This is a genomic window from Aquirufa echingensis (assembly GCF_042714525.1).
Lineage (GTDB): Bacteria > Bacteroidota > Bacteroidia > Cytophagales > Spirosomataceae > Aquirufa > Aquirufa echingensis.
Genome location: NZ_JBBKYA010000003.1, coordinates 461,370 through 576,712, shown reverse-complemented (window position 1 = coordinate 576,712; position 115,343 = coordinate 461,370). Strand labels below are relative to the sequence as shown.

Annotated in this window: 108 protein-coding genes and 1 tRNA gene (2 of these 109 cut by a window edge); 48 read left to right on the top strand and 61 right to left on the bottom strand. The window is 42.3% G+C overall.

All coding sequences use genetic code 11. From position 1 onward, the window contains the following. The 4 genes from SKC38_RS07820 to SKC38_RS07805 all read right to left on the bottom strand — a co-directional run. Nucleotides 1-92, bottom strand: the start of a protein-coding gene (locus SKC38_RS07820) for a hypothetical protein (RefSeq protein ID WP_377976578.1). The gene continues 244 nt to the left of window position 1, outside the view; only the first 92 of its 336 coding nucleotides appear in the window; it begins with the start codon at nt 90-92; the stop codon falls past the left edge of the window. Between the two features lie 18 nt (nt 93-110). Further along, nucleotides 111-470 (bottom strand): ArsR/SmtB family transcription factor, encoded by a 360-nt coding sequence (locus tag SKC38_RS07815; protein WP_377976577.1) that lies wholly within the window; start codon nt 468-470, stop codon nt 111-113. A gap of 357 nt (nt 471-827) precedes the next feature. Beyond that, a complete protein-coding gene (locus SKC38_RS07810; protein ID WP_377976576.1) occupies nt 828-3,284 on the bottom strand; it encodes a bifunctional UDP-N-acetylmuramoyl-tripeptide:D-alanyl-D-alanine ligase/alanine racemase in 2,457 nt (818 codons plus the stop codon). Between the two features lie 81 nt (nt 3,285-3,365). Beyond that, the gene (locus tag SKC38_RS07805) at nt 3,366-4,556 is read right to left on the bottom strand and encodes a phosphoglycerate kinase (protein ID WP_377976575.1); all 1,191 of its coding nucleotides are present in this window, start codon (nt 4,554-4,556) and stop codon (nt 3,366-3,368) included. Between the two features lie 162 nt (nt 4,557-4,718). Between SKC38_RS07805 and SKC38_RS07800 the strand changes: the two genes are divergently transcribed. Then, on the top strand, nt 4,719-6,356 hold the full coding sequence (locus SKC38_RS07800) for a VRR-NUC domain-containing protein (RefSeq protein ID WP_377976574.1): 1,638 nt from the start codon (nt 4,719-4,721) through the stop codon (nt 6,354-6,356). A gap of 127 nt (nt 6,357-6,483) precedes the next feature. After that, entirely contained in the window at nt 6,484-6,816 is a 333-nt protein-coding gene (locus tag SKC38_RS07795; RefSeq protein ID WP_377976573.1) for an HPF/RaiA family ribosome-associated protein, read from the top strand. 35 nt (nt 6,817-6,851) lie between these two features. Here SKC38_RS07795 and SKC38_RS07790 read toward each other — a convergent pair whose 3' ends face one another. The 7 genes from SKC38_RS07790 to ytxJ all read right to left on the bottom strand — a co-directional run bounded on the left by SKC38_RS07790 (nt 6,852) and on the right by ytxJ (nt 14,047). Then, a complete protein-coding gene (locus tag SKC38_RS07790; protein WP_377976572.1) occupies nt 6,852-8,291 on the bottom strand; it encodes an AAA family ATPase in 1,440 nt (479 codons plus the stop codon). A 1-nt stretch (nt 8,292) separates the two neighbouring features. Next, nucleotides 8,293-9,411 carry a vWA domain-containing protein gene (locus SKC38_RS07785; protein ID WP_377976571.1) on the bottom strand — a complete coding sequence of 373 codons (1,119 nt, stop codon included), beginning with the start codon at nt 9,409-9,411 and terminating at the stop codon, nt 8,293-8,295. A gap of 106 nt (nt 9,412-9,517) precedes the next feature. After that, the gene (gene metK / locus SKC38_RS07780) at nt 9,518-10,774 is read right to left on the bottom strand and encodes a methionine adenosyltransferase (RefSeq protein WP_377976570.1); all 1,257 of its coding nucleotides are present in this window, start codon (nt 10,772-10,774) and stop codon (nt 9,518-9,520) included. 69 nt (nt 10,775-10,843) lie between these two features. Next, a complete protein-coding gene (locus SKC38_RS07775) occupies nt 10,844-12,028 on the bottom strand; it encodes a lycopene cyclase family protein (RefSeq protein ID WP_377976569.1) in 1,185 nt (394 codons plus the stop codon). Further along, complete coding sequence (gene lipA, locus SKC38_RS07770) at nt 12,028-12,897, bottom strand: lipoyl synthase (protein WP_377976568.1); 870 nt, start codon at nt 12,895-12,897, stop codon at nt 12,028-12,030. The genes SKC38_RS07775 and lipA overlap by 1 nt, the downstream gene beginning before the upstream one ends. A gap of 12 nt (nt 12,898-12,909) precedes the next feature. Beyond that, on the bottom strand, nt 12,910-13,713 hold the full coding sequence (locus SKC38_RS07765) for a hypothetical protein (protein WP_377976567.1): 804 nt from the start codon (nt 13,711-13,713) through the stop codon (nt 12,910-12,912). 7 nt (nt 13,714-13,720) lie between these two features. Next, on the bottom strand, nt 13,721-14,047 hold the full coding sequence (gene ytxJ / locus SKC38_RS07760) for a bacillithiol system redox-active protein YtxJ (protein WP_377976566.1): 327 nt from the start codon (nt 14,045-14,047) through the stop codon (nt 13,721-13,723). A 76-nt stretch (nt 14,048-14,123) separates the two neighbouring features. Between ytxJ and SKC38_RS07755 the strand changes: the two genes are divergently transcribed. Genes SKC38_RS07755 through SKC38_RS07745 form a run of 3 tightly spaced genes read left to right on the top strand, consistent with a single transcriptional unit; the run spans nt 14,124 to nt 17,180 of the window. Continuing rightward, nucleotides 14,124-15,353, top strand: coding sequence for a 3-deoxy-D-manno-octulosonic acid transferase (locus tag SKC38_RS07755; RefSeq protein WP_377976565.1), 1,230 nt, complete (start codon nt 14,124-14,126; stop codon nt 15,351-15,353). Next, on the top strand, nt 15,344-16,276 hold the full coding sequence (gene rsgA, locus SKC38_RS07750) for a ribosome small subunit-dependent GTPase A (RefSeq protein ID WP_377976564.1): 933 nt from the start codon (nt 15,344-15,346) through the stop codon (nt 16,274-16,276). The genes SKC38_RS07755 and rsgA overlap by 10 nt, the downstream gene beginning before the upstream one ends. Then, entirely contained in the window at nt 16,257-17,180 is a 924-nt protein-coding gene (locus SKC38_RS07745) for an ROK family protein (protein WP_377976563.1), read from the top strand. Before rsgA ends, SKC38_RS07745 begins: the two co-directional genes overlap by 20 nt. Here the strand turns inward: SKC38_RS07745 and SKC38_RS07740 are convergent. Then, a complete protein-coding gene (locus SKC38_RS07740) occupies nt 17,177-18,283 on the bottom strand; it encodes an acyltransferase family protein (RefSeq protein WP_377976562.1) in 1,107 nt (368 codons plus the stop codon). The genes SKC38_RS07745 and SKC38_RS07740 overlap by 4 nt on opposite strands. Nucleotides 18,284-18,285: 2 nt before the next feature. Next, nucleotides 18,286-19,734 carry a S8 family peptidase gene (locus SKC38_RS07735; RefSeq protein WP_377976561.1) on the bottom strand — a complete coding sequence of 483 codons (1,449 nt, stop codon included), beginning with the start codon at nt 19,732-19,734 and terminating at the stop codon, nt 18,286-18,288. Nucleotides 19,735-20,014: 280 nt separating this feature from the next. Between SKC38_RS07735 and SKC38_RS07730 the strand changes: the two genes are divergently transcribed. From SKC38_RS07730 to SKC38_RS07715, 4 genes are read left to right on the top strand one after another with little or no spacing between them, the layout of a single operon-like run. Beyond that, nucleotides 20,015-20,404, top strand: a complete 390-nt coding sequence (locus SKC38_RS07730; protein WP_377976560.1) for a hypothetical protein — start codon at nt 20,015-20,017, stop codon at nt 20,402-20,404. Between the two features lie 44 nt (nt 20,405-20,448). After that, nucleotides 20,449-22,656, top strand: a complete 2,208-nt coding sequence (locus SKC38_RS07725; protein ID WP_377976559.1) for a TonB-dependent receptor — start codon at nt 20,449-20,451, stop codon at nt 22,654-22,656. An 11-nt stretch (nt 22,657-22,667) separates the two neighbouring features. Next, a complete protein-coding gene (locus tag SKC38_RS07720; RefSeq protein WP_377976558.1) occupies nt 22,668-22,868 on the top strand; it encodes a heavy metal-binding domain-containing protein in 201 nt (66 codons plus the stop codon). A gap of 43 nt (nt 22,869-22,911) precedes the next feature. Continuing rightward, on the top strand, nt 22,912-23,226 hold the full coding sequence (locus tag SKC38_RS07715; RefSeq protein WP_377976557.1) for a heavy-metal-associated domain-containing protein: 315 nt from the start codon (nt 22,912-22,914) through the stop codon (nt 23,224-23,226). A 32-nt stretch (nt 23,227-23,258) separates the two neighbouring features. Here SKC38_RS07715 and SKC38_RS07710 read toward each other — a convergent pair whose 3' ends face one another. Next, entirely contained in the window at nt 23,259-25,355 is a 2,097-nt protein-coding gene (locus SKC38_RS07710; protein WP_377976556.1) for a Tex family protein, read from the bottom strand. Nucleotides 25,356-25,477: 122 nt separating this feature from the next. Next, a complete protein-coding gene (locus SKC38_RS07705) occupies nt 25,478-26,179 on the bottom strand; it encodes an XRE family transcriptional regulator (RefSeq protein ID WP_377976555.1) in 702 nt (233 codons plus the stop codon). Nucleotides 26,180-26,287: 108 nt separating this feature from the next. On the opposite strand from SKC38_RS07705, the gene dinB reads away from it, so the two are divergent. Both dinB and SKC38_RS07695 read left to right on the top strand, forming a co-directional pair. Then, a complete protein-coding gene (dinB, locus tag SKC38_RS07700; RefSeq protein ID WP_377976554.1) occupies nt 26,288-27,475 on the top strand; it encodes a DNA polymerase IV in 1,188 nt (395 codons plus the stop codon). A gap of 2 nt (nt 27,476-27,477) precedes the next feature. Continuing rightward, nucleotides 27,478-30,396, top strand: a complete 2,919-nt coding sequence (locus SKC38_RS07695; protein ID WP_377976553.1) for a DNA polymerase III subunit alpha — start codon at nt 27,478-27,480, stop codon at nt 30,394-30,396. A gap of 248 nt (nt 30,397-30,644) precedes the next feature. Here SKC38_RS07695 and SKC38_RS07690 read toward each other — a convergent pair whose 3' ends face one another. The 3 genes from SKC38_RS07690 to pdxH all read right to left on the bottom strand — a co-directional run bounded on the left by SKC38_RS07690 (nt 30,645) and on the right by pdxH (nt 32,046). Then, nucleotides 30,645-30,932, bottom strand: a complete 288-nt coding sequence (locus tag SKC38_RS07690) for a type II toxin-antitoxin system RelE/ParE family toxin (RefSeq protein WP_377976552.1) — start codon at nt 30,930-30,932, stop codon at nt 30,645-30,647. Further along, entirely contained in the window at nt 30,919-31,119 is a 201-nt protein-coding gene (locus tag SKC38_RS07685) for a hypothetical protein (RefSeq protein WP_377976551.1), read from the bottom strand. Before SKC38_RS07685 ends, SKC38_RS07690 begins: the two co-directional genes overlap by 14 nt. Nucleotides 31,120-31,413: 294 nt before the next feature. Further along, nucleotides 31,414-32,046, bottom strand: a complete 633-nt coding sequence (pdxH, locus tag SKC38_RS07680; protein ID WP_377976550.1) for a pyridoxamine 5'-phosphate oxidase — start codon at nt 32,044-32,046, stop codon at nt 31,414-31,416. A 65-nt stretch (nt 32,047-32,111) separates the two neighbouring features. Here pdxH and polA point away from each other — a divergent pair, with 65 nt between their 5' ends. Genes polA through SKC38_RS07655 form a run of 5 tightly spaced genes read left to right on the top strand, consistent with a single transcriptional unit; the run spans nt 32,112 to nt 38,358 of the window. Further along, nucleotides 32,112-34,937, top strand: a complete 2,826-nt coding sequence (polA, locus tag SKC38_RS07675) for a DNA polymerase I (RefSeq protein ID WP_377976549.1) — start codon at nt 32,112-32,114, stop codon at nt 34,935-34,937. Between the two features lie 10 nt (nt 34,938-34,947). Then, nucleotides 34,948-35,940 carry a glycosyltransferase family 2 protein gene (locus SKC38_RS07670; RefSeq protein ID WP_377976548.1) on the top strand — a complete coding sequence of 331 codons (993 nt, stop codon included), beginning with the start codon at nt 34,948-34,950 and terminating at the stop codon, nt 35,938-35,940. A gap of 42 nt (nt 35,941-35,982) precedes the next feature. Then, on the top strand, nt 35,983-36,465 hold the full coding sequence (gene msrB / locus SKC38_RS07665; RefSeq protein WP_377976547.1) for a peptide-methionine (R)-S-oxide reductase MsrB: 483 nt from the start codon (nt 35,983-35,985) through the stop codon (nt 36,463-36,465). A 42-nt stretch (nt 36,466-36,507) separates the two neighbouring features. Then, on the top strand, nt 36,508-37,077 hold the full coding sequence (locus tag SKC38_RS07660) for a Crp/Fnr family transcriptional regulator (RefSeq protein ID WP_377976546.1): 570 nt from the start codon (nt 36,508-36,510) through the stop codon (nt 37,075-37,077). A gap of 54 nt (nt 37,078-37,131) precedes the next feature. After that, nucleotides 37,132-38,358 carry an MFS transporter gene (locus SKC38_RS07655; protein WP_377976604.1) on the top strand — a complete coding sequence of 409 codons (1,227 nt, stop codon included), beginning with the start codon at nt 37,132-37,134 and terminating at the stop codon, nt 38,356-38,358. Between the two features lie 190 nt (nt 38,359-38,548). On the opposite strand, the gene SKC38_RS07650 is transcribed toward SKC38_RS07655, so the two are convergent. The 3 genes from SKC38_RS07650 to SKC38_RS07640 form a co-directional block, all read right to left on the bottom strand. Then, a complete protein-coding gene (locus SKC38_RS07650) occupies nt 38,549-39,265 on the bottom strand; it encodes a thioredoxin domain-containing protein (protein ID WP_377976545.1) in 717 nt (238 codons plus the stop codon). A 169-nt stretch (nt 39,266-39,434) separates the two neighbouring features. Beyond that, nucleotides 39,435-39,731: a thioredoxin gene (gene trxA, locus SKC38_RS07645; protein WP_377976544.1), complete on the bottom strand. Its 297-nt coding sequence runs from the start codon at nt 39,729-39,731 to the stop codon at nt 39,435-39,437. A 294-nt stretch (nt 39,732-40,025) separates the two neighbouring features. Next, nucleotides 40,026-40,331, bottom strand: a complete 306-nt coding sequence (locus SKC38_RS07640) for a rhodanese-like domain-containing protein (protein ID WP_377976543.1) — start codon at nt 40,329-40,331, stop codon at nt 40,026-40,028. A gap of 80 nt (nt 40,332-40,411) precedes the next feature. Between SKC38_RS07640 and SKC38_RS07635 the strand changes: the two genes are divergently transcribed. Beyond that, nucleotides 40,412-40,702, top strand: a complete 291-nt coding sequence (locus SKC38_RS07635; protein WP_377976542.1) for a DUF202 domain-containing protein — start codon at nt 40,412-40,414, stop codon at nt 40,700-40,702. Here the strand turns inward: SKC38_RS07635 and SKC38_RS07630 are convergent. Next, nucleotides 40,699-41,292, bottom strand: coding sequence for a class I SAM-dependent methyltransferase (locus tag SKC38_RS07630; RefSeq protein WP_377976541.1), 594 nt, complete (start codon nt 41,290-41,292; stop codon nt 40,699-40,701). The two genes, SKC38_RS07635 and SKC38_RS07630, sit on opposite strands and share 4 nt — an antisense overlap. A gap of 37 nt (nt 41,293-41,329) precedes the next feature. Here SKC38_RS07630 and SKC38_RS07625 point away from each other — a divergent pair, with 37 nt between their 5' ends. After that, nucleotides 41,330-41,740 (top strand): DsrE family protein, encoded by a 411-nt coding sequence (locus tag SKC38_RS07625; protein ID WP_377976540.1) that lies wholly within the window; start codon nt 41,330-41,332, stop codon nt 41,738-41,740. Between the two features lie 34 nt (nt 41,741-41,774). Here SKC38_RS07625 and SKC38_RS07620 read toward each other — a convergent pair whose 3' ends face one another. Beyond that, nucleotides 41,775-42,965 carry an NAD(P)/FAD-dependent oxidoreductase gene (locus SKC38_RS07620; protein ID WP_377976539.1) on the bottom strand — a complete coding sequence of 397 codons (1,191 nt, stop codon included), beginning with the start codon at nt 42,963-42,965 and terminating at the stop codon, nt 41,775-41,777. 145 nt (nt 42,966-43,110) lie between these two features. On the opposite strand from SKC38_RS07620, the gene SKC38_RS07615 reads away from it, so the two are divergent. From SKC38_RS07615 to SKC38_RS07605, 3 genes are all read left to right on the top strand, one after another. Beyond that, nucleotides 43,111-43,767 carry a DUF2202 domain-containing protein gene (locus SKC38_RS07615; RefSeq protein WP_377976538.1) on the top strand — a complete coding sequence of 219 codons (657 nt, stop codon included), beginning with the start codon at nt 43,111-43,113 and terminating at the stop codon, nt 43,765-43,767. Nucleotides 43,768-43,854: 87 nt separating this feature from the next. After that, entirely contained in the window at nt 43,855-44,892 is a 1,038-nt protein-coding gene (locus SKC38_RS07610) for a c-type cytochrome (protein WP_377976537.1), read from the top strand. Between the two features lie 5 nt (nt 44,893-44,897). Further along, entirely contained in the window at nt 44,898-46,571 is a 1,674-nt protein-coding gene (locus tag SKC38_RS07605) for a bifunctional metallophosphatase/5'-nucleotidase (protein WP_377976536.1), read from the top strand. Nucleotides 46,572-46,780: 209 nt separating this feature from the next. On the opposite strand, the gene SKC38_RS07600 is transcribed toward SKC38_RS07605, so the two are convergent. From SKC38_RS07600 to SKC38_RS07555, 10 genes are all read right to left on the bottom strand, one after another. Further along, nucleotides 46,781-47,227 carry a DUF6691 family protein gene (locus SKC38_RS07600; protein ID WP_377976603.1) on the bottom strand — a complete coding sequence of 149 codons (447 nt, stop codon included), beginning with the start codon at nt 47,225-47,227 and terminating at the stop codon, nt 46,781-46,783. A gap of 68 nt (nt 47,228-47,295) precedes the next feature. Then, nucleotides 47,296-47,856 carry a YeeE/YedE family protein gene (locus SKC38_RS07595; protein ID WP_377976535.1) on the bottom strand — a complete coding sequence of 187 codons (561 nt, stop codon included), beginning with the start codon at nt 47,854-47,856 and terminating at the stop codon, nt 47,296-47,298. Nucleotides 47,857-48,024: 168 nt separating this feature from the next. Continuing rightward, complete coding sequence (locus SKC38_RS07590; protein ID WP_377976534.1) at nt 48,025-48,234, bottom strand: hypothetical protein; 210 nt, start codon at nt 48,232-48,234, stop codon at nt 48,025-48,027. Then, nucleotides 48,212-48,454 carry a hypothetical protein gene (locus SKC38_RS07585; protein ID WP_377976533.1) on the bottom strand — a complete coding sequence of 81 codons (243 nt, stop codon included), beginning with the start codon at nt 48,452-48,454 and terminating at the stop codon, nt 48,212-48,214. Before SKC38_RS07585 ends, SKC38_RS07590 begins: the two co-directional genes overlap by 23 nt. Before the next feature lies 1 nt (nt 48,455). Further along, on the bottom strand, nt 48,456-48,728 hold the full coding sequence (locus tag SKC38_RS07580; RefSeq protein WP_377976532.1) for a rhodanese-like domain-containing protein: 273 nt from the start codon (nt 48,726-48,728) through the stop codon (nt 48,456-48,458). 2 nt (nt 48,729-48,730) lie between these two features. After that, nucleotides 48,731-50,149 carry an MBL fold metallo-hydrolase gene (locus tag SKC38_RS07575; RefSeq protein WP_377976531.1) on the bottom strand — a complete coding sequence of 473 codons (1,419 nt, stop codon included), beginning with the start codon at nt 50,147-50,149 and terminating at the stop codon, nt 48,731-48,733. A 33-nt stretch (nt 50,150-50,182) separates the two neighbouring features. Beyond that, a complete protein-coding gene (locus SKC38_RS07570; protein ID WP_377976530.1) occupies nt 50,183-51,004 on the bottom strand; it encodes a sulfite exporter TauE/SafE family protein in 822 nt (273 codons plus the stop codon). Nucleotides 51,005-51,094: 90 nt separating this feature from the next. Further along, on the bottom strand, nt 51,095-52,510 hold the full coding sequence (locus SKC38_RS07565; protein ID WP_377976529.1) for a hypothetical protein: 1,416 nt from the start codon (nt 52,508-52,510) through the stop codon (nt 51,095-51,097). A 59-nt stretch (nt 52,511-52,569) separates the two neighbouring features. Beyond that, nucleotides 52,570-53,199: a Crp/Fnr family transcriptional regulator gene (locus SKC38_RS07560; RefSeq protein ID WP_377976528.1), complete on the bottom strand. Its 630-nt coding sequence runs from the start codon at nt 53,197-53,199 to the stop codon at nt 52,570-52,572. Between the two features lie 81 nt (nt 53,200-53,280). Further along, the gene (locus SKC38_RS07555) at nt 53,281-54,315 is read right to left on the bottom strand and encodes a Gfo/Idh/MocA family oxidoreductase (RefSeq protein ID WP_377976527.1); all 1,035 of its coding nucleotides are present in this window, start codon (nt 54,313-54,315) and stop codon (nt 53,281-53,283) included. Between the two features lie 47 nt (nt 54,316-54,362). On the opposite strand from SKC38_RS07555, the gene SKC38_RS07550 reads away from it, so the two are divergent. Both SKC38_RS07550 and SKC38_RS07545 read left to right on the top strand, forming a co-directional pair. Next, nucleotides 54,363-55,367: a glycoside hydrolase family 43 protein gene (locus tag SKC38_RS07550; RefSeq protein WP_377976526.1), complete on the top strand. Its 1,005-nt coding sequence runs from the start codon at nt 54,363-54,365 to the stop codon at nt 55,365-55,367. A gap of 22 nt (nt 55,368-55,389) precedes the next feature. Then, entirely contained in the window at nt 55,390-56,214 is an 825-nt protein-coding gene (locus SKC38_RS07545) for an NAD(P)H-hydrate dehydratase (protein ID WP_377976525.1), read from the top strand. Here SKC38_RS07545 and SKC38_RS07540 read toward each other — a convergent pair. Continuing rightward, nucleotides 56,206-57,207, bottom strand: coding sequence for a sugar phosphate isomerase/epimerase family protein (locus SKC38_RS07540; RefSeq protein ID WP_377976524.1), 1,002 nt, complete (start codon nt 57,205-57,207; stop codon nt 56,206-56,208). The genes SKC38_RS07545 and SKC38_RS07540 overlap by 9 nt on opposite strands. A gap of 184 nt (nt 57,208-57,391) precedes the next feature. After that, nucleotides 57,392-58,903, bottom strand: a complete 1,512-nt coding sequence (locus SKC38_RS07535; RefSeq protein WP_377976523.1) for a serine hydrolase domain-containing protein — start codon at nt 58,901-58,903, stop codon at nt 57,392-57,394. Between the two features lie 68 nt (nt 58,904-58,971). Between SKC38_RS07535 and SKC38_RS07530 the strand changes: the two genes are divergently transcribed. Then, nucleotides 58,972-60,360, top strand: coding sequence for an ATP-binding cassette domain-containing protein (locus tag SKC38_RS07530; protein WP_377976522.1), 1,389 nt, complete (start codon nt 58,972-58,974; stop codon nt 60,358-60,360). 96 nt (nt 60,361-60,456) lie between these two features. On the opposite strand, the gene SKC38_RS07525 is transcribed toward SKC38_RS07530, so the two are convergent. The 5 genes from SKC38_RS07525 to SKC38_RS07505 all read right to left on the bottom strand — a co-directional run bounded on the left by SKC38_RS07525 (nt 60,457) and on the right by SKC38_RS07505 (nt 65,906). Next, nucleotides 60,457-60,909: a DinB family protein gene (locus tag SKC38_RS07525; protein ID WP_377976521.1), complete on the bottom strand. Its 453-nt coding sequence runs from the start codon at nt 60,907-60,909 to the stop codon at nt 60,457-60,459. Between the two features lie 129 nt (nt 60,910-61,038). Beyond that, complete coding sequence (locus tag SKC38_RS07520) at nt 61,039-62,259, bottom strand: M24 family metallopeptidase (RefSeq protein ID WP_377976520.1); 1,221 nt, start codon at nt 62,257-62,259, stop codon at nt 61,039-61,041. Nucleotides 62,260-62,392: 133 nt separating this feature from the next. Continuing rightward, nucleotides 62,393-62,465, bottom strand: a tRNA-Thr gene (locus SKC38_RS07515). 62 nt (nt 62,466-62,527) lie between these two features. Then, the gene (locus SKC38_RS07510) at nt 62,528-64,408 is read right to left on the bottom strand and encodes a DUF349 domain-containing protein (RefSeq protein WP_377976519.1); all 1,881 of its coding nucleotides are present in this window, start codon (nt 64,406-64,408) and stop codon (nt 62,528-62,530) included. Nucleotides 64,409-64,427: 19 nt separating this feature from the next. Further along, nucleotides 64,428-65,906, bottom strand: coding sequence for a glycine--tRNA ligase (locus SKC38_RS07505; protein WP_377976518.1), 1,479 nt, complete (start codon nt 65,904-65,906; stop codon nt 64,428-64,430). A gap of 84 nt (nt 65,907-65,990) precedes the next feature. On the opposite strand from SKC38_RS07505, the gene SKC38_RS07500 reads away from it, so the two are divergent. Continuing rightward, a complete protein-coding gene (locus tag SKC38_RS07500) occupies nt 65,991-66,947 on the top strand; it encodes a glycosyltransferase family 9 protein (RefSeq protein ID WP_377976517.1) in 957 nt (318 codons plus the stop codon). Further along, nucleotides 66,941-67,810 (top strand): carbon-nitrogen hydrolase, encoded by an 870-nt coding sequence (locus SKC38_RS07495; RefSeq protein WP_377976602.1) that lies wholly within the window; start codon nt 66,941-66,943, stop codon nt 67,808-67,810. The genes SKC38_RS07500 and SKC38_RS07495 overlap by 7 nt, the downstream gene beginning before the upstream one ends. A 511-nt stretch (nt 67,811-68,321) precedes the next feature. On the opposite strand, the gene bshB1 is transcribed toward SKC38_RS07495, so the two are convergent. From bshB1 to trxB, 3 genes are read right to left on the bottom strand one after another with little or no spacing between them, the layout of a single operon-like run. Then, on the bottom strand, nt 68,322-69,008 hold the full coding sequence (gene bshB1 / locus SKC38_RS07490; RefSeq protein ID WP_377976516.1) for a bacillithiol biosynthesis deacetylase BshB1: 687 nt from the start codon (nt 69,006-69,008) through the stop codon (nt 68,322-68,324). A gap of 4 nt (nt 69,009-69,012) precedes the next feature. Beyond that, nucleotides 69,013-70,125 (bottom strand): peptidoglycan DD-metalloendopeptidase family protein, encoded by a 1,113-nt coding sequence (locus tag SKC38_RS07485; RefSeq protein ID WP_377976515.1) that lies wholly within the window; start codon nt 70,123-70,125, stop codon nt 69,013-69,015. Nucleotides 70,126-70,134: 9 nt separating this feature from the next. Beyond that, on the bottom strand, nt 70,135-71,073 hold the full coding sequence (gene trxB / locus SKC38_RS07480) for a thioredoxin-disulfide reductase (RefSeq protein ID WP_377976514.1): 939 nt from the start codon (nt 71,071-71,073) through the stop codon (nt 70,135-70,137). A 115-nt stretch (nt 71,074-71,188) separates the two neighbouring features. Between trxB and SKC38_RS07475 the strand changes: the two genes are divergently transcribed. Then, a complete protein-coding gene (locus SKC38_RS07475) occupies nt 71,189-72,445 on the top strand; it encodes a cation:dicarboxylate symporter family transporter (protein WP_377976513.1) in 1,257 nt (418 codons plus the stop codon). Between the two features lie 13 nt (nt 72,446-72,458). Then, nucleotides 72,459-74,735 (top strand): NADP-dependent malic enzyme, encoded by a 2,277-nt coding sequence (locus tag SKC38_RS07470; protein ID WP_377976512.1) that lies wholly within the window; start codon nt 72,459-72,461, stop codon nt 74,733-74,735. 34 nt (nt 74,736-74,769) lie between these two features. On the opposite strand, the gene SKC38_RS07465 is transcribed toward SKC38_RS07470, so the two are convergent. Then, entirely contained in the window at nt 74,770-76,611 is a 1,842-nt protein-coding gene (locus tag SKC38_RS07465) for a M61 family metallopeptidase (protein ID WP_377976511.1), read from the bottom strand. Next, nucleotides 76,589-77,785, bottom strand: a complete 1,197-nt coding sequence (locus SKC38_RS07460; RefSeq protein ID WP_377976510.1) for an ABC transporter permease — start codon at nt 77,783-77,785, stop codon at nt 76,589-76,591. The genes SKC38_RS07465 and SKC38_RS07460 overlap by 23 nt, the downstream gene beginning before the upstream one ends. Before the next feature lie 61 nt (nt 77,786-77,846). On the opposite strand from SKC38_RS07460, the gene SKC38_RS07455 reads away from it, so the two are divergent. Then, nucleotides 77,847-79,013: an exo-beta-N-acetylmuramidase NamZ family protein gene (locus tag SKC38_RS07455; protein ID WP_377976509.1), complete on the top strand. Its 1,167-nt coding sequence runs from the start codon at nt 77,847-77,849 to the stop codon at nt 79,011-79,013. Between the two features lie 59 nt (nt 79,014-79,072). Beyond that, nucleotides 79,073-80,596 (top strand): glutamine-hydrolyzing GMP synthase, encoded by a 1,524-nt coding sequence (gene guaA / locus SKC38_RS07450; protein ID WP_377976508.1) that lies wholly within the window; start codon nt 79,073-79,075, stop codon nt 80,594-80,596. A gap of 187 nt (nt 80,597-80,783) precedes the next feature. On the opposite strand, the gene pepT is transcribed toward guaA, so the two are convergent. Next, nucleotides 80,784-82,046, bottom strand: a complete 1,263-nt coding sequence (gene pepT, locus SKC38_RS07445) for a peptidase T (RefSeq protein ID WP_377976507.1) — start codon at nt 82,044-82,046, stop codon at nt 80,784-80,786. Nucleotides 82,047-82,227: 181 nt separating this feature from the next. On the opposite strand from pepT, the gene SKC38_RS07440 reads away from it, so the two are divergent. After that, nucleotides 82,228-83,490: a citrate synthase gene (locus tag SKC38_RS07440; RefSeq protein ID WP_377976506.1), complete on the top strand. Its 1,263-nt coding sequence runs from the start codon at nt 82,228-82,230 to the stop codon at nt 83,488-83,490. A gap of 83 nt (nt 83,491-83,573) precedes the next feature. Then, on the top strand, nt 83,574-84,068 hold the full coding sequence (locus SKC38_RS07435; RefSeq protein WP_377976505.1) for a septal ring lytic transglycosylase RlpA family protein: 495 nt from the start codon (nt 83,574-83,576) through the stop codon (nt 84,066-84,068). On the opposite strand, the gene SKC38_RS07430 is transcribed toward SKC38_RS07435, so the two are convergent. Together SKC38_RS07430 and SKC38_RS07425 are read right to left on the bottom strand one after the other, a co-directional pair. Next, complete coding sequence (locus SKC38_RS07430) at nt 84,065-85,264, bottom strand: OmpA family protein (protein WP_377976504.1); 1,200 nt, start codon at nt 85,262-85,264, stop codon at nt 84,065-84,067. The two genes, SKC38_RS07435 and SKC38_RS07430, sit on opposite strands and share 4 nt — an antisense overlap. 3 nt (nt 85,265-85,267) lie before the next feature. Next, nucleotides 85,268-85,915 carry a 7-carboxy-7-deazaguanine synthase QueE gene (locus SKC38_RS07425; protein ID WP_377976503.1) on the bottom strand — a complete coding sequence of 216 codons (648 nt, stop codon included), beginning with the start codon at nt 85,913-85,915 and terminating at the stop codon, nt 85,268-85,270. Nucleotides 85,916-86,005: 90 nt separating this feature from the next. On the opposite strand from SKC38_RS07425, the gene SKC38_RS07420 reads away from it, so the two are divergent. The 7 genes from SKC38_RS07420 (at nt 86,006) to SKC38_RS07390 (ending at nt 94,433) form a co-directional block, all read left to right on the top strand. Continuing rightward, complete coding sequence (locus SKC38_RS07420) at nt 86,006-86,311, top strand: hypothetical protein (protein WP_377976502.1); 306 nt, start codon at nt 86,006-86,008, stop codon at nt 86,309-86,311. 1 nt (nt 86,312) lies between these two features. Continuing rightward, the gene (nadE, locus tag SKC38_RS07415) at nt 86,313-88,229 is read left to right on the top strand and encodes an NAD(+) synthase (protein ID WP_377976501.1); all 1,917 of its coding nucleotides are present in this window, start codon (nt 86,313-86,315) and stop codon (nt 88,227-88,229) included. 5 nt (nt 88,230-88,234) lie between these two features. Further along, nucleotides 88,235-88,993, top strand: coding sequence for a type III pantothenate kinase (locus SKC38_RS07410; protein ID WP_377976500.1), 759 nt, complete (start codon nt 88,235-88,237; stop codon nt 88,991-88,993). Nucleotide 88,994: 1 nt separating this feature from the next. Further along, nucleotides 88,995-90,044, top strand: a complete 1,050-nt coding sequence (locus SKC38_RS07405) for an agmatine deiminase family protein (protein ID WP_377976499.1) — start codon at nt 88,995-88,997, stop codon at nt 90,042-90,044. Then, nucleotides 90,037-90,732 (top strand): hypothetical protein, encoded by a 696-nt coding sequence (locus SKC38_RS07400; RefSeq protein WP_377976498.1) that lies wholly within the window; start codon nt 90,037-90,039, stop codon nt 90,730-90,732. The genes SKC38_RS07405 and SKC38_RS07400 overlap by 8 nt, the downstream gene beginning before the upstream one ends. Before the next feature lie 67 nt (nt 90,733-90,799). Then, the gene (locus SKC38_RS07395; RefSeq protein ID WP_377976497.1) at nt 90,800-93,061 is read left to right on the top strand and encodes a peptidylprolyl isomerase; all 2,262 of its coding nucleotides are present in this window, start codon (nt 90,800-90,802) and stop codon (nt 93,059-93,061) included. Nucleotides 93,062-93,074: 13 nt separating this feature from the next. Continuing rightward, the gene (locus SKC38_RS07390; protein ID WP_377976496.1) at nt 93,075-94,433 is read left to right on the top strand and encodes a peptidylprolyl isomerase; all 1,359 of its coding nucleotides are present in this window, start codon (nt 93,075-93,077) and stop codon (nt 94,431-94,433) included. Nucleotides 94,434-94,517: 84 nt separating this feature from the next. Here SKC38_RS07390 and SKC38_RS07385 read toward each other — a convergent pair whose 3' ends face one another. From SKC38_RS07385 to SKC38_RS07370, 4 genes are all read right to left on the bottom strand, one after another. Beyond that, nucleotides 94,518-94,877, bottom strand: coding sequence for a four helix bundle protein (locus SKC38_RS07385; RefSeq protein WP_377976494.1), 360 nt, complete (start codon nt 94,875-94,877; stop codon nt 94,518-94,520). A gap of 134 nt (nt 94,878-95,011) precedes the next feature. Beyond that, a complete protein-coding gene (locus tag SKC38_RS07380) occupies nt 95,012-95,806 on the bottom strand; it encodes a thymidylate synthase (RefSeq protein WP_377976492.1) in 795 nt (264 codons plus the stop codon). Between the two features lies 1 nt (nt 95,807). Further along, nucleotides 95,808-96,245, bottom strand: a complete 438-nt coding sequence (locus SKC38_RS07375; RefSeq protein WP_377976490.1) for an OsmC family protein — start codon at nt 96,243-96,245, stop codon at nt 95,808-95,810. A gap of 1 nt (nt 96,246) precedes the next feature. Continuing rightward, nucleotides 96,247-97,551 (bottom strand): alkaline phosphatase D family protein, encoded by a 1,305-nt coding sequence (locus tag SKC38_RS07370; protein ID WP_377976488.1) that lies wholly within the window; start codon nt 97,549-97,551, stop codon nt 96,247-96,249. A gap of 40 nt (nt 97,552-97,591) precedes the next feature. Here SKC38_RS07370 and lysA point away from each other — a divergent pair, with 40 nt between their 5' ends. Next, entirely contained in the window at nt 97,592-98,824 is a 1,233-nt protein-coding gene (lysA, locus tag SKC38_RS07365; RefSeq protein WP_377976486.1) for a diaminopimelate decarboxylase, read from the top strand. Nucleotides 98,825-99,005: 181 nt separating this feature from the next. On the opposite strand, the gene SKC38_RS07360 is transcribed toward lysA, so the two are convergent. Further along, the gene (locus SKC38_RS07360; RefSeq protein WP_377976485.1) at nt 99,006-100,196 is read right to left on the bottom strand and encodes a helix-turn-helix domain-containing protein; all 1,191 of its coding nucleotides are present in this window, start codon (nt 100,194-100,196) and stop codon (nt 99,006-99,008) included. Nucleotides 100,197-100,355: 159 nt separating this feature from the next. Between SKC38_RS07360 and SKC38_RS07355 the strand changes: the two genes are divergently transcribed. Continuing rightward, nucleotides 100,356-100,868: a hypothetical protein gene (locus SKC38_RS07355; RefSeq protein WP_377976483.1), complete on the top strand. Its 513-nt coding sequence runs from the start codon at nt 100,356-100,358 to the stop codon at nt 100,866-100,868. Between the two features lie 313 nt (nt 100,869-101,181). Here the strand turns inward: SKC38_RS07355 and SKC38_RS07350 are convergent, their stop codons facing one another. Continuing rightward, nucleotides 101,182-102,612 (bottom strand): circularly permuted type 2 ATP-grasp protein, encoded by a 1,431-nt coding sequence (locus tag SKC38_RS07350; protein ID WP_377976481.1) that lies wholly within the window; start codon nt 102,610-102,612, stop codon nt 101,182-101,184. Nucleotides 102,613-102,774: 162 nt separating this feature from the next. Here SKC38_RS07350 and SKC38_RS07345 point away from each other — a divergent pair, with 162 nt between their 5' ends. Together SKC38_RS07345 and SKC38_RS07340 are read left to right on the top strand one after the other, a co-directional pair. Further along, entirely contained in the window at nt 102,775-103,269 is a 495-nt protein-coding gene (locus tag SKC38_RS07345) for a methylated-DNA--[protein]-cysteine S-methyltransferase (protein WP_377976479.1), read from the top strand. 2 nt (nt 103,270-103,271) lie between these two features. Continuing rightward, a complete protein-coding gene (locus tag SKC38_RS07340; RefSeq protein WP_377976477.1) occupies nt 103,272-104,930 on the top strand; it encodes a helix-hairpin-helix domain-containing protein in 1,659 nt (552 codons plus the stop codon). Here the strand turns inward: SKC38_RS07340 and SKC38_RS07335 are convergent. After that, entirely contained in the window at nt 104,927-105,646 is a 720-nt protein-coding gene (locus SKC38_RS07335) for an LOG family protein (RefSeq protein WP_377976475.1), read from the bottom strand. The two genes, SKC38_RS07340 and SKC38_RS07335, sit on opposite strands and share 4 nt — an antisense overlap. A 74-nt stretch (nt 105,647-105,720) precedes the next feature. Between SKC38_RS07335 and rpiB the strand changes: the two genes are divergently transcribed. Next, the gene (gene rpiB, locus SKC38_RS07330) at nt 105,721-106,164 is read left to right on the top strand and encodes a ribose 5-phosphate isomerase B (RefSeq protein WP_377976473.1); all 444 of its coding nucleotides are present in this window, start codon (nt 105,721-105,723) and stop codon (nt 106,162-106,164) included. Here rpiB and SKC38_RS07325 read toward each other — a convergent pair. Then, entirely contained in the window at nt 106,161-107,531 is a 1,371-nt protein-coding gene (locus SKC38_RS07325) for a DUF6427 family protein (RefSeq protein WP_377976471.1), read from the bottom strand. The genes rpiB and SKC38_RS07325 overlap by 4 nt on opposite strands. Nucleotides 107,532-107,621: 90 nt before the next feature. Between SKC38_RS07325 and rbfA the strand changes: the two genes are divergently transcribed. Together rbfA and SKC38_RS07315 are read left to right on the top strand one after the other, a co-directional pair. After that, nucleotides 107,622-108,002, top strand: coding sequence for a 30S ribosome-binding factor RbfA (rbfA, locus tag SKC38_RS07320; RefSeq protein WP_377976469.1), 381 nt, complete (start codon nt 107,622-107,624; stop codon nt 108,000-108,002). An 11-nt stretch (nt 108,003-108,013) separates the two neighbouring features. Beyond that, the gene (locus SKC38_RS07315) at nt 108,014-109,237 is read left to right on the top strand and encodes an ABC transporter permease (protein ID WP_377976467.1); all 1,224 of its coding nucleotides are present in this window, start codon (nt 108,014-108,016) and stop codon (nt 109,235-109,237) included. Here the strand turns inward: SKC38_RS07315 and SKC38_RS07310 are convergent. Genes SKC38_RS07310 through SKC38_RS07290 form a run of 5 tightly spaced genes read right to left on the bottom strand, consistent with a single transcriptional unit; the run spans nt 109,230 to nt 113,069 of the window. Beyond that, entirely contained in the window at nt 109,230-110,462 is a 1,233-nt protein-coding gene (locus SKC38_RS07310; protein ID WP_377976466.1) for a dicarboxylate/amino acid:cation symporter, read from the bottom strand. The genes SKC38_RS07315 and SKC38_RS07310 overlap by 8 nt on opposite strands. 1 nt (nt 110,463) lies before the next feature. Next, complete coding sequence (locus SKC38_RS07305; RefSeq protein WP_377976464.1) at nt 110,464-110,913, bottom strand: SRPBCC family protein; 450 nt, start codon at nt 110,911-110,913, stop codon at nt 110,464-110,466. Then, nucleotides 110,913-111,194, bottom strand: a complete 282-nt coding sequence (locus SKC38_RS07300; RefSeq protein WP_377976462.1) for a hypothetical protein — start codon at nt 111,192-111,194, stop codon at nt 110,913-110,915. The genes SKC38_RS07305 and SKC38_RS07300 overlap by 1 nt, the downstream gene beginning before the upstream one ends. Before the next feature lie 3 nt (nt 111,195-111,197). Continuing rightward, a complete protein-coding gene (locus SKC38_RS07295) occupies nt 111,198-111,869 on the bottom strand; it encodes a hypothetical protein (protein ID WP_377976461.1) in 672 nt (223 codons plus the stop codon). A gap of 42 nt (nt 111,870-111,911) precedes the next feature. Beyond that, on the bottom strand, nt 111,912-113,069 hold the full coding sequence (locus tag SKC38_RS07290; protein WP_377976459.1) for a class I SAM-dependent methyltransferase: 1,158 nt from the start codon (nt 113,067-113,069) through the stop codon (nt 111,912-111,914). 51 nt (nt 113,070-113,120) lie between these two features. On the opposite strand from SKC38_RS07290, the gene SKC38_RS07285 reads away from it, so the two are divergent. Together SKC38_RS07285 and SKC38_RS07280 are read left to right on the top strand one after the other, a co-directional pair. Next, nucleotides 113,121-113,600 (top strand): (2Fe-2S)-binding protein, encoded by a 480-nt coding sequence (locus tag SKC38_RS07285; RefSeq protein WP_377976457.1) that lies wholly within the window; start codon nt 113,121-113,123, stop codon nt 113,598-113,600. Between the two features lie 2 nt (nt 113,601-113,602). Next, a protein-coding gene (locus SKC38_RS07280) for a xanthine dehydrogenase family protein molybdopterin-binding subunit (protein WP_377976455.1) crosses the window boundary here: on the top strand, nt 113,603-115,343 show its 5' portion. Its footprint extends 455 nt past the window's final position; 1,741 of the gene's 2,196 nt are visible here — the first part of the coding sequence; its start codon is at nt 113,603-113,605; its stop codon lies off the right edge, out of view.

Genomic DNA, 115,343 nt, shown 5'->3' with positions numbered 1-115,343 from the left:
CGAATTTGCTCCAATTCTTCGGTGGAAGCAAGACTGTTTGCTCCAGAAATTCCCTCAACTGGGCCACGAATAATGATCACAAATCGTTTCATAAAATTGTATTATTCTAATTAAAATTCACTTTGAAATTTATCAAATGGATTTTCTATTTTGACTTTTGGCGCCCTTACAACACGTTCCTTTGGTGCGGGTTTTGCTGCCGGATTGGTCGGTGGGAGCAAGGGGCTGAGCCAGGCGGCCAACTGGTTTAGTGCTTCTTTTTCGAGGGCATAGTAAATGAAAACACCGTTGCGACGGGTCGTCACAAGGCCAGCTTCTTTTAATACAGATAAGTGTCGGGATATGGTAGGTGCAGCATAGTCGAATTGATCAAAAATACTACTCGCGGGCATTTCACCATCCTTGAGCATCTCAATGATCTTACGTCGGGATTCATCACCTATCGCCTTACTAATCGCCTCGATTGTCATATAATGATTACTTATTTAGCTAAATTAATATATTCCATGAAGAATACAAAATCGAGTGCTGTCGTGCGCATGAATAGCTAATTAGCCGGCCAACTAATTGATTAGCATTTTAGCTAATAAAACTTAGTCTTTCAGCTAATCAATTAGACGATCGAACAAATATATTTAGCGTTAATGCTAAATGATATACCTAGTCTACTTTGGTCATATGCTGATGGTTGATTATAGCTGTTACACCTAGCTAAGCTATGTTGGTAAGAAATATATACGTTGTAGTTTGTGTACGAGGCAAAAAAAATAGCCACTTGAATATGATCAGGTGGCTAGTGCTTTTGGGTTTGATTATTGTTACGATTATTACTCGCGTATGTAAATCCGTTTAACTCGTGAGGAGATGCCAGTCATCATTTCGTAAGGGATAGTTTGGGCTGATTTGGCTAATTGTCCCAATTGGATTTTTCTACCAAATACGATGGCTTCATCGCCTTCCTTGATACCGTTGATTTTACTGACATCAACCATGCACATGTCCATGCAAATGCTACCAATAGTTGGACATAATTGACCATTGATTTCAAAAGATCCTTGGCCATTTCCTAATGCCCGACTGTAGCCATCTGCATAACCAATGGCTAAGGTTGCTATCTTGCCATTTTCTTCGAATTGTCCTATTCTTCCATAGCCAACAGTTTCACCTTTTGTGACATTTTTTACCTGTGAAACGTATGTTTTGAGTGATAATACATTTTCTAATGCATTTTTTTCGACCGAATTGCCTGAAATTCCATACATACTGATGCCCAATCTGACCATATCGAGGTGTGCTTCAGGGTAATTTTGGATCGCGGCGGAGTTAGCAATATGCCATAGTGGTCTATATCCTAAGCGATCACTAATCGCTTGAGCGGCTTCTTTGAATTGATTGATTTGGTAAAGGGTAAATTCCCTATGTTTCGGGTTTTCTGAGGCCGCTAAATGGCTTAAAATACTCACAACCCAGAGTTGGGGCATTTGATTTAGTTCATCCATGAGTTGAGGAATATCACTCATTTCAAAACCTAGTCTTTTCATGCCTGTATCCAATTTGATATGGATCTTGATATTCTTATTTTGATTCGTACTATATTCATCAATGGCGGCCAATAAACTGAAATTATATATTTCGGGTTCTAGCGCATAGGATACCATCTTATCGAATTCTTCCACTTGTGGGTTCATCACCATGATGGGTGTATAAATTCCATTATTTCGTAAATGGACACCCTCGTCGGTATACGCTACAGTTAAGTATTCGATCCCCTGTGTTTGGAGAATTTTGGCAATTTCTACGGCACCTGCACCATAGGCCTGTGCTTTAACCATACCCATGATTTTGGTATTGTTGCCGATAACTCCTCGGTAATAGCTTAAGTTGTGTTGTAAGGCGTCTAAATTGATTTCTAATTGCGTGCAATGGGTTTTTGTTTCCAATGCATTGACAATCTTCTCAAAGGCAAATTTTCTGGCACCTTTCAATAAGATTATAGAATCGTGTAAACTTGTTAAGTCCCCTGATTCAACTAATGATTCCGCTGTTGAATAGGTATTAATTTGTTTGAAATGGTGCTTGTTTCGTTCTATTTGAATGCCTATTCCAATGATTTTTTCAATCTTTTGGTTTTCTACCAATTGGGCTATTTGTTTGTATAATGCTTCTTCAGCAATACCCGTTTCGATAAAGTCACTAATGATTAATACCTTCTTTTTTTCTTCATAGCGTTTGAAGAGTGGGAGGGCTAATTTTAGGCCATCTAGATCATTATTATAGGAATCATCAATCAGTTGGTTATTCCGTACACCCTCTTTGATTTCTAAGCGCATGGAGATGGGTTTAATTCCCATAGCCGCCACGGTTAGTTCTTCATTGCTCATGCCCAACATGTGGGCCTGAATGAGACAATGGCTCAGGTTTTCCAGCGAAGCTTCATCATGTAAATAGCTCTGTATGCTTAGGAAAGGTTCGGATTGGTTTCGTTTTTGGAATTTTAATTGGCTGATTTTACCTGTAATTTTCCAATATACGTAGATGGATTGATTGGGGTCAGTGGTACTCCAACTAATCAGCTCGCATGTCGGATTATTTTTCTGCATAGTCGCTATCACGATAGCGGAAGTAGCAGGAGTAGCCCGGTAAATAAGCTTTTTGGAATGGCGGAAAAGCTTTAGTTTTTCTTCTAATTTCTCAGCTTCATTGGCAAAGTTCTTTCCATGCGCTTCTCCAATATGGGTTAAGATTCCGAATTCAGGCCGAATGATGGATTCTAAGCGATCCATTTCTTGCTTCTGCGAAATACCTGCTTCGAAAATCCCGAGTTCATGTTGGGCTTTTATGCCCCATACAGAAAGTGGGACTCCAATTTGTGAATTGAAGCTCTTTGGACTTCTTACAACTTGGAATTTATGCTTCGTTAATGTATATAACCATTCCTTGCAGGTGGTTTTGCCATTTGATCCTGTAATGCCCACGATAGGAAGTCCAAACGACATCCGGTGTACATGCGCAATATGTTGTAAGGTTTCAATGCAATTTGCGACAACCCAGATGGATGTGTTGGTCCAACTTTTAGCTTTTTCTGCCAAAGGGCCATTCCAAGCCGATTTTTCTACGATAAATTCTCGGACACCTTTGTGGTACAATGATTCAACGTATTGATGCCCATCGTGATGCAAACCCCTGACAGCGAAAAAAGCCGTGTCTTGGGGTTCATAGATTTGCCGACTGTCTAAACTGATGTAAGTCGATTTTAACTGAACGGGTTCGTTGGGGTAAATCATAGTTGCGCATTGACCAAAATACTAAAATACAAAAAGGCGAGGAAAAACTCCTCGCCTTTTAAAATTTATAAGTACTAGCAATTATGCTTCTAGCGCTGCTACTCCTGGTAATACTTTACCTTCCATGTATTCTAATAATGCCCCACCACCAGTAGATACATAGGATACGCGATCTCCGTAACCTGCGTTATTTACCGCTGATGCTGAATCTCCACCACCAATTAACGAGAATGCACCGTTTTCTTCGGTTGCTTTTACGACCGCATCAGCAATGGCATTCGTACCAATCGCAAAGTTCGGGAATTCAAAAACACCCATCGGGCCATTCCAAAGGATAGTCTTCGATTTTGCAATCACCTCTTGGAATAATTTTACTGATTCAGGACCGATATCTAAACCTTCCCAACCATCAGGAATCTCACCACGACTAACTGTTTGACGGTTAGCATTGTTATTGAAATCATCTGCACAAACATTGTCAACTGGCATGATTAAGTTAACTCCTTTGGCTTTTGCCTTTTCGATTAATTCTTTCGCTAATTCAACTTTATCTGGCTCTGAGATTGATTTACCAATTTTACCACCTTCTGCTAACGAGAATGTGTATGTCATTCCACCACCGATGATCAAGTTATCAACCTTGTCCAATAAACGTTCGATGATTAAGATTTTATCTGAGATTTTTGAACCTCCCATGATTGCCGTGAATGGACGCTCTGAATATTCAAGAATCTTCTGTGCGTTTTCAAGTTCAGCTTGCATGACATATCCTGCAACTTTCTCTGTAAAGAACTTACCCATAACGGCTGTTGAAGCATGTGCACGGTGTGCTGTACCAAATGCATCATTCACCCAAACATTTCCTAAACGAGCTAATTTTTGCGCAAAACCTTCGTCACCTTTTTCTTCTTCTTTGTAGAAACGTAAGTTTTCCAACAATAAGATTTCTCCTGGTTGAAGTGATGCTGCTAATTCAACGGCATCGTCTCCAATGCAATCGGTTGCAAATTTTACTTTTACTCCGAATACCAAAGATAGGGGAGTAACTAAGTGTTTCAATGAGTATTTCTCTGTTGGACCATCTTTCGGTCTTCCCAAATGTGACATCAAAATTGCCGAACCACCATCAGAAAGTATCTTCTGAATCGTAGGAATGGTTGCTTTGATACGCGTATCATCTGTAATTTCAAATCGCTCATTAAGAGGTACGTTGAAGTCAACACGAACTAATGCTTTTTTGCCAGCAAAGTTGAAATTTGAAACCGTTTGCATAAATTTTGTTTCGTTAGAGTGGTGTGATATGCCCAACAAATATTAGGCCTACAAATATAACATCATTTCTGAAATTGTTGAAAAAATCTAATTTTCTGTTGAAAATTTTGAAATTTATACTCAAATAGTCCTATTTTAGAGTAAAATTTATCCGCAAAATTCATGGAGAGCGCTGAACCTTCCAATTTTTCTCCAACTTATTATTGGGATTACTTTCAATATGTTTTGCGATATGTGGATAAGCATTATAAAAATTTGCTAAATCCTTCGGAATCCGAATTTATCTCATCCTTTCAATCACTCTCGTTTAGTGGACAATGCCTCTACCTCCGTTTATCAGGCAGGAGTGTCACTTGGTTTAATCGATCGCAATTAAAATATGCGGAAATCGATTCCTTGGATTTGGTTATTGAAGAATTGATTTCCAAAGGCTTTGTCGGGGAATACGACGCAACCGTTTTTACCCCCGCAGTTTTGCAGGTATTGACCAAGCATGCCTGTGTTAATCTCATTAAAGATATTTCAACAAGTAAAGAATCGTTCAAAGCTTTATCCAAGCAGGCTTTGGTGGATTTGTTAGTCGGCCAACCACTGAGCCAATCCTTTCAAACAAGTGATTGGATAAAACCCTTGCAATTGGAAATGTATCATTTCTGTTCATTTCTATTTTTTGGTAGTAAGAATCGGGATTTGAAGGAATTTGTGGTCAGGGATTTAGGGCACCGACAATACGTTGAGGTCGCTGAAGATGATTTTCAACCCTATTTTACCACTCGGAAAGAAATTGATGACAAGTGGCAGTTGAGTCTTTGGCGCGAATGGTTTTATGAGCAACAGGATCAATTGGATCCGGGCCATTTGAAAGCGTCGTTATTCGAGTCCATTATTCCGATGGCCCATGATTTGTCGGAATTAGCGATTCCTGCCTATGAGCGCTTATTGTTTCAAGTGGGTCGTTTTCTAGAAAGGCAAAACTATTTGCCGGATGCCTTAGAAGTTTTTGAGTTGGCAGGTTCCGCCCAAGCATTGGAGCGGCGGGTGCGTATTTTGGCCAAATTAAAACGCATAGATGAAGCGATACAATGGGCTGAATTTGGTCAATTGCATGTGGAGAACCCGACTGAATTACACTTTTTTCAAGATTTTTTAGCTCGGCAGGCATCGAAAAAACAAGTCAAACAGGTGACAGGCCGATTGAAAAAGGCGGCGAAAATTGAAATTGATGGTTCCTATCAGGGTAGCGTGGAACAGGGGCTCATTGATTATTATGCAGAGCAGGGCTATTATTCTGTATTTTCCGAAAATGGAGTTTGGAAGAATATTTTAGGTTTGCTCACTTGGGAATTAATTTTCACAGATCGCAGCGTAGGTTTTCATCATCCCTTTCAATATGCCCCTACCATTGATTTTACGCAAGTAAATCCGGAAAGGTTCTCGGAATTAATGGATTTACTCCATGATCGTTCGCAGGTTTTAGCGCACATGCGTAGTGTCGCCGAGCAGCATCAGGGTGTTATTAATCCTTTGGTGGATTGGGTGTATTTCAATTGGGAGTTAATAGAACGTGTATTGGAATGTGTGGAGGTCAATGCGCTCCAACAAGTCCTAACACTCATGTGGTCACGTTTATCTACGCATGCGAAAGGTTTTCCTGATTTATTTATCAAACGTGGCGACGAATACGCTTTTGTTGAAGTGAAGTCTCCCAACGATCATTTATCGGCTATACAGCATTTTTGGCATGATTCTTTTGCTGAATTGGGTATTCCAGTTTCATTGATTCGCGTTGTTTGGAAATAAATTTTTGTTAATTGCTTGACAAGCTTTCGAAAAAAATATACCTTTTCAATGAATCTAAAACGTTCTGTTTTTCGTTGGCTTTGCTAAGATTCCCAAAGCAACTATTCACCCTTTAAATTTAATGATTATGAAAGTGCAAGTACACGCCATTCACTTCAGTGCTGATCGTAAATTGTTGGATAGCATTCAAGCTAAGTTGAATAAATTAGAAACTTTTTATGATCGAATAACCGGAGGCGAAGTATTTTTAAAATTAGCCAAAGGCGAAGGTAAAATGCGCGAAAAAATGTTGGAAATTAAGATTGCTGTGCCGGGTGCTATTTTGTTTGTTAAAGAAACCGCACGCTCGTTTGAAGAAGCCTTGGATTTAGCATTGAATGCTCTAGCTGAACAAATCAAACGGTTCAAATCAAAAATCAATCAAGTCAAAACGGATAAGCTCAGTCTTTCCATCGAATAAATGAAAAAGCGCCCCAATTAGGGCGCTTTTTTTTGTTATAGTATTCCTAGTAAATCTTTAAACTGAAATCCATCTTGTAAACGTTCTTTGCCCAATTTGTGATGTTCCGCTAGGGCCCACAGAACAAACTCTCCAACAAAATATCGATCCTTGGCAGCGGTCTCAGGTTGGTATTTCGAAACTAATGCATTCAGCGGTTTTAATTCGTCTAAAGTTGACTGGTAATCTTTGTCCGTTGATTCATCATATAACACAATGCCTCCATCGGAAAATACTGCCTCTAGCAAGTTACTGTAAGGACTATCTTCGATTTTCTTGCTTAGCTTTTCGATTTTAGGAAATAAGCCTGGAAGGAATGTTTTGATGGCTTGCCCAATCAGTTGTTCGGCAACAAATGCTGCACCTTCTTGTTCGCCTTCATAAACTAATTCCACCTTTCCTGTGATAGCTGGGATAATACCCATAAAATCGGCTAAACGAACTGTGGTATGTTTTTCCTTATTGAGCAATGCGCGTCGTTCGGCGGTGCTGACTAAGCTCTCCAACATAGAAATGCTCATACGAGCACTCACTCCACTTTTATGGTCAATGTACTCGCTTTGTCGGGCTTCAAAGATGATTTGCTCCAACAAATCATATGCTAAATTTGGGATATATACACGATCGCTTTGTGCAACATTGATGCGTGCCTCTTGGCTTGAAATCTTCCGAGCAATTGCGATGCTCTCTGGATAATGAGTTAAAATTTGAGATCCAATCCGGTCTTTCAAGGGTGTCACAATGCTTCCTCTGTTTGTATAATCTTCGGGATTCGCCGTAAAGATGAATTGTACATCAAGTGGTAAACGCAATTTGAATCCACGAATTTGAATATCACCTTCTTGCAAAATATTGAATAAGGCAACTTGGATACGAGCTTGTAAATCGGGAATTTCATTAATGACGAAAATACAACGATTCGCTCGTGGAATCATACCGAAATGAATGACCCTGTCATCCGCATAGGAAAGTTTTAAATTGGCCGCCTTGATCGGATCCACATCGCCAATTAAATCAGCAACGGTTACATCAGGTGTTGCTAATTTCTCCGCAAAACGATCATTTCGATGTAGCCAAGCGATGGGTGTTTGGTCGCCATGTTCTTCAATCAAATTGATGGCAAAGCGGGAGATGGGATTTAAGGGGTCATCATTGATTTCAGAACCTGCTACATAGGGAATATATTCATCTAACAGATTCATCATTAAACGAGCCAAACGTGTTTTTGCTTGACCACGTAATCCCAACAAGTTAATGTTATGACGCGATAAGATCGCGCGTTCTAACTCAGGAATGACCGAATTTTCAAATCCATGTACACCCTCAAATACCGTCGTTCCGGCCTCCATGTGCTTGATGAGATTATCGCGTAATTCATCTTTGATGGATTTACTTTGGTAGCCTGAAGCCTTTAATTCTCCTAAATTCTTAATCATCTTATTTGAGTCTTTTCTTTCTATTCGTTTCGTAATCTTGAAATATCATTTCCCCTAAGCCACGAAGGCCCGTGTAAAACGCTTTTCCTTGGTTGGCTTCCGTGAATTTATCCACAAATTGTTGGAGATACGGATCCCTTGCAATCATAAATGTCGTAATGGGAATATGTAATTTTCTAGCCTGCGCCGCCTGGGTGTAACATTTCTCCGTCACGTAGGGATCAAGGCCGTTGCTATTCATGTAATAGGTGCCATCCTTTTCACGCACGCAGCTCGGTTTCCCGTCGGTAATCATAAATATCTGTTTATTGGTATTTCGCTTGCGTCGTAAAATATCCATGGCCAACTGCAATCCTGCGACGGTATTAGTGTGGTAAGGTCCTACTTTTAGGTAGGGGATATCTTTGATGGAAATGCTCCACGCATCGTTGCCGAATACGAGTATATCAATGGTGTCTTTCGGATAGCGGGTAGTGATTAATTCAGCCAAAGCCATCGCCACTTTTTTTGCGGGAGTAATCCGATCTTCACCATATAAAATCATCGAGTGGCTGATATCAATCATCAAAACCGTACTCATTTGAGATTTATATTGCGTGTCTTCAACGACTAAATCATCTTCCGTTAATTCAAATTCTCCAATTCCGTGGTTGATTTGCGCGTTTTTAAGGCTTTCAGTCAGGGATATTTTTTCTAAGCTGTCTCCAAAGTGATAGGACCGGAATTCGCCAGTCAACTCATCGCCTTGGCCTGATGCTTTGGTTTTGTGATTTCCTGCGCCACTTTTATTAAGGTTGCCGAAGATATTTTCTAGGGCCGTTTGTCGGATCGCTCGTTCGGTTTTAGCCGTAATGCCTATTCCAGAACCCCCATTTTCGTCGATTTCTTCGCGGATATAGCCTTTGGCTTTTAAGTCTTCGATGAAATCTTCAATTGTGTAATTTTCATCCGTTAATTCATACTCTTTATCCAATTCACGCAGCCATTCGATGGCTTCATCAAAATCGCCGGAAGTATGGGTGATGAGTTCTTTGAAAATTCCGAAGAGCTTATCAAAAGGCGAAACGCTTTTTTCTTCGAATTCTTTGAAATAAAAACCTTTTTTGCCCGTTGTGCTCATGTTCTTCTTAACTCAATAACGCCTAAATTTGTTCAAATAAAGCCAAATTTATGTCATAAAAAAAGGTGCTCTTTGGGGGAGCACCTTTTCCTTATCGATTTGGAGATTAAATTCCGAATGCCGATTTAACTGCATCTACGTAATCTAATTTTTCCCATGTAAACAATTCCACTTCTTTCGTAACTTTTTGTCCAGCTGGTCCGTTGAATGTTTTCGTTACGACTTCGTTCTTACGTCCCATGTGGCCATAAGCAGCGGTCTCAGAATAGATCGGGTTACGTAATTTCAAGCGTTGCTCGATGAAGTATGGACGCATATCGAAAATAGCTTCCACTTTACGAGCGATTTCACCGTCTGTTAAGTCAATTTTTGCAGTACCATACGTATCGATGAACAAGCCACATGGTTTTGCAACGCCAATTGCATAAGAAACTTGAACTAATACTTGGTCACATAATCCTGCAGCTACCAAGTTTTTGGCAATGTGACGCGTTGCATAAGCCGCTGAACGGTCAACTTTTGAAGGATCTTTTCCAGAGAATGCACCACCACCGTGCGCACCTTTTCCACCATAAGTATCTACGATGATTTTACGGCCTGTTAAACCTGTATCTCCGTGCGGTCCTCCGATTACAAATTTGCCCGTTGGGTTAATGTGATAAGTAATCGCATCATTGAACAAAGCTTGCAATTCAGGCTTTAATTTTGCCATCACGCGAGGAATAACAATTTCAACGATATCCTTTTTGATTTTGGCTAACATCTCTGCTTCCGTAGCAAAATCATCATGTTGCGTTGAAACTACAATGGTGTCAATACGTTGTGGTGTATGATCGTCACTGTATTCGATCGTTACCTGCGATTTCGCATCCGGACGTAAGTAGCCAATTAAATTAGGCTCATTATTACGAATATATGATAGTTCTTGTAAGATTTTGTGTGCCAAATCCAATGCCAAAGGCATGTAGTTTTCTGTTTCTTTTGTCGCGAAACCAAACATCATTCCTTGGTCACCTGCACCTTGCTCTTCCGGTTTTGCCCGGTCAACACCTTGGTTGATGTCGGCAGATTGCTCATGAATAGCAGATAAAATACCGCAAGAATTAGCTTCAAACATGTATTCAGCTTTGGTATATCCGATTTTACGAATCACTTCACGTGTAATCGCTTGAACATCTAAATAGGTTGTCGTATTTACTTCACCCGCTAAAACCACCTGACCAGTTGTTACTAAGGTTTCACAAGCAACTTTAGATGTAGGGTCAAAGGCCATGAAATGGTCGATTAACGCATCTGAAATTTGGTCAGCTACTTTATCGGGATGTCCCTCGGATACTGATTCTGAAGTAAATAGATAAGCCATTGATTGTTTCTTTAAATGTTAAAAAATCGTGCAAATTTAAGATTAATATCTCGGGTCGGCAACCATTTATTAGTAAAAGGTTGGCCGTTTGAATACAATTTTGAAGAAGGCTTTCATGAAGGGCCAAGTAGGCACGCTGGTCATTAAGCGCAAATCTTCCCAAATGTTTGTTTGTTCATCCAGGAAGCGAAGCATCGTCTGAGCCGAATTCTTTTGAAACAATTTCTCAAACACCGTGCTACCTTTCACTTGTTGGTCTACCAAGACCTGAATGAAAATGCGGTCAAGTAATATTTTAAATCGTTTTTGATGAATAGCATGTGCGTTCTTGTTGTCCGATTCCAATTGGCCCACCAACTTTTTCAATAGCACTTGAGTCCGTTTAAATGAATATCCTGTACTCGCTTTGACGAAACCACCTGATGTGCCGATTTTAATGATTTTTTGATGCAAGTTTTGCGGGATCGCTACATAATTCATCGGAATAATGCCTTTTTCGCTTCCCTTTATTTCATAGTCATCGTCACTCAAGCCATAATAGGCGAGTAGGTAAGCTTTGATTTGTGCCAAATAGGCCTTCTCATCCAATAATTCACCTGAAAAAAAAGTATGTTCAAACAAGGCATTTCTCGTGCTGGTAGGCAATACATACATGAACTCACAGGCATTCGTAAAGGCAATTCGGAAATCGAATAAGGTTGCTTTGTTAGGATCAAAGAGTGGAAAATTCGTCTCGATGCTAAGTCCTACAAAATGTTGTTTTAGTTCTTTGGGATTTGTTAAATCACAAGGGTAGGGGCTAACGCTGTCAAAAATCTTTTCAGTCGCTTCGAAACGCCCTTTATCCGTAAGCACTTGAGCGAATTTTCCTTGGAAGTTAAAACCTTCAATTCTCGCCTGAATGAATTCGAATTTAGGGTTCTGATGAAGCTTTTCCTGAATTGCTTTTGTCCAAGTTCCACTTTCAATTTTCCGATAAACAAAGGGGGCAATCGTTAAATTGAGATTTTTGTTGGCAAAGGAATTAACTTCTAATTGTCCCCAACTATGTTCCGCAAAAACATCAAAAGGATGTGCTTCATCGCTCCAATAACTCCATGTTTTGGTTGCTTCATTACCCTGATCCAAGATTAAAATGCGCTCATATGTGAGCGAACTTTCGGATAAGTAATAAGCGAGTGAAAGTCCCGCCATACCCCCACCAGCGATGATGTAGGTATATTGTTTGGGATTTTCAATCGCTTCGTTAATCATTAGATATGTCTTTCAGCATGGTAGCTAGAGCGTACCAATGCCCCAGATTCTACATAAGCTAAGCCACGCTTTAGGCCCTCTTCTTTGTACATGGCAAATTTGTCGGGGTGTATCCATTCGATCACCTCATGGTGCATTTTCGTAGGCTGTAAATATTGCCCTAAGGTTAATACATCCAATCCATTCGCTACTAAATCATCCATTGCTTGGAATACCTCCTCTTGGGTTTCACCTAAACCTAGCATGATGCCTGATTTATTCCGTTTTCCAAATTCTTTCGTGCGTTTGATTTGTTCTAAACTACGTTCGTATTTTGCTTGTGGACGAACATAACGGTATAATCGTGCAACAGTTTCCATGTTGTGAGAAACCACTTCTTGTCCCCCTTCAATCATACGAATTAATGCATCCCAATTTGCCTTAACATCCGGAATTAAAGTCTCAATCGTCGTTGCAGGTGTTGTTTCCTTCACGGCTCGAACGGTTTGGTACCAAATTTCAGCACCTTTATCTTTTAGTTCATCGCGGTTAACCGATGTGATTACCGCATGTTTTACTTGCATCAAACGGATGGCCTCTGCTACTCGACGAGGTTCGTCTTCGTCATATTCTTGCGGTCTGCCAGTAGCCACCGCGCAAAACGTACATGATCGCGTACAAACATTCCCTAAAATCATGAAGGTAGCAGTGCCTTCGCCCCAGCATTCGCCCATGTTTGGGCAATTTCCAGATTGGCAAATGGTATGCAATTTATATTCATCCACGAGTTTACGCACCTTGGTATAACTTTCACCAATAGGTAATTTGACACGAAGCCAATCAGGTTTACGATTTGCAGGTACGGGATTTACTTGAGGTAATTCAATCATTTGATAGGCGTTTTAATGACTCTTTCCAAAGAAAAATGTCAGGTATCCGGTCGTATAAACACCGCGACCCTCGGTTTGGTTTAACATTTCGATTGGTTTTGTAAAATAATCCAAACAAAATCCGAGCTCCAAGCTCATGTGATTTTGCTTAAAGGATTCCAATTCAAGGTTTAAAGCGGATTTTACGTGCCATCCGGGTACAGGCTTGACTTCTGAAAATCCATTTAAAAAACTCGCATCGCCGATGATAAATGCCTTAGGATAGGAATTGTCTAAGGTTTTAGCATAAGGTACAGCTAAGGTTGTCGTTTGTGTGGTGGCAGTATTTGTGTAAGAAATATCAACGTAATAAGGCTTCTGCAATCCAATACTAGGACCTGTAGTGAAAATTCCTTTTAACGCGGGCCCTCCCTCTGCAGATTTCTGTAGTAAAGTCCATCTTCGTCCGTATTCCGGGCGGATAACAATTAATTGATTGAGTTTTCCTTCGATATAGGACCGACCATTGTATGAATATGGGGAGGTGAATTCCCGATAATCCTTGATGATGTCTGCATCGATTTGGGCAAATGATTGGCTTTTACCTTCATTTAACCAATATCTTCGGAAACTAAATCCGCCAATAATTCCTGAATTTGTTGTCGTACTAATTCCGATTGCCCAGGTACTCGTTAGTTTCTCTGAGGGCAGTTTCGTTTGCTTACTAGGCGTTTGTTTGCTCGGTATTTGCAGGGTACTTTCTGCCGACGTCGATTTCCTTTGGGCCCATGAGCTCAAGGAAATAAATAGGCAAGAAAGAAAGAAGCAGTACCGCATATTTTTTTTACAAAAAAGGTTTGATTTCATCCATAGCAATGTCCCAATGGGTTGCGGAATAGCTGCATTTTCCATGGTTAATCACCAAGACTTGTGGCGATTGATGTTCCACACCAAATTTTTCAGCAATAGCCCCAGAAATAGGACGATATGCAATTAAATCAAGGTAATAAGCTGGGCTTTCTTCTGCATCCCAAGCACGTTCTAAACGACTTAAAGCCGTAGAAGAAATGGAGCAACGGGTGCTATGTTTGAAGATCAAGGTAGGCTTCGTTTCCGAAAGGTGAACAATTTCTTCGAGTTGGGCTTCAGTAGTTAGGGGAATCCATTGCATTTGTTGAGGCAGATTGCTGCTTATTTAGTAATTTTATTGATTCAACTTCAAATTTAGTAAAAACTTGATAGTTTGCTTGTATTCTTTTGCCTTGTTTTTATACCGACAATTAGTCAGGCTTGTTTCCTATGTGAAGCCTAAAGCTCAATTGTGGAATGAAGGGCAAAATTCGGTTTGGGAAGGCTTGGAAAAAGCTTTGTCCCACAATACTCGGCCGGTAGTTTGGTTTCATACCGCCTCTTTAGGTGAATATGAACAGGGGAAACCTGTCATGGAGGCTTATCGAGCTCAATATCCCGACCATTTTATCTTAGTAACTTTTTTTTCACCCTCCGGATATGAGGTACGGAAAAATGCTAAAGACATTGATTTTGTCAGTTATTTGCCTTTAGATGGGGCTCAGACCAGCGAACGTTTCCTTCATCTCGTGAAACCGAAGGTGGCGATATTTGTCAAATATGAATTATGGTATTTTTATTTGCGTGGACTTCGGAAGCGAAGCATTCCCACGATTTTGATCTCAGCCATATTTCGACCTAATCAAGTGTTTTTTGCTTGGTATGGAAGGTTTTTCCGTTCGCTATTAACGTGCTTTACTCAGATTTTTGTGCAAGATGCTTCCTCGAAGGCTTTATTGGATGGAATAGGTTTGGAGCAAGTGCAAGTAGGTGGAGATACCCGATTCGACCGTGTGGTGCAGCATTTGCGTCATCCCAAACCCTGGTCGGTGTTAGATCAATTTATTGACAATCGGGCATTTATGGTGCTCGGTTCTGTGTGGCAGGCCGATATGGATGTCTTGATTCCGTTAATTAATTCGAAAGAATTTCCGTTTCAATGGGTCATTGTTCCGCATGAAATTCATGCAGATGAAATGAAACGATGGGAATCTGCGATTCAATTGCCCGTTCAATATTCAAAAGATGCCGCCGTTTCTGGGGCACAAGTATTGATTGTCAATGAAGTGGGTTATTTAGCCCAGATTTACCGTGGAGCTTCTTTTGCTTATATCGGAGGAGCCTTTGGTGCTGGATTGCACAATACCTTGGAGGCGAGTGTGTATGGGCCAACGGTATTTTTTGGAAATAAAAATTACACTAAATTTAAAGAAGCGCGCGATTTGGTTGAATTTGGTTTGGCCTATCCCATTGAAGATACAGTAAGCCTGAAGAACAAAATGCATGAGATTTACGATGCCGAAGACGTGTTTGTGAATAAACAAGTTCAGGCGCGTACATTCGTAGCGCTTCAAGCTGGGGCAACACAAAAAATTATGAATTACCTGAATGAAAAGCCATGGAATTAAATAAAGGTCTCATCATGCGATCAACGGGTTCCTGGTATGAAATTCGTTCGGAATCGGGGAAGGTTTTTGCCGGCCGACTGAAAGGTAAGTTCAAATTAAAAGGTCCGAAAACATCGAATCCCATTGCGGTAGGGGATCATGTTTTGTATGCCGTGGAAGATGCAGCAAATGAGACGGTGGTGATTGAAGAGATTCTTCCTCGGACCAATTACATTATTCGGAAGTCGGTGCATAAGACCGCGCAAGGGCAGTTGATGGCGGCAAATGTTGACCAAGCGATTTTCGTGATGACCCTGAAATCTCCGAAAACATCCTTAGGCTTTTTGGATCGATTTTTGGTAACTGCGGAGGCTTTCCGCATTCCGGTTCAAATTGTATTCAATAAAATGGATTTACTCACTGAAGCTGAACAAGATCAGGTGTTTGAATATGCCGCATTATATCAAGAACTAGGTTATGGTATCTTGTTTACCTCCATTCCGGCGAATCAAGGCGTGGAGGAATTTAAAGCTATTTTTCAAAACAAGGTTTCCTTATTAGCGGGCCATTCCGGTGTAGGGAAATCCAGTTTAATGAATTTAGTCGCTCCGGGATTACAAATTAAGACCAAAGAGATTTCGGATTTTGCCCAAAAAGGTGTTCATACCACGACCTATGCAACGATGTGGGAAATGAACCCTGGGACCTATTTGATTGATAGTCCAGGGATCAATGAGATGGGCGTGTTTGAAATGGAAAAAACGGAATTAGCCCATTATTTCCCTGAAATGCGCGAGCTTTTGGGCGAATGTAAGTTTAATAATTGCTTGCATTTATCAGAACCCGCTTGTGCGGTTCGAAAGGCTGTGGATGATGGTGAAATCGCGGCGAGTCGTTATTTAAGTTATTTAAGTATTTTCGATAATGAAGACAACCGACGCTAATTTATGGGGGATTGATTTGGGCGGTACCAAGATCGAATGTGCAGTCTTGAATGCTTCGAATCCTGCTGAAGTTTTGATCCGTGAGCGTATCGATACTGAAGCGAGTGAGGGCTATGAGCATATCTTAAGTCAAGTCAAATTATTGGTAGATCGTGTTTCTTCCCATTTAGGGCATGGTCCCACGCAGATTGGTTTTGCTACGCCGGGTGTTCTGAATCCGCGTACGCAAACAATGAAAAACTGCAACACCGTATGCATGAATGGGAAACCCATGGCTGCGGATTTAGCTGAAATTTTGCAATGTGAGGTGAAACTTGCGAATGATGCGAATTGTTTTGCCCTTGCAGAAACCTTGCTTGGGGCAGTTCAGGACGTTAATCCGAATGCCGAAATGGTTTTTGGAATCATCATGGGTACGGGCGTTGGAGGTGGTTTGGTTGCCCATGGAAAAGTAGTCAATGGCCTACATGGCATCGGTGGCGAGTGGGGACATAATATTTTAGATGAAGAAGGCCCTGCCTGTTATTGTGGGAAGTCGGGCTGCGTGGAGCATGTCATCTCTGGCCCAGCGCTCGAAGCGTTTTATGCGCATCTAACGGGTTCTGCCAAACGTATGCCCGAGATTATGCGACTATATGAAGCCAAATCAGATTCGGCTGCAACAGCTACGGTCGAACGCATGTTGGAGAATTTCGGTCGGGCAGTTTCTACATTAATCAATGTCATTGACCCTGAGGTGATCGTTATCGGGGGAGGTTTAGGTAATATTGATTTGTTATATACAGAAGGTTACGATCGAATCCGAAAATACATTTTCAATTCAGGCGAGGTATTAACGCCAATTGTAAAGCCAAAATTGGGCGATAGCGCGGGTGTTTTTGGCGCCGCAATGCTATTTGCTTAGACCTTTAAGAACCACTTTTTGCGGTAAAAAACATAGCATATAACCCAGCAAACGAGAACAAAGCTGATGGCAAAGGCAAGTGATCCGTTGTATTTTCCCAATACCGGTTCGAAAATATGCCAATATAGCCACGATCCTAAGTCGGTAACACCATTCCCTTCCGGCATGTTAATTTTGCCCATTTGAATAGCTAAAACTTCCGAAATGGCATAGGCTAAAATCGAATTTGTCCCAAAAACCAAGAAGAATTTATTAGCAAAATGGCGTTCTTTTGTTTCGACCCACCAACTTAACAATCCAATTAAAATAAAGTCAATCCCTGCACAGAGCAATACAAACGAACTCGTCCAAAGTTTTTTGTTGATTGGGAATGCTTTATCCCAAATTAATGCGATGGCAATCAATGCGATTCCATAAACCAATAAATTCGCTAAGGGAGACTTATTAATCGCACGTTGTTTTTCAAGAAACACACTGGCTTGATAGCCCAAAAGACAGGTGGAAATAGCAGGTAAGGTGCTTAATAATCCTTCGGGATCAAAGGGAATACCATTGCCATGATATAAGTGGTTTGGCCCGAATAAAAATAAATCTAATTTCAATACCGCGTTCGTGCTTAATTCATAGGGGGCATTCGTGTCGCCAATAAATGCCATGATGCCCCAATAAGCTAGCAAAATCAAGACATTAATACGGGTTAACCAATTCGAAGGAACATTTAATGTAATAAATGAAACGGCGCAATAGGAGAGGGCGATGCGTGGTAATACATTCAGAAAACGCATTTTTTCAAATGAGAAATCCGTGAATGGGAAATAGAAAATCACGTAATTGATTAAAAAAAGCATCAAGGTACGTTTAATGATTTTCGATCGAACGCGAGGGGTAAGAGAATAGTTAAATGACTTGAATGAGAAGCGCATGGCAACCCCAACCATGAATAAGAAAGTAGGGAATACGAGATCTGTTGGCGTGAAACCATGCCATTTGGCATGCATTAATGGGCTGTATGTAAAGTTGCCGTTTCCTGAAGTATTAACGAGAATCATCCCCGCTAATGTGATACCGCGTAGGATGTCTAAAGACAAAAATCGTGTTTTCATTATTAAAGGTTTAGCAGAACAGGTATGGTTTGGCTACCTGAATCGGATGTAAATCTAAAATAATATTTTCCAGAAATGAAAGGAGGTAAAGAAATTTCTGAAATAGGCGTGATGTTTGTAAAGCTTTGTATTACAGCTCCTTGTGAAGAAATGATCTCTAGGCTAAGTGATTTCGATTGGTGTTCAATATGGATTGCCTGACCTGCGGCAACTGGGTTAGGGAAGATGCGTATCGATTGATTAATCACGGGTTCTACGCCTAAGATTGGGTTAATGATTTGACTTGCTCGGTCAAAATGTGGGGTTCCATAACCTAAAAAATTGTCCGGTTTTAGTGCCAAAGTGCCCGATTTTCGAAGCGCCTGCATGATTTCCCAAGCATTTATTGTTGGATGTGCTTGAACTAAACCAGCTGCTAAGCCTGCGACTAAGGGTGCCGAGAAAGAAGTTCCACTGAATGCATTGATGGTTCCATTGGGTAAGCTGCCAATCGTTGCAAGGCCCATCGCAGCAATGTCAGGCTTGATCCGATTGTCAAAGCTAGGGCCAATGGAACTAAAAGAAGCGCGAAGTCCCGTTCGGTCTACGGCCGCAACACTTAAAATAGAATCTGCATCAGCCGGAGATGAAATGTATTTCCAGTTTGAAGAACCCTCATTTCCTGCCGATATGGTACAAATGATTCCCCGTTGGCTTGCCCAAGTGGCCGCTTTGGAACTCAGCGCCGTTTTTCCATCCATATCCCGGTAGGTATGGTCGTATTTAGGGTTATCAAAAGTGGTATACCCTAAGGAGGAACTTAATACGTCTGTTCCTAAGCTATCAGCCCATTCGGCGCCTCGAAGCCAATTGGCCTCTTCAATTAATAATTCATGATCACTTTCTTCGGTTTGCGCCAAAGCAAAATTGGCCATATAGGCCGTACCATAAAGTTTTCCATTCGCTTGCCCGCCAATGGTACTTAAGACTTCTGTTCCATGTGAGCCCCCATTGTACACATTTTTTTCGGTTGGGTCAGTTGCCAGCGTAGCCAAAACTCTTTTTTCAATAAATAAGGGTGCTAAAACGGGCGATAAGTTGGCATCTAGGAAGCCATCGTCCAACAAGGTTATCAAGGTATTCTCACCATGGAAGCCCTTTTGGTGCATGATATCGACACCAATTTGTGTCAATTGGGCAAATGATACACCATAATCCGAAGGAGACTCATTAGCAAGTTTACGAAAAGCTGCATTGACTTGGATTCCCCCGACAGAGTCTAAAGCCATGTTTTTGTAACAGCCTTTAACAGATGGGATTTCTAGAATTTTTTTAAGTGTTGGTGGATCCGTTTTAATCACCGCACCATTGATCCATTTTAAGGGATAGAGAACTGTAGCACCTTGGGTGATTACCTGATTGATGTAATTGGTACTTACGGGTAAATCTTGTTCTGTGAGTTTAATTTGCATTTTAGCGCGTCTATTTAGCGCTCGGGTACTTAAAAAGGCTTGTGGTTGATTCAGCGTATAGCTGTTAGCTTGTTTGTCTTTGAATAAAATGAGGTACCTATATTTGGGGGTCGTTGTTCCTTGCGCTATTGCGCTCTGTATGAAAGCTAGTAAAACGACTAAATGTAAGAATTTGATAGGTAGAACACATTTTGATTCGGTGAATTTACTTATATTTAGATATATTTGGAACAAATTCACAGATTTATTCGTTCGAAATAATGTTTTAAGCTGAAATTGGATGCGCACATTTTTGAATCGTAGTTTCTTGCTTGTATTTGTGGCATGGTTTTTAGCGGCCAATGTGGGTTTTTCATGGACCCAATCCACTTGCTTGTTTACAGGAATTCAAAAGGCCACTTGGAGTATTCAAAAATCAACGGGCCATCCTAAAGAAACACAAATTAAGCGCTCGACTTGTTTTCATTTTAAGCATTTTCAGGTTAAGCAACATGCGGTCTTTATAGTCAAAAAACAAGCTTTATCTGTTGATTTAGCCTCTTTTGATAATTCTTTGCTTGCTCAATTCAAGCCTGTTTTTGGAGTGGTTCATGCCGTCCAAAGTTATACAGCTAACGTACCTAACGCACAATCGCTTCGGCGTGCCTTATTGCAAGTATATCTGATTTAGGAGAATTAAATGGTTTCATTTGTTTCACTAAAACAGCTTATCTCATGTATTCAAAATATGTATTGATTTTTTGCCTGCTTTGTTCGCAGGCGATGGCTCAGGAAATCACCGGTCGGGTGATGAGCCTTGATGATTCCGGAAAAATGGAGGATCTTCCTGGTGCTTCTGTCTATTACCAACCTGATAAAAAAGGCGGTATTGTAGGAGCCAATGGATTGTTTTCGCTTAAAGTTCAGACCTTTCCCGGTTGGTTGCTCATTCGTTCGGTTGGCTTTGCCCCCGATTCTGTATGGGTGACGAAACCCCAATTTGTCCATGTACATCTTCGCGCTAATGATGCTGAATTGTCGGAGGTTAAAGTCCTCGCAAGTCCAGGTGGACACGATGTACAATCCATTCAAAGTCGTGAAATTTTGACCATGAAAACCCTGGCGAAAGCGGCATGTTGCAATCTATCTGAGAGTTTTGAAACCAACGCAAGCGTATCTGTCAATTTCACGGATGCCGTCACGGGTGCGAAGCAAATCTCGCTTTTGGGACTCTCTGGTTCCTATGTTCAGACGCAGGTGGAAAATGTTCCTTCGATACGTGGTTTAAAATCAACTTATGGGTTGAATTACATTCCAGGTACTTGGATTCGTTCTATTGATTTAGCCAAAGGCCAGAGTTCCGTAGTGAATGGCTATGAGTCCATGACGGGGGCGATCAACATGGAATTAGCCAAACCGGATACCTCGGAGGTGTATTTTTTGAATGCCTATGGCAATTCGCAGGGGCGGTTTGAGGTCAATCAACAAGCTGCGCATAAATTCAATGGAAAGCTTTCAACGGCGCTGTTGACACATTATTCCCAACAAGCATCGCGCATCGATGGGAATGGAGATGGATTCATGGATTTACCTTTATTTAGCCTGATTAATGTGATGAATCGTTGGAAATATGCGACTGAACATTGGATGCTACAAGCTGGGGTGGGTTATTTGAAGGAATCCCGACTAGCCGGTCAAAATAGCTTCGATGAACAACAATCGAATCGTTATCAGGTCTATGGTTTTGGGAGTAATACGGGTCGTTTTGAAGCATTTGCCAAGATTGCTCGTTTGTTCCCAACGAAACCCTGGAAGGGCGTTGGTTTAATTTTGTCGACAAGCCAACATCAAAATGATGCCTATTTTGCATTCAAGCAATATGCGGGTCGGGAGCAGAGTATGTTTGGGAATTTGATTTATCAGTCGATGATTGACAATACAAATCATACGTGGAAAGCAGGGGCTAGTTTCTTGTATGATTCCTATCAGGAGCGTTATTTAGATTCGACTTATGCACGGACCGAATTGGTTCCGGGTTTCTTTGGTGAGTACACACTAACGGTTCCCAATAAGTTTACCTTGGTGCTGGGTAATCGCATCGACTTTCATAATCAATTAGGCACGAAATGGGTTCCTCGTTTGCATGCCAAATGGGATATCGCTTCGGATTGGTATGCGCGTGTCTCCGCGGGAAAAGGCTGGCGTCGTGTGAATCCTTTGGCAGAAAATATGGGCTTCTTGGCGAATAATCGCTATCTACAATTGTTGGGTAATCTAAATCCTTTGGAAGAAGCGTGGAATTATGGATTCAGTTTGACGCATGATTTTACGTTGGGCAGTCGGAAAGCGAATCTAGTTTTCGATTATTTCCAAACGGATTTTACACATCAATGGATCGTGGACATGGAGACGGCTCATTCGATTCGCATGTACTCAAGTCCGGGCGTGTCTTATGCCAAAAGTGCTCAAATCGAATTTAATTATAGTCCCATCCCTCGTTTGGAATGGAAGACAGCTTATCGATTTCAAGATGTGGCCTCGGATTATGTAGGCCAAAATGGAAGCTTAAGAAGATTGCTAAAACCCTTCTTAAATCGGGATCGAATTCTTGTGAATGTTGCCTATGCGACTAAATATGATATTTGGAAATTTGACTTGACTTGGCAATGGAGCGGGGAACGTCGAATTCCGAACGCTTATGTACATACGACAGATGCGCCTGAGGTGAATGCCCCAGCGTTTTCGATGGTTTATGGGCAAGTAACGCGCCAATTTAAAAAATGGGAAATGTACCTCGGCGTAGAAAATCTTTTTAATTTTACACAAAGCAACCCGATCATGGGTGCCTCTGATCCGTTTAAGACAGGTTTTGATGCAACGATGGTTTGGGGACCTGTCGCGGGTCGAATGGTTTACACAGGATTACGTTATAAAATCAACTAAATAATACAGCTATGAAAAAGTTCATCTTAGTATCTGGAATGGTATTTGCAATGTTTGGAACATTTGCACAAACGCAAGAGTCTAAAAAGACAAAAACGGAAGAGAAAAAAGAAGTATATCAATGTCCGATGAAATGTGAGGGAACAAAAACCTATGCGAAAAAGGGGAAATGTCCAGCATGTACGATGGATTTGAAAGTGGTTAAAAAATAGGTTATACTCCCCAGGCTGAAGCCTGGGGTTAAAAAACAATTGAATGAAACATTTATTATTTTTTCTACTCCTGCCTTTCGGATTATTGGCAGGACCTTCACAAAGCGTGAAGATCAAAACATCTGCGATTTGTGAGATGTGTAAGGAGCGTATCGAGAAGAATTTGGCATTAACGAAAGGAATCGAAAAGTCGGATTTGAATCTCGAAGATCAATCGAACATTACCGTGGTGTATAATCCGGATAAAATTGATGTCGCGAAGATTAAACTCGTGATTGCTGAAACGGGTTATGATGCCGATGAGGTCAAGGCCATCAAAAAGAGCTATGATAAGCTACCTAATTGCTGCAAAAAGTAACGAAAAAGCCCTCAATTTCCTGAGGGCTTTTTTTATTTCTTCATGCTCAAGGCGATGCGTTTTCGCGCCTCATCAACTTCGGTCACGGTAACCATAACCTTTTGGGCTACTTTGACAACTTCGTTGGGGTCTTTGACGAATTTGTCGGCCAACTGGCTCACATGCACTAATCCGTCTTGATGGACGCCGATGTCCACAAAGGCACCAAAGTTCGTAATGTTTGTGACGATTCCTGGCAATTTCATGCCAATGCGTAAATCCTTGATTTCATTTACTCCCTCGGTGAATTCGAATGCTTCGAATTGTTCCCGTGGATCGCGTCCGGGTTTGGCTAATTCTGCTAGAATGTCGGTTAGCGTAGGCATACCCACTTCAGCTGTTACGTATTTCTGTAATTGAATTTGCTTGCGAAGGGACTCGTTGGCCAATAAGTCACTCACCTTGCAATTCAAATCCTTCGCCATTTTCTCCACGATGTCATAGCGTTCTGGGTGAACGGCACTGGCATCTAAGGGGTTTTTCGCGTGACGAATGCGTAAGAAGGCCGCGGCTTGTTCGTACGCTTTTTCGCCTAATCGGGCCACTTTTTTCAAATCCGATCGCTTGATGAAGGGGCCGTTTTTGGTCCGGTAATCGATAATGTTTTGGGCCAATTGAGGGCCAAGTCCTGAAACATAGGATAGAATTTGCTTGGACGCGGTATTGAGTTCGACACCTACTGAGTTTACGCAAGAGATAACCGTATCGTCCAAAGAAGCTTGTAATTTCTTTTGATCCACGTCGTGTTGGTATTGTCCCACGCCGATCGACTTGGGGTCGATTTTGACCAATTCCGCGAGTGGGTCCATCAGTCTTCTGCCGATGGATACGGCACCACGAACCGTAATGTCTTTATCTGGGAATTCTTCCCGAGCTGCTTCTGAGGCTGAATAGATGGATGCACCACTTTCGTTCACCATGATGATGGTGATGCCTTCCAGTTTTAAGTTGCGGACAAAGGCTTCCGTTTCCCGACCAGCCGTCCCATTACCGATAGCGATCGCTTGAACCTTGTGTTTTTTCACCCAAGCGCTGATGGTATGTGCGGCCTCTTGTGCTTGCCCAGGGCCTGTGTGTGGATAAATGGCTGTATTATCGAGGAGCGTACCTTGCTCGTCGAGGCAGACCAATTTGCATCCCGTTCTAAAACCTGGGTCAAGTGCAAGTACGCGTTTTTGTCCAAGGGGCGCGGCTAATAATAATTGGCGAATGTTTTCCGCAAAGACGCGAATTGCTTCTTCGTCGGCACGTTTCTTCGCCTCTGCGCGCATTTCATTTTCCATCGCCGGCATGAGTAGGCGCTTGTAGCCATCTTGGATAGCAAGGGTTACTTGTCGGGCACAGGCATTATTTCCTTTGATGAATCGGCGGTCTAGTTTATCGAGGACCTCTTGGTCGGGGCCTGCGAGATTCAAGTTTAATATCCCTTCGTTTTCGCCTCTAAAAAGGGCGAGGATACGATGGGATGGGGCTTGGGCTAGGGATTCTGACCAGTCGAAGTAATCTTTGTATTTGATGCCGGCTTCTTGTTTTCCTTTGGCGACCGCGGATTTGACGGTCGTTTTGCGAGAAAACAAATGGCGTGCTTCTTCGCGCGCTTCGGCGGTTTCCATCATTTCTTCGGCCAAAATATCGCGTGCCCCTGCCAGCGCTTCTTCGGGATCATCTAAGAATTCTGCAGCTAGCACCTCTGGGTCAAGCATGCGTTGTTCGAATAATTTATCTGCCAAAGCTTGTAATCCCTTTTCCCTTGCGGCCATGGCGCGTGTTTTACGTTTAGGTTTGTAGGGGAGGTAGATGTCCTCGAGTTTGGCGAGGGTTTGCGCGCCGCGCACGGCTTTTTCAAGCTCTGGGCTTAGTTTATCTAATTCTTTAAGTGATTTTAGGATTGCTTCGCGGCGTTTTTCTAGTTCGACAAATTGGTCGCGTAAGTCACGGATTTGTGCAACTTGTACTTCATCGAGGCTACCCGTTGCTTCTTTCCGGTAGCGGGAAATGAAGGGAATGGTGGCGCCTTCATCGAGGAGTTCGACGGTTTTGCGGACTTGGTTTTCGTGGATGCCGAGGGTGGAGGCTATTTTTGCAATCATGATTATTAGACGTTGGAATCGTAGAGACGCGATACTTCGCGTCTATTTTCATAGCCCCAGACTTTAGTCTGGGGTTCCCTAGGCTAAAGCCTAGGGTTATAAGCCCTTCGGGCTATTCGGACCTACTCCGCATTCGGGAAATCACTGTGAAAATACCCCGCGAATTTCCAGATTTCTTGGATTTCAGAGCCGAGAATTGGGTAAGGGTCGTAGGTTTTATTGGTCGAATTTAGGATTAAGACTTTGCGTTCGGCCAAGTGATTAATGACTTGTTTTAAAACTACACCGTCTTCGCGCGTCACTACGATACAAATAGTGCCGTCTTTGATGGCGGTCCAATCTTCCACGTATTCGGCAAAGACCAAAGACCCGGGTTGCAGCGGCAGCATCGATTCGCCTTTGATGGGGAATACGCGGTATTTTTTGTCGCGTGGCAAGAAGGGTACTTGGAAGGTGGGAAGTTCTTGAATGAACTCGACATCGTCGTAAGAAGCGGTGTATCCGGCCAAAGCTTTGACAGGTACCATTTCAATATTTTCTTCATTGTTGGAATCCACCGTCGTAGCTAAAATACGTAGCTTCGGCTTGTTGGCCATTCCGGGAAGTCTTTTGGAAAGATCTTCTTTGAGTAATTCATCCACCTCTACTTTGAAAAATTCGGCTATTTCAATCAGATCGGCGTATTTAGGTTCCGCTCTACCGGATTCGTAGGAGCCCAAGGTGGGCTTTTTGATGTTGATTAATTCAGCCAGTTTTTCTTGTGATGTTTTCTCGGGCATTTTGCTGCGTAAAAAACGTAAATTCTGACTAAAAAAAGTGCTCATGCGATTTGCTTATTTAACTAAAATGAATAAAATTCGTATTCAATATTTTATCGTATACTCATCGAAGTTACAAAAGGTATTCGAAATACGCAAATAGCTACCAAATTTATGCAAGAGCGCGCCATTGTGCACATGGACTTAGATTCCTTCTTTGTCTCGGTCGAGCGACTTCGAGATCCACGTCTCGTGGGGAAACCCGTGATCGTTGGAGGCTTGTCGGATCGTGGTGTCGTAGCCGCATGTAGTTATGAGACGCGGGCTTTTGGGGTGCGCTCGGCGATGCCGATGCGGATGGCCTTGAAGTTGTGTCCGGATGCCTTGGTGTTACGCGGGGATTTCGAGGCTTATGCGCAGCATTCGGATTGGGTGACGCGGATGATTATGGACCGGGCGCCTGTCGTGGAGAAGGCATCGATCGATGAGTTTTATTTGGATATGACGGGCATGGAACGCTTTTTTGGTTCATATCAGTTTGCGACGGATTTGCGCCAAAAGATTCACAAGGAAACAGGTTTACAGATTTCCTTTGGCCTATCGGTGAATAAAACGGTTTCCAAAGTGGCTACGAATCATGTTAAACCGGCTGGTCAGTTTCAGGTCCTACCTGGCGAGGAAAAGGCTTTCTTAGCGCCCATGGTTGTCGGGAAGATTCCGATGATTGGGGCAGTGACGGCCCAAACGCTCCGGAACATGGGCATCGTACATGTGGGAACACTGAGTCAAATGCCGCTGAAGGTGCTGGAGCGAACTTTTGGTAAATCGGGTGTCATGCTGTGGGAGCGGGCGAATGGAATCGATTTACGCCCCGTAGTCCCTTATTCGGAACAAAAGTCACTCTCGAAGGAGATTACCTTTGAGCAGGACACGACGGATGTACATTTGTTGCATCGCATCTTGGGTTCGCTCACGGAGCAGTTGGCCTACGACCTCCGCAAACTCGGCCAATGTACCTCCTGCATCACGGTCAAATTACGTTATTCGAATTTTGATACGCATACCCGACAAATCAGTATTCCGGCTTCGGCGAGTGATCATCGTTTGATTCCGGCGGTGCATGAATTGTTTGAGAAATTGTATGATCGCCGACTGTTGATTCGCTTGATTGGGGTGCGATTTTCCAAATTATTACAGGGTCAGGAGCAATTGAGCTTGTTTGATGATGGGGCGCGGTTGGTGCCTTTGTATGGAGCGATGGATAATCTCCGAAATCGCTACGGGGAGTTTTCTGTTTTACGGGCGAGTGGTTTGATGGAGCGCGGGGAGCGTCGGAATGCTTTAGTACCTAAGTCGGAATAGCCATGTACCTGAATTGTCACTCGTATTATAGCCTGCGTTATGGAACGCTTTCGCCCGAGCAGCTGGTGGAGGCGGCGCTTGCGCGGGGTATTCAGGTCTTGGCTTTGACGGATATTCATCGGACTTCTGGGATTTTTGATTTTGTGCAGGCTTGTACGGAGGCGGGGATTAAGCCGGTGGTGGGGATGGAATTTGCCAAAGGCTATGTGTGTATGGCGCGGAATCCCGCGGGTTTGGCACAGATTAATGCTTTTGCCTCCCAGGTTTTATTGGCCGGTGGTGACTGGCCGGAGCGTCCCCCGGAATGGGAGGATGTGTGGACCATTTTTCCGTTTAGTCGGCGAAAGACTTTGCGTATCCTCGGTAAAAACGAGCGCTGGGGTGTTCGTGGAACCGATTTGAAGGCCTTGTGGAATGTGAAGGATTTGGATGGGATGGTGTGGTGCCAACCGGTTACTTTTTTGAACAAGCAGGGTTTTTCGATGCATCGTTTGTTGCGGGCGATTGACCAAAATGTCTTATTGAGTAAACTCTCTCCCAAAGCGCAGGCGCAGGAAGATGAGCGGATGTACACGCCGGAGGAGTTGCGGGAGATTTGTCGGGATTACCCTGGATTATTGGATGCTGCTGAGCAGTTACTGGCCGACTGCACCTTTCGTTTTGATTTTAAATTGCCAAAGACGCGGCGTTTGTATGGCTCAAGTCGGGAGGATGATTTGGCATTGTTGACCAAATTGGCCCATGAAGGTTTACGTTATCGGTATCCCCGTTCGGACCGGGAGGCGAAGGCGCGGGTGGAGAAGGAACTGAAGGTGATTCATGAATTGCATTTTGATGCCTATTTTCTGATTACGTGGGATATTATCCGTTATGCGCGTTCGCGCGGGTATTTTCATGTGGGGCGTGGATCGGGGGCGAATTCGATTGTGGCCTATTGTTTGGGAATTACGGATGTGGATCCGGTGGCCTTGGATTTGTATTTTGAGCGATTCATTAATCCGCATCGGACGAGTCCGCCGGATTTTGATATTGATTTTTCGTGGGATGAGCGTAATGACATCATCGATTATATATTTAAGCGCTATGGGGCGAAGCATGTGTGCTTGTTGGCGACCTATGTAACCTTTCGCGATAAATCCATTTACCGGGAATTGGCGAAGGTTTTTGGTTTACCCAAAGCCGAAATTGATGCGTGGTTGGACCCTGCTACCGCGATGCGGGAGGTGAGTTCGGAGATTCAAAGCTTGATTGTGAAGTATGGAAATTTATTGTTGGACTTCCCGAATTACCTGAGCATTCATGCCGGCGGCATTTTGATTTCGGAGGAGCCTTTGTTTGCGTATACGGCGTTGGAACCGATGCCCAAGGGCTTCCCGATTTGCCAGTTTGATATGTATGTGGCGGAGGAGATTGGTTTTGCGAAGTTTGATATTTTGTCGCAGCGAGGTTTGGGACATATTAAGGAGTCGGTGGATATCATTCGTGCGAATCGGGGGGTGGATGTGGATGTGCATCGGGTGCAGGATTTTATGCAGGATGAGGGGATTCGTAAGCAGTTGATGCGGCATGAGACGATGGGTTGTTTTTACATTGAGTCGCCGGCGATGCGTCAGTTGCTGAAGAAGTTGCGCTGCCAGGATTACTTGACTTTGGTGGCGGCTTCGTCGATTATCCGACCGGGTGTCGCGTCCTCGGGGATGATGAAGGCTTACATTGAGCGTTTTCATGCGCCGGATTCGTATGAGCCGGTACATCCTTTGATGGGGGAGTTGATGAAGGAGACGTATGGGGTGATGGTGTATCAGGAGGATGTGATTAAGGTGGCACATTATTTTGCGGGTTTGAGTTTAGCGGAGGCGGACGTATTGCGCCGGGGGATGTCGGGCAAATCGCGTTCGCGCGGGGAGTTTGAGCGGATTCGGGAGGCATTTTTTGTGAATTGTGCGGGGAAGGGTTATGCGGAGGCGGTGGCGCGGGAGGTGTGGCGTCAGATGGAGAGTTTTTCGGGCTATTCCTTTTCGAAGGCGCATTCGGCATCGTTTGCGGTGGAGAGTTACCAAAGTTTGTACTTGAAGACCTATTATCCGCTGGAGTTTATGGTGGCGGTGATTAATAATTTTGGGGGATTTTATCGGACGGAGTTTTATGTGCATGAGGCACGGCGATGTGGGGCACAGGTGGAGGCGCCGGAAATTAATGCGAGTGACTATTTGACTTCGATTCGGGGATCGGTGATTTGGTTGGGCTGGGTGCATGTGAAGGGATTGGAGAAGCGGGTGATTCATGATTTGTTGGAAGCACGGCGGCAGGGAGGTCCTTTTCGGTCTTGGGAGGATTTTGTGCGTCGGGTTTCGTTGGGATTGGAGCAGGCGATTTTGTTGATTCGGGTGGGGGCATTTCGGTATTTGGGGGTGGAGAAGAAGCCTTTGCTTTGGGAGGCCCATGCGCGTTTTCAGGGGAAGGTGGCGCCGGTGGTAGCGATGGAATTGTTTGGGGATGAGGTGTCGGATTTGGGAGTATTGCCGGAGTTGTTGCATGATCCTGCGGAGGATGCCTTTGATCAGTGGGAGATCTTGGGCTTTCCGTTGTGCTCGCCGTATGATTTGGTTTCCGACTTGCCAAAAACCTTGTTGAATGCTGATTTTGCGTATGATCGCGGGGATATCTTGGGTTATTTGGTGACCTTAAAGCCGACGCGAACGAAGTCGGGCGACCGCATGTATTTCGGTTATTTTGTGGATGTGCGTGGTGAGTTTTTTGATACGGTGCATTTTCCGGCGGATTTGAAGAAGTATTCGTTTCGGGGGAATGGGGTGTATTGGATGCAGGGGGTCGTGATGGAGGAATTTGGGCATCGCAGTTTGCGGGTGCAGCAATTAAGGAAGCTCGGGTGGCGGGTGGATCCGAGGAGGGAGGATTAGGGGGGAGGTAAGAGGTAAGAGGGGGGAAGTCACTAGTCACTAGTCGTCAGTCCGGAGGGAAATAGTCCGGAGTCCGAAGGGGGGGCAGTGGTCAGTGGTCAGTTGTTAGTCCGGAGGGAAATAGTCCGAAGTCCGAAGGAGGGGGGCAGTGGTCAGTTGTCAGTCCGAAGGGAAGGCTTAAAGAATTGCACCTCCGGACTTCTTACCTCTTCCCTCTTAAATCTTACCTCTTACCTCTTACCTCTACTCTAAGTTCTTCTGCGCATATGCAGAATGGCAATGATCAAAATAGCTTGTTTGGCTTTATCAACTTGATAATGAATCATGAAGGGGAATCGAGGGATGATACAACAACGGATACTGTGGGAATAGCGGACATAGGTCAAGTGAGGAAATTGACTTATGAGCTCCAATGATAGAGAGATCTGATTCAAAAAATAGGTACCTAAAAGTGATACTTGATTATTATACCAAGTTATGCTTTCACTCATTTCAACATAAACGTGTGAATTCGTGACGATTTTATAAATTGTCATGTTGGCTTTTGAGTTTTTGAATAACTTCTTCCCAAGGGATGTCAGGATTGTTGAATTCGTTGCGTACGCGGAGGCGTTCGGCGACAAGGGTTTTATGCCAGCGAGGAATAGGCGAAAGTTGTGGATCTTCTAAAATCGAGGCCTCAAAGTTTGGGTCGCTGATCGGGTAGTTTTGTGGCTTTTGCATGAGCTGTCTATTTGAAAACAAACTTAGGTGCAAAAACAAAGAAGTCTAATTCGGAAAAAGAATTAAAAACTGATAAAATAGTCAGGCGCTAGTTCGGAGGGAAAAAGTCCGGAGTCCGAATGGTGTTCAGTTGCATGTGGTCAGTGGTCAGTCCGGAGGGGATTAGTCCGGAGTCCGGAGGGAGTTATCAGTGGTCAGTTGTCAGTGGTTAGTCCGGAGGGAAAGAGTCCGTAGTCCGTAGGGGGATGTCACCTCAAACGTCTAAAGTCCAACGTCTAACGTCTAACGTCCAATCTATGGTGCTATCCGATACCGCTCCCAGCTCTGGCCCGTTTTTTCATACACAATCCGATCATGTAATCGCGACGGCCGCCCCTGCCAGAATTCGAAATAATCCGGAATTAATTCATATCCTCCCCAATGCGCAGGTTTTGGGATTTCTTTGCCCTCGTATTCTTTGGCTAATTCCGCATAGCGTTGCTCCAAATATTCACGTGATTCTACCCGGGAACTTTGGTCAGAAACCCATGCGCCTAACTGCGATTCGCGCGGACGTTGGTGGAAATATTCCGTGGAAAGGACTTCCGACATCTTATGTACACGGCCTTCGATGCGTACTTGACGCTCTAATTCGCCCCAAAAGAATGTAAGGGACGCCTGCGCATGATGCGCTAATTCTGCCCCTTTACGGGAATGGTAATTCGTGAAAAAGGAGAAAGCCTCATCGACATGTTTTAATAAGACGATACGCCCTGCCGGTTTATTATCGTGCCCAACGGTGCTCAAAAACATGGCATTCGGCTCAGGAACTTTGGCATTTGATGCTTCCTGAAACCAAATTTTAAATTGTTGGATTGGGTCCTTGTCAACCGTAGTTTCTAAAAGTTCACCTTTTTGATAATTCTCACGAAGGGCGGCTAAATTCATAATTCAGAATTTTTATTTCTTATCTTTGAGCGGGCTTTCTGCTCGTTCAAATTTAGTCAATTTCTATGAAAAAATTATTCCTTTTTGATGCCATGGCGCTGATTTATCGTGCCCATTTTGCGTTCGCTAAAACACCCCGGATTTCATCAAAAGGCTTAAATACAAGTGCCGTTTTTGGTTTCACAAACACCATTTTGGAAGTCATTCAAAAGGAAAAGCCTGATTACTTGGGGGTTGCCTTTGATACCTCGGCACCTACGTTCCGTCACGTCGAATATACGCCCTACAAGGCTCAGCGGCAGGAACAACCGGAAGATATCACCGTTGCCATTCCCTATGTGAAGAAATTGGTGGAGGCGATGGATATTCCTATTTTGATTTTGGATGGTTATGAAGCCGATGACATTATCGGGACAATTGCCAAAAAAGCCGTGCGTGCCAATCCGGATATAGAGGTGTATATGATGACGCCCGACAAGGATTATGGCCAATTAGTAGAGGAGCGAATCAAAATGTACAAGCCTGCTTTTATGGGCAAGGGGGTGGAGATTTTAGGTCCCAAAGAGGTCTGTGCCAAATGGAACATCCAAAACGTTGACCAAGTCATTGATATGTTGGGGCTTATGGGTGATGCTGTGGACAATATACCGGGCGTTCCGGGAGTTGGAGAAAAGACGGCTCAGAAGCTCATCGAGGAATATGGTTCCATGGAGAACTTGTTCCAAAATACGGATAAATTAAAAGGTAAGCTGCGTGAAAACTTGGAGAATTTCCAAGAGCAAGGCATGCTATCCCGTCATTTGGCAACCATCTTGTGTGAGGTGCCCATTGAATACGAAGAAGATAAATTAGTTATTACTGCACCCAAGAAGGATTTATTGGAACCTTTATTGGACGAATTAGAATTCAGAACTTTACGTCGGAGAATCTTGGGTGAAGACCCTGAACATGCTGCTCCGAAAGCCAAAGCAAGCCCCAAAGTGGCTGCTAATCAAATGGATATGTTTGGTTCGCCGGCAGCTGCTCCGGCTGATTTCATGATGGCCGAGGAGGAAGAAGAAAAGGTGTCGCATTTCAGTAATTTGGCAAATACAGCCCACCAATACCATTTGGTGCAAGGGGAAGCAGCGATCAAATCTTTGATTGGATTTTTAGGCCGACAAGATTCCTTCTGTTTTGATACGGAAACCACCAGTTTAACGGCGGTTGAGGCTGAACTCGTTGGGATGTCATTTGCCTACCGAAAAGGTGAAGCTTTTTATGTGCCATTCCCGGAAAATCAGGCGGAGGCGCAAACGCAAGTGGATTTATTCAAGGAATTGTTTGCGAACGAGGCTATTCAAAAAGTTGCGCAGAATATCAAATACGATATGAGTGTGTTGGCCAATTATGGTGTGGAAATCAAAGGTGCAACCTATGATACCATGCTGGCTCATTACCTTATCGAACCGGAAAAGCGCCACAACATGGACGCTTTGTCCATGGCCTATTTGAGCTATGAACCTTTGTCTATTGAGACCTTGATCGGCAAAAAAGGAGCCAAGCAAGGCAATATGCGCGATGTTGCTTTGGAGGATATCAAAGAATATGCAGCGGAAGATGCAGATATTACCTTGCAATTAAAACCTTTCTTGGATGAGCAATTAAGCAAGAATCCCAAAGCGATCGAATTATTGAACGAGGTCGAATTGCCTTTGGCACGCGTCTTATCGAAGATTGAATGTGAGGGGGTTAATTTAGATGTGGCATTTTTACAAGAGATGTCAAAGACCTTGGAAACGGATTCGCGCGAGGTCCAACAAAAAATCTTCGAAGTAGCGGGGCAGGAATTTAATGTCGCATCTCCCAAGCAATTGGGTGAGATTCTATTTGAGAAATTGAAACTAGATCCCAAAGCAAAGAAAACGAAAACAGGCCAATATCAGACAGGGGAGGAAATTTTGTCCAAATTGGAAGCAGAGCATGAAATTGCGCGTTTGATTTTGGACTTTAGAGAATTGCAGAAATTGAAGTCGACCTATGTCGATGCCTTACCTCAATTGATTTCGCCGAAAACAGGTCGTATACATACCTCCTTCATGCAGGCGGTAACGGCAACGGGACGTTTGTCTTCGAAGGATCCCAACTTGCAAAATATCCCAATTCGTACACCGCGTGGTCGGGAGATACGTAAGGCGTTCATTCCTCGCAATGCTGATTTTCAGATTTTATCGGCCGATTATTCGCAAATCGAGTTGCGGATTATGGCTGCATTTGCCCAAGATGAAGCGATGTTGAATGCCTTTAATCAGGGAATTGACGTACATAAAGCCACGGCAGCCAAGGTATTTAAAGTTAGCTTAGATGAAGTGACATCTGAATTACGTAGAAGAGCTAAAGCGGTCAATTTTGGAATTATTTATGGTCAATCAGCTTTTGGTTTGGCGGGATCTTTAGGGATTTCTCGGACCGAGGCGAAGGAAATCATTGACCAATATTTTGTGGAGTTTCCGGGTGTCAAAGCCTTTATGGACACGACAATTACACAAGCTCGCGAGTTGGGTTATGTGGAAACAGTCTTGGGGCGCCGTCGGTATTTGCGTGATATTTTGTCATCCAATATGAATGAGCGGAGTTTTGCAGAACGAAATGCGATCAATGCTCCGATTCAAGGTTCTGCAGCCGATATGATTAAAGTGGCTATGATACAGATTCAGGCGTTTATTGAACGGGAGAATCTGAAGTCACGCATGATATTGACGGTGCATGATGAATTGGTTTTTGATGCGCATGTTTCAGAAATTGATTACCTTCGTACGCACATTGATGAAATTATGTGTCAGGCCTTGGATTTAGGCGTGAAGATTGAGACGGGCATTGGAGTTGGTATGAACTGGTTGGAAGCCCATTAATGGATAAGTTTTGAAGATATCTGTTGCACTTTGTACCTTAAATGGAGAGAAATTTCTCCGGACACAGTTGAGTAGTTTGGTTGATCAGACCTTACCGCCCGACGAGGTGATTGTGTGTGATGAGGGTTCTTCAGACCGTACATTGTTGATTCTAGAGCAATTCAAGGATCGTTTGCCTTTGCAAATTCATCAAAATCCTACTCGTTTAGGTACCTATCAAAATTTCCAAAAAGCACTAACGCTTTGTACTGGTGATTATATTTTTCCAGCGGATCAAGATGATTTTTGGGATCCCCAAAAAATCGAACGTATCGCAACCTACTTTAATCATCATGAAAATGCCGAAGTTGTATTTACGGATGCGGTTCTTGTGGATGAGTTTGGTCAAATTTCTGGAAAGCGCTTATGGTCTACCTTCCGTTTTAGAGAGGAGCAGCAGCGGGATTGGAAATTGGGTAAATCAGTGGATATTTTGTTAGACGGAAACCGTGTAACGGGATGTACCATGGGAATTCGTAAACGATTTTTGGATCGCATTACGCCATTCCCTACAAATTTACCTAGCTATTTCTTACATGATGCATGGATGGGATTGGCAGCAGCATTGGAAAATAGGATTGATTTCATTCCGGCAACCTATGTACAATATCGTTTACATTCTGAGCAGCAGGTAGGGGTTAAGGGAAACCAAGGTACTCCTCCTTCTTTGTGGGAGCGTATACAACGTCCACATGAGGATAAAGTTGGGCCTTATCGTAAGAAACTCGAGTTTTTGATTGAGCTGCGTAAAGCAGTTGCTGAGAAATTTCCGAATCAACGTTTTGAGCCTTTAGATACACGAATTGATTATTGGGATCGTCGGGCGAATTTACCTGAGGCGCGTTGGAAGCGTTTGAAAAAAACTATTCAGAATTTGATTTTGGGGAATTATCACCGCTACAAGGATATCGATGCACCAGCGGAGACTCCTTATTTAATGTTTTTGGGTGATTTGATCGAGTAAAACATTTGCACTCATTTTTCGTTTAACCTGAAACGAAATGCTATGAAATCATTTTCTTATTTCTTGTTTGTTTGGGCATTTGCCTTCCAGGCATGTAGTCAAGCACCTAAATCAACGAAAGCAATGGATCAATTACCTACATCTGAAGCGGAATGGAAAGCTAAGTTAAGTGAAGAAGAGTTTTATATTTTGCGTCAAAAGGGAACGGAACGGCCATATACGGGTAAGTTTTTGATGCATGTAGATAAAGGTTATTACACTTGTAGAGGTTGTGGTACGCGTTTGTTTAAATCGGATTCCAAATTTGATTCACATTGCGGTTGGCCTTCATTCGACAAAGAAATCAAAGCGGGCGTTATCAAGGAAACTCCTGATTTAACGTTAGGTATGCGTCGGATAGAAATCACCTGTGCAAAATGTGGAGGTCATTTGGGACATGTATTTGATGATGGACCTACGGAAACAGGCTTACGCTATTGCGTGAATTCGGTTTCTTTAGGGTTTGAGAAGGATAATAATAAGTAGTAGACGCGAGGTATAACGTCTCAACAAATTGGGTAACAAACGATGTCTCACGCGCTGATTACGTATTTTAAGGAAATTTATCAATTATCAGAATCATCTGAAGAGGCTTTAAAGGCGCTCATTCACACACAATCCATTCCTAAAAATCAGGATTTACAGCATATAGCTCAAACCTGTAAAACACTTTATTTTTTGAAAACGGGTTTAGCTCGGATATATTATTTCCATGATGGGAATGATGTTACAGAAGGATTTTATGAGCCATTTTGCTTAATTGCTCGCGCTGAGAGCCTTTTTGCAGGGGCTCCAAGTAAAAAAGCAATTCAAGTTTTAGAGGATGCAGAAGTGTGGTCAATATCGACACAAGAACTTAGTGCGCTTTACGATGATCATCGAGATATAGAACGTTTGTTTACACGCTTATTTGAGCGTGCTTATGTTCAAACAATTCAGCGCATCGAAAATTTACAGTTTCATACAGCAGATGAGCGCTACCAACTTTTAGCCCAGGAGCAACCTGAGGTGTTGCGTCGCGTCCCTCTGAAATACATTGCCTCTTACTTGGGTATCACACAAGTTAGTTTAAGTAGAATTCGGGCGAAGAAAAGTTAATTTAACATTTGATAAGTGGATTTGCTTGGCATTTTGGCTCCTTTGTGGATGGAAATGTCAGGAATCTCTACACACTTAGGTTTACGAAACAATTGGAAACAATTTGGATTATTAGTACTAATCAATGCCTTTGTGGGCGGGATGGTTGGACTGGAAAGGTCTATTTTACCCAGTTTTGCTTCGCAATCCTTTGGCATGGATTCGCATGCGGTTTTATTTTCTTTTATTGTCGTTTTTGGAATCTCAAAAGCCATCGCGAATTATTATGCAGGGCATTTTGCTAATCAGATTGGTCGGCGGAATTTGTTGATTCTCGGTTGGTTTATCGCCGTCCCGATTCCTTTTATTTTTATGTGGGCACCTTCTTGGAATTGGATTGTAGGTGCGAACGTCCTCTTGGGCTTCAATCAGGGTTTGGCTTGGTCGAGCACAGTAACAATGAAAATTGATTTGGTGGGCGATCGAAATCGGGGTTTAGCCATGGGAATTAATGAATTTGCTGGCTATCTTTCCGTGGGTATGGTGGCTTTTTTAACTGCATGGATTGCTTCAACTTATGGGATTCAACCTTATCCCTTTTATCTGGGTTTAGGGTTTGTTGGCTTGGGCTTGCTGCTAAGTATTTTCTTCGTGCATGATACAAGGGGGCATGTTTCGGCGGCGTCCCAACAAAGTTTGATGCCTCGTTTGGCTTCAATTTTTCAGGATACGACATGGCGGAACCCCAATTTGGGAGCAATTACCCAGGCAGGATTAGTGAATAATTTGAATGATGGGATGATCTGGGGGGTGTTTCCTGTTTTGCTCATTGCCAAAGGATTTACGTTGGCCGAAATTGGTATCATTACCGCAATTTATCCCATGGTTTGGGGAATTTCGCAATTGGGGACCGGGAAATTGTCTGATATGTTCTGCCATAAGGATTTGTTGATTTATGGCATGTTGCTTCAAGCTCTGGCAATGTTTGGATTATTGTTCGCCCAAGTTTTTTGGCAGTTTATTGGATTGTCGGTGCTTTTAGGACTCGGAACAGCGCTGGTTTACCCGACATTCATGGTTGCAATCGCAGCAAATACTCATCCTTTGGATCGCGCGAAAAGCTTTGGGGTATTTCGTTTGTGGCGCGATTTAGGTTATGCGGTTGGAGCTTTGATAACAGGGTTCTTGATGGTTTACTTTCCTGTTTGGGTGAGTATCTTCTTTATCGCTTTGTTGACGATGTTCTCTGCGGGGATCGTGAAAATTCGTATGAGGGGCTGTGACTCAAGAGTTAATAGGTAAGAGTTAAGAGTGAAGAATTAAAAATTGTGATTCCTTTATTTGAATCCAATTTTTTATTCCTATTCGGTTTTTTACAAGAAATTGTCACGTAACTAGAGACTAAAGGTAAAAGTTAAAAAGACGCGATTAATTCTTCACTACAAACAAATCCAAATCTCTTAATTCTTCACTCTTACTTCTTAACTTTTCTCTATAACAGGATTTGATTCCATTTTTCTGTCATTGCTTTTGCCTCACCCATGCCGATTTGCTTGTCGGCCAATTTTCCATCTTTGTAGAATTCTAAATAGGGGATGGATTCAATTTGTTTGGCTTTAGCGAGTTCGGGGTTTTCGTCTACATCGATTTTGATTAATTCTACCTTGCCTTTTTGCTCTTTTACCCAGGCTTCTAATACAGGGCTTAATTGTTTGCATGGTCCGCACCAAGTTGCATTGTAGTCGACGATCACTAATTTCTTGCCTGCTATTTGTTTATCAAAATCGGCGAGGGACATACCAGTTGATGGGGCTGAAACACCCTCGTTCGTGCTTAATGGCAAATTGGCCGATTGCCAAGCCAATATCCCGCCTGAAAGATTCACGATAGATTTAAATCCCATGGCTTGTAATTGCGATGCTGCCTCACCCGAACGCCCGCCCGATAAGCAATAGACAAAGACTGTTTTATTTTTGTCTAGTTTGGCCGTTACCTCTTGGAATAAATTACTTGAAATATCCGCCAAAATCGCCCCTTCAATGTGCCCTTTACTATATTCATCGCTCGTACGGACATCAAGAATTTGACCCGTTTCGGCTGATTTTATTTCCGATTTAAATTCTGAAGGAGCGGCATTTTGAAGCCCTTCTTGCTTTGAGCAAGAAAATAGGGAAGCTGAGATGAGGAAGATGGAGAATATGTGTTTCATGTTACTTTTAGTTAAGAAGTAAGAGTTAAGAAGTAAGAGTTAAGAAGTAAGAGTTAAGAAGTAAGAGTTAAGAAGTAAGAGTTAAGGATTAATATTTAGTAAATTAAAGAGTTAAATTAAGTAATATCTCTAAGTTTTTAACTCTTCACTCTTCACTCTTCACTCTTCACTAGGCATGCTGTTTAATAATCCCTTCCAGCGTACTTGCCGGAATAACGCCAGATTGACGCCAAACGGATTTACCATCTTTGAATAATATCAAAGTTGGGACAGATCGAATTTGGAATTTTTCTGCCAAAGAACGGTTTTTGTCCACGTCGATTTTTATGATTTTGGCTGAAGTACCTACTTTCGATTTGACCTGTTCTAGGATAGGTTTTAGCTGTTTGCATGGTCCACACCACTCTGCGGAGAAGTCGACCAATACCGGTTCAGGTGATTTTAAAAGTTCTGCGAATTTGCTCATGAGTTAAAGTCGCTAGTCACTAGTCGCTAGTCACTGGCATTTAAATGTCTAAGTATTATTAAGTCCGTAGGGGGCTAGTCCGAAGTCCGGAGGGGTTTTTAGTGGTCAGTAGTCTGTTGTCTGTAGTCAGTATTCTCTTGTCTGTCTTTTTAAGTCCGGAGGGAAATAGTCCAGAAGATGCTAATCCGAAGCTAAGGCTTAAGCAATTACACCTCCGGACTCCGAACTATTTGACTTCGGACTTCATACCTCTTCACTCTTACTTCTTAACTCTTACCTCTTACCTCTTACCTCTTATCTCACTAAGCCGTTCCAAGGCCCACCATTATACACTTGCGTGAAACCTGCGGCAAGTAGTTGGCGGCGCGCCATGCCACTTCTACTCCCCGAACGACAACAGGTTATAATAACCTCATCTTTCTTCAATTTGTTCATTTGGCTGCCTAAAGTTTGTAATGGAAGATTAATGGATCCTTTGACATGCCCATCTTTGTATTCGGCAGGAGTGCGAACATCAACAATTTTTGCGCCATTCGCGATAAGTCCTTGAATATCAATAGCGGGCCCCAAGCCCAATAATTTTTTAAAGAATTGTATCATTTTTTCCTTTTATTTTTGACAAATATAGACGCTAACTAATACGTTTTTCGTGATATTTGTCTCTTATTGAACTTAGCAGTATGCCACAAAACGAATTAATCTTACGGGAAAAGTTGGCTATCCAACGAACAATCATGGCGAATCAAACGACATTTTTAGCCTTTGTACGTACGGGACTCTATTTTTTTGTAGCGGGGCTCAGTGTACATAATTTATTGGGTTTGCCTGAGCAATTTTGGGCTGCATGGATATTTTATATTGGGGCATGCATTTTACTTGTTTTCGGTACGGTCAATTTTTTCATACAGAAGAAAAAAATCCAAGAAAGTAAAAAGCATATTGGCAATGTTGTTTGGAAAAAAGAGAATTAATTAATCGCTGTAAATTGAATTACGGATGCTATTCCTTGATGCAAGAGGCCTTCATCCAACAGGCGGTCTTTCTCTTCATTTATTTGTACAGTTAATCCCTTAAAATCCTCGGCTAATTCTTGTGAGCTGAATAACCAATCAACTTGTTTAGGGCCGCCGGATGTTTTGCCCAACTGACTTTTGTTGAATCCTTCTAATATTATTCGACCTCCAGGTTTAAGCCAGGTCACACAACGCTGATGAAAAGCTTTTCTCAAGTCAGGGGGCAGATGGAAAAAACTTAATGCAATCACATCGAAAGATTCCAACGGGTAATTGATTTTGAAGGCGTCCATGCATTTGAAATGGATATTTACTTGTTGGTCTCGAGCTAATTTGATTGCTTTTGCTTCGCCTTGTTCACTTAGGTCAAAACCATGCGCCTCCCAACCCAATTTTGCGGCATACACCATATCGCGACCTTCGCCTGCGGCAGGAACAAGAATTCGTCCAGGTTGTAAGCCCTGTAATTGTTCGGATAGGAAATCATTTGGATTGATTCCATATTGGTACGTTGAATTTTGGTAACGTTCATTCCAAGTTGCTTTCATTCTGAAAATTAGGTAGTTTGGTGGAAAAATATTAGCTATGAAAAAATCTTTCTTTACTTTACTTGTAGGTATGTTGTTTGGCCTTGCGGCACATGCGCAAAATCCGGTTCATAAAGTTGTTGTTCAACTAAATACATCAGATACTTTGGTTTGGCATGGTGCGTTGAAAAACATCTCCAATCTACAGACAGCTTTAGGTGCGACAACGCAAATTGAATTGGTCGCACATGGCGCAGGAATATCCATTTTAATCGACAACAAAACGACTCAAAAAGCAAAAATTGCTGAATTAGCAGCTTCCGGAGTTCTCTTTAAAGCTTGTGAAAATACCATCCGCGAACGTAAAATCGATCGTACAACGATTCTTCCACAAGCAGGAACGGTTCCATCCGGCGTTGCCGAGGTTGTACTCAAACAAGAAGCCGGCTGGGCTTACTTAAAATATTAATCGAAGGCCGCGAAAATGAGCGGCCTTCTTTATTTTACATCTTCCCCGGTAATATCTGATTCCAATATAAATAGGGAAGGATATGTTTTTTCATTTGATACATCGACCATCTTTCTTTGGATTGATCGAAAGGAAATGTTTCCGTAGGCGTATTATTGTAATCAAATTCCGCTAAAACCAATTTGTTATAACCAGTAATAATTGGACATGACGAATAACCATTATAGAAGGCATTCATTTCTTCCCCTTTTATTAAAGCTAATAAATTATGAACCAAAACTGGCGCTTGCTTTCGTATGGCAGCACCTGTGCGGGAAACGGGTAGATTAGCCGCATCTCCACAAGCAAATATATTTTTGTATGTATTATGTTGCAGCGTATGTTTTTCTACATCGATCCAACCGGCAGCATTTGCGAGTGGACTTGATTTAATGAAATCAGGAGCGGATTGTGGTGGCGTCACATGAATCATATCAAATGCTACTTCGTAAACCTGATCTTTATTTGAATCACCTATTCCCACAAATTTGGCGATTTTAGCTGCTCCATCAATTTCAACTAATTTGACAAAAAACTGCGTGTTGATGCCATAGTGAGCAATTACCTTTTTCAGTGTATTTTCATATTTCTCTACCCCAAAAACCCTTGTTCCGCCGCTCCAAAATTCTACTTGTGAATTAACGCCATTTTTACGAAAATAATCGGCTGCCAAATACATGATTTTTTGTGGGGCCCCGCCACATTTAATTGGCGTATGTGGATTGGTGAAAATAGCTTTTCCTCCTTTTGTTTGTTGGATGCATTCCCATGTATAGGGCGCAGATTCAAAACTGTAGTTGGAACAAACCCCATTTTTACCCAGGTTTTCTTTTAATCCTTTGATTTCTCCCCAGTTCACTTGAATCCCCGGTACCGTAATCAAGTATTCATATTGAATTGCCGTTCCATCAGCCAAGTATACTTTATTTTCTTCAGGTTTAAATTCGCTCACCATTTGTTGGATCCAGGTCGTACCCGCAGGAATGACCGATGCTTCATCTCTTTCTGTATCTTGAATGTTGAATTCCCCTCCGCCTACTAATGTCCAGGCGGGTTGATAATAATGTTTTTTTGCCCCATCGATGATGGCAATGTCCAAAGTGGCATCTTTGCGTAACAATTGGGAAGCGATAGAGATACCTGCATTACCTCCGCCGACGATTACTATTTGGTAGTGATTTTTCATGGTTAACGTGTTTAATGACAATGCTAATATTCAGAAAAAAAATTGTTCTATTCGTGATAATAGTCACTTTGGGGCTTCGTGTTAAATATCACGCTCATTTGAAGCCATCGGCTTTACATTTGATAAATTTTAAAACAGAAATATTATGAAAAATGTAGTCTTTTTGCTTGCTGGGGTATTGTTGTTGAGTAGTTGTGAAAAAGGTGGCCCATTGGACACGGGTCAAGGGAATCTTACACAAAGTTTAGCGGCCGTTCAAAGTTCCGTAACGAATTTGCCACTTGAGTCCTTGGACCCTGCTGAGCGAGAGCGGATTTTGTTTATTCGCGAAGAAGAGAAATTAGCCTATGATGTATACCAAACGCTGTTTGATCGATACGGTGTTAAAATTTTTCAAAATATCCCGAATAGTGAAATGAGTCACATGGAGGCAATGCTGAGCATTATTAAAAAATATCAATTAATTGATCCGATGGATAAAAATCCGCGCGGCATTTTTACTGATCCCGCGCTTCAATCCTTGTATAATGCCTTGGTTAGTCAAGGGCAAGTAAGTCTTTTAGCGGCCTATCAAGTGGGTGCAAAAATTGAAGAATTAGATATTTATGATTTGAATAAATCAATTGCCGTGACGAATAATCAGGATGTGAAATTGGTGTATGATTTCTTGAATAAGGGTAGTAGGAACCACTTGAGGTCTTTTTACAAAAATTTAACTAATGCTGGAGGAATGTATTCGCCCGTATACATTTCGCTAGCGGAATTTACGGCGATTGTGACTACACCTACAGAAAAAATGTAATTAATTGTCCGAAAAGTGACAAAAGTCACATGTTTAACCCTATTTTATGTAGTCATTTGTTTCATTCAAAACGCTCTATATTTCCCAATGAATAATCAAACTGATCAACATAGTCTTTTGCAAATGTTCTTGTATACCTTACTAGTAGCTTTATTCGGGCTATTGGGGTATTTAAGTTTTTCGCACATTCGTTCAACTGATGGAATTGTTGATTCTACTCAAGCGTATGTAGAACCCGATTCTAATTTCACCCATCTTTGGACGGCTCCATCGGATTGGCGCTTAATGTACTTAAAGCCAGAGGAGAAAGCTTTGGTCGAATATGGTCGTGAGTTAATAGCCCATACCTCCGAATATTTAGGACCTAAAGGATCCGTGAAGGCTATTTCCAATGGTATGAATTGTCAAAACTGCCACTTAAATGCGGGGACTCAACCTTGGGGGAATAATTATTTCGCCGTGCAATCATCCTATCCTAAGTTCAGAGCTCGTTCAGGAGCAATTGAAGATCAGGTGAAGCGCGTGAATGATTGTTTTGAACGAAGCTTAAATGGACAGCCGCTTTCTCCTGAAAGTAAGGAAATGCATGCAATTTTGGCTTATATTAAATGGTTAGGAAAGGATGTAGCGAAAGGCGTAGCACCCAAAGGTTCGGGCATTTTCAAATTGAAAGGCTTAAAACGAGCCATTGATCCCGCTAAAGGCGCCGAAGTTTACGCATCAAAATGCCAGTCTTGTCATCAAGCAGATGGGGGTGGGGTATTGGCTGAAAATGGGAAGTCTTATACCTATCCTCCGCTTTGGGGTCCCCATAGCTACAATTATGGGGCAGGGCTGTACCGGATGTCTAATTTTGCGGGCTACGTCAAATACAATATGCCATTAGGGGCTAATTACGAGAAGCCACAATTGACTGATGAGGAAGCATGGGATTTGGCAGCTTATGTGAACTCCATGCCACGTCCTGCAAAAGATTTGAGCCGGGATTGGCCTGATATCGCGGCTAAGCCTTTTGATCATCCTTTTGGTCCTTACGCAGATTCATTTACGGAAAAACAACATAAATATGGGCCGTATAAGCCCATAAAAGAGTGGATTGCGAAACACAAGAAGTCTAAAAAATAACCCGAATGAACTCGAGAAGAAAATTTTTACAAGGAGGAATCCTAACGAGTGTAGCGGCTTTATCGCCAGTTGCCTTACAGGCAAAGACCTCCATACCGAATACTAAGTCAACGAAGTCAATCGCCGGATCTGGTCAAATTACGATTTTACAAACGACTGATGTGCATTGCCAATTGCATGCACACGATGAATTGTTTTGGGAAAATAATGAGTTAACTTTTCGTAAAGCAGGTGGTTATCCACACATGGCCACAGCTTTAAAGAAATTTAAAGAGAAGAATCCTGAAAACACGATTACTTTAGATACGGGTGACATGTTCCAAGGAAGTATGCTATCTGTGAAAACAACGGGTCAAGCGTTCGTTCCTTTGTTAAATGCGATGGATTACGATTTATATCTACCGGGGAACTGGGAGGTTGTCTATTACAAAAAGAATATGCAAAAATTAATGGGAGGTTTACTGGCTCCTAAAATTTGTGCGAATATGTACCATGATTTAGGGTATGGAAAGAAAGGTGAATTGATCTTTCAACCTTACCAAATCATGCACCGCATGGGGGTTAAAATTGGTTTTTTAGGTTATACTGACCCATTAGTTCCCTTGCGTCAATCACCTTTGTATTCAAAAGGAATTATTTACACAAAACCGGAAGATAATCTAAAGGAATACGTGTCCTTGTTGCGTGAACAAGAGCAATGTGACTTTGTAATCATCTTGTCTCACCTAGGTTTATCTCAGCAAATTGCCTTGGGGAATAATCCTGATTGTCAGGGAGTAGATTATATTTTTGGAGCAGATACACATGAGCGAGTTCGTAAACCGATTCAAGCAGAATACACAAAGATTGTGGAGCCTGGTGCCTTTGGTTCATTTATTGGTAAACTTGATATTCATGTGAAGGATGGGAAAGTAGTAGGGTCCACATATGAGTTAGTGGAAGTTGATCCTATCAAATATCCAGCTGATGCGGAGATTAAAACCTTAGTTCAGGATTTAGAAAAGCCTTATAAGGAGGAAATCAATAAAGTACTCGGTTATAGCACTGTTCCGCTTTACCGCAATTTTGTGGTAGAAAATACCATTGATACAATGATTGTAGATGCATTAAAATGGAAGGTGAACGCTGACGTGGTATTATCGAATGGATTCCGTTTTTGTCCTCCACGCGTAGCCGGAAAAGATGGCAAAGTAGCCATTACGGAGGGATATTTATACGATATGTTACCCGTAGATAGTACCATTCGTACGGCGAAAGCTTCAGGCCAACAAATTCTAGATTGGTTGGAAAAAGAGATGCAGAATGTGTTCGCGCAGGATGCCTCAAAGCGTTTTGGCGGTTGGTTAATTCGTTTCAAAGGAATGCAAGTAGAATTCAAAGCTTTTGAGCGAGTAGGTCATCGCGTCCAAAAGGTAACGATTGCAAGTGCTGAATTAGATAAAAATAGACTTTATACCTTGTGTGCATGTGAACGTGATGGGGATCCCGAGGATATGTTGTGCCGCATGAAAGGGGTAAAGGAGGCTACGAATACATCATATACCTTGCACTCGATGATGAAGGAGTATTTAGCAAAATTCTCCCCTGTGACACCTATTTTACGGCACGATGCAAAGATTTTGGATGGTCCTCAAGATTTGTTGAGTCAAGTGACTGGAGTGGATTATTCCTTTAGGTAGACTTTTTAAACGAAGAGTTAAGAGTTAAGATCTAAGAGTTTAGAACGAAAAGTTATTAGGTAAGGATTTTAATTTAGAAGCTAGTCACAGTATATCTGGGCTAGCTTTTATTTTGACTGCACGTAAAAAAACCAGCAGAATATTATTTCAGCTGGCTTTTAAAAACGTGTAACACTTAGTGCTTAACTCTTAACTCTTCGTTCTTAACTCTAATGTGGCAACTGGTCTCTAAACTTACCATATACCCACGTTCCTGCAGTAGCACTTAGAATAACTACTAAGATTACGACTGCGCCAGAACCTACTTGTGCGAAAAGAGGACCTGGACAAGCTCCTGTCATAGCCCAACCGAGGCCGAAAATCAAACCACCATAAATTTGGCCCTTATTGAATTTCTTGTCGGTGAACATAATTTCCTCCCCGTGAATCGTTTTAACCTTCAATTTCTTGATTAAAAATACGGAGATAGCACCTACGACAACTGCAGTACCGATTACTCCGTACATATGAAAGCTTTGTAAGCGAAACATTTCTTGAATTCGGAACCAGGAGATGATTTCAGCTTTAATAAATACAATGCCAAAAATCACGCCTACTAAACTATATTTTAAGTTATAGTACCACGGGTGATTTAATTCTGATTCATTTACACACATGGTGTCTAATGAACGCACTTCGAAATCAGCTGGATTTGCGTGTTGATTTGTCTTATTTTCCATGTGTATTATAAGTGTAAGATGAATGGTAAAATGAAATTAGCCATGATAAATCCACCTATCATGAAACAGATGGTAGCTACTAAGGATGGCCATTGTAAGTCGGAAAGTCCCATGATTGCATGTCCAGAGGTACATCCACCTGCATAACGTGCGCCAAATCCTACTAAAAATCCGCCTCCAATCATCATGACTAAGCCACGCGTTGTGAACAAGGTTTCAAATGAGAATAATTGCACGGGAACCATGCCTGAGAAATCTGTAATGCTATAACTTGCTAATTCTTTGGTTAAATCAGGATGCACGATAACAGCTTCCCCTGAACCTAAATAGATCGTAGAGATAATGCCACCCACCAGAATTCCGCCTACAAAAAAGAAATTCCAAGACTCTTTTTTCCAATCATATTTGAAGAAAGGAATATTGCTGGGTAGACAAGCTGCACACGCATGGCGTAAGTTAGCTGATATTCCAAAGTGTTTGTTCCCTAAAATTAATAGGGCAGGGACGATAAGTCCAATGATTATTCCTGCCGTATACCAAGGCCAGGGTTGGGTGATTGTTTCCATTGTATGTAAGTTAAATTTTAGTCTTTAAGTCGCTAGTCGCTAGTCGCTAGTCGCTAGTCGCTAGTCGCTAGTCGCTAGTCGCTAGTCGCTAGTCGCTAGTCGCTAGTCGCTAATTTAAATAATTCGGTAATTTAATTCATTTCTATCAAACTCTTCACTCTTAACTCTTCACTCTAACCTCTTTGTGCTCGCTTTGGCAATCGTTCCAATCATCAAGTAACCTAACACAGCAAAATATATAATGCTATTCAGGGGTTTGCTCGTGATCGGACAGGTACCTGTCGCACAACCAATATCACGCCAGTAGAAATATCCACCAATTCCGCCGAATATTCCACCTAAGATTTGCCAAACATTATTTTGAATGAATTTCTTCATAGGTTACTTCTTCATGTGAGGAATTTTTATTGCGAGGGATAGGTACGCCACATCCTTGTGCGCCACAGCCTACGTTGAATAAGGCCATGCCTAAAAGGACGGTGCCCATGATGCCAATCAGTACATCTGATGCACGAATGGCTTCAAAAAGCGCATATCCACCTATCACTAGACGGATGATGCGCATGAAACCCCAATGTTGTGTTAGGCTTGTGATCATATTAATTTTGGTAAACTAACATGTCATGTAATCCACCTCCATTATAAACGTCAGTAAGACCAGCTTGCTTTAACAAGTTCATCGCCATGCCAGAACGATTTCCACTTCTGCAGTAAACAACGATGGGTCCGTTCATTGCCTTGAATTCATCTAAGCGTAGGGGAATAATACCCAAGGGAATATTGATGGCACCTTCGTAATGGCCTCCTGCAAATTCACCTGTTTCTCTTACATCAACAACCGTAGTTGCTGGGTTAGCTAATAAATCTTCCATGATTATAAAAGGGTTGAAGGACATACATAATCAGATACATGAAACTTGCCAGATTCTTTGATTGCTTTGAATCCACCATTGATATCAATTAAGTTATCGTAGCCACGAGCTCTTAAGGTAGAGTTGAAGATCATCGAACGGTAACCACCTGCACAGTGTACGAAGTAGGTCTTGTTTTTATCGATTTTCAACATGCTATCATTGATGAAATCCAAAGGTGCATTTTCTACATCAATCACGTGTTCAGACAAGTATTCCGAATTTTTACGTACATCGATGATTTCACCTTCACCTGCTGCGACACGCTTAAATGCTTCTGCCGGTTCGATCGATTCGATTTGATCAAACTCCTTGCCTGATGCTTTCCAAGACGCAAATCCACCTTTTAAGTAGCCAATCGTAAAGTCATAACCTACACGTGCTAAACGAGTGATTACTTCTTCTTCTCGACCTTCGTCTGTCACCAATAAGATTTCTTGTTTGATGTCTGGAATCATTGCACCTACCCAAGGAGCGAACGATCCATCGATTCCGATGTTAATCGAATTGGGTACAAATCCTGCTGCAAATGTCTGTGGATCTCGAGTATCCAAGATTAACGCGCTCGTTTCGTTTGCTGCTGCTTCAAATCCTTCTGGACTTAAGGCGTGCTGTCCACGTTCCAATACCTTGTCGATTGAATCATAGCCCTGAATATTCATTAAAACGTTCAATGGGAAGTAAGCGGGAGGAGCAACCAAGCCTGTTAATACTTCTTTTTTGAATTCCTCTTTGGTTAATGCTGGATTCAACGCATAGTTGGTTTTCTTTTGGTTACCTAAGGTATCCGTTGTCTCTTTGCTCATATTTTTGCCGCAAGCAGAACCCGCACCGTGTGCAGGATATACAATGATATCATCTGCTAAAGGCATGATTTTGTTCCGTAATGAGTCAAATAGATGACCGGCTAAGATATCTTCTGTTAAATCAGCTTTTACTTTTTGGGCTAAATCTGGACGACCTACATCGCCAATGAACAACGTATCTCCAGAGAATAAACTAGTTTCTTTTCTGTTTTCATCGATCAAAAGGAAACATGTGGATTCCATCGTGTGACCTGGTGTGTGAATGACACGAATCGTCGCGTTTCCTAATGGGAATTCCTGGCCATCTGTTGCTGAGATGCAATCGAATGCACAAGCTGCATTGGGCCCGTAAACGATCGGAGCACCTGTTTTTGCAGATAAATCGATGTGTCCAGAAACGAAGTCGGCATGAAAGTGTGTTTCAAATACATACTTAATTTTCGCTCCGTTACGTTCTGCTTTTTCGATGTAAGGTTGTACCTCGCGAAGTGGATCGATAATCGCTGCTTCACCGTTGTTCTCGATGTAGTAAGCACCTTGTGCTAAACATCCCGTGTAAATTTGTTCTACTTTCATTTTGGTAATTATTATGCTGTGAATGTGATTATTTTATTTCATTGGGAAGGCTAATTGTTGGATTAGGATATACATCCCCATCACCAACACAAACCATCCAAAACCTACTTTTAATTTATTTCCGTCAACTTTTTTACTAATTATGTCACCTAGGAAAATACCTACAATGGCAAGGCCTGTTACGATTAATAATAAGTTCCAATCAATCACTTGATGTCCTAGGTCACCAGTAAATCCGATTAATGACTTCGCAGCGATGATTAACAAGGAAGTCCCTACAGCCTGCTTCATGGATAATTTTGAAAGCATTACTAAGGCTGGGATGATTAAGAATCCACCGCCGGCGCCAACCAAACCTGTTAAGGTACCTACTACTGCGCCTTCAATTAAGATCATCGGATAGTTAAAGACTTGTTCCTCCTCAACATAAGTACCTAATTTTTCCTTTTCGCATTGTTCACATTTTCCGCGAATCATCGAGATAGATGCAGCCACCATCAATACCGCGAATAAAACCATCATTAAGATGGATTTTGTAACAACAAATTCACCAACGGTGAAAACTTCTGCAGGAATTAAAGGAACGATAAATTTACGCGTTGCATAAACCGCTGCTATCGAAGGAATGCCGAAAATAACGGCTGTTTTTATGTTGATTAAGCCTTGTTTGTATTTAGGAAATGCCCCTACCAGGGAACTTGCTCCTACGACGAAAAGCGAATATGCCGTAGCTAAAATAGGATCTACACCAAATAAATATACTAAAACGGGTACTGTTAAAATGGATCCTCCGCCGCCGATTAAGCCCAACGAGATTCCAATAAGAAGAGAGGCGAAATAACCTATAATTTCCATGTGTGTTTTATTGTTTTTTGTTGATACAAATTTGGGGCCAATTTTATCCCTTTTTCGTGATTTTTATCACAAGACTAAAAAAAGTTATGATCAAAAGTGAAAGTTTAAAATCAGGTTATAATTGCTCATATTGACCTTATTTATGATGTATTTTTCATTTTGATAGGTTTCGCCTTGGTTGGCTTTGTGAACATACAAAGCTTGAATTTCTAAACCTTCTAAGAAATCAACGAACTCATAACTCAAATCGATATTTAATTGTGTGTAACTCGGGAGACCATACTTGTTTAATGCATAGTTCTTTACATCAGGCAATTGGAAATAACCATAACTTAATGAAGCCTTCAAGGGTACCTTGGAAAAGGAGTAATTTACTTTCCCTACATACGCATTTACATCGCCAAAACCTTCATTTCGCTCCCGCGGCATAAAAGTATAAAATGGATCACGCCCCCATTCGCGGGGCATTAAGTAACGACCCTCGCCGGTGATGCGGGTATAGTTCAGAGATGATTTCCATTTGCCCGACTCATATCCGACTTTCGTACTTATAACACGCGATTTTTGATTAGTTGAATAATAGGTTTTAGATGGATCTTCGTTTCCACCATCATTAACCGCTTGCTGTTGCGTATACTGAATTCCTGTCACCCATACTCCCCGTTTCATATCCCATTGCACCATACTCGTATTGAATACATTTTCCACAAATACATTCCAAAGTTTAAGTGAGTTTCCTTGCGGTAATTGGTGAGTATATCCTATCAGGTATACACCATTAGATTCTATGTTTCCCTTATAATTTCCTTTGGTTCCATTTACGTTCGTGCCATTTGGATAAATTCCGATTGACTCGCCTATTCCATACCAATCAACTGTACCGCGAGGGGAAATTTCATACAAGTATCCCCCTTCCAACTTATTCTTTTTGCCGGGAAATAATTCCCCATAAATCCCGCCCACCTCAGTAGGGCGCATTCTGCCATCCTGTAGATTGATGAAGGGAGTATTAATGAGCTGTTTGCCAACCGACATATGTGATGATTTCGTGAAGTTGTATTTTAAATAAAGTTCCTCCAGACGATCTAAATCATGTTTGTTGGCTAAATCCGCTAGATCAAATAAAGAGGTTTCATACCGACTGACCGTCTGGGTATATTTGTCGATATGTGTCATATCGGAGGACCCCATGTTATAGATAAAATAACCTCCTACACCCATTTGAAAGCCTTTGAATGCGGCTGTTTCGTAAAAAAGTCCTCCGCCCATCGCATTTGCGTGTGCAGCAGTTAGGTGGTCCTGGTTTTCAGTCGCCATGAAAAAGTAACGCAGGTTACCGTGTACTTTACCATGTTTAAAGGCAAAAAGGAGTGAGGTGGAATCTTCTGCGATACTTTTTTTTCCTTTCCAAAGATGAGGAGGTGAATGAATTTCTTGGTGTTGCCCCCAAAGCGATAGGCTTGTTCCTAGGCTAATGATTAATAGAAAAAGACGTTTGTTCTGCATACTGTAATAAATTTCAGCTGCAAGTTGGCTCCATTTCTATTTAACCTGCGTGATGAATATCACAGTGCTTTCAAATCAATTATCTCGATTTGATTTTTGTTGATTTTGATCTGGCCTTTCTCTGCCAATTTCTTCATGAGCCTTGAAATTACCTCGCGTGAAGAGTTTAATTCCGATGCAATATCTGTAAATGAAACCTTGATCGTATTACTTTTTAAACTCTTTTGATGCTGTTTTAAATACCACAAAAGGCGTTCATCCAAATTTCGGAAGGCGATGTGGTCAAGCGTATCCAATAATTCCTCAAAACGGGAACGGTACGTTTCTAATACGAATTGATACCATGATTTGTATTTAGACGCCCACTCATCCATTAATTCAACGGGTATGGTGAGTACCTCCGTGTCCACCAAAGCCTTTGCCATGATTTGGCTATTCAGATTGCGAGAAGCACAGGTCATGGAAATCGCACAAGCTTCACCTGGGTGGAGGTTGTACATGAATACTTCGTTTCCTTCGTCATCTTCTCGAAAAACTTTGATAATTCCTTTCTTTACCAATACCGCGGAGCGAATGCTTTGGCCTGTTTTCATGAGAAAATCATCGGCCTGAAACTTGCGAATCACGCCTACCTGTTGGATTTTCTTCTTTAATTCAGGCTCGAAGTGGGTTAATATATCTGATTCCATTTGTCTGTTTTCCAAATCCCCAGACTAAAGTCTGTGGTTATTATCTATGTTATTAACCCCAGACTTTAGTCTGGGGAATTCCTAATAAACGATTACTTTTTTCTCCCGACTACTCTCCATCGCCGCATCAATCACCCGCATGCTGTTAATTCCATCTTGTACGGAAACTGCAGGTTTGGCAGCACCGCGTAAAGTTTGGAAAACATTTTCATAAAAGGCCATGAAATTTCCCTTTTCGGAAGGAATGCGCTCAGGATTTCCTCCATCTACTTGCATGACGCCAAAATCCTGTGGGCTTTCTTGACCCCATGAATCACCTTGTGGTTTTCTTCCTGCATCTAAATCGGCCTCTTGGCGGTCGGAACGCGTTTTGATAAAACTACCCAATTTGCCATGCAATTGGAACGCAGGAACAGGTACCTTGAAATAATATCCTGCCTTCAAACGCACGCGCATGTCAGGGTAGTACAATAAAATTTCAAACAAATCCTCCACCTCAGTTCCCGGTCGCGTTTTACGCAAATCCGCAAATACATGTGTGGGATTTCCGAACAAGTGCAGGGCTTGATCGATGATGTGAGGTCCTAAATCGAAGATAATTCCCGCACCAGGTCCTGGAACTTCTTTATGCATTTTAGGAGATTTGGCTCCATTGTACCGATCAAAATGAAATTCAGCTTCTACGATTTCACCTAAATCACCCGATTCATAAACTTTTTTGACGGTTAGAAAATCGGAATCCCAACGGCGATTTTGGAAGACAAAAATATGTTTTCCCACCTCCGTAGCTATTTTTTGTAATGCTAACGCTTCCGCTGTTGAGTTTGTGAAAGCTTTTTCAACCACGACATGTTTGCCCGCTTTTAAAGCCCAGGAAGCATATTCAAAATGCGTGGGGATGGGAGTATTGACAATAATTAATTCGATATCAGCATCTTGTATCACTTCATCCAGAGAATCATACGAATGCGTTCCAGGATAAGCTTTTTGGATGTTTTTTTGACTCCGTTCATAGGAACCCACGAGTTCAAAACCGGGATGAATTTCGAGGAATGGGGCATGAAAAATGCGGCCAGACATTCCATAAGACAATAATGCAGATTGAATTGCTTTCATGGAGTAAAAATAGGAAATTTAGTGCTTTGATATACAAACCTATACCGATGAAAAAAATACTCGTTTTCGCCATATTAAGTTTTGGCGCTTTTGCACAGCAACCGCTCGTTTCACACATATACACTGCTGACCCTTCAGCGCACCTATTTCAAGGAAAAATCTTTATTTATCCATCGCATGACATCGATGCCGGCGTCAAAGAAGATGATATGGGAAGTCATTTTGCGATGAATGATTACCATGTTTTATCCCAAACCAATCCGGCAGGCCCCGTGACGGATCATGGAGTTGCTCTAAAATTAGCCGATGTTCCTTGGGCGGGTAAAATGCTTTGGGCACCTGATGCCGCAGAGGCGAATGGGCAATACTACTTATATTTTCCTGCCAAAGACAAGGATGGCATTTTTCGCATTGGCGTAGCGAGTTCGAACAAACCTGAGGGGTCTTTCAAAGCGGAGCCTAATTACATGCCAGGCACTTTTAGCATTGACCCATGTGTCTTTAAGGATTCGGATGGGTCACATTATCTCTATTTTGGTGGAATTTGGGGTGGCCAATTGCAACGTTGGAAAATGGGGCATTACATGGCAAATGATGATAGCCAACCAGCAAACGATCAACCAGCGTTGATGGCCAAAGTGGCCAAATTAGATCAAAACATGAAGGTCTTAGCTGAGAAACCGCGTGATGTACAGATTTTGGATGCGAATGGAAAAATTCTTCTTTCGTCCGATCATGACCGTCGGTTTTTCGAGGCTGCTTTCGTGCATCAATATAAGGGTAAATACTATTTCTCTTACTCAACAGGAGATACCCATAACATTGCTTATGCAACAGGTTCAAGCCCTTATGGACCTTTTACCTATCAAGGTGTCATCTTAAAACCGGTGAAAGGTTGGACAAACCATCATTCGATTGTAGAACATAATGGAAAATGGTATTTGTATTTCCACGATGTGCAATTGTCGGGTAGAACGCATTTGCGCAACATCAAAGTGACGGAATTAAAATATCGCGGCGATGGATCCATTGAAACGATCACGGCCTATTAATTAAATTCTTATATTTAGGTCTATGAATCGAATAGACCTTCCCTGGATCAATCAAATAAAACATAACAGACAGCCCGATGGACATAAAAAATCCTTCGGGCATGTTTTGATTATCGCTGGCAGTCCGGGAAAAGTAGGTGCTGCTTTATTGTGTGCACGCGCCGCATTACATGCAGGCTGTGGCATGGTGACGGCCATGATTCCAGAAGAAGGTGTGGGGCCGCTTTTATCAAACAGTCCCGAAATCATGTATCGTACGGAAGCCGATTTATCTACAATAAATTTGGAACCCTATGATGCCATTGCCTTTGGGCCAGGTTTAGGATTCTCCATCCAGGTTCGTCGAAATTTGGAGTTTTTATTGCAAAACTATGCGGGTCCTATTGTCTTTGATGCGGATGCATTGACTTTATTGGGTTCATATGAATCCTTAATTTCTCAAGTGAAACCCCATCATATTTTGACGCCGCATCCGGGGGAATTTGCTCGTTTAGGAAGTTTGGAATTTGATGCGTTGAATCGGGAAAAACAGGCATTAGAATTTGTTTCGACGTACTCTTGTCAGTTGTTGTTGAAAGGTGCACCAACTATCGTGGTGACTTCCTCGGGTGAATTATTCACGAATTCGACTGGCAACGATGGGATGGCTACGGCTGGTTCAGGGGATGTGTTGACAGGTATCATCGCCGCCCTATGTGCGCAGGAATATGCACCTGATGTGGCGGTTCGCCTAGGTGCTTACATTCATGGCTTTTCGGGCGATTTGGCGATACAAAAAAAATCGAAGGCCAGTTTGGTGGCCTCCGATTTGATTGATCATTTGAGTGAAATTAGGCTGTTAGACTAAGATTGCCTTCGCGAATTCCACGCATTTTTTAACTTCTGCTACAGCATCAGAACCTGCAGGGATATCGTATTCCAGTTCGATCGTAGCTGGGAATTTGTATTTATTTTTCTTCATAGCCGTTAAAATCTCTTTCAAAGGCGTATCACCTGTTCCCCAAACTAAGTTGCCTGCACCGTGTTCTTTCGACGTACGGTCTTTGATGTGCAAAGAGGTGATGCGATCTTTTTTCGCTTCTAATAAGGCTAATAAACTTGCTGTCGTATGTGGCGCTCCTACAGCGATGTAGTGACCCGCATCCAAGTTCATGGAGTTGTAAGGTGATTGTGCCAATGCTTCATCAAAAGCAGTATCTTTTACTTGTAAATGTGCGTGATATCCGAAATAGATACCGTGTTTTGCACCTAGATCTCCTAGACGTTGGGTTTGTTTCGGGTCTGTAGGTAATTCAACGGTCACCGACTTTGCTCCTAAAACTTTAGCGGATCGCAATGCGTATTCCACTTCAGCATCTGAATTGTTTGGGCCAAAAGCATTTGGTTTATAAGCATACACGCTGATACCAGCTTTGTCCAATTTGGCACGAACTTCCTTGAATTTGTCCATAGAAACCGATTCACGCCATGCTTTCACATCTTCTTGGTATTTTTTCATGGCTGCACGTTGCTCGTCGGTGAACGTAGGACGTGGCTGGCCTGGTACCCAACGAACTTGAACAGGATTTACTGGCTTGCCCGCATATTCTTCCACAGCATCACCCATTAATTCGGTAGCTGAAATGCCTGATTGTGTTAAATATCCAATGATTTCATCGATGGATCCGGGCATGCTTCTGTATGAATAAGTGATGCAGCCGATTTGAACGCCACCGAATTTTGAATCTGGTTTCGCTGATCCAAATGCAAATGTGGCTGGTTTGGCAAATAAAAGGCCTAATGAGGCAAGAGAACCAGCGGCTAAAAATTGCCGACGGGATTGATTGTAATTCTTTTTCATAGGTGTAAAGGTTTATAAATTCAAGTATAGGAATCCTTTTTGATAAATGTATCCTTTGGGGGGAATTTTGCGACGAAATCCCGGTGGATGTAGAGACGCGATACCTCGCGTCTATTCCCCAGGTTAAAACCTGGGGTTATTAAAAACCCTAGGCTTTAGCCTAGGGAATCCACCCGTAGCGTCTCTACATTTTTTTTATCGTGATTTTCGTACTCGGCTCAAACGAATTCACCACTTCGATCACATCCGGTTTCCAAGTAAATGTCCAGTGATGCGGGCTTTCGAAATAGCGCAGCGTGATTTCGATCGATTGGTCTTCCAAAATCCGGTAGCTACCTGCATAATCGAAGGGTGCCTTTTTACCTAAATCCACTCGGGCTGCGCGGAGCATGTATGGCCCCACTAAATTAGATTTCCCAATTCCCCAGGTTCTAAAGCCTAATTTGAAGGTATGTTGGGTAGAATCTTTGGTTTTAATGAGTAATTCAGCCGCATCTCCTTTTGTTTTGATTTGCATGCGCGCAAAATCAAACTGATTCTTTTCTAGGGTAATTGCTGCTTGTACGTTTATGAAAGGAAGTTCATTTGTAGGAGCTTCCAGCTTTCTCGAGGCATTAAATTGCTTTAATGCAGCCAATGCTTTCGGGTTTGGTGCTAAAGCTGTAGGTTGAAAAGCAGGTAATAGATTTTGCCAAACTTGGTTTAAGTCATCTGGTAAATCCTGGGATTCTGATGTAATGATCAACACCGCATCTTGTTCTGGCATCATCAAAATATACTGACCAAAAGCCCCATCTCCACGAAACGAATTATGTCGGCTCCGCCAAAATTGATAACCATATCCTTGAATCCAATCCGCATATTGTCCTGTGGCACGTTTTTCTGCTGTCGCGTCAGGTTCTTGGTCGATTTGCTTACTTGTCGCTTCTGCCACCCAGGAGGCAGGTAGAATTTGTTTGCCTTCAAATTTTCCTTTGTTGAGGTACAGCAAACCCAATTTCGCCATGTCTTCCGTTTTCACGCGAATGCCCCATCCGCCCACGTTGATACCTTTTTGGTCTGATTCCCAATCGATGCCCGTAATATGAAGCGGATCTAATAAACGCGGTTTCAAATAGGCCAAAGTCGTCTCGCCAGTCACTTTTTGTATGATGGCAGAAAGCATGTATGTCGCCAGGGTATTGTAGAGGAATTTGGTTCCTGGTTGGTTCACAATGGGATGATTCAAAAACCCACGAATCCAGTCGGGCTGCATGACAATGACACTGCGAAGGGGTTCCTTTTCGTGGCCCACCGACATGGTCAATAGGTCTTTTACGCGCAAATCCGACAGAAATGGTTTGTCTTTCAGGTCAGCATATTCGGGGAAAAATGAGATCACTTTGTCTTGAACGCTCAGTTTTTTCTCTGCTACCGCGAAACCAATAGCGGTGGAAGTCCAACTCTTGGAGACGCTATACATGGAATGCACTTTATCTCCCGCATAGGGTTTCCACCAGGCTTCTGAAACAACTTTCCCATGCCGAATGAGCATGTAAGAGTGCAATTCGTGGCGTTTGGGATCGATTTTCTCGATGTATTGTTGGATCGCTTCGGAGGAAATCCCTTCTGATTCTGGAGTACTTCGTGGTAAGGATTGCGTAAAGGCTGTAAAGGCCAACAAGCTGATTAGGCCTATTAGGAATAGTTTTTTCATGGTTAATCGGTTTATAGCAGGTTAAATGTATGAAAAATGCGGTAAATTGTTGGCTGTTTAATTCAGCTATGTCGAAAGAAATCGTTGCGCGTGTTAGTCATTTGTCGGCAGCTTATGGTGCCAGCGAAGTTTTAAAAGATATTTCCTTTGAGATTTCGGAGGATGATTGTTTGGCGATTGTGGGTCCCATGGGATCTGGAAAAACGACCTTAGCAAAGGCACTTTCAGGTCGATTATTTCGCAAAGGCGATGTTTGGTTTCAGGGATCTTTTGTTTTGTTTGTGGAACAGCAACACCATTTCAAGAATCGGAGTAATATCTCTGAGTTTTATATGCAGCAGCGGTTTAATTCCTCGGATTCAGAAGATTCCTATACCGTACGAGAAGAATTGGGCGAGTTGGATGTTGCTGAATGGGTGTCGGTATTTGGATTAGAACCCTTAATCGATAAACCCTTATTACAATTGTCGAATGGTGAAAATAAGCGTTTGCAGATTGTGAAGGCTTTGGGACAGCGCCCCGATTGGTTACTATTGGATAATCCTTATTTGGGCTTGGATGTGCAGGGGCGTGCGATTTTATCGGTAGGCTTAGCTCAATTGAAGGCCAAAGGCATTCGTTTTATTTTGTTTTTATCGGGTGGGGATGTGCCTGATTTTGTGACGAATGTATATCATTTGTCGGGTCAATATCCTATAATCCCCATGCTGAAGCATGGGGCTATAAAATATACGGATAACCCCATGCTTCAGCATGGGAAGGAAAAAAATAACCCTAGGCTTCAGCCTGGGGATGTAGGAGATTCCCCGATTGTTTCTCTACGAAACGTCACCATTCGTTATGGAACCAAAACCATTTTGGATCAATTTTCCTGGACGATCAACCGAGGCGAGCGTTGGGTGTTGAAAGGCGCCAATGGAGCAGGTAAGTCAACTTTATTGAGTTTAATTACTGCAGATAATCCTCAATCTTATTCGCAGGATATCAGTTTGTTTGGTCGGCAGCGGGGAAGCGGGGAGAGTATTTGGGACATCAAACGGAATATTGGTTATGTGAGTCCGGAAATGCATTTGTATTTCAAAGAAACAGGAACATGTTTTGCGGTGGTGGCGTCTGGATTATTCGATTTATTAGGTGTGACGCGGAAGGTGAATGCGGAGCAAACGGAGCGCGTCATGCATACTTTGAGCATGTTCGGTTTGGAACATTTAAGCGAACGATCCTTTCATACTTTATCGACAGGAGAGCAAAAGATGATTTTGATTGCTCGGGCCTTTGTGAAGAATCCGCCGCTATTGATTTTGGATGAACCTTGTCAAGGATTGGATCAGGAGCAGGTGAATTTGTTGAAAAGAGTGATTGATGAGTTTGCCGCTAGTACGGGAATGACCTTAATTTTCGTGTCTCATTATGCGGAGGATGTGCCTAATTGTGTTACGAAGGAAATGTGTTTGTAGAGACGCGATACCTCGCGTCTGATCCCCAGGTTAAAACCTGGGGATAAAATATATATGCCCAGACTTCTGGGGCTTAAGACGCGATGTATCGCGTCTCTACACTCCGTATTTCTGAATCATCGCTATCTGCCCCGCATGATAGGCCGTATGTGAAATGATTCTTCCAAAGGCTTCAGCTTTCGTCTTTGTGCCAAATTCTTTCGTGGTAATTTGCGTGGACCAATCTTCTTCAGCAACGGAAGCAATGATGCTTGCGATCGTTTGGCCTGACTCATTCAATAGGCTTTGAATCGCTGATAAATCTGTCCAAACGCCTGTGTCCTTTTGGTCAATGACCGTATGCGCGACAACCTTAACTTCAGAATGGCCAAAGACATTCTTGCAAAAAAGTAATTCCACTTCAGCAATATGCTGTAGGAGAAATCCAATGGAATTTGGTGCGCTATCTAATTTCTTGGATAAATCAGCTTCTGTAATCGTGTTGGTTACTTTACTGAGTCTAGTGCGCGCTTCGATGTAGGCGGCTTGGAGGTGGAGGGAGGTGTTCATGAGATTAGACGTTAGACTTTGGACGTTTGACTGTAGAGACGCGATACTTCGCGTCTACCCCTCAGACTAAAGTCTGAGGTTATGAAGTGAAATGATTTTGTAGAGATGCGAGGTATCTCGTCTCTACGATTAAAATGCTTGGATGATCGAAGGACTCGGTTGGCTAAACCATTTGGGCCCGTTTTCGGTCATGTACACACAATCTTCTAATCGTACGCCAAATTCCCCTGGAATCGCGATGGTGGGTTCAATGCTGAAACACATGCCGACTTGTAGGGGCAATTTGTTTCCTTTGACCATATTTCCCCATTCATGGCCATCCATCCCGATGCCGTGACCGGTTCGGTGGGGTAGACCTGGTAATTTGTATTCCGGGCCAAAGCCTGCTTTGACTAATACATTTCGTGCCGCTAAATCGACATTTTCACAAGGAGCGCCTAAAACCGCCGCCTCGAATCCCGCTTGTTGGGCTCTTTTCTCCAAATTCCAAATATCAATTTGTTTCTGTGAAGGTTCTCCAAAAATCACGGTTCGAGTGATGTCAGATTCGTATCCATCGACTTGGCAGCCGCAGTCCAACATGACCACATCGCCTTTTTGAAGGATTTGCTTGCGTGAACTTCCATGTGGGAAGGAGGTGGCTACTCCAAACGTAACCGATGCAAAACCATGTTGGGCCCCTAATTCTGTATGTTTTTGCGCAATTTTTTGACTGATTTGACGCGGGTTACAGCCTTCTGTTAAGGCAGCGATACCGGCTTGGATGGCAAGGGTCGTAATGTCATTGGCCTTTTGCATTAAGGCAATTTCTGCTGGTGATTTGATGAGTCGGCAAGTAACCGACACCGGGTCGCCACTCACTAGTTGAAATTGTTTTCCGGCCTTTTGGAGACCGTTCGAGATAAAGAAGCGCGTTTGTTCTTCGATGCCAATTTGGCCTGATTGAAAACCAAAATCTTGAATCGTTTTGATGCAGAGTTGAAATGGGTTTTCGTCTTCGTGCCAGGTGCGGACCTGCTTGCCCACTTTGATTAATTCGAGCAAGCGATCTTCCTCGAAATAAGGGCAGATGTAGGTTATTTCTCCTTTGGCGGGAATAATGACCAACATCGATCGTTCACTTGGATACCAGGCTAGCCCGGTGAAATATTGCATGGAAGTGCCCGCATCAAGAATTAATGCGACCATATTGTTTTTTTGAAGCAGCTCTTGCGCTTTACTAATGCGTTGCAAGCGTTCTTCTACGCTTATCGGTGAAGCTTCGAAAGGAGCTTTCGTATATAGGCTTGCGTTGCTCATTAGCGCAGAGATGCCAATGGAGCTTTTGATGAAGTCGCGACGTTGAATCATGGAATAGATTATTTCAGGCAATTTAATGAATTGCAAGAAAGCAAACCATAACTAGTGTCAAAATGCATTCGATTTATTTAAATTCTTGTTTTATGGCAACAAAAAAGCCCGACATTTCTGTCGAGCTTATCAGAGCCTCCTGTCGGGATCGAACCAACGACCTACTGATTACAAATCAGTTGCTCTACCAGCTGAGCTAAGGAGGCGCATTTCCGTTTACAAAAGTAGTATTATTCTCCTAAATCGCAAAACTGAATCTCAAAAAAAATTAACTTTTTTTCAATTTTTCTAATTCTTTTTCCGCCGCAGCAATTTTCTTTTCTACCTCCCCACGCAGTTTTTCGCTGTTTTTCGACTTCGCAAAGAACTCTAAGTTGTTGGTTAACACCGCAATATCATTTTCCAAAGCTTGGATTTTTTTGCGTGAATCAGCCGATGGTGCAGAAGATTCTGGACTTGCCGACTCCGTCTTCAAGGACTTCAATTCAAAGCCCCAAGCCGCTAATTGCTCCTTCGGTTGTGTTCTCGCCAAATCAATCAAGGCATTCCAAGTCTTGCGGAATGATTCTTGCATATCTTTCACGTTCTTCTTCGGTACGAATCCAATCGCATCCCAAGCTGCTTTCACCTCGCCTAAACGTGCTAATAAACTAGCATCCTTCAACATGCCTTCCATTTCTGCCAAAATAGCTTGCTTCGCCGTTAAATTTGCATCCATCTCCGCATCTTTCGCTCCTTTAGAAGCTGAACGCTTTAAGTTGAAATATGCATCGCATGCCGCTTTGAATTTGGCATAAATACTATCTTTTTGTTTCTCTGGTACATGACCGATTTCCTTCCACTTCTTCTGTAAGTCGATCACCGTTTGCGTAATCTCAGGTGTTTCGGTTCCTACCGCTACAATGCCCTCTACTTGTTCGATCAATTGCTGTTTCGCCGCTAAATTAGCCTTACGTTCCGCATCAATCTTACCGAAGAAATCACTTTTATGCTTAAAAAAGGTCTTTAAATCAGCCCAAAACTGATGGCTCACTTCTTTACCTCCCTCACGTGGTAAACCTCCTTTTAATTTGCCCCATTGCTCTTGCAAAGCCAAAACAGCTTTAGAAGCCTGGTTCCACTCCGATATCGATGTTGACTGAAAGCTTGCATATCCATGCATCAATCCTGCCAATTCCTTTTTAATCTTTAAATTTTCTTCAAATACGGCTTTATTCGCATCTTGAATTTGACGCTTCTGCTCAAACAAAACATCCAACGATTTCTTCACACGTTGCCACATGGCCTCATTTTCCTCACGGTGCGCTGGGCCTATGTGCTTGTATTCATTGAACAATTCCTCGGCTTCTTTCAATAAAACGGGCAAATTTGTCGCTTTAGCCACTGCCGCAGCTAATTTTTCTAATTTGGCTGCAATGATTTCTTTTGCCTGTAAATTCTTCTTACGATCTAGCTCGAGCAATTCAAAGAAGATAGAACGGTTCGAATAAAAACGATCTACCAAGGCATGATAAGACTGCCAAAGCGTTTGGTTCATCGGTCCTTGAACCGATCCCAATCCTTTCCATTCCTCCTGAATTTTCTTGAATGCTTTGAAACTCGCATTCACATGGGCAGGATCTCCATTATCATCTTTGTCAACTAAATCACGCAATTCATTAATTAAACGAGTCTTTCCTTCTAATGCTTTTTCTCTAGCCTTCTCCAAACCTTGAAAAAATGCTTGCTTTTCGGTCCGAATGTGGTTAATCAATTGATCTACCGCATGAACGGCCTCATCTTTAAAATCAAATCCCTCATCGGTTCCGTCATTAGCCGCTTTGAATGCTTCAATGGCCGCCTGCTTTTCCGCTTGTTTTAATTGGCTCCAAGCTTCTTTGACTTCTTTTGTGATTTCATCCACCTTTTTATAGGTTCCAGGATGGGCATGTTCCGACACGATGTCTTTGATTTTCCCAAAATACTTCAGGAAATTATCTTTCGAAGCGACCGCAAAGTCAAATAGGGGATAGCTTACTTCCTTTTCAGGTGCTGGTGCTTCCACTTCTTTGGCAAGCATTTCGCTTGTCTCCGCCGCTACGGGTGTTGTTTCCTCCACCTTGATTGGCTCGATGGCTTCGTTTTCTGCTGGATTTTGATCAGTTGTCATGTCGTCGTTGTTTGCGTTTTTAAACTAATTTTTCAAAAATACGCTCCATCGATACCGCATGGCCTAATTTTTCCTTTAGGTCTGCGATAGAAATGCGCTCTTGGCTCATCGTATTGCGATCACGAACCGTTACAGTCTGATCTTCCATGGTTTGGTAATCTACCACCACGCAATACGGCGTTCCAATTAAATCTTGACGAGTATAGCGCTTGCCTATCGCTCCTCCATCGTCGTAGGTTGTATTAAAGGCAAATTTCAGTTGATTCGTAATTTCTTGTGCTTTCTCCGCCAATCCATCTTTCTTCACCAATGGCAATACGGCCACCTTTGTAGGTGCCAATGCCGGATGAATATTCAAATAAACGCGTTGTTTTAAGCTTTCTCCTTCACCCGTCGTTTCCTCTGTATAAGCATTGCACAAAATGGCCAAGAACAAACGATCAGCTCCCACCGATGTCTCTACTACATAAGGGATGTAGTTTTGATTGATTTCTGGGTCAAAATACTGTTGCTTTTTCTTTGATAATTCTTGGTGCGCTTTTAAATCAAAGTCGGTCCGTGAATGAATTCCTTCCATTTCCTTAAAACCAAATGGAAACTTATATTCAATATCCACTGCCGCATTGGCATAGTGGGCTAATTTATCGTGATCATGGAATTTCAAGGAGTCAGCTGGTAAGCCTATTGCCTGATGAAACTTCATACGCGTTTCTTTCCATTTATTGTACCATTCCATTTCCGTGCCAGGGCGTACAAAGAATTGCATTTCCATTTGTTCAAACTCCCGCATGCGGAAGATGAAATTACGTGCAACAATCTCATTACGGAAGGCTTTACCAATTTGGGCGATACCAAAAGGTACCTTCATACGGCCCGTTTTTTGCACATTTAGGAAATTGACGAAAATCCCTTGTGCTGTCTCCGGACGTAAATAAATCAAGGACGCATCTTCCGAAACGGCACCTACTTGGGTTGAGAACATCAAGTTGAACTGACGAACTTCGGTCCAATTGGCCGTCCCTGAAACAGGACATTTAATGTTTTGATCAATGATTAATTGGCGAACCGCTTCTAAATCTCCCGCATCCAATCCTTTTGCCATCGCTTGCATTAACGCTTTCGCCTCATCTGCTTTGCCTTCATCTTCCAAAGCTGCTGCGCGCTCTTCTAACAACGTATCAGCCCGGTAACGCTTCTTGGAATCTTTGTTGTCAATCATTGGATCATTGAATGAATCCACGTGTCCTGATGCCTTCCAAGTTAAGGGATGCATGAAAATAGCTGCATCCAAGCCTACAACGTTGTCATTCAACATCGTCATGGCTTTATACCAAACGTTTTTTAAATTATTCTTTAGTTCTACGCCATTTTGACCATAATCATACACAGCTTGTAAACCATCGTAGATTTCAGATGATGGAAATACGAAGCCATATTCTTTGGCGTGTGAAATTATATCCTTAAGTGCTGAGGCGGTATCTTGTTTTTTCTGCTCCATGTAATCATTCAATTAAGCATGCAATTTACCGAAAAGAATGAAAGAGAATAGATTTTTCTTAATTTTGCGAGGTATTTTTTTTCCATGCAGAAAATCCTTTGTATTCGTTTTTCGTCCATCGGTGACATTCTTTTGACCACGCCAATTATCCGCGTGCTCAAAGCGCAATTCCCAAATGCCAAAATTCACATTGCCACGAAGGCATCCTTCGCTCATTTATGGGATGGAAATCCACATGTCGCACAAGTGCATGGTTACCAAGGTAATCTATGGGAATTTGCCGCTGAGCTTCGAAAAGAGGGTTTTGATAAGGTATATGACCTGCATAAAAACCTACGTTCGCACATGCTTTGTCTGCTGTTAGGAAAATTTCCCAAGCAGATCAATAAATATACGGCAGCGCGCAAAGCCTTTGTTCAAACGAAATTGAATACCTTGCCTGGACATCTGGTGGATCGCAATTTTGCTTCATTGGGATTGTCGCCTGATGTAAAAGGTCTTGATTATTTTATACCTGCCGCGGCGCAAGTCAAACTTGCCGATTACGGAATTAAATCGCCTTATGTGCTTTTTGCGATTGGTGCCGCGCATCAAACCAAAGTACTTTCTTATCCTAAAATGATTGAATTGATCGATTCGATAGATCATCAGGTTGTGCTGATTGGCGATGATTGGGATGAGAAAATCGGATATCGTTTAGCGACGCTTTTTCCGGAGAAGGTTTTAAATCTTTGTACGAGAACAAGTATAGCACAGAGTGCATCCTTGATCCAACAAGCCGCAATGGTCATTACGCATGACTCATCCATGATGCATGTGGCTGCGGCGCTCAAGCATCCTAATTTGTTTACGATTTGGGGAAGTACGCATCCGGGTTTAGGGTTTACACCCTACCAAACGGCGTTTACTGCGGTTGAAAATACGAATCTGGCTTGTCGGCCTTGCTCGACTCAGGGTTCAAATGTTTGTCCTTTGGGACATTTTTCTTGTCTGAATTCATTGGATTTAACGGTGCTGAAAGGTGCCGCCCAAGCATTATGAAAAACATCAAATTTGCCTTATTGCAATTGACTTGTTCGGAGGACGTGCAAGCGAACCAACAGAAAACGGAAGCTAAAATCCGAGAAGCAGCTGCACAAGGTGCTCAGGTGATTTGCTTGCAGGAATTATACCGTTCCGTGTATTTTTGTCATAAACAAGATGCCGCTTATTTCGATTTGGCAGAAGCGATTCCAGGGCCAGGAACGGATACTTTGCTAGCGCTTGCCCAAGAATTAAACATTGTCATTGTTGCATCTTTGTTTGAAAAACGCAGCAAAGGGGTTTATCACAATACCTGTGCGGTACTCGATTATGCCAAAGGCTACCTAGGTAAATACCGTAAAATGCACATTCCTCAAGATGCCGGGTATGAGGAGAAATATTATTTCACGCCTGGAGATTTAGGTTATCAGGTCTTCGATTCGAGCTATGGTAAATTAGGCATTTTAATTTGTTGGGACCAATGGTACCCTGAAGCTGCCCGTTTAACTGCCTTGAAAGGTGCGGAGGTATTAATTTACCCCACGGCTATCGGTTGGGATAATCAAGAACCAAGCAGTGAAATCAATCGCGAACAATACCAAGCATGGCAAACTGTTCAGCGCGGACATGCGGTGGCGAATGAAGTTCCTGTGATTGCGGTCAATCGGGTTGGCGAAGAAAATGGTCAAACTTTCTGGGGCGGTTCTTTTGTGAGCAATGCTTTCGGTCGGGTGATTTACCAAGCGCCTCACAATACGGAGGAAGTAGCTGTGGTTGAAATTGATTTAGATGCACAGGAACAATACCGACGTATTTGGCCGTTTATGCGGGATAGAAGGATTGATTCGTTTGGGGATATTACGAAGAGGGTGATTGATTAGTCGTCAGTCGCTAGTCACTAGTCGTCAGTCGCAAGTCACTAGTCGTTTGTGATTAGTCCGAAGTCCGGAGTCCGAAGGGAGTTGGGAACTCTTATTTCTTCACTCTAATTTCAGTGGGCAGTGATCAGTTGTCAGTGATTAGTCCGGAGTCCGAAGTCCGAAGGGAAACAATTAGTTCTTAACTCTTAACTCTTAGTTCTTAACTCTACGTTCTTCACTGTAACGTCTAACGTCTGCATTTAGTCGTCAGTCACTAGTCGCTAGTCGTCAGTGATTAGTCCGAAGTCCGTAGTCCGAAGGGAGTTGGGAACTCTTATTTCTTTACTCTAAAGTCAGTGACCAGTTGTCTGTTGTCAGAGATTAGACCAAAGTCCGGAGTCCGAATGATGGGGGAACTCTTATTTCTTCACTCTAATTTCAGTGGGCAGTGATCTGTTGTCAGTGATTAGTCCGGAGTCCGAAGGGAAACAATTAGTTCTTAACTCTTACCTCTTAATTCTTAACTCTTAACTTACAATTTCATAGAAATTGTCGCCTGCGTCTGAAATCCCTCCCCATATTTCACCCCAATCTTATGTCCCATTTCTTGAGCACGGGCTTCGATGAAAGCTAGGAAATCAGGGCTAGAAATGTAAGATGCTGGTTCGGAGGAATTAGGGTCAAAAAATTGACTCTTGAAGGCACGGATTGCGGCTTCTTTTGTTTCCCAATGTGCGGAAATATCCACAACAAAATCGGGTTTTAAATAGCGATCTTGGATGTAATGATAGACATGTTTCGGTCTCCAAGGGGCTAAACCCGTTTCGATTTTACGTAAGCCACTCAAAAAACAGGCATCAATGGCCAATTGCGCACCCTTGCCATGATCGGGATGTCGATCTTCCAATGCGTTTGCTAGCACGATGTCTGGTTGGTATTTTCGGATTGCTTGGATGAGTTTTAATTGACTTTCGCGATTGTTTTGGAAAAAACCATCCGCTAATTCTAAATTTTCACGTGCATGGATTCCTAAGATTTCGCTTGCCGCCGCTGATTCTGCTAAACGGATTTCAGGCGTGCCACGAGTACCTAATTCACCACGGGTAAAGTCGACAATCCCTACTTTTTTCCCTTGCGCAATTGCCGATACAATAGTTCCTGCCACGGCTAATTCCGCATCATCCGGGTGGGCTGCTAATACAAGTATGTCTAGTTTCATGGGCTTAGTGAATGCGTAGGCGCCTTCCTGCGCGGATGGTTGAGGTCATGCGCAAACCATTCAATTTGGCTAATTTACTCGCCGATACCCCAGCGCGTTGTGCGATGGAATATAAAGAATCTCCCGAACGGACTTTGGTCCATACTTTACGTCTGCTGCGAATTTTCTCCCCCGCACTACCATATTCGTTACGTAAGGATAAGGCACGGATGTTGAAGGTTTGGGCGGTGATTAATAAATGGTCCGACAAAGGTTCTCCGGTTCCAAAATTATATACTTGATTCGGGTTGAATGGATTTCCTTCGTAGCGTGTTTCAAAGTGCAGGTGGGATCCTGTACTCCGACCGGTATTGCCGCCTAATCCAATCTCATCGCCGGCTTTAACAAAGGTTCCTGGTTCTAAACCTTGTTTGGACATGTGACCAAATAAAGTCTCTAGTCCATTGTAATGGCGTAAAACCATGTATTTCCCATAGCCACCTCCGTCATAATTCACCACGCGAACGATGCCGTCAAAGGGTGCATAAATCGGGTAGCCTGTCTCTAAATCCAAGTCGACACCCGCATGCAAACGTCCCCAACGCGGTCCAAAAGGACTGGTTTGTTTTACTACTGCTAATGGTTGAGCCCAATTTCGACCCGCTGGTAAATTGTACAATTCCAAATCCACTGGCTCGTCGAATTCTTTGGCATTGATGTCGTATGGATCAATGCTCTTGGTATCCCAAATCGAATAATAAGAAGCAACAGAAACGAAATCTTCCGAACCCACAGGCGCATTTTCTTCCTCAATTTCCACCACCAAAGCTTCACCTTCATCAATCGATGTCGTATCGAAATTACTGATGCTAGGATTGATGATTTTCAAAGGTTCGTATTTGCGCTCCTGTAATTCAGATCCTTGAATTGCCGTCGCCGTACTTTCACTTTCTGTCCGAAAGGTCAAGGGTGGCAAATCATCCAAATCATCCTTTTTGGCCGATTTATCCTGGTATAAAGAGGAGCTAGGCTTGGATTCGATTTTGGTATTTTTCTTGAAAAGCTTTTTTTCTTGGGCATACGTGCTCAGGGTCACGAAGACCATGCACATGCCCAGAATGATTTTGCTAAAATTCATATAGGTATTTTAGTGTAAATTGTTGGCCGCCAACCATCTTTCGGCGTCCAAAGCGGCCATACAACCACTTCCTGCGGCTGTAACGGCTTGTCGGTAAGTCGTATCTTGCACATCTCCACAAGCAAAAACACCTGGAATATTTGTACGTGAACTTCCTTTTTCTGTGATTAGGTATTCTTGCGCATCCATGTCCAATTGGCCCTTGAAAATGCTTGTATTCGGTTGGTGACCAATCGCCACAAAGAAACCTGTCAAGGCAATTTCTTCGGTTGCTTGGGTGACGTTGTTTTTAATGCGAATTCCCGTTACGCCATTGGCATCACCTAAAATTTCTTCTGTTTCAGAATTCCAGTGAATGGTAATTTTTGGGTTATTTTTCACACGCTCTTGCATGATTAACGAAGCGCGCATTTGATCTCTACGTACGATTAAATGCACTTCTGTACATAAATTCGCCAAATAACTAGCTTCCTCAGCAGCGGTATCGCCGGCTCCTACGACAGCAACTGTTTGATTGCGATAGAAGAATCCGTCACACACCGCACACGCTGAAACGCCTAAGCCATTGAATGTTTTCTCGCCTTCGAGTCCCAACCATTTTGCGGATGCACCTGTGGCAATAATCACTGAATCAGCAAGGATTTCAGTTGTATCGTCAATCCACACTTTCTTCGGTTGGCTCGTAAAATCTACCTTTGTTGCCATACCATAACGCACATCGGTTCCGAAACGTTTGGCTTGGTTTTCTAAATCCACCATCATCGCGGGACCGTCTATTCCATTTGGATATCCTGGGAAATTATCCACTTCGGTTGTCGTGGTTAATTGGCCACCCGGTTGGCCTCCTTGATACATCACAGGCTGTAAACCTGCACGTGAAGCATAAATTGCGGCGGTATAACCCGCTGGACCCGACCCGATAATAAGGCACTTAATGGAATTCGACATAGGTAAAAATTGGAATAAAATGAGTCTGTAAATTTCGGTAAATAAGCTTACAATCGCAAACCTCGAATTTCTCCTTTTTGTTCCTTACATTTGTTAGATAACCTCACTTTAACGTATGATTCGTAAAAATATTACACATAATCTGACATTCTGGGTTCTGTTATCTATTCTGATTGGTGTATTAGTCGGTCATTTTTTTCCAGAAATAGCCTTACACACCGTCTTAACGGAGAAAGTCAGTTATACGTTCTTAGGTACCGAAATTTCCATCGGTAAGACCTTGAGCGAGGTGCTCTCGGGTGTTTTTATCAGTTTAGTCAAATTATTCATACATCCCATTATCTTCTTGACGATCAGTTTAGGGATTGTCAACATGGGGAATTTAAAAAAGGTGGGACGTGTAGGTGGCAAAGCTTTATTGTATTTTGAGGTCGTAACGACTTTGGCACTGATTATTGGTTTGGGCGTTTCGCATTTATTAACTCCGGGCGAGGGGGTTATTCGGTCGGAAATTGCCGGTGGTGATATTTCGAAATTTACCCAAAAAGCTGCTTCGTTTAGTTGGATGATCTTTTTGAAAGAGAATTTTACCATTCAGGTCTTAGGCTTCTCTTTGTTTTTTGGATCCTTTTTAAATTTCGTTCGCGGAAAAGTGCGTATGATTGCCGGCATGCACCAAGCGGAACATTGGGTTTTCTGGGGCTTGAAAAAGGTGATGTATTTAGCTCCTTTGGGTGCTTTGGGAGGTATGGCTTATACGATTGGTAAATTTGGAATTCATTCTTTATTACCGCTCGCCAAACTAATGGTTTCCGTTTATGCGACCATGGGAATCTTTATTTTCGTCGTTTTGGCTATCATCATGCGTAGTTGCGGAGAACGAATTACCGCATTCTTGAATTACATCAAAGAAGAATTATTGATCGTATTAGGAACCTCATCTTCTGAAGCGGCCTTACCATCCTTAATGAAAAAATTGGAACGAATGGGTTGCTCCAAATCGGTCGTGGGCCTTGTCGTTCCTGCCGGTTATTCGTTTAACCTCGATGGAACGAGTATTTATTTATCCATGGCCACCTTGTTTTTAGCACAGGTATACGGAATCCAATTAAGTTTTGAACAATTATTAACCATCATTGGCGTATTGATGGTTACGTCCAAAGGTGCTGCCGGGGTTACGGGTAGTGGTTTTGTGGTATTAGCCTCTACGCTAAGCGCCTTGCAGGTTATTCCATTGGAAGGTCTCGCATTATTACTAGGTGTGGACCGATTCATGTCGGAAGCCCGCGCCATCACCAATTTTATTGGAAACGGGGTAGCCACCATTTGGCTCGCCAAACACGAAGGAGAATTTCATCAACCAGAAGCCTAATATATAAACGTTTATGTCCACTTCATCCATTTTAAAAGAAGATGCCCTCGAATACCACGCAGGTGGGAAACCGGGGAAAATCGAAGTAAAACCAACAAAATCTACAGCAACCCAACGGGATTTATCACTTGCTTATTCCCCCGGAGTTGCCGAACCATGCTTGGAGATTGCGGCCAACATTGAAAAAGTATATGATTACACGGCCAAAGGTAATTTGGTAGGTGTTATCTCCAACGGTACGGCCGTTCTTGGTTTGGGAAACATCGGTCCCGAAGCCAGTAAACCGGTCATGGAAGGGAAGGGGGTACTTTTCAAAGTATTCTCAGATATCGATGTATTTGATTTAGAATTGGCTTGCACGGATCCCGATCAGTTCGTGGAGACGGTTGTCAACTTAGAACCTACTTTCGGAGGGATTAACTTAGAAGACATTAAGAGTCCCGAATGCTTTGAGATTGAAGATAAATTAAAGAAGCGCCTCAAGATTCCGATCATGCACGATGACCAGCACGGTACGGCCATTATTTCTTCGGCAGCCTTGATTAATGCCTTGGAGATTGTAGGGAAGAACATCGAAGATGCACGTTTTGTGATCTCAGGTGCAGGTGCAGCTGCTATTTCCTGTGTGAAACTCTACTTGAAATTGGGTGCCCGTATTGAGAATTTCTACATTTTTGATAAAGACGGATTGGTATCCAAAGATCGTACCGATTTAAATCCCTATGTCGCTCCGTTGGCGGGCCCTGCCGGTAAACTGGTGACATTAGCAGAAGCGATGCAAGGTGCGGATGTCTTTTTAGGCTTGTCGGTGGGCAATATTTTAAAGCCTGAAATGGTCGCGACGATGGCGGCCCAACCGATTGTCTTTGCGATGGCGAACCCTACGCCGGAAATCGGATATGAGGAAGCAAAAGCCGTTCGTGAGGATCTCATCATGGCCACAGGTCGTTCGGATTTTCCAAATCAAGTGAACAATGTCTTAGGATTTCCATTCATTTTCCGTGGGGCGCTCGATGTCCGCGCAACCGAGATTAACGATGAAATGAAATTGGCCGCAGCCAAAGCACTTGCTTGCTTGGCGAAAAAGCCAGTTCCTGATATCGTGAATTTGGCCTACAATGAAAAGAGCTTGTCTTTTGGCCCTGATTACATCATTCCAAAACCGGTTGATCCTCGTCTCATTACGACGGTGTCCATGGCCGTTGCGAAAGCAGCGATGGAGTCTGGCGTTGCGACAAAACCAATCACGAATTGGGAGGCCTATGAATTGCAATTAGCGAAACGCCTTGGCTTGGATAACCAAGTCATGAAGTTTATCCTGAAGCGGGCGAAGAGCAAACCGAAACGTATTCTATTCGCGGATGCGGAAAACTTGAAGGTTTTGAAAGCGGTTCGCGAGGTGCTCGACGAAGGGATTGCGAAACCCATTTTATTAGGCTCCCGCGAAAAGATTCAAGCGATTTGCGAAGAAAATCATTTGGACTTAGGGAATACCGAAATCATGGATTTCAAACATGCCGATAATGCGGACCTAATTGCGGAGTTTGCCGAACTGTTCTATGAGAAACGGAAACGGAGAGGGGTGACGCGCTGGGAGGCCAACAAACAAGTGCGGAAGAGTAATTATTTCGCCGCGATGATGCTGGAAACAAATCGCGCCGATGGCGTGATCTCAGGCTTAACGAAAAACTATCCGGAATCAATCCGACCAGCCTTGCAGATTATTGGTAAGCAAAAAGGAGTAAAGAAGGTGTCGGGTATGTATTTATTGCTTTCGAATAAGGGACCTTTGTTCTTTTCGGATACGACGGTCAACTTCGAACCGAGTGTTGAGGATATTGTCGAGATTACTGAATTGACTGCCAAAGCCGTGAAGCGATTTAATATCATTCCAAGGATTGCATTATTGAGTTACTCGAACTTCGGTTCGGCCGATGGAGCGGATGCCATTAAAATGCGTCAGGCGACTCAAATCTTGCAAGAGAAACATCCGGATTGGATTATCGAAGGGGAGATGCAAGCGCATTTAGCGTTTGATAAGGAATTACGCCAACAAAATTATCCTTTCGCTGCTTTGGGTAATGAAACGGCGAATACTTTAATCTTCCCGAATTTGTCGGCCGCTAATATTGCCTACAATTTATTGAAGGAAGCAGCTGATATCGAATATGTAGGTCCTATTTTATTGGGCTTAGGGAAACCAACGCATATACTCCAGTTAGGTGCGAGTGTCCGAGAAATCGTCAATATGGTCGCCATTGCTGTTGTCGAGGCACAATCACCTCAGTAAATTCAGAATCCTCGGCGAATTCGCCGGGGATTTTTTATTGCATCCAGTTAGCTCGTAAGTCTAATTGTTCTTTGCTTGGATTTTTAACAGATCGGATGGCTTGTCGGCTTGCTTGCTGAATCACAAAATAGGGTGCTTTCAAGTGCATCGTTTGGTAATTTCCATCAGCACCTTTACGCGCAATATCCCAAGCCAAGGTATCTCCTGGTTGAATGATTTGCAGGATTTTCTGCGTGTTCTTAACGAAGTTCTCGATGTCGGTAGGTAGGCCATTAATAGCGACCAACTCATCTTTAGCTTGCATGCCCATCAATTTTCCAAGCGAATTGATAGCTGAATTAGATTGAATGATAGCCCTTTTGGTTTCTGTGTTGATCGATAAGCCTTGCGGGTCGAAGCCCAAGGTTTTCGCATCTTCTTGTTGGTTCGCATCCCACGTATATCCCAATTGCTGTAACCAGGATTCGATGGGTAATGGCTGAGTTCCTGCTACGTAAGCTTTGAAAAAGTCTTTGAGCGCAGGGAGTTTCGTAATCTGAATGATTTTATCAAATAGCTGATCGTCCTGAAAGGATTTGGTAGGTCCAAATTCCTTGGATAAGGCTTGAAGCAACAATTGGTTATTCCATTTGCCATGGCTTAGTTGGCGTAATGTCAAATCCAACCCAAACCCGATCAAGGCCCCTTTTTGGTACACATTGGCATATTGATCCTTGTATTTCCCTAGGACCAGTTTACTCATGTTGGTAAAGGAAATATCTTGTTTGAATTGCATCTCCATCGTTTCTTTCTTTTCCTGAATGGTGCGGAAGAAAGCATCACTATCAATCAGTTTTCCTTGCAATTGCATGTGATGGGCGGCATATTCGGTCAGCCCTTCGTAGAGCCATAGGTGCTGAGACATCTTTGGATTCATGAAATCGAAATTACCAATTTCCTCCGAGTGGATGGACAGCGGCGTGATGATGTGAAAAAACTCATGCGCGCACACATCGCGAATCGTTTGGCCTAATTGGTCAATCGTCCCTTCCGGTAAATAATAGAAAGAGGAGTGGCTATGTTCCAAAGCGCCAAAACTTCCCCCTTTCAAATTATCCGAAAGTACAATGATGAAAGCATAGCGCTTCACAGGAAATTTACCTCCTAGATAATTGCGTTGCGCAATCAACATGGGGCGAATGTTTTCGGCAATTTGTTTCGCGCTAATCGTGTGGTTAGGGGAATAGACAGATACAAGGATTTGTGTGTCGCCAAATTGTAGATTGGTCGTATCCGCTTCCGAATACATAATGGGCGCGTCTACCAAACTTTGATAATTGAGACTCGTAAAAACATCCTTATTCCCTTTTCCTGTATTGACCAATGAGGTAGATCCAAATAATTGGCTTGGTTTATCAATGCTCACCTGTACCGGTAAGGTAGATAGACCTTCTACATAACCTAAAAATCCATGCACATTGAATGCGACCATCGTATCTGCTTGGATATTTGTCCCTGCGGGTTCAAAGATGTATTCGCCTTTGATTTCCGGGCTATCCCAGGTGTCATTCACCGAATAGCTGATGTGGTCGAGTAAATTGGCTTGTTCAATTAAATATTGATTGACGTTTTTTTGTTTGATTGGGAGACTTTTTCCATCCTTGGCAATGGCCTTGAAGTCTTGAATGTATCTGCCAAAATCATAATTCGAATAGGTTCCAGGAACTTGTTTAGGAAAGGAAAAAACGATGCTGTTGGACTGTTGCTTGGGTAGCGTTACTTGCACAGGAACACGGTCATGCTGAATGTGCTGTAAATCCACGTGGTAGCGAATTCCTTGACCCCAACTAGCCGTAAAGACTATACAAAACAGGCTAATTTTTATAATTAATCGCATCTTTTAATTCAATTTTTTTGATCAATTGGGTCGGAATGTAAATCATGACACTCACGAGCAACATGGTACCTAGGTTGACCAAGATCCAGGTGATGGCGTCCCATTCGATGGGAACGGCCGACATATAATAGTTCTCTGGATCCAAAGGTATCAGTTGGTAAGTCGCTTGTAAATAACAAAATCCCGCGGCCAATACATTGGCAAATCCTAAACCCCGTAGCAAGATGAAGAACCCATTCCACCAGAATATGTTTCTAATTTGTTTTTGGCTAGCGCCTAAAGCGCTTAATAAGCCAATCATGGGAACGCGTTCCATGATCAATACCCATAAGGTGGCGATTAGATTAAAGCAGGCAACGAGCATCAATAAACTGATGAAAATGATGATGTTGCGGTCGAGCATTTTCATCCAATCATAAAGTGCGGGATACAATTCTTCGCTCGTTTCTAATTTCCAATCGTGCGGTAAGGTGTTCAAGATACTTTGCGGCGAAATGGGTTTGGCCAAATGAATTTCATAGGTGCCAATGGAATCTGCCGTCCATTGATTCATTTTTTGAACCCAAGCGCGATCTGCTAATACCATGAGCTTATCCATTTCCTCGAGTCCTGTTTCATAAATCCCGCTTATATGTACTTTACGCGGCCTTTCCGGTTGGCTTAAAAAATATAGAATCAACGATTGATTGAGTTTCACCTTGAGTTGTTTCGCCAAACTCTTACTGAGGATAATATCTTGTGGGTTTTTAATCGTTGAACTGCCGACAAGCATGTTGGCTTGAATTTGCGTTTGGGGCATATCGGAGCCAATGCCTTTAATCACGACGCCTGACATATTTTCTTTGCCAACGATAATGCCCGGTTTTTGAACATGTGCTTGCAGGTGGTCGACGCCGTCAATCGATCTAATTTGCTTCTCCCATGCTAAATTTCGGGACATCGGAGATTCGGAAAGCGAGTGATTGGCAGAGATTTGTGAGACGCGCATATCGCCAGAAAAGCTGATCATCTTATTGAGAATCGCTTTTTTGAATCCGAAAAGAATCGAAAAGGCAATTAAAATGATTCCGGCTCCCAGGGCAATAGTTCCGATGCCCACATAGGTCACCGTCTTGGAAAAAGATGTGTCTTGGGTACTTCGAATTCGCCTGGCAATAAATAATGGGAAATTCACCGGTTTCTTATTTCTAAATTTTATCGGATATTTGGTCAATCTAAACCAACGCGCAAAGAAAATGGGATTGCTTCGAAACTACAAACTAATCTTCGTATTGTTTTTTGGCATTAGCCAAATCGCTTATAGTCAAGCTATTCCCGGAGCTTATCAGACGAAATCATATTTACCTATCTTACAAGGCAAACAGGTCGCACTGGTGGTGAATCATACGTCCATGATTGGGAATACGCATTTGGCCGACAGTCTTTTATCCTTGGGTATTCAAGTCAAACGAATTTTCGCGCCTGAACATGGTTTTCGTGGAACGGCGGATGCTGGCGCACACATTGATAATGAGGTTGATTCGAAAACGGGTTTAGCTTTGGTTTCCTTGTATGGAAAACATAAGAAACCTACACCGGAAGATTTGCAAGGCATCGATGTCGTGATTTTTGACATACAAGATGTAGGGACACGTTTTTATACCTATAGCTCGACGCTTTTATATGTTCAAGAAGCCTGTGCAGAAAACAAAGTCAAATTGCTCGTCTTAGATCGCCCAAATCCCAATGGACATTATGTGGATGGACCCGTTTTGGATCCCACTAAATTTGCCTCTTTTGTTGGTCTGACTGCAATTCCTATCGTACACGGATTGACGATGGGCGAGTATGCCAAAATGCTGAACGGTGAAGGTTGGCTAGCAAATAAAGTAACATGTGACCTACAAGTGATTCCTGTTGCAACATATACACATAAAAGTGTCGTGCATGTATCTATCGCACCTTCTCCTAATTTGCCCAATGATCAGTCGATCGGTTTATATCCTTCTTTGTGTTTGTTTGAACCCACCATCGTAAGTGTAGGTCGTGGGACAAATACGCAATTTCAGGTGATCGGTACACCAAACCCAGCGGCTGGGGAGTATCGTTTTACCCCAATACCTCTTCCAGGTGCGATGGATCCTCCTTTAAAAGGGCAATTATGTTATGGCAAAGATTTACGAACGGTATCTACCCGAAAACTAGGATTTAGTCTGAGCTATTTGATCGAGATGTTTGAGAAGACCGGTCGGAAGGAAAGCTTTTTTACTTCCCCTTCCTTTTTTGATAAATTGGCGGGGACCGATAGCCTCCGTTTAGCTTTGTTGGCCGGGAAATCTGAGCAAGAAATTCGTGCTGCTTGGAAGCCAGCTTTAGACGCATATAAAGAAATGCGGAAGCGTTACTTAATTTATCAAGATTAGTTTTCGGTTTTTGCCTAGAAATTGCGACCTTTGCCGTTTATTTTTAAGCAAAAGGCTTTATGGCGGAAAAAATTATTATCCTCGACTTTGGTTCTCAAGTGACGCAATTAATTGCGCGTCGTATTCGTGAGGCACAAGTATATTGTGAAATCCATCCTTTTAATCACATTCCTGAAATCGATGCTTCGGTGAAGGGGATTATTTTGTCGGGAAGTCCTTGTTCCGTACGTGAAGAAGATTCACCACGGGTTGATTTGAGCTTGTTTGGTAGCTTGCCTATTTTGGGTATTTGCTATGGAGCGCAATTATTGGCACATCAGGGCGGAGGCTCCGTGCAGAATTCAGGTCATCGTGAATACGGCCGCGCACACATGACGAGTGTCAAAGAGAGTCCTTTGTTGAAAGGCTTATCTGCCACGGGTCAGGTTTGGATGTCACACGGCGATACGATTATGGAATTGCCTGCTGAATATGAATTAATTGGTTCTACGGAGACGGTTCGCGTGGCAGCTTTTGCACATGTTTCGAAGCCAATCTACGGGATTCAATTTCATCCGGAGGTGACACACTCAACCGAAGGCAGCATTTTAATTCAAAACTTTGTATTAGGTATTTGCGGATGTGCACCTACGTGGACGTCAGATTCATTTGTGGATCGTACTGTGGCTGAATTGAAGGCCAAAATTGGTTCAGATAAAGTGGTATTAGGCTTGTCGGGAGGCGTGGATAGTTCCGTTGCGGCGGTTTTATTGCACCATGCGATTGGCAAGAACTTATATTGTATTTTCGTTGACAATGGTCTTTTGCGCAAAGATGAATTTGAGCAGGTATTGGAATCTTACCAAACCTTGGGCTTGAACGTGAAAGGTGTTAATTCCAAACAACGTTTTTATGATGCCTTGAAAGGTTTATCGGATCCTGAATTAAAGCGTAAGGCAATTGGTAAGACATTTATTGAGGTATTCGATGAGGAGGCGCATTTAATTGAGGGTGTTTCTTGGTTAGGTCAAGGAACGATTTATCCCGATAAAATTGAATCGGTTTCTTTGAAGGGGCCAAGTGCAACGATTAAGTCGCATCACAATGTGGGTGGTTTACCTGATTTTATGAAATTGAAGATCGTAGAACCCTTAGACGCCTTGTTTAAAGACGAAGTTCGTTTGGTGGGTAAAACCTTAGGGATTCCACAAGATATTTTGGGAAGACACCCATTCCCAGGTCCGGGATTAGGGATTCGTATTTTGGGCGATATTACCCCAGAGAAGGTGGATATTCTTCAAAAAGTAGATGCCATTTTCATCAATGGATTGAAGTCGGAAGGTTTATATGACCAAGTGTGGCAAGCCGGTGCTATTTTATTGCCGGTGCAATCTGTGGGTGTGATGGGCGACGAGCGTACGTATGAGCAAGTTGTTGCATTGCGTGCTGTGACGAGTGTGGATGGTATGACTGCCGACTGGTGTCATTTGCCCTATCCTTTCTTGGGTCGTATTTCGAATGAAATTATTAATCAGGTCAAAGGCGTTAATCGCGTGGTGTATGACATTTCGTCGAAACCACCTGCAACGATTGAGTGGGAATAGATTCTTTGGCAAAGCTTTAAGCTTTGCCAAAGTTTGAGGCGTTTTTCACGCCGATTCTTTTTTTTTGTATTCCTGAAGGCTTTGGCAAAGACTAAGTTCCAAGGTCTAATTGCCGCACTAAGTGCGTCTCAAACTTTGGCAATCCTTGAAGGTTTGCCAAAGAGACTAGACGCGAAGTATCGCGTCTCTACTTTTCAGCCACTAACCCCGCCAAATACACCACCGTCTCCGTCGCCTTGTTCATATCCTGCACGGAAACCCATTCTTGCCGACTGTGGAAAGCGTGTTCTCCCGCAAAGATATTCGGGCAGGGGAGACCCATAAATGTCAGACGTGAACCATCTGTACCCCCACGAATCGAACGTGTTTCTGGATTTAAGCCGGCTAAGCGCATCGCTTCCATCGCCAAATCCATGCAATGCGGATGATGCTGGAGAACCTCGTACATGTTTCGGTATTGTTCTTTTTGTTCGAAACGTACCGTTGATTTCGGATAGTTTTGCATGACCTGAGAAGCAATTTTCTGAAGTTCCTCGCCATAGGTTTTCAATCGACTAGCATCGAAATCTCGTAAAATAAAGTCTATCTGAGCTGTTTCGACATCCCCTTTAATATCGGTTGGGTGAATGAAACCTTCTTTTTCTTCTGTCGTCTCGGGGCTGCAGGTGTCTTTGGGAAGTTTGGCAACTATCTCAGCCGCAATTTTTAAGGCACTTTCCATTCGACCTTTGGCAAAACCGGGGTGTTGAGAAATCCCCTGAATGTAGATATGAAAGCTATCGGCTGAAAAGGTTTCATTTTCTAGGTGTCCACGTTTTTCCCCGTCTAAGGTATAGCCGAATTGGGCGTTGATTTTGGCAAGATTGATGTTGTCGGTCCCACGACCCACTTCCTCATCAGGCGTAAAGACAATCGTAATTGGACCATGCTGTACTTCAGAGTGTTTTACCCAGAATGCCACCGCATCCATAATTTCTGCGACTCCGGCTTTGTTGTCGGCGCCCAATAATGTCAATCCACTAGCTGTAATGATATCATTTCCAATTTGCTCCGCTAAATCAGGGTGATCATTCATTCGAATAACCACGCTTGGGTCATCCGGCAGAACAAGGTCTTGGCCCTGATAATTTCGATGAACGATGGGTTTTACATGTTCTCCGGAACAATCTGGCGAAGTGTCCATGTGCGAGCAGAAGAAAATGCCGGGAACCTCATGGCTAACATTGCTTGGAAGTGATGCATATACATATCCGAATTCATCTAATTCAGCGTTGTGAATACCCAAATCAATTAATTCCTGCACCAAAACCTTTCCTAGGTTTTTTTGTTTGAAAGTGGTGGGACTGCTAGACGAAGCAAGATCTGATTGAGTATCAATTTGTACGTATTGAAGAAACCGCTCTTGAGCGCTAAATGCGTAGCTTTTGAATAATTCAGAGATAAGAGCCATGAAATCAATATTTTTTTGAAATATGCGAAGAAAAAATTGTGATAATTAAATTTATTTTAATTGGATTAATAAAGGTAAGCAACCTTTCAAAATATCGTATTATCTTAGAGGCTTGAATTTGGTGAACAGTACTAAACTGTCTCTGAATTGCTAGACCTTATACATTATATTTATTAAGATTATGTCTCAAAATGCAGTGATCAATGTGGATGGTAAAAGTTTTGAATTACCAACTTTGGAAGGTACAGAACACGAAAAAGCCATCGATATCGCCAAATTACGTGATTTGACAGGTTATATTACCTACGATCCGGGTTATAAAAATACAGGCGCAACGAAAAGTGCTATTACATTTTTAGATGGCGAAGAAGGAATTTTAAGACACTGCGGGTATAGCATTGAAGAATTAGCTGACAAAGCTAGTTTCTTAGAAGTAGCCTATTTGTTGTTGCATGGTGAATTGCCTACTCAAGCGCAATTAGATGCGTTTGAGGCTGCTGTTCAAAAATATACCGTGGCTAATCAAGCTTTGTTGAACATTGCACAGGTTATCCCAACTTCCACACACCCAATGAGCGAATTATCTGCTTTGGTAGGTTTGATGGAAGGTCAATATTCAACGGACGAGAAAGAAGATAATATCTTACGTTTATTAGCTGCTTTGCCTATTTATGCAGCTTGGAATTACAAGAAAAGCATCGGCGAAGGTATCGTTGCTCCAGACCAATCATTGGATTATTGCTCAAACTTCTTGAAAATGATGTTTGCAAAACCAGGTGAGGCATATGAGGTAAATGCGATCGTTTCTAAAGCGATGAATAAATTATTGATCTTACATGCTGACCACGAGCAAAACTGCTCTACATCAACAGTTCGTTTGATTGGTTCATCTCATGCAAGTTTGTTCTCAAGCATTTCAGGTGGTATTATGGCCTTGTTTGGTCCATTACACGGAGGTGCAAATCAAGCCGTGATTGAGATGTTAGAAGAAATTAAAAATGCTGGCGGTGATACTGCAAAGTTTATCGCCATGGCGAAAGACAAGAATTCAGGTTTCCGTTTGATGGGCTTTGGTCACCGTGTTTACAAAAACTTTGATCCACGCGCTCGTATCATTAAAAAAGCGGCTGATGATGTGTTGACAGCTTTAGGCGTTCAAGATCCGATTTTGAAAATCGCACAAGAATTAGAGGCAGCTGCGTTAAGCGATGAGTATTTTGTTGCTCGTAAGTTGTATCCAAACGTCGATTTCTATTCAGGAATTATTTACCGTGCTTTAGGAATCCCAACGAACATGTTTACGATTCTTTTCGCTATCGGTCGTCTTCCAGGTTGGATTGCACAACACCAAGAAATGATGACGAATAAAGAGCCAATCGGCCGTCCTCGTCAAATTTATGTAGGTGCGACGCCACGTGCATTTGTCGATATCAACAAGCGTTAATCCGCTTTAAGATTTGTTAAAAAGGCCCTCCATCGTGAGGGCCTTTTTGTTTTATAGACTTTAAGGGACTAATTTTGCCAGCTATGAAGCAAATAAAACATGTCTTCCTGCTTAGCTTGTTGGCCTTCACCAGCCTTCACGCTCAAACGCAGCAAGGACTCGGAACGTTTTACCATATACGCCATTGGGGTAGTAAAACAACTTCCGGAGAACCTTATCATCCTTTTGTATTTTCAGCCGCGCATCGCTCTTTTCCTATGGGAACTTGGGTTGAGGTGGAATTCCCTAAAACAGGTAAAAAGACGATTGTTCGTGTCAATGACCGTGGACCATTTTTGCGAGGAGGGGTCATTGATGTTTCCAAAGTAGCCGCGCAAGAATTGGGTTTGGTATCTTATGGAATTTCGAAAGTGAAGGTTCGCGCACTGACAACGGAGGAATTAACGGATTCATTGAAGACCTTTTTATTAAAACGAGATTCGCTCGCGAAGGAAGAACATCCCACGCCGATTCGTAAAAAGTCTAGTAAAAAGAAAAAACATAAAAAGCGGAAAGCCAAGAAACGCAAGAAGCGTTAGTGTACGATAATCTCAATCCGACGGTTTTGTTTTCGATCTAAAGCTGTCGGATTTTTAATTTTAGGCTGGGTATTTCCAAATCCAATCGTTTTAATTCGTTCCGGATTAATCTTGTGTTGAATTAAAACCATTTTGATACTTAATGCTCTTTTCTCTGAGAGTAAAAGGTTTTTTTCAGCGCCGCCCACTTCATCGGTATGTCCTTGGATTTCGACCTGTTTGGTTGGATTTTGCGTGAGGTATATGATCAGTTGGCTTAAGCTAGGCGGTATCGAATCCAATTGCCATGCATTGGTTTCAAATTCAATGTCGTCGAATTTGATTTGCTCAAACACAATAACAGGACTTGAATCCTCAAAGGTCGAATCGGGGATGAAAATCCGCACAATGCCTAAATCTTGATTTGGTTTATTGAGTCTACGAGAAATGTAATAGAATTCTGCTTGCTCGCTTGGTGTAATTCCCGCATCATGGTAATCCGTGTTTATGCGTTGGATTGGCTTCGCTGGCTGATCGGAAATCGGGTAGGGGATTTGGTAGAAATCTAAACCGCCTAAACCTCCCTTTTTATTGCTGGAGAAGATGAAGCGGTTTTTCTTGGCTAATAGATAAGGCCCCTGTTCATCTTCCGCACTATTTATGCTCGTTCCTAAATTGACCGGAAATTGCCATTGCCCGACTTCGTCTTTGGTAGAAACCCATAAATCGCGTTTCCCAAATCCTCCCGGTCGGTCAGATGCAAAAAACAGTTTGCCGCCATCGTTACTTAGATGCGGTTGACCTTCCCAATCATGGCTATTCACTCGAAAACCTAGGTTTTTGGGCTTTGTCCACGATTCATCGATCCAGTGCGTTTCATATAAATCACAGCCTCCAAAGGAATTCGGATATTCGCAACCCGAGAAGATCATGTGTAAACCATCAGCCGAAAATGTAGGCGTTCCCTCGTTGTTCTCTTGATTTAATTCGCTGATGGGTAGTGCAGTGTCGAAATGCCCATCTTTCCAATTGGCATAATAGATTTCCTCGTCCGAATTCAATTCTTTTCGGACCGTGAAATACAGTTTTTGTTGGTTCGGTAAGAACTGAGGAAAATATTGCGTTCGATACGCGTTGATCACGGGATCCACGGATACCACTGCAAGTGAATCGGAAGGCTCAAATAAAGTCAAGAAAGGAATGAGCCAGGCCAACATACCTTAAGGGATTTGTAGGAACTTATGGGTTTGAACCGAAATTTGCCAAATTGGATTGGTTTTTACAAATTCTACGATGAGTGGATTCATGCTTGCTTGCTTAGACCATTCAGGTTGCATGTATAAATGCGCGTTCGAATTGATTTTGCTAGCCCAATCTTGCGCCCAAGCAACATCTGAGGGATGGAAAATAACCACCTTCAATTCATGTACAAACGGAAGTATGGCTGGATTCGGTTCTTTGAATTTCTTTGGGGAAAAACAAATCCAATCCCATGATCCCGTAAATGTCTCACAAACGCCAGATGTTTCAATGTGTGTGCGAAATCCGGCTGTTTGAAAAGCTTCTGTCAATGGACCTAAATCATGCATCAAAGGCTCTCCACCAGTAATCACAACTAAACGACCCGGAAAAGCGAGGGCTTCTGATAATAATGTGTCAACAGATTTAATTGGATGAGTATCTACCGGCCACGATTCTTTGACGTCGCACCAGTGGCAACCTACATCGCAACCACCCAAACGAATAAAATATGCGGCATGGCCTTGGTATTTTCCCTCGCCTTGAATCGTGTAAAAAGATTCCATGACGGGGTATTCAAAATCACCTCTTTTTAAAACCGATTTTATATCTTTGGTCTTTAATTCCATATTGGCCTAAATTGTATGTAAAAATACGGGTTGATTTGTAATTTAACTAATAAGGATTCGTTCTAATTGATGAATTCTTTTTGATGTTACATGGTATATAGATCTTTTTCCAGAACCTTTTTGTTGCTATGCCTGGGCTGTGTTTTTTGCCTTTGTTTAGCGGGATGCTGGTCGGCACGTTGCCCGCGTGCAACATGCCATGTGCGTGTGGAACATCGGCATGGGGAAAATTATTACCGACCACATGAGGCCTTGTCATGGATGTGGACTCCTCGATACAAACATGTTCGTTCCGTTTCTTATTCCGAATTAGCGACAAAATCTTCGAAACCAGCGCGTCTTTGGAATCGGATTTTTAAACCAAGTCCAAAAGTTTCAGCACAAAAGCCTAGATAATATGCCAAAAATTCATGTGGCCGCTGGGGTTTTAAACCAAACACCCCTGGATTGGGAAGGCAACTTCCAACGAATTATTGGAGCAATTCAAGTCGCGAAAGACGCCGGAGCAAATCTATTGTGCTTGCCGGAAATGTGTTTGACAGGTTATGGTTGTGAGGACCAATTCTTTTCTCCATTTACGCAGCAAAAAGCGCAGGAATCTGTACAGAAACTACTCGATTATTCCACGGATTTAGTTTTGTTGGTGGGTCTACCCATTACATACGAATCCCGATTATACAATGTCGTTGCTGTTCTCTATCAAGGCAAAATTCAGGCTTATATCCCCAAACAGCATTTAGCAAACGAAGGCATACATTATGAAGCACGCTGGTTTACGCCTTGGCCTGCGGGTGTAAGAACCAGGATTGATAACATTCCCTTCGGAGATTATCGCCTCGGTTTAGGAGAAATTACCTTCGGAATTGAGATTTGTCAAGATGCCTGGGAAGGTGAGAAGCGGCCTGCGCATGCTTTAGGGAAACGTGGGGTTTCATTTATTTGCAATCCGACTGCCTCGCATTTTTCGTTTGGGAAATCGAAGGTGCGCCAACAATTAGCTATTGAAGGTGCGGAAATTATTCAAGGGGGATATGTATTTGCCAATTTACTCGGCAATGAATCCGGTCGGACGATATTCGACGGAGATGCCTACATTGCTCAAAATGGACATATTTTAGCGCAAACGAAGCGTTTTTCGTTTCAAGATGCTCAGGTGATTGCCTGTAGTCTCGATGTACTAGGATATCCTACTGAGGCAGATGATCTAGTTTCAATAGGTGAATTGAAGAGCAAAAATGGCATAATTATTAATCCTGAAATAGACGCTTGGGAATCCTCAAGCCATATTAAAGAAGAAGAATTTTCGCGTTCCATTGCCTTAGGTTTATGGGATTATTTGCGAAAATCGTATTCGTATGGATATGTTATTTCCCTTTCGGGAGGAGCAGATTCCTCCGCGATTGCTTCTTTATGTGCTACCGCAGTTCATTTAGCCGTGGAAGAATTGGGTTGGGAAGCTGTTAAAAAGTGTTTGGCCTATATACCTTGGATTAATTCGTGTGCAAACGAGAAGGACTTGGTTGCTCAGTTGATGACGACCATCTACCAAGGAACGGTCAACTCGTCAGCAGATACCCGCGAATCTGCTGCTGCTTTGGCAGCCAGCATCGGAACGGAACATCATGAAATTGAAATTGATGGCTTGGTTCAAGGCTATCGGGGACTAATCGAACAAACAATTCAGCGTCCTTTAACTTGGGAACAAGACGATATTACGTTGCAAAATGTTCAGGCTCGTGTTCGTGCCCCAGGCGTATGGATGTTGGCCAATATCAAAAATGCCCTACTTTTAGCCACCTCGAATCGTTCAGAAGCCAGTGTGGGTTATGCCACCATGGATGGCGATACCTCGGGTTCTATTTCACCGATTGCCGGTATTGATAAAGCGTATTTGCGGACTTGGTTGCGATGGATGGAGAAAGAAGGATTGGGGGGTCAATGGCGAGTGGCTGGTTTGGCAAATGTGAACCAATTAGAGCCGAGTGCGGAATTACGGCCATTGGATAGCAAGCAAGTGGATGAGGAAGATTTGATGCCTTATCCGATATTAAATTCGCTTGAACGCTGGTCGTTTTATGAACACCAAAGCCCAGTAGCTTGTTTGGAGTCCTTGAAACAAGTTTATGGTGCACATTATAGCCGAGAACAATTGGATGGATTCATTCATCGGTTTTTCCGTTTATGGGCACGCAATCAGTGGAAACGGGAGCGTTATGCGCCAGGTTTCCATGTAGATGACTATAGCTTAGATCCCAAATCGTGGTTGCGATTTCCGATCTTGTCGGCTGGTTTAGAAAAAGATTTACCACAATAATATATATGCATTTAGTCGTTGACATTGGGAACACGGATATCGTCTGTGGGTTTTACACAGCGGAAGGCTGGCAAGTTCATTTGCGAACGCCCACGCATCAGCCTTGGACGGCTATTCGATTGGAGCATTGGATTCAAAAAGAATTGGCGGAAAAGGGATTTGAAGGGGTGAAAGTTGAATCTGTGTTGATTAGTTCCGTGGTTCCTCCTGTGTTGATTCAAATTCAAAAAGGTTTGGAACATTGGGTGGGATTTCCGGTGAAAATCATGGGCCCCGAATTGTATAAATCCTTGCCGATTGAGGTGGTGAGTCCGGATGAAATTGGTGCCGATTTGGTTGCTAACTCGGTTTATGCACATCATCATTATGACTCTGAGGTATTGATCGTGGATTTTGGGACTGCATTGACCTTTACTTTAGTTGACCAAAATGGTAAAATGCAGGGAGTTTCCATCGCTCCAGGTTTAAAAACGGCTGTGAAATCTTTGTTCTCACAAACTGCTCAATTGCCTGAAGTGCCTTTGGAGATGCCTGATTCAGCTTTAGGTTTTGATACGGTTTCTGCCATTCAATCGGGTATTTTGTGGGGATATGTGGGGATGGTGAAAGAAATGATTGCGCGGGTGAAGACAGAACGAAAAGTGGAAGTTAAAGTCATTGCTACAGGTGGGCTTTCGTCCATTTTGACTCCCTTAGAGCAATATTTTGATGAAGTTAACAAATTGATTACGCTAGAAGGATTGCGGATTATCGCACAATTATAAAATGAAAACACCAAAAGAATTAGGCTTTTATTTTCCTGCAGAATGGGAACAGCATTCATCCACTTGGATTACTTTTCCGCACAATGATCATTCGTGGCAAGGGGATAAATTAGCTGAAATGTATCCCGAGTATTTTGGATTGATCAAAGCTATTTCGCAAGGAGAAGTGGTTAATATTCAAGTTAATGATGCGGATTTAGCCCAATTTATCGAGTCTCAATATTTGGTTTATGGAATTGATGCGGCGCAAATTCGTTTGCATATTCAGCCTACGAATGATGCCTGGTGTCGCGATCATGGACCTGCGATTTTGCTTAATCAATCGAATAATGAGCGCTTAATCGTCGATTGGGGCTACAATGCTTGGGGTGGAAAGTATCCGCCCTTTGATTCGGATAATGAATCCCCAACTCGTGTAGCGGAAATTTTGGGACTTAAAAAAGTAAGTCCTGGTATAATCATGGAAGGTGGTTCGGTCGATTTCAATGGAGCAGGGACTGTTTTAACGAGTCGGTCTTGCTTATTGAATCCTAACCGGAATCCACATTTAAGTCAGACTCAAATCGAGCAATATTTATGTGATTATTACGGCGTCGAACAAGTTCTTTGGGTTTCCGATGGGATTGTGGGGGATGATACCGATGGACATATCGATGATACCGTTCGTTTTGTGAATGAGGACACGGTCATTGCGATGGTTGAGCCGAATGAGCAAGATGAAAATCATGCGGTATTGGATCAGAATTTAAAAGAATTGAAGGCGATGCGCTTACCGAATGGCAAGCCTTTGAATATCGTGGAGATTCCTATGCCAGCGGCAGTAGTGATTGATGAGTTTCGCGCGCCAGGTTCTTATGCGAATTTTTACATTTGCAATGCGGGTGTTTTGGTGCCAACTTTTGATTGTCCGCAGGATGCATTTGCTTTAGCGACTTTAGCACAATTTTTTCCAGATAGGCCCGTTATTGGACTTTCGGCGAAGAAAATCATTTGGGGGCAGGGGAGTTTTCACTGCTTGACCCAACAAGAGCCGGCTGCTAAACATGCGTAAATTCATTTATTTTCTTGCTTTGCTTTCGATGATGGCTTGTCGGCGAACGACTGTACCTTCTTCAGTTCAGGCAAATCCTGTTGTCATTACCCAAGAGAAACCACGCGAAATTAGTTTGCAACTAGCTTCCATCACGGCCTACGATATTCAAGAAAATGTGAATTTGAAGGATGAGCTTTGGGTAGAATATAACCTTGTGGCCATCAAGGAAGGTAAAATTCTGCGCATGGAAACGGCTTCACGGTTTCTGGGAGGTGTTCGACAAGGCGATAAAATCGCCTTGCATACGATTCCTGCCTTACGAATGCTATTGAATCCCGGTGACCAATTGGGTTTACAGGTTTCCCTTTGGGAGTTGGATGATTATACGAAGGATCAACATTTGTTGAACCAAGTCAATCAATGGGGAGGTATGTTGCAAGTTCCTTTAATGATGGTCGAGTGGAGTGCCGTTAGCAATCCCATTTCCTGGTTTTTATGGGGAGCGCGTTTGGGCAGTTTAGGTTTACATTATTGGTCGAAGCAAGATGGTCGGGATTTGTTGGGCGTATCGGAATTGCAATGGGATTGGTCAGCTTTGCCCAAAGGAAAGTCTACGCGATTTAAGCGCGGAAATTGGAATGGTGGGAAAGCGGGTTTGGATGCCTATCAGTATGGCTATGCTTATCGAATCCAGGTAAATGAATAAAGAATTAGGCCGGTAAATTGCAGGTTTTTGTGTAATTTTGTCGACTTGTGTGTAATTAGTTTAGAAAATGAATTTTAAGTTTCCCGTTAAATACTTACTTGGATTATGTTGTCTGTTGCCGCTTTCTTTGCGGGCTCAGCAGGATGCGCCTATTCAATTGGGAAGCAAAAAGATTTCAGCGGCCGTATTCGAGAAAGATTATCGTAGATTATTGGAAAGCGATAGCATCAAGGCGGATAATAAGCAGAAGTTTTTATCGGATTATATTGATTACCAATTGAAGATTTTAGCTGCGGAAGATGCTAAAATTCCTCAATCTGCCGCTTTTCAGGATGAATACCAAAGCTTTCGCAAGGAATTGGCGAGTCCATATCTCATCGATGGGGATAAGTCGGAGGCGCTGGTGAAGGAAGCATACCAACGATTAAAATTCGAAAAACACGTAGCTCATATTTTGGTCAAATTACCTGCTAATCCAACGACAGCAGATACTTTAATTGCCTATCAGAAAATTGATAATATCCGCAAACGCATATTGGCTGGCGAGGTATTTGAAGATTTAGCGAAGAAGTTTTCTGAAGATGATTTATCGGCAGCCAAAGGCGGAAACATTGGTTTTGTGACAAGTTTACAAACACAATATGCTTTTGAGAATGCTGTTTATGCGCTTGAAAAAGGTGGTGTTTCGGGTATTGTGCGTACAACAGCGGGTTATCATTTGATTAAGATTTTAGATGTCCGCCCGAATCAGGGAAAGATTCGTTTGGCACATATTTTGGTTTCTGTTCCCGTAAATGCTGCAACAAACTTGCAGGTAGATGCGAAGAATCGCATCGAACAAGTGCAAAAATACCTGGAGAAAGGCGATGAGTCTTTTGAGTTGATTTGTAAGAATTATTCCGAAGATCCTTATTCAAAAGGTAGAGGTGGGGAATTACGCCGCTGGTATTATTCGTCAGATTTGTCGGAAGAATTGCAAAGTAAATTATTCACAATCCAACGTTTAGGGGATTATACTGAGCCGATTCGGACGAATTTAGGTTGGCAGATATTCAAGTTATTAGACAAAAAACCTTTGTTGAGCTACGATGAAATGGCGGAGTATTTACGCCAAAAAGTAGTCACGGATCCCGAGCGAAGTGCTTTGATTCGTGCTTCCTTTATGAAGCGTGTCAAAGCAGAAAATAAGGTTGTTGTGTTGGAAGCCGCTGAAAAAATCGCAGTTGAGCGCTTTGCACAAGATCGTATTGGGGATGAATATTATTTGAAAATGCCCTTGTTGCAGGTTTCGGATAAGACCTGGACGATTCAGGATTTTTATCAGTTTATTGTGGCCCAACAAAAGAAGAAATTAAAAGCTTTGGGTTATTTACCTAGTATTTCAGAGCGGACGTGGCTAGAGGAATTTGTTGATATTCATACGCTGGAAGAGGAGGAGAAGAATTTAGAAACGAAGTATCCAGCTTTTAAAGAGCAGATGCAGGAGTTTTTTGAGGGTAATTTGTACAGTAAAATTATTGATCAGGAGATATTTGAGAAGTCATTGGATAGTTTGCGCCAACAAGCCTACTTCCAATCGCATGCGGCACAATTTACCATGCCAGCACGCGCGAAGGCTAAAATCATTGATGCGGATACGCCAAAGACATTAGCTGACGCATTGGAATTGGTTGTGAAGTCGCCATATCCGATGAATAAACGCTTACCGGATATTGGTTTTGCATTAGGGCATTCAGATATGCTAGAGAGTGCGACGAAAATTGCACAAGAATTATTCATTCTGATGGCTAAAAATCGGGATTATGTGATTGAATTAGCCGGTTATCATGATGCTTCGGAAGCGGATAGTTTGTCTGAGGCTCGCGTTAATTATTTGGTAAAATATTTAGTTAAAAAAGGAATTAGCCCAACGCGCATTATCGAGAAAGTGGAGGGAACCTTAAAACCCGTGTCTAAAACAGATAAGGCTAAAAACGCACGTGTTGCCATTAAGTTTTACTCGCAATCGATGGAAGATGTGGTAAAGCGATTTAATGCGATTAAACCGCAGAGTTTGGTGGCTGAGGAAGGTTTATTTATCAAAGGTCAAAATACGATTTTGGATGGGGTTTCTTGGGAAGTAGGGAAGCAGACGAAAGAATTGGATGGCCGACATATTTACATCGAAATTAGCGCATTGGAGCCTGAGCGTTTGAAGCGTTTTGATGAATCACGTAGTTCGATTATTCGCGAACTACAGGCGCAATTAGAGAAGGATTGGTTAACGAATTTGAAGCAACGTTTTCCCGTGGTATTACAAACGGAGGAGTTGAATCGCATTATGCAATAGAAACATGAAATATATGAAATTGAAAGGGTATTTGTTGGGATTTGTGATGCTTTGCGTTTCTGCAGGCGTACATGCGCAAGAGACAGACAAAGGTACATTGATTGATAAAATCATTGCCAAAGTGGACAATCATTTTATCCTGAAGTCGGAGGTAGAACAGCAATACAGCCAATATTTAACGAGTGGTCAGGCAAACACTCCGAATCGTTGCCAGATTTTAGAAGGCTTGGTGGTGAATAAATTGATGTTGGCCAAAGCGGAAATTGACTCTGTCATTGTCGATGAAAAACGTATTGATGGCGAATTGAATTCTCGTATGGATCAAATGGAAGCGCAATACGGTTCTGCTAAAAACATTGTAGAGGCTTATGGGAAATCGATTGTGAATCTGAAAGAAGATTTACGTTTGTCATTAAAAGAGCAGTTGACGGGCCGTAAAATGCAGGATAAAATCACGAGTGATGTGAAAATCACTCCGAAGGAAGTTGCGGCATTTTTTACTCGTATTCCAACAGATTCATTGCCTTATTTGCCTTCTGAAGTGGAAGTGGGGCATATTGTTCGTTTAGCGAAGCCAAACAAAACACAGAAGTCGGAGTTAGTTGCTCGTTTGATGGATTATCGTCGGCGGATTGAAAAAGGAGAATCCTTTGAGGAATTAGCCAAATTGTATTCGGAGGACTTAGGAAGTGGAAAGCGTGGTGGTGATTTAGGATTCTCAAAGCGTGGTCAAATGGTCGCTCCGTTTGAAGCCGCTGCTTTGAAATTAAAGCCGAACCAAATGTCGGATGTTGTGGAATCTGAATTTGGATATCACTTAATTCAACTATTGGCGGTTCGCGGACAAGAGTATCATGCGCGTCACATTTTGATTCGTCCGGATTACCAAAAATTGGATTTGACAGAGCCGACACATTTCTTGGATAGTTTGCGTATCGTTATTCAACGCGATTCGTTGACATTTGATAAGGCAGCACGTGAATATTCAGAAGATAAATTAACGCAAGACGCGGGTGGATTGATGTTGGATATGGCCTCACGTTCCACGCGTATGCCATTCGACGGCACGATGGAGCCGGGATTGTATTTCTCTTTGGATTCGATGAAAGTAGGAACCATTTCTACTCCGATTCCTTACCGTACGGATGATGGTCGGTCGGCAGTTCGTATTTTGTATTACAAAGCGAAATACCCGCCACATTACGCGAATTTAAAGGATGATTACCAAAAGATTGCGAACATTGCGTTAACGCGTAAGAAAAACGATGCAATCGAAGAGTGGTTTTTAAAGGCCAAAGAGGATGTGTTCATCTATATCGATGATGAGTACAAGGGTTGTAATGTGTTGAGTGGAGGGGTGATTGATAATTAGGTGTGAGGTAAGAGGTAAGAGGTAAGAGGTGAGAGGTGAGAGGTGAGAGGTGAGAGTGGTGAGAGTGGTGAGAGGTGAGAGGTTCTAGTGGGTATTTTTACGTAAGGTTATCAAAGCAGATCCTAGTAGCCGTTGCAGTTCTTCTACGTCTTCCATTAATTCAACTTTGACACATTCTTCCATAAGACCACTAGCAGCTAACAAATTGAGCCAATAGGCTGTTTCCTTTGCTTCTTTATAAGCTATGGACAATTTATACTCAAAATCTTTTTTAGAAAATGCACCTCTACTCTCGGAAACATTAGCTCCAATTGAGGTACCTGACCGAAGTATTTGTTTGCTTAACACATACTCTTTATGTGTACTTACTAAGGCTTGATAAATTCTAACAATTTTTAATGCGAATTTGAACGATTTGGGATATATAATGTTAGTCTGACCCATTATTTCTGATTTATCTAGTAATTATCGTTACATAAATCCGAAATATTATAAATCAAACTGATAAGTAAGGAAATATATCAGTTAATTGAATTCACCTCTTACCTCTAACTCTTACCTCTAACCTCTAACCTAGTTTAAACCGCCACCGGCGCCTTAATCCCCGGATATGGATCATATCCCTCTAGTGTAAAGTCTTCGTATTGGAAATCTAAAATGTCTTTCACATTTGGATTAATTTTCATGGTAGGAAGAGCACGCGGAGTGCGTGATAATTGCAATTCCACTTGTTCCATGTGATTGCTGTAAAGATGCGTGTCGCCACCTGTCCATACAAAATCACCCAAGCCTAAATCACATACTTGTGCGATCATCATCGTCAACAAGGCATAGGAAGCGATGTTGAAGGGAACCCCTAAGAATACATCCGCTGAGCGTTGATACAACTGACAAGATAATTTGCCATCTGCCACATAGAATTGAAAGAAGGCATGGCAAGGCATTAAAGCCATTTTAGGGAGGTCTGCCACGTTCCAAGCACTGACAATGATCCGACGGGAATCGGGATTGGTTTTCAGTGTGTGGATGGCTTCTTTGATTTGGTCAATGACAACGCCATTGGCACCTTCCCAACTTCTCCACTGCTTGCCGTATACAGGACCAAGGTCGCCGTTTTCATCAGCCCATTCGTTCCAAATACTTACATTGTTGTCTGTTAAATACTTGATATTCGTTTCACCCTTTAAGAACCATAATAGCTCATAAATGATGGATTTTAAGTGCGTTTTCTTGGTCGTAACTAATGGAAAGCCTTCTTCGAGGTTGAAGCGCATTTGGTAACCAAAAACACTTGTTGTCCCTGTACCTGTCCGGTCGGATTTGAAGGTTCCGTTTTTTTTAATGTGCGTTAATAAATCTAAATATGCTTGCATGTTAGGCTTCGAAGGTTTGTCCGTTTAATAGTAAACTATGAGTAATTGTTGCGCTGGGTTCTAATTGAGCCGTAGCGGAGCAGTATTTGTCCATCGACATTTGGATAGCTTTTAACGCTTTATTCCCATCGATTTGGCCCGTTAATTCAAATTGAATATTGATTTGTCTAAAAGGAGTCTTCTCGGTTCCTTCAATCTTCTCTCGGTCACCTTGTACTCGGATTTGGAAATCTTCCACTACTTGGCGTTGCTTTTTTAAGATCAAAATCACGTCAATGGCCGTGCAACCACCTAATCCCATCAATAATAATTCCATGGGACGTGCACCGGCATTATGTCCCCCGATGCCCTCAGAGGCATCGATATGAACCGAAATAGGCGAGGAACCTTTGGCCTCAAAATGAAAATCTTGATCTAATCGATTTAATACTACTTCCATGTTAATTTAATTCAGTGGATTTAATTGCTTTGGTCCATAAAACTTCGCCTTTCACATTGAACAAAGTGATGGTCATTGTGCGATCTTTCAAGGGACCTGAAACCTCAATTTTTGAAAAAGCACGCTCTTGTAAAAGTGTACCTGGAACCAAAGTTTCATTGTAATCAAGTTTGACCGCATCCGCTTTTCCAGCAGTCATGGGTGAAACTGTTAAATCGTATAGCGGATAAGTGCCTGGTCTTTCCAATTTATTCAAATCTGAAATATGTCGGTCGCCAGTTAAAAATAGCACCCCCGGTATATTACGATTTTTCAATTCTTTCAATAATTGATTCCGCTCTCCTTCGTAATTCGCCATGTTTTCGAATACCTTAGCCGGGCTAACAACTTGGCCTCCATTGACGATGACTTTAAAGCTTGCCTTGGAAGAAATAAGTGCATCTAATAACCAATTCATTTGTTTCTGCCCCCAATAGTCTTTGTTGGGGTCATTTAATTCGTTGGGGGCCTTATTCCAGCGGTCATCCATTAAAAAGAATTCCACGTCCGCCCATTGGAATTTGCCCGTGATTCCCTCATTTGGGAAGATGTAATTGGGATTTCCCCAATACATTTTGAACATCTCCAAAGAGGTTTGTTTTAATGGAAAAGAGCGATCAGAGTCATTTGGCCCGTAATCATGGTCATCCCAAATGGCATAATGGTGGACATTAGCTAATAAGGGTTGCATCGATTTCACAGCACGTGCATGGTCATTGCGATGAATCATTCCCGTTCTCGTGTAATCCGGTTCACGGTAGTAGAAATTATCGCCACCCCAAAGCATGAAATCAGGTTTCTTGTCATACATCGCCGCATAAACTTCGTCGGCTCCACCGTATGGTCGGCCCGGGCGGTCCGTTGCCTCTTCATTCACATAATTACAGGTCCCAAAGATGAATGAGAACGCTGGAGGATCTTTTCTCCACTGCCAAAGTTCTTGCGTTTGGAATTCCAAGGGATAATCAAAGCTTACTTTTTTCCGATTGACCCATACTTCATATTCGTATTTTTTGCCCATGCTAACTTCATCCGCAATGATGCGTGCAATGAAAGCCTGCGATTTCTCTGTTTTGACGGGATCTGTTTTGTGGATGTTTTTATCCCCTTTTTCCCAATAACGTAAGCTTACTTCCGCCGATTTTTCTGTTTGAATCCATACGAGGACTTCCTTCATTTCGGAGTAGCCCAACATAGGTCCGCTCTTAATTTGTGCAGAGACAAATAGGGGAGCCAGTAGGAATAAGGCAATGATTATGCTTTTCATGTTCGTTCAATTAGTATCTTTGTGGCTTATAAATTTCCCTATGGCATATTATTCAATTCAGAACATTCCGTTAACCGATTTAGCCAAAGATTTTGGTACACCACTTTATGTATACGATGCCGACAAAATTAGGGAAAAAATCTTGCTTCTTCAGCAATCATTTCTTGGTATAAATTTAACGATTAAGTTCGCAGCAAAATCGAACACAAACTTGTCTATTTTAAGATTAATGCGTGCGAATGGAGTCGAGATGGATGTCGTGTCTCCACAGGAATTGGAGATGGGGTTGATTGCCGGATATGAGGGCGGACAAATTACCTTTACGCCTTCTGGAGTGCATTTTTCGGAAATTGAATATGCTGTTTCTAAGGGGGCCATTGTCAACTTAGATAATTTATCGGTGTTGGAAAAGTTTGGTCAAACCTATGGTTCGTCGCAGCCATGTTTGATTCGCATTAAACCCCATGTTTTTGGAGGGGGAAATGAGAAAATTATGACTGCTCATCCGGAGTCTAAATTTGGGATTTCGATTCATCAAAAAGCGGAGATTTTAGCGCTTGTTGACAAATATAATATTAACGTAATTGGTTTACACCAACACACGGGTTCGGATATCAAGGATGGCAAAACCTTTGAGCAAGCGGCCTCAGCGCTATTTGATTTTGCCTATGATTTCAAGGATTTGCAAATCATCGACTTAGGTGGTGGCTTCAAAGTTCCTTATTCGCCAGAAGATCCAGGCGTGAATATGAAAGAAGTAGGCCAAATCATGAGTGATGCCTTTCGTGCATTCTGCCAAAAATACGGTCGGGAATTACGCCTTTGGGTTGAACCAGGCAAGTTTTTGGTGAGTGAATCAGGAACCTTTTTAGCCGAAACGAATGTGGTTAAACATGATCCCGTGAAAACATTTGTGGGTATCAATTCAGGATTGAATCATTTGATTCGTCCCATGATGTATGGCTCATACCACTATATTTTCAATGCATCCAATCAAGATAGCTCCAAGCAAGCGGAATATCGTGTGACGGGTTATATCTGCGAAACGGATACATTCTCGTTTGATTATGCCGGAAAGCAAAATGAACGCTTATTGAATGAGGTTAAAGAAGGAGACATCATTGCATTGGCGAATGCTGGTGCCTATGGGTTCACGATGGCTTCGCATTATAATTCCCGCTTTTTACCTGCCGAGGTATTAGTTGATGGGGGAGTCGCCCGCGTGATTCGCAAACGGGAAACCATGGAGGATTTGTTGAGGAATCAAGAGTAGTAAAATAGGAAAGACGCGATAATCGCGTCTTTTTTATTTGGATATGATGAAGCTTTTTTTCCAAGGCTGAAGCCTAGGGTTATAAATTAACCCCAGACTTCAGTCTGGGGACTAGACGCGAGGTATCGCGTCTCTACAATCAAACGTCCAATGTCCAATGTCCACCGACTAACGTCCAAATTTATATTTCAATCGACTTTATATACGCCGATGGCGTAATTCCCACTTGCTCCTTAAACGCATCGATGAATTTCGATCGAGAAGCAAAACCTGCTTTTGTAGAAATAGCTTCAATGGTTATTTTTTTAGATTCTCCAGCGTTCATGAGCTCTATGGCGTAATCGATACGGATTTTTTTACGCCATTGACTAAATGTTATTCCAATAACCGTGTTGAAATAGAGTGATAATGCTCTTTCGGAGATTTTCAAATCAAATGACATTTGAGCTAATGAGAAATCCTTTTTCGTAAAGGGGAGAGTAAGTAAATAGATTTGTAATTCTTCTTCAATCTCTACATCGATTTCAAGGTGCTTCCTTTTCTTGGGAATAGCCGATTTGAATTCATTGAAAATAGTTGAATTTCCATTTTGGGGATTGAAAGAAACATTTCCGTATAGGATTTTGGGAAACAAAAACAAGAAGAAATTTTGCAAGAAAAAGCCGCCACCTGCCACAGCAAAATAATGCTGTTTGGAAGTAAATATTTGAGTATATGCGTCACTCTGAAAGTCAAAATTGATCCCTACAACCGTCAGCATATGTAATAAACTATTGCTGGAAATGATGAATTGAATTCCACAAAGTAAATAGATCCATCTTTTCAGGATTTGATGGTTTGTTGCCAATTGCCCCAAAACGGCCTTCGTTTTTCGGGCATGCCTATTGAAATAGATGAGCGAAAATATGCAATATGCCACTAAGTGCAAGGTCCTAGAAACGAGTATGGATTCAAACGATACAAATTGGAAATCTAGACTATATTTCTCTGTTACATTGATTATTTCGTGAGCGATTTTGGCTTTTTGATCGAATGGTAGCGTGGTGAATGGTAGGCAATTAATCAGGATGAAAACAGCCGGTATAAGATGTAATAGGTCAAATTTTTCTAGTCTATGATTGTCTGTTACCATGGTTTTTACATAGTAAAACAACAAGGGGCCTAGTAAATACGATAGGGGTAGAAAATGGACAAAACAAATTCCTTCCCAAAACGGGTCTTGTGTGTAATGTAAGCCATAATAGATCAATACAACCACATTACAGCATAAGAAAAAGAGTGCTAAAAAGGCATTCGACCTATTTAATGAACTCAGATAATAGATAAGAATAAAGGAAGTGAATATTCCAAACAAAGGGAAAATAATGCCCATGGTGAATTAGGTTTTGTCTTCGTGGTTCAAGATAAAGAAAATTGATAAATCATTTTGTTCCAACCCCGCAATTTGGAACAAAATCGAGCCTCATTCATGCACGAATACCTTTTTAGGTACTCAAATTGCATCTTTATCTATCTTAAAATCAAAATTCTTATGAAAAAATTAGTACTCGCATTTTTGACAATTTCAGCGTTTGCATCCGCTCAATCTACTCAAATTTCTAAGGAAGGAAATGCTGACACCGGTTTCAACTCTGGTTATAGTTTGGAACAATCGCCTAATACGAAATGGGTCTTAAATTCCATCAAAGCGTTAGAATTCATGGACACAGTTAGTTACAAATCTTTTTACTCAGCAGATGTGAAATTTCATGATAATCTGGAGGAGAAGAATTTAAACCAAAATGTGGCATTTATTAAAGCCTTAAAAGCGAATGGTATTTCTGTGAAATTTGAGAAAGTAGCCCCTATTTGGGAATATGTTCACAAAAACAAAAATATGAAAGAAGCTAACAACTACGTGATTTCATATCAATATGCTGCTTTATCAAAAGCTGGTAAAACGATTAAAGTTGTCATTAGTGCTGTTGACCTAATTAAAGATGGTAAAATAGTACAAGAGTGGCTTGCTTACGATACTGCTGGCATTATGAGCTTGTTTAAATAAAAGATTAAACGGGGCGACAGCCCCGTTTGAATTTGAATAGACGCGATTATCGCGTCTATTTTGTTTGGATATGATGGAACTTTTTACTCCCTAGGCTGAAGCCTAGGGTTATAAATTAATCCCAGACTTCAGTCTGGGGCCTAGATGCGAGGTATCGATTCTAGGTCATCAGTCCAATCGGCGCATTTCATACGCCTCAAACTTTGGCAATCCTGAAAGGTTTGCCAAAGAGACAATAGTCCAATGTCTAAAAGTCGCGATTATCGCGTCTCTATAAAACCGACCTCTTACCTCTTACCTCTTACCTCTTAACTCAATAAAGCACCCACGTATCCTTCGAACCACCTCCCTGCGATGAGTTTACCACCAAGGAACCTTTTCGCAAGGCCACCCGCGTTAATCCTCCCGGCATTACTTTCACCCCATCACCATAGAGGATGTATGGCCGCAAATCGACATGCCGACCTTCTGCATGGTCATCGATTAAACAAGGTACACGTGATAATGAAATCGTAGGTTGGGCAATGTAGTTTCTTGGGTTCGCCAAAATCAATGCCTTGAATTTTTCCTGCTCTTCTTGGGTCGATTTGGGGCCGATCAACATGCCATAACCACCTGCCTCATTCGCCTCTTTAACCACTAATTTTTCAATATTGGCCAATACATAAGCGCGATCTTCTTCTTCCGAACAAATATAAGTTTTGACATTTTGAATGATTGGTTCCTCATTCAAGTAGTATTTGATGATGCGTGGAACATAGGCGTAAATTACCTTGTCGTCAGCCACACCTGTTCCAGGGGCATTCGCAATCGCGACTTTCCCATTTTTATAAACATCAAAAATGCCTGGGATCCCAATCATCGAATCGGGATTAAAGACGGTAGGGTCTAAAAAGGTATCATCGATCCGACGGTAAATCACGTCCACAATTTGGAAGCCTTTCGTAGTTCGCATTTTGACATAACCTTCATGAACCACCAAATCCCGGGCATCCACTAATTCAACACCCATTTGTTGGGCCAAATACGAATGCTCAAAATAAGCCGAATTATAGATTCCGGGCGTTAAAACCACCACTGTAGGTTCTGGTCGGTCGCTGATGAATCGCAACATTTCCAATAACTTATGTGGGTAATCTGAAATCGGCCGAATCTGCGTTTTTGCAACGACTTCTGGAAAGGTTTGCTTCAATAATTCCCGGTTTTCCATCATATACGAAACGCCCGACGGACAACGTAAATTATCTTCTAAGATCATGTATTCGCCATCTGCTCCCCGAATTAAATCCGTTCCCGTGATGTGGATGTAAATGTTTTTGGCAGGCTTAATCCCAATGCAAGGTCTTAAAAAGTCTTTTGACGACTCAATGACTTCCGCGGGAATAATTCCGTCTTTGATAATCTTTTGATCCGAATAAATATCGTTCAAGAAAAGATTTAATGCAGTAATGCGTTGAATTAGCCCTTTTTCGATCTTCTCCCATTCCTTGGCTTCCACAATGCGGGGAATAATATCCACAGGCATGATGCGCTCGGTTCCCTCGTTTTCCGCATAGACATTGAATGTAATACCCATGGCCATCAAAGCACGCTCTGCTGATTGCTGCCTACGGGTAAATTCTTCTTGTTTTAATTGCTCGACGCGTTCCTTGAAATGGGTGTAACCCGGCCGAACTTCGCCGTTCTCTTTGAACATTTCGTCGTAAAATCCCTCGGTATCGTATTGGTCAAAAGTGAAATTCATACGCTTGTTGTTTTGATTAAATGCTTGATATGCAAATAATTTAGAATTTTAAATTTACAATTGGTCCTCAGGCTTTACGTATTTTGAAAACTTAGTCGGAAATTTCAGTTAATTACCAAAATTTTACAATTTAAACCGCAATTTTGGGCGTAATTTTGCATCATGGTCTTACTGAACTTTCTTTTTTATGCGAGTCCCATCGGGGCAATTCGAGTGGAATATACCCAACAAGGTATTTCGAGCCTTCGATTTGTCGAACACATGGGAGAGAATCACACGGATAATCCCGAGCTTGAGCAACTGATTATCACCGATTTACAAGGCTATTTTACTCAAAAGAATTATGTGTGGAAATCTGCTGTTGCCCCACATTTGGGTACTGAATTTCAAGAAAAAGTTTGGAATGCATTACATGCGATTCCTGCAGGGGAGGCCTGGACTTACCGGGATATTGCCCTTAAAATCGGCCAAGCGAAAGCCGCGCAAGCGGTAGGAAATGCCAATGGTCAAAACCCAGTTTTATTGCGCATCCCCTGTCATAGGGTCATCGGTTCCAACGGGGCGATGGTCGGATATGCCGGTGAATTATGGCGCAAAGAATGGCTTTTGAATCATGAAGGCTATGCCGGATTAAACCAACAAATGTCTTTATTTTAAGCATGGAGAACGAACAAATTGTAGATGCCCTCGAGCTCTTAGTCAAATTGTGGGATGTGCATGGCATCAACGAGTTTAAAAGCAAAAACCTCAGCTTTGCGGCACGGGGTTTAGATAAATTTGCGGGGCGCATTGCGAATTGTGATCAAGATGCGCTGTATGCCATTCCTGGGGTAGGGAAGGTTGTTGTTCAAATCGTACAAGATATTGCCCAAACAGGAACTTGCGCCGACATGGATGCCATGATCGAGCAAACGCCTCCAGGGATTCTCGACATATTAAAAATTAAAGGTTTAGGTCCTAAAAAGGTCGGAGTAATCTGGCGTGAATTGGGGATTACAGAATTAGATGATTTGTTGGCGGCCTGTCATGCCAACCAGCTTGAACAACTCAAAGGATTTGGCAAAGCGATTCAAGAAAATGTCAAAACCTATATTTTATTTCTCAAAGAAAATAGCCGCAAATTACGTCTAGATAAGGCGGGTAAATTAAGCCAACACCTCTTAGGTTTGCTTGAGCCATTATTCCCTCAAATTTCAGTTTCAGGTGAATTGAGCCGAAATTGCGAAGTGATTTCGAGCCTTGTATTTATCGCGGAAACTGCCGACATGTTCGGTGCGCAGGGGGTGATCGAGGGGATCGAGGGAATGCAAACGGATTTCCAGCAATCCTCGCCGTTTACCTGGCGCGGACATTTGGATGGGCATTTGATTCCCATTGAGATTCATTTTGCGGATGCAGCCCAATTAAGTAGTTTACAATTTCAATTAGGTTCGAATCCGGAGCATTTGGCACAGGTAAATTTTTTCCAACAGAAAAATATTCAATCGGTCGAATCGATTTATGCATCTCAAAACCTTCCTTTTATCGTTCCAGAGATGCGCGAAGGATTCAAGGAATTCGAATGGGCAGCCAAACACCAAAATACAGATTTAGTTGAATTAGGTGATTTAACGGGTTGTTTGCACAATCACTCAACTTATTCTGATGGCAAGAATACGCTTTTGGAAATGGCAGAGGCTTGTCGGGCCCTAGGTCTGACCTATTTCGGTATTGCTGATCACTCGCAATATGCGGCCTATGCGGGGGGATTGAAGGAAGAAGATATCAACCGCCAACATGCCGAAATCGATGCCTTGAACCAACAATGGACTGATTTTCAGATTTTAAAGGGAATCGAAGCGGATATTTTGCCGGATGGAAGTTTGGATTATAATGTCCGAATTTTGGCATCCTTTGATTATGTTGTTGCTTCAGTACATGCCCAATTGGTGATTGATCAAGAACGTGCGATGGGCCGACTGATCAAAGCCATCGAGAACCCCTATACGAGTATTTTAGGTCATCCAACTGGTCGTTTGTTATTAACAAGAAACGGGTATCCGATCGATACAAGCAAGATTTTAGATGCCTGCAAAGCAAACGGAGTTAGTATTGAATTGAATGCAAGCCCTTATCGTTTGGATTTGGATTGGCGCCATATTTATGAGGCGATGGATAAAGGTGTATTTGTTTCCATTAATCCCGATGCACATAAAATCGAAGGACTAAAAGACATGGAATATGGTGTTCGGGTAGGGAGAAAGGGCGGCTTATTGAAAGCCTTAACCCTAAATGCCTTACCACTGAATGAACTGAAAGCCTTTTTTGCGAAGGCCTAAAAATTGGGTTTTAATAAGTATTTCGCGTAGAATTCATCGATGATTCGGACAGCATCCGTTGGCGTATCTACGATGGAGAAGTATTCTAAATCCTCTTCATGAATATTACCATGTTGGACCATCGTCGTTTTCATCCATTCAAATAAGCCTGTCCAATATTCCGTTCCTACAAGCACAACCGGGAATTGACCTATTTTGTGTGTTTGAATAAGTGTCAACGATTCGAACATTTCATCTAAGGTGCCAAAGCCCCCCGGCATGATGATGAATCCTTGTGAATACTTCACAAACATCACTTTTCGAACGAAAAAGAAATCAAAATTGATATTCTTGTCGTGGTCAATATAAGGGTTAGGCGTTTGCTCAAAAGGAAGTTCAATATTCAGTCCTACGGAACGTCCCCGTTCACTTTTTGCTCCTTTATTGCCTGCTTCCATGATTCCGGGGCCACCACCCGTGATGACACCATAGCCATGACGGACGAGTTTCGCGGCAATTTGTTCCGCTATTTGATAATATTTATCATCGGGCTTGGTTCGAGCTGAACCAAAAATACTTACGCAAGGGCCTATTTTAGACAATTTGTCGATTCCCTCGACGAATTCACTCATGATTTTAAAAATCCGCCAAGACTCTTCTGATTTTATTTGAGCCCAGGTTTTGTCACCGAAAACCTTCTTAATACGGTCTTCATCTTCTCTCCATTGATCGGTCATAATTTATCTGTTTGAACATTGGCAAATGTAAGTGATATCGGCTTACCTTTGTTAAAATATTTGACTCCTTTTTTATGACTTTAGCAAAATCATTCGCCGTAGGTGGCGATCACGCAGGATTTGATTACAAAGATCAGTTAATTGATTTTTTAAAAGCCCAAGGAATTTCGGTAAAGGACTGCGGTACCTATTCAGCTGATTCTGTGGATTATCCTGATTTTGCGCATCCAGTTGCGGAGTCGGTAGAAAGTGGGGAGTCGACTTTCGGTCTTTTGCTTTGTGGCAGTGCGAATGGAGTGGCGATAACGGCCAACAAACATCAAGGAATTCGTGCGGGTTTAGCATGGAATGTCGAAGTAGCCCAATTGGTTCGTCAGCATAATGATGCGAATGTCCTTTGTTTACCCGTTCGCTTTATTTCCTTGGAAGAAGCCAAAGCTTGTTTGCAAGCATTTATCGATACGGCTTTTGAAGGTGGTCGCCATGCAGGTCGCGTAGGTAAAATCGCCTGCTGCTAAATTACACGTTTGTATAAATGCTTGCTCGTCTCCTTATATCGCACACGCAGATAGGGGAGGTAGTTTTGCATGCGCTTAAATTTCCCCGTTGGATCATAGATATATGTGGGTGGATCCTGGGTCATGTATTGATCCAATAGAACGATTGTTTTGAATTGATCCAATTCGTTAAAAATGGATTTGGATAGTTCCCAATTAACAAAGGGGCCCGACATCTGATTATAGCGATATGCTTCAATTTGGGGGCCTAAGACCATCAACTTTTCATTGCGAAGTGAAATCTCAGAAGCTTTGATGCGCTTATTTTCTTGCAGCTTCCAATCCCATTGAAGTGAGAAATAAGTCATTGCCAACATCAGCCAAAGCATCATTTCGCGTATCCAATATTTCTTCAATAGGAAAAAGCTATTTAAACTGAAATAAGCCAATGCCGGTAGGAAGAACAACACATTGTTACTCGATGTGGCAGGCAATGTGAAAATGGCTATGATGCTCGTAAAGATCCAAATCAAATTGGTTTGCTGCGCTTTCTGCCCCGTCGATTTAATCTTGGGATTCTCAACCACTTTCCAAAAACCGTAAATGGCAAATCCGAAGGCCGGAATATAAGCCCAGGCAATCTCTTTTAATTGCTCCCAAGCTGGGGCATGAAATTGAATGGCTGAATTTTGGAATACCTGAATCAAATAAGGGAAATTTCCATGGTAGGTGTAAACTAGTCCCGTGATGATGTTGATGATGAGAAAGCCAACAAGCACAAGGAGCATTTGTCGGATATTGATACCTGAGTAAAATACCAAACTTAAAATCCCCCAAAAAATGAACAGAAAGTAACTCGGGTAACAAAGTCCCGCCGCGCCGATGAAAAGACCAATCAAGAAAACCCGGTCATCTACATTTAAGGTACTTTGTTGTTTGACGATTTCTTGCCAGGCCAATATCAAAAAAGTCAAACCTAGCAGAGCTGCCGAGGGAATGATGAATTCTAACGAGAAATGGAAAAATACCGCATAGATGAAAAATGGCAAATAGCCCATCGGAGGCATTAATTCATAACGTTGAATGGTTCGCTGAAAGATAAATGCCTGAAGTATAATTAACCCACTTGCCCAGTAGGCATTCATGGACATGGGAATCGACATAGCGTCTAATAATTGGAAGAATCCAGCAGCTAATGGCCCTGAATTATCCCGGATATCTTGATACATCCGAAAGCCCTCATTCAGTTTTTGACCAATCAATTGATTCTTTAATTCCCAATAAAAGGGTTCGATGTCTGCCTGAACAAACAGAAATGTTGCCAATCCCCAGATCACCAACATGAATATTAGTGGAATAGATGCGTTAGAACGTAGAAATTGGAACATAATTGAATTTTGAATTCGCTAAATTACGGTGATTCCAATTATTATTGTGAAATTTGTGAGATTTTTGAGTAGAAAAGCATCGGAGCAAATATGGAAAGTAAACGTCAGCAAAAGTTTGGGAGACAAATCCAAAAGGATTTAAGTGATATCTTTCAAAAAGAATTTAGAGAACTATTCGGCAACGCGATGGTCACGGTGACGGATGTAAAAGTGAGTCCAGATTTGTCGGTTGCTCGTGTTTACCTGAGTTTTTTGTTGGCCGACGATGTCAATCAAATCATGTATTCATTATCTGAAAAGAATAAAGCCATTCGCAATGCTTTGGCAAATCGAATCCGTAAACAAGCGCGTATTATTCCCCATTTAGGTTTTTATTTGGATGATACAGCTGCTTATGCTGCTAAAATCGAAGCCTTGTTTGAGGGTTTAGTTATTCCGCCATCTGACGGAATTCCATCTGAAGAATTATAATTCGCTTTCCCGTGAATCTATCCTTATTTATTGCAAAAAGGTATTTTTTTTCAAAAAGTAAGGCGAGTTTTATCTCCCTCATTTCCCGTATTTCCATGATTAGTGTGGGAATCGAAGTGATGGCGCTTATCCTAATTTTATCGGTTTTCAATGGTTTGGAGGATTTCCAAAAAGGGCTGTTCAAAACCTTTGATCCCGATTTGCGCATATTGTCCGCGGAACAGCAGCGAGTACAATTGAATGCCTCCCAATTAGCCTCTATTCGTGCCATCCCGGGTATCGCTTTTATTAATCCTGTGTTAGAAGATCAAGGACTTATTCGCTTCGATCAAAAACAATTGGTTGTTCGATTCAAAGGGGTAGATTCCTTATTTCTTGCAGCAAATCGACTAAAGAAACAAGTGGTGGAAGGGGAGTATTTTCTAGGGGATTCCACGCAGGCTTTCGCATTCGTGGGAATTGGTGTGTTTTTGAATATGGGTATGAGTTTTGAAAATACGGTTGAACCTATTCAAGCGTGGTATCCAGATCATAATCGCCTTCGCCGTTTCTCGCTCAACGAAAACACGATTCGGAGTCAAACCTTTTTTCCATCGGCTGTCCTAGAAGTGGAACAGAATTTTGATAATCAAACTGTTATCGTTCCGCTAACATGGATGGAAGCGCTCGTGGGTTCCGAAGGGATGCGATCAGCCTATGAAATTGTATTGAAGGATGATGTCAAAGACACGCAAGTCAAGGAACAAATTAGCCAAATATTAGGTCGGAATTATACGGTTCAAACGCGTGATGAACAACATGCGCTTTTATTGAAAGCCATCAAAATCGAGAAACTATTCGTATTTCTAATCATGGCTTTCGTCATGGGAATAGCCTCTTTTACACTCTTTTATTCGCTATCGCTTTTGGTTATTGAAAAACGAAAAGACCTTCGTTCACTGATGGCCATGGGAATCAGCCCGAAACAATTGTTGAGAAGTTTCCTCTACTTAGGCTTAATCATTAGCTTTTCGGGTGCAATCGTGGGAATGTTACTTGGTTTTGTTTTGGCATGGGCCCAACAACAATTTGGGATTGTTCCACTTGGTATTCCCAATGCGTTAATTGATGCCTACCCGATTCAAATGCATGCAATGGATTTTGTTTGGACAGCCGTTGCCGTCATCATCATCACCTTTATCGCATCCATTTTTCCAGCCCGCAAAGCGGTTCAAATGACGTTTGAAATTAAGTAGTAGGCGTAAATTCTCCTTCCCACTTCGAAACCACACAAGTCGCTACACCATTTCCAGCGACTGAAGTCACCGTTCTACCCATATCTAAGAATGGATCCACACCCAATAATAAGGCGATTCCTTCAGCAGGTAAATTGAACATGGTTAAGGTCCCTGCAATGATGACAAGGGACGCGCGAGGTACACCTGCTATACCTTTGGACGTAATCATCAAGGTTAATAACATAGTGATTTGTTGCTCCATACTTAAATGGACTCCATAGGCTTGTGCAATAAAGCCCGTTGCAAAGGTCATGTACAACATCGAACCATCTAGGTTGAAACTGTATCCTAATGGCAATACGAATCCTACGATCCGTCGGCTACAACCGAATTTCTCCAAAGCCGCAATGGTTTGCGGAAATGAAGCTTCTGAACTAGCGGTCGAAAAGGAGATCAATAAAGCTTCTTTCAACTCTTTGATCAATTTCCAATAATTGATTCCATTGACTGCTGCGATAATCCACAGGATGACAGTTGTAAAGAACAAAAGTCCGCCCATGAAACAAATCATCAAGTAACCATAACTGATGAGAATGCTTAAACCTTTGTTGGCAACCACGGTTGTCATCGCCGCAAATACTGCATAAGGTGCAACTTCCATCACATAATTCACCATTTTGAAGACCACTTCAGCTAGGTTTTCAATAACATGGATTAAGCGTTTACCTGTTTCACCGATGGATCCTAAGGCAACTCCGAAGAATAGCGAGAAGATCACAATTTGAAGGATTTCATTTTCAGCTAATGCCTTGAAGAAACTGTCAGGAAAGATGTGTAAGATGAAATCTTCTAAACTCTTTGCTTTACTGGCATCAATGCCCGTTTCTGTGCCTGCGCTAGGTTTAGGCCAAGATTGTAAGCTACCCGGTTGGGTTACATTCACCACCACTAATCCTGTTACTAATGATAAAATAGTAGCAAAATAGAAGTAACCAATGGTTTTGATACCGATACGTCCCACGGCCTTGAAATCACCTAATTTGGCAATACCTACTACTAAAGTACAAAAGACCAATGGGCCTACTATCATTTTGATTAAACGCAAGAAGATCTTGGAGATCACTTGAACTTTACTCGCAATATCATGGCTCACTTCCGGGGAAAGGGTAATGAATAAATATTCACCTAGCGCGAGTCCTAAGACAAATCCAATGATGATTTTTTGCGTTAAACTTAGTTTCATATTATTGAGGTTGATGTAGGTACTTTTTATAAAGAGGTAATCGGTAAGCAATCATTCCCCAAATTAAAGGAAATAATAGCCAATCTAAAAGTTTGTAATTTGTTTGAAATTGAATTTTGTCAATTATAGCACTTTCATGAACTGAAATCGACTCGATTCGATGTTCATGGCGCCAGGTTTTAATCCCGAAGGGAACGCGGGTTCCCTCATCAACAAATACGTAAGAAGTGGCATCTGCCTGGTAAGCTGTGATTTCAGAATTCCATCGCGTTTTATACAGGAGAAAGTCTAATTCAATGCAAACTTTATCGTTGACCTGACAACCATCAAACTGGATGATTCGCGCAATGGGGAGTGGAGGTGCTAATTTAGCGAGTAGGTTTTGGTCGAATTGGCTCCAAACATAAGGTAAGGAGGCGGATACCCGACAAGTGATTTGGAAGTTCGGCATTAAAGGTGAGCTAAAAGCTTCAGTATCAATCCACCAATTGCCTTGATACCCAAGACAAGGTAATCTCCCCAATGCATGTTTGATGTCTTTTCTTCTTCTTGCTTGATATCTGCGGATTTTATGTCCTGCGCATATAGGTTAACAGGTTTCTGTTTCCTAGCAAGCGAATCTGTTTGAACACTTTTGGTTTTAGGATGCAATACGGTATACTCAACCATTCCAAAATTGCTGAACAATACGGGAGTTGTGATGAATAAAAGGATGAAACAAATTTTTCTCATTTGTTAGTTGATCTTTTTCTTAGCAGCTTCGAACTTCTGCATTTGTTGGATAATCGCTTCCTCGTTCGCTTTTTGATCTAATTTATTTTGCTCTTGATTCGCTAGAATCTTTTCTTTCTCCACTTTCGCTTCTTCTAAACGTTTGGTCAATAATTCCGTTTGACGTTTATTTGAATCTAATTCACGAATCATACGTTCTGCTGATTTTTGCTGCTTAGTTTTCGTAGCAATCAACTCATTTAAGGCCTTTTCCTGTGTGCGAACGTCTTCCTCTAAATTGATGATTTTGACAAATTCCTCTAACCAATTGCTCGCATCGCGGTATTGCTCATGGCCATTTTGAATATAGGTATCAGGTCCTGTAGCGATTGAAACAAATAATTTGGTCTTGTTTTTCTCTTCGCTCGTTTTAGAAAGCAAGGTTAAACCGTCTTTCGAAATATCTGAAATCTTCGCTTGATAAACATTAATGGCTCCACCTCGTCCTGCCTCTACTTTCCCGAATTTCTTCAAATAGTTCTTCCAAGATTCAATCACGTATTTTTCCTCTGAATTGATGTAGGTATAGAATCCTTCTTTCTTCGCTTTCTCAATTTCATCCATTCCCGTGAATACTTGACCAAAAAGGGAAATGCTTGAAAAAATTAGGACGCTTGCTAAAATGAATCTTTTCATGGAACGTTGATTTTAAGGAATGTAATGAGCAAAGGTAAATCTTTAAGGACACTTTTTGCACAAGATTAACTCATTTTTTTCTTCACTGTTTTGGATGGCAAATAGGGTGAATTCACCGCCATCTTTTATTTTTAGTTTAGTCCTGAGTGCATCGGCCTTTAAAGGAAAATTCTTCGTGCTTATGTTGGCACGAAAGTTGGGAAGATGCGCTTTTAACCAATTCGGTTGCACGGGCCCCGTAGCAATTTGTTCATATTTTTTACCTGGGAAGGCCGACTTATAAACATCTGAACTATATAAATGCGTATGCTTGCCTAATTGCCAAATTTCTTCGCCCTGTACTAATTTGAAAAAACCAGCTTTCAAAAGCGCCGGATGCGCCTCATAAATATATTCCCCCACTTTTGCTATGCGTAGGTTTGCTTCACGCTCTTCTGAGAGCTTGCCACGGAAAAATGAATTGGTCGAATTAGCTAATTCAACGATTTCAATGTCAGGATCTAAACTGGATTGCCCCGATTTGATAAATAACAATTCCTTCACTTCTTGTTGGTATGCAACTACATACACCTTTTCCACACCACCTAATTCCTGTATCGCCCTACTGATATCCAAAACAGGACTTGTTTTAATTAAAATCTTGCAAGTATTTGAAGCCTTATCCAGCAGGTCTAATACATTCGGTTGGCAGTCTTTAAACAAGATTACTTTATTCCCTTGTTGGTCCCTTCGAGCGGGATCCACATAAATCCAATCAAAATCTTGATCCAAATGATCTAAACCATTCCCTTGAATATGCGTGACATTTTGCAAGCCTAATACTAGATGGTTGTATCGCGTATGTTCCGCAAGTTCAGCTTGTTGCTCCACATAGGTAACATGATTACATGTTTGGGCAAATGCCCAAGAATCCACACCCATGCCTCCCGTAATGTCAATCAAATTCCCTTGAACAAGCTTTGCCTTGAATAGGGCTGTGGCCTCAGAGGATGCTTGTTCCAACGATATTTGTTGGGGGAAACAAATTGCATAATTAGCGGTCCAAACGGGTAGTTTTTCTGCTAGTTTTTGCCGAGCCTGTATTTGGCCTGCCAGTTTTTTGATATCCAACCCGGGATATTTTTTTGCCGACAAAGCGATACGACTCGCGTCCTGTTGTAAATGTTCCTGAATGAATTTTATTTCTTCGGGTAGAAGCATACAACAAAAATAGAATGTTTATTGTAAATTTAGCTGTATAAACTTATTCATATGTCGATTTATCAGTTAACTGTTAATAAGAAAAAGCATCGCGTCGATGTTGATTCTGATACTCCTTTACTTTGGGTCATTCGTGATGTCATCGGATATACCGGTACAAAATTTGGATGTGGAATGGGATTGTGTGGGGCTTGTACCGTGCTGTTGAATGGTTCTCCTATTCGTTCATGTTCGACTCCGGTGTCTACGTTAAAGCCAACTGATAAAATTACAACCATTGAAGGTTTGTCGGAAAAGGCTACCCACCCCGTGCAAGAAGCTTGGGTAGAGGCGCAAGTTCCGCAATGTGGCTATTGCCAATCAGGTCAAATCTTAGCTGCCTCAGCTTTATTAGCTTATAATCCAAATCCAAGTGATGAGGATATAGATACTGCCATGGCGGGAAATATTTGTCGCTGCGGTACCTATACGCGGATGCGTCAAGCGATTCATTCGGCTGCCAAGAAAATTCAGAGCACTAAAAAATCATAAACATGAAAACATCAACTTCACGTCGTGATTTTTTACGAATTAGCACGACATCCGCTTTCGTTTTGGCTTTAGGTTTTTCTTCCGACAGCAAGGGAAAGCTATTGAAAAAGGTAAGTACAACAGGGGTTCAGATTAACCCCTATATCAATATCAATGAGGCAGGAAAAGTAACCTTGTTTAATCCGCGTCCGGATATGGGACAAGGGACTTATCAAATCCTACCGATGTTATTAGCCGAGGAATTAGATATTCCTTTGGAACAAGTAGAGATTCAAATGACGGATGGTTCCGATCGTTTTGGTTCGCAATTATCAGGAGGTTCTTCATCTGTTCGTACGCGTTGGATTCCTTTGCGTACTGCTGGGGCAACGGTACGCGAAATGCTTGTGCAAGCCGCTGCAAATCGTTGGAAAATTTCCATGAACGATTGTTCAACAAAAGATGGATTTGTCATCAATAAGCTTTCTCAAGCTAAATTGTCTTATGGCGAATTAGTGGAAGAGGCGTCACATCTACCGGTACCTTCCAAGCCGAAATTAAAATCCTTTGCCGAGTTCACCCAATTGGGAAAACCATCCATGCGTCCAGATGTTCCTGCGAAAGTAGATGGAACAGCTATTTTTGGTATGGATGTACAATTGCCAGGTATGTTGTATGCAAGTATTGTGCATTCCCCAACGATCTATGGAAAGGTGCAGTCTTATGATGCAACCAAAGCCATGGCGGTAAAAGGCGTTCGCTTTGTTTTGAAAACGGAACGTGTGTTTTTCCATGGGCCTTATTCGGATTCTGGTGGATTTGACCAAAAACTAAGAGGGAAAGCTGAAGCCATTGCTGTAGTCAGTGAATCGTATTGGTCGGCATTAAAAGCAAAGAAGCTCATTCAAGTTTCTTGGAATGCTTTGGGTTTTGGTGAGACCGCGACGGAGCAATATTTCAATCAGGCCAAAGCTGCCGCATTACATGAAGGCAATGAATATAAAGATGCCAAAGTGGGTGATTTTGCGAAGGCCTTACAACTATCAGATTATAAAGTTCAGGGTACCTACCAAACGCCTTTCATGTCGCATGCACCTATGGAGCCTTGTAATGCAACGGTGTTTGTTCAAGGGGACCAAGTAGAAGTTTGGGCACCTATTCAAGGGCCTGATGGATTGGGCAATGATTTAGCCACCTATTTAGGGGTTAAGCGTGAAAATATCAAGATAAATGTCACCTTCATGGGTGGGGCTTTTGGTCGGAAAGCTGTGTTTGATTTCGTGATGCAGGCGGCCAATTTATCCAAGCAGGTAAATGCGCCAGTGAAGGTTATTTGGACACGTGAGGATGACATCCAACAAGGCCCTTACCGACCAGGCATGATTTCGGCCATGCAAGGGGGATTGGATAAGGATGGAAATGTGTTGGCATTTGAACATCGCTTGAATGGCGCATCGATCATGGCGTCTGTGTTTAAGGCCGACATGCGGAATAATCCGGATCCATGGGCAGGGGAGGGAATCAATTTAGAAGATAGTCCTTATGCGTTTCCGGCTCGTCGAAATTCATTCAATTGGATAGATCCTCAAATGCCTGTGTTGTGGTGGCGATCGGTTTATGCATCGACTAACGTATTTGCGCAAGAGTCTTTCATGGATGAATTGGCTGCAGAGGGAGAAAAAGATCCTTTGGATTTACGTTTACACTTATTGCGCGATTCGCCCAAATTTGTAGCCGTACTAAATAAATTAGCTGAAATCTCCG

Coding starts and splice junctions, on each gene's coding strand:
- SKC38_RS07815 (WP_377976577.1), bottom strand. CDS start 470: ATGACAATCGAGGCGATTAGTAAGGCGATAGGTGATGAATCCCGACGT.
- SKC38_RS07810 (WP_377976576.1), bottom strand. CDS start 3,284: ATGATTTACCCCAACGAACCCGTTCAGTTAAAATCGACTTACATCAGT.
- SKC38_RS07805 (WP_377976575.1), bottom strand. CDS start 4,556: ATGCAAACGGTTTCAAATTTCAACTTTGCTGGCAAAAAAGCATTAGTT.
- SKC38_RS07800 (WP_377976574.1), top strand. CDS start 4,719: ATGGAGAGCGCTGAACCTTCCAATTTTTCTCCAACTTATTATTGGGAT.
- SKC38_RS07795 (WP_377976573.1), top strand. CDS start 6,484: ATGAAAGTGCAAGTACACGCCATTCACTTCAGTGCTGATCGTAAATTG.
- SKC38_RS07790 (WP_377976572.1), bottom strand. CDS start 8,291: ATGATTAAGAATTTAGGAGAATTAAAGGCTTCAGGCTACCAAAGTAAA.
- SKC38_RS07785 (WP_377976571.1), bottom strand. CDS start 9,411: ATGAGCACAACGGGCAAAAAAGGTTTTTATTTCAAAGAATTCGAAGAA.
- metK (WP_377976570.1), bottom strand. CDS start 10,774: ATGGCTTATCTATTTACTTCAGAATCAGTATCCGAGGGACATCCCGAT.
- SKC38_RS07775 (WP_377976569.1), bottom strand. CDS start 12,028: ATGATTAACGAAGCGATTGAAAATCCCAAACAATATACCTACATCATC.
- lipA (WP_377976568.1), bottom strand. CDS start 12,897: ATGATTGAATTACCTCAAGTAAATCCCGTACCTGCAAATCGTAAACCT.
- SKC38_RS07765 (WP_377976567.1), bottom strand. CDS start 13,713: ATGCGGTACTGCTTCTTTCTTTCTTGCCTATTTATTTCCTTGAGCTCA.
- ytxJ (WP_377976566.1), bottom strand. CDS start 14,047: ATGCAATGGATTCCCCTAACTACTGAAGCCCAACTCGAAGAAATTGTT.
- rsgA (WP_377976564.1), top strand. CDS start 15,344: ATGGAATTAAATAAAGGTCTCATCATGCGATCAACGGGTTCCTGGTAT.
- SKC38_RS07745 (WP_377976563.1), top strand. CDS start 16,257: ATGAAGACAACCGACGCTAATTTATGGGGGATTGATTTGGGCGGTACC.
- SKC38_RS07740 (WP_377976562.1), bottom strand. CDS start 18,283: ATGAAAACACGATTTTTGTCTTTAGACATCCTACGCGGTATCACATTA.
- SKC38_RS07735 (WP_377976561.1), bottom strand. CDS start 19,734: ATGCAAATTAAACTCACAGAACAAGATTTACCCGTAAGTACCAATTAC.
- SKC38_RS07730 (WP_377976560.1), top strand. CDS start 20,015: ATGCGCACATTTTTGAATCGTAGTTTCTTGCTTGTATTTGTGGCATGG.
- SKC38_RS07725 (WP_377976559.1), top strand. CDS start 20,449: ATGTATTCAAAATATGTATTGATTTTTTGCCTGCTTTGTTCGCAGGCG.
- SKC38_RS07720 (WP_377976558.1), top strand. CDS start 22,668: ATGAAAAAGTTCATCTTAGTATCTGGAATGGTATTTGCAATGTTTGGA.
- SKC38_RS07715 (WP_377976557.1), top strand. CDS start 22,912: ATGAAACATTTATTATTTTTTCTACTCCTGCCTTTCGGATTATTGGCA.
- SKC38_RS07710 (WP_377976556.1), bottom strand. CDS start 25,355: ATGATTGCAAAAATAGCCTCCACCCTCGGCATCCACGAAAACCAAGTC.
- SKC38_RS07705 (WP_377976555.1), bottom strand. CDS start 26,179: ATGAGCACTTTTTTTAGTCAGAATTTACGTTTTTTACGCAGCAAAATG.
- dinB (WP_377976554.1), top strand. CDS start 26,288: ATGCAAGAGCGCGCCATTGTGCACATGGACTTAGATTCCTTCTTTGTC.
- SKC38_RS07695 (WP_377976553.1), top strand. CDS start 27,478: ATGTACCTGAATTGTCACTCGTATTATAGCCTGCGTTATGGAACGCTT.
- SKC38_RS07690 (WP_377976552.1), bottom strand. CDS start 30,932: ATGACAATTTATAAAATCGTCACGAATTCACACGTTTATGTTGAAATG.
- SKC38_RS07685 (WP_377976551.1), bottom strand. CDS start 31,119: ATGCAAAAGCCACAAAACTACCCGATCAGCGACCCAAACTTTGAGGCC.
- pdxH (WP_377976550.1), bottom strand. CDS start 32,046: ATGAATTTAGCCGCCCTTCGTGAGAATTATCAAAAAGGTGAACTTTTA.
- polA (WP_377976549.1), top strand. CDS start 32,112: ATGAAAAAATTATTCCTTTTTGATGCCATGGCGCTGATTTATCGTGCC.
- msrB (WP_377976547.1), top strand. CDS start 35,983: ATGAAATCATTTTCTTATTTCTTGTTTGTTTGGGCATTTGCCTTCCAG.
- SKC38_RS07660 (WP_377976546.1), top strand. CDS start 36,508: ATGTCTCACGCGCTGATTACGTATTTTAAGGAAATTTATCAATTATCA.
- SKC38_RS07655 (WP_377976604.1), top strand. CDS start 37,132: ATGTCAGGAATCTCTACACACTTAGGTTTACGAAACAATTGGAAACAA.
- SKC38_RS07650 (WP_377976545.1), bottom strand. CDS start 39,265: ATGAAACACATATTCTCCATCTTCCTCATCTCAGCTTCCCTATTTTCT.
- trxA (WP_377976544.1), bottom strand. CDS start 39,731: ATGAGCAAATTCGCAGAACTTTTAAAATCACCTGAACCGGTATTGGTC.
- SKC38_RS07640 (WP_377976543.1), bottom strand. CDS start 40,331: ATGATACAATTCTTTAAAAAATTATTGGGCTTGGGGCCCGCTATTGAT.
- SKC38_RS07635 (WP_377976542.1), top strand. CDS start 40,412: ATGCCACAAAACGAATTAATCTTACGGGAAAAGTTGGCTATCCAACGA.
- SKC38_RS07630 (WP_377976541.1), bottom strand. CDS start 41,292: ATGAAAGCAACTTGGAATGAACGTTACCAAAATTCAACGTACCAATAT.
- SKC38_RS07625 (WP_377976540.1), top strand. CDS start 41,330: ATGAAAAAATCTTTCTTTACTTTACTTGTAGGTATGTTGTTTGGCCTT.
- SKC38_RS07620 (WP_377976539.1), bottom strand. CDS start 42,965: ATGAAAAATCACTACCAAATAGTAATCGTCGGCGGAGGTAATGCAGGT.
- SKC38_RS07615 (WP_377976538.1), top strand. CDS start 43,111: ATGAAAAATGTAGTCTTTTTGCTTGCTGGGGTATTGTTGTTGAGTAGT.
- SKC38_RS07610 (WP_377976537.1), top strand. CDS start 43,855: ATGAATAATCAAACTGATCAACATAGTCTTTTGCAAATGTTCTTGTAT.
- SKC38_RS07605 (WP_377976536.1), top strand. CDS start 44,898: ATGAACTCGAGAAGAAAATTTTTACAAGGAGGAATCCTAACGAGTGTA.
- SKC38_RS07600 (WP_377976603.1), bottom strand. CDS start 47,227: ATGTGTGTAAATGAATCAGAATTAAATCACCCGTGGTACTATAACTTA.
- SKC38_RS07595 (WP_377976535.1), bottom strand. CDS start 47,856: ATGGAAACAATCACCCAACCCTGGCCTTGGTATACGGCAGGAATAATC.
- SKC38_RS07590 (WP_377976534.1), bottom strand. CDS start 48,234: ATGAAGAAATTCATTCAAAATAATGTTTGGCAAATCTTAGGTGGAATA.
- SKC38_RS07585 (WP_377976533.1), bottom strand. CDS start 48,454: ATGATCACAAGCCTAACACAACATTGGGGTTTCATGCGCATCATCCGT.
- SKC38_RS07580 (WP_377976532.1), bottom strand. CDS start 48,728: ATGGAAGATTTATTAGCTAACCCAGCAACTACGGTTGTTGATGTAAGA.
- SKC38_RS07575 (WP_377976531.1), bottom strand. CDS start 50,149: ATGAAAGTAGAACAAATTTACACGGGATGTTTAGCACAAGGTGCTTAC.
- SKC38_RS07570 (WP_377976530.1), bottom strand. CDS start 51,004: ATGGAAATTATAGGTTATTTCGCCTCTCTTCTTATTGGAATCTCGTTG.
- SKC38_RS07565 (WP_377976529.1), bottom strand. CDS start 52,510: ATGCAGAACAAACGTCTTTTTCTATTAATCATTAGCCTAGGAACAAGC.
- SKC38_RS07560 (WP_377976528.1), bottom strand. CDS start 53,199: ATGGAATCAGATATATTAACCCACTTCGAGCCTGAATTAAAGAAGAAA.
- SKC38_RS07555 (WP_377976527.1), bottom strand. CDS start 54,315: ATGAAAGCAATTCAATCTGCATTATTGTCTTATGGAATGTCTGGCCGC.
- SKC38_RS07550 (WP_377976526.1), top strand. CDS start 54,363: ATGAAAAAAATACTCGTTTTCGCCATATTAAGTTTTGGCGCTTTTGCA.
- SKC38_RS07545 (WP_377976525.1), top strand. CDS start 55,390: ATGAATCGAATAGACCTTCCCTGGATCAATCAAATAAAACATAACAGA.
- SKC38_RS07540 (WP_377976524.1), bottom strand. CDS start 57,207: ATGAAAAAGAATTACAATCAATCCCGTCGGCAATTTTTAGCCGCTGGT.
- SKC38_RS07535 (WP_377976523.1), bottom strand. CDS start 58,903: ATGAAAAAACTATTCCTAATAGGCCTAATCAGCTTGTTGGCCTTTACA.
- SKC38_RS07530 (WP_377976522.1), top strand. CDS start 58,972: ATGTCGAAAGAAATCGTTGCGCGTGTTAGTCATTTGTCGGCAGCTTAT.
- SKC38_RS07525 (WP_377976521.1), bottom strand. CDS start 60,909: ATGAACACCTCCCTCCACCTCCAAGCCGCCTACATCGAAGCGCGCACT.
- SKC38_RS07520 (WP_377976520.1), bottom strand. CDS start 62,259: ATGATTCAACGTCGCGACTTCATCAAAAGCTCCATTGGCATCTCTGCG.
- SKC38_RS07510 (WP_377976519.1), bottom strand. CDS start 64,408: ATGACAACTGATCAAAATCCAGCAGAAAACGAAGCCATCGAGCCAATC.
- SKC38_RS07505 (WP_377976518.1), bottom strand. CDS start 65,906: ATGGAGCAGAAAAAACAAGATACCGCCTCAGCACTTAAGGATATAATT.
- SKC38_RS07500 (WP_377976517.1), top strand. CDS start 65,991: ATGCAGAAAATCCTTTGTATTCGTTTTTCGTCCATCGGTGACATTCTT.
- bshB1 (WP_377976516.1), bottom strand. CDS start 69,008: ATGAAACTAGACATACTTGTATTAGCAGCCCACCCGGATGATGCGGAA.
- SKC38_RS07485 (WP_377976515.1), bottom strand. CDS start 70,125: ATGAATTTTAGCAAAATCATTCTGGGCATGTGCATGGTCTTCGTGACC.
- trxB (WP_377976514.1), bottom strand. CDS start 71,073: ATGTCGAATTCCATTAAGTGCCTTATTATCGGGTCGGGTCCAGCGGGT.
- SKC38_RS07475 (WP_377976513.1), top strand. CDS start 71,189: ATGATTCGTAAAAATATTACACATAATCTGACATTCTGGGTTCTGTTA.
- SKC38_RS07470 (WP_377976512.1), top strand. CDS start 72,459: ATGTCCACTTCATCCATTTTAAAAGAAGATGCCCTCGAATACCACGCA.
- SKC38_RS07465 (WP_377976511.1), bottom strand. CDS start 76,611: ATGCGATTAATTATAAAAATTAGCCTGTTTTGTATAGTCTTTACGGCT.
- SKC38_RS07455 (WP_377976509.1), top strand. CDS start 77,847: ATGGGATTGCTTCGAAACTACAAACTAATCTTCGTATTGTTTTTTGGC.
- guaA (WP_377976508.1), top strand. CDS start 79,073: ATGGCGGAAAAAATTATTATCCTCGACTTTGGTTCTCAAGTGACGCAA.
- pepT (WP_377976507.1), bottom strand. CDS start 82,046: ATGGCTCTTATCTCTGAATTATTCAAAAGCTACGCATTTAGCGCTCAA.
- SKC38_RS07440 (WP_377976506.1), top strand. CDS start 82,228: ATGTCTCAAAATGCAGTGATCAATGTGGATGGTAAAAGTTTTGAATTA.
- SKC38_RS07435 (WP_377976505.1), top strand. CDS start 83,574: ATGAAGCAAATAAAACATGTCTTCCTGCTTAGCTTGTTGGCCTTCACC.
- SKC38_RS07430 (WP_377976504.1), bottom strand. CDS start 85,264: ATGTTGGCCTGGCTCATTCCTTTCTTGACTTTATTTGAGCCTTCCGAT.
- SKC38_RS07425 (WP_377976503.1), bottom strand. CDS start 85,915: ATGGAATTAAAGACCAAAGATATAAAATCGGTTTTAAAAAGAGGTGAT.
- SKC38_RS07420 (WP_377976502.1), top strand. CDS start 86,006: ATGGTATATAGATCTTTTTCCAGAACCTTTTTGTTGCTATGCCTGGGC.
- nadE (WP_377976501.1), top strand. CDS start 86,313: ATGCCAAAAATTCATGTGGCCGCTGGGGTTTTAAACCAAACACCCCTG.
- SKC38_RS07410 (WP_377976500.1), top strand. CDS start 88,235: ATGCATTTAGTCGTTGACATTGGGAACACGGATATCGTCTGTGGGTTT.
- SKC38_RS07405 (WP_377976499.1), top strand. CDS start 88,995: ATGAAAACACCAAAAGAATTAGGCTTTTATTTTCCTGCAGAATGGGAA.
- SKC38_RS07400 (WP_377976498.1), top strand. CDS start 90,037: ATGCGTAAATTCATTTATTTTCTTGCTTTGCTTTCGATGATGGCTTGT.
- SKC38_RS07395 (WP_377976497.1), top strand. CDS start 90,800: ATGAATTTTAAGTTTCCCGTTAAATACTTACTTGGATTATGTTGTCTG.
- SKC38_RS07390 (WP_377976496.1), top strand. CDS start 93,075: ATGAAATTGAAAGGGTATTTGTTGGGATTTGTGATGCTTTGCGTTTCT.
- SKC38_RS07385 (WP_377976494.1), bottom strand. CDS start 94,877: ATGGGTCAGACTAACATTATATATCCCAAATCGTTCAAATTCGCATTA.
- SKC38_RS07380 (WP_377976492.1), bottom strand. CDS start 95,806: ATGCAAGCATATTTAGATTTATTAACGCACATTAAAAAAAACGGAACC.
- SKC38_RS07375 (WP_377976490.1), bottom strand. CDS start 96,245: ATGGAAGTAGTATTAAATCGATTAGATCAAGATTTTCATTTTGAGGCC.
- SKC38_RS07370 (WP_377976488.1), bottom strand. CDS start 97,551: ATGAAAAGCATAATCATTGCCTTATTCCTACTGGCTCCCCTATTTGTC.
- lysA (WP_377976486.1), top strand. CDS start 97,592: ATGGCATATTATTCAATTCAGAACATTCCGTTAACCGATTTAGCCAAA.
- SKC38_RS07360 (WP_377976485.1), bottom strand. CDS start 100,196: ATGGGCATTATTTTCCCTTTGTTTGGAATATTCACTTCCTTTATTCTT.
- SKC38_RS07355 (WP_377976483.1), top strand. CDS start 100,356: ATGAAAAAATTAGTACTCGCATTTTTGACAATTTCAGCGTTTGCATCC.
- SKC38_RS07350 (WP_377976481.1), bottom strand. CDS start 102,612: ATGAATTTCACTTTTGACCAATACGATACCGAGGGATTTTACGACGAA.
- SKC38_RS07345 (WP_377976479.1), top strand. CDS start 102,775: ATGGTCTTACTGAACTTTCTTTTTTATGCGAGTCCCATCGGGGCAATT.
- SKC38_RS07340 (WP_377976477.1), top strand. CDS start 103,272: ATGGAGAACGAACAAATTGTAGATGCCCTCGAGCTCTTAGTCAAATTG.
- SKC38_RS07335 (WP_377976475.1), bottom strand. CDS start 105,646: ATGACCGATCAATGGAGAGAAGATGAAGACCGTATTAAGAAGGTTTTC.
- rpiB (WP_377976473.1), top strand. CDS start 105,721: ATGACTTTAGCAAAATCATTCGCCGTAGGTGGCGATCACGCAGGATTT.
- SKC38_RS07325 (WP_377976471.1), bottom strand. CDS start 107,531: ATGTTCCAATTTCTACGTTCTAACGCATCTATTCCACTAATATTCATG.
- rbfA (WP_377976469.1), top strand. CDS start 107,622: ATGGAAAGTAAACGTCAGCAAAAGTTTGGGAGACAAATCCAAAAGGAT.
- SKC38_RS07310 (WP_377976466.1), bottom strand. CDS start 110,462: ATGAAACTAAGTTTAACGCAAAAAATCATCATTGGATTTGTCTTAGGA.
- SKC38_RS07305 (WP_377976464.1), bottom strand. CDS start 110,913: ATGCCGAACTTCCAAATCACTTGTCGGGTATCCGCCTCCTTACCTTAT.
- SKC38_RS07300 (WP_377976462.1), bottom strand. CDS start 111,194: ATGAGAAAAATTTGTTTCATCCTTTTATTCATCACAACTCCCGTATTG.
- SKC38_RS07295 (WP_377976461.1), bottom strand. CDS start 111,869: ATGAAAAGATTCATTTTAGCAAGCGTCCTAATTTTTTCAAGCATTTCC.
- SKC38_RS07290 (WP_377976459.1), bottom strand. CDS start 113,069: ATGCTTCTACCCGAAGAAATAAAATTCATTCAGGAACATTTACAACAG.
- SKC38_RS07285 (WP_377976457.1), top strand. CDS start 113,121: ATGTCGATTTATCAGTTAACTGTTAATAAGAAAAAGCATCGCGTCGAT.